The organism is Micromonospora sp. CA-246542, from assembly GCF_050942905.1.
Taxonomy (GTDB): Bacteria; Actinomycetota; Actinomycetes; order Mycobacteriales; family Micromonosporaceae; genus Micromonospora.
Window position 1 is genome coordinate 6,435,471 of record NZ_CP192040.1, and the last position, 111,073, is coordinate 6,546,543.

Here is a 111,073-nt window from a genome sequence, read left to right on the forward strand (position 1 = left end):
GCGGAGCAGAACGGGTTCTTCCTGCAGAGCCGCAGCGGCGACACCGACGGCGACCCGACCAGCTCCGACGGCATCTTCGTCTTCATGGGTACGTTCACCTCGCTGGTCGGCGGCTACGTGCCGACGGTCGGCGACGAGGTGGTGCTGCGGGCGCGGGTGTCGGAGTACTACAACTTCACCCAGCTCTCCGGTGCGTCGCTGGTCCGCCGGATCGCCACCGGCCTGGACGTGGACACGGCGGTCACGGTGACCGACGCGACGCCTCCGGTCGAGTTGACCGAGGCGCAGCGCTGGTGGGAGCGGCACGAGGGCGCCCGGCTGCGGGTGCGCGCGGGCAGCGGCGCGGTGAGCGGCCGCGACGTCTTCTCGTCCACGGCCGACGCGGAGCTGTGGGTCGTCGACCGGGACGATCCGCTGCTGGACCGCGCCGACCCGTACGCCCGGCGGGTCTTCCGGGACTCGCACCCGCTGGACAATGACCCGACCCGGCGCTTCGACGACGGCAACGGGCAGCGGGTGCTGCTCGGCAGCATGGGCGTGAAGGCGACCGCCGGTGACAGCACCGCGCTGCTCCCGCCGGCACACACCTTCGACACGCTGCGTGCCGACGCGGTGGGCGGCGTCTACTACTCGTTCGAGAAGTACGGCGTGCAGGTCGAGCGGGCCGAGTTCGACGCCGGGGCCGACCCGTCGAAGAACAACCCGCCGAAGCCCGCCGACCGCTCCCAGGAGGTCGCGGTCGCGACCTACAACGTGGAGAACCTGTACGACTACCGCGACGACCCGTTCGACGGCTGCGACTTCACCGGCAACGCCGGTTGCACCGGTGTCAGCCCGCCGTTCGACTACGTGCCGAGCAGCGAAGCGGACTACCGCCAGCATCTGACGTCGCTCGCCGACCAGATCGTCAAGGATCTGCACGCACCGGATCTGATCCTGGTGCAGGAGGCCGAGGACCAGGACATCTGCACGATCTCCGGGACCGCGCTGGCCTGCGGCGACACCAACAACGCCGACGGCGCTCCGGACAGCATCCAGGAGTTGGCGCTCGCGGTGGCGGCGGCCGGCGGGCCGGCGTACGCCGCTGCCTACGACCGCACCGGGGCGGACGCCCGCGGGATCACCGCCGCGTTCCTGTACCGCACCGACCGGCTGTCCCTGGCGGCCGCGACGGCGGGCGACCCGCTGCTGGGCGCGACGCCGACCGTCCAGTACCGGGCCGCCGGTCTGCCGGGCAACGCCGACGTGCAGAACCCGAAGGCGCTCAACGCGGTGCTGCCGTCCGACGTGGACACGTCGACGGGCAAGGACGGGAACAACGTCTTCACCCGGGCACCCCAGCTGGGCAGGTTCAACGTGGCCGCGGCGCCCGGCTCGACCGAGCGGTTCACCCTGTGGGCGCTCAGCAACCACTACTCCTCCGGCCCGGACAGCCGGATCGGGCAGCGGCGGGAGCAGGCGGCGTACGGAGCGGCGATCGTCACCGCGATCGAGGCGGCCGACCAGGACGCCCGGGTCGTGTACGGCGGTGACCTGAACGTCTTCCCCCGCCCGGACGATCCCATCGCCACCGCCGCCCAGCCCACTCCGTCGGACCAGCTCGCCCCGCTGTACGAGGCGGGCCTGCACAACCTGTGGGACAACCTGGTGGCGGACGTGCCGGCCTCGGCGTACTCGTACAGCTTCGAGGGTCAGGCGCAGACGCTCGACCACCTGTTCGTCAACGACGCGTTCTACGGCGACCTGGTGCAGGTGCGGGCGGCACACGTCAACGCCGACTGGCCGGCGGAGTTCTCCGGTGACGGCTCACGGGGTTCCAGCGACCACGATCCGCAGGTGGCGAGGTTCCGCTCGCGGGCGGCGCTGACCGTCGCCGACACCACGGTGGTCGAGGGCGACCAGGGCACCCGGCAGATGGTGTTCACCGCCACCGTCTCGCGGCCGTTGTCGCAGCCCGTGCTGCTGTGTGCCGCGACCGTCGGTCTCACGGCGCAGACGGGCTCGGACTTCGACGCGTACGCCGGCTGCAAGGTGTTGGCCGCCGGGGACACCTCGGTGACCTTCCCGGTGAGCGTGCGGGGTGATCGGCGACGCGAGTCGGACGAGAAGCTGACCCTGCTGGTGGCCGGCGTGCCCGGCCTACGGCTGGCCGACCCGCTCGCGACCGGAACCATCAGCAACGACGACTGACCGCTGACGCTGACGGCCCACCCTCCGGGTTCGCACGGAGGGTGGGCCGTTCGCGGTGTCAGTAGTACTCCTGGCCGATCGGCGGCGGTGGCAGGTGCCGATGCTGCGCGACCCGCACCTCCCACTGGCTGCGTCGGCGTCGCGCCTCGCGATCCGCCGAGCTTCGGTGGTAGGTCTCCGGCGGTCGCGCCAGCCCGTAGATGTCTCCCCACCACTCCCCCGGCTCAGGATCGAGGATCGTGTCGAGGTGGGCGGGGTAGCGGCGACCAGCGCCGTCGTGAACGTCGTCGCGGTCGGCCATCGGTTGGATCACCCGGCCCTCCTGGTCCACCACCACCAGATAGAGCCCGGCCGCGCCGAGGAGGCGCTCCAGCACCGCCAGACTCGGTGCCAGACTGCCGGCCTCGACCTTGCCCACGGTCGACGGTGCGACCTTGGCGAACCGGGCCATCTGACGTTGGCCCAGCCCTTTTATGCGGCGGGCCCGACGGACCAGGCCGGTGATGGGAAAGCGCCCAACGGTCGGGCCGGGTGGCGTAGGAGGAACGAGTGCGGAAGCCATCCGACAACCATTCTCGGCCGAAACTCACCACTCAACCCCTGTGGATAACCCTGTGGAAATCGGCCCGGCTCAGGGCCCACCGCATCCCCCACACGTCCTTTGCTCTGCTTCAACGGAGGAGACAGTGTGGGGCCCTCAGTGTTGCCTCCGCTGAAGCAGAGCAAAGGACGTCAAGGAGCCCCTTGGGCCCCTTGGGCTTTGGGGCTTGGGGCTTGGGGCTTGGGGCTTGGGGCTTGGGCCCGCGCCGGCGAGCTGCTCGCCGCCCTCACCCGGATGGCCGTGGTTGGGCCAGCCGGGGCACCTGCCCTGATCGTCAGGGCACGCGGGCGACGATCAGCAGACTACGGACCGGTCGGGGTCACAGCTCGCAGAGGCGGCGGCCGGAGCCGATGTCGTCAAGCGCCGCGTGCAGGTCACGGATGCGCCGCTCGGCCTCGGCGGTCAGCCGATCGTGCAGGCCCTGCCAGTCGGCCGGCTGGGGGTCGGGAGGCAGGACCGCGAGCAGGTCGCGGATCTCGTTGACGGTCAGGCCGACGCGCTGGGCCACCCGCGCCACCCTGATCCGACAGGCCGCGTCCGCGTCGAAGCGCCGCTGGTTGCCGCCGGTGCGGGCAGCCGTGATGAGTCCCTGCCGCTCGTAGAACCGCACGGCGGAGCCGCTGACGCCGCTCTCCCGGGCCACCTCGCCGACCGTCAACGCGCCCATCGCCATTCCCCCGCCGCCATTGACTTCATCATTACTTCAAGTCCTAGCGTCCGAGGCATGACTACGCAAGAGGACACCGCACCGACCGTCGCCGTGCTCGTCGGGAGCGTCCGGCAACCTCGGGTGGGCCGCTCGATCGCCGACTGGTTCGTCGCGCACGGGAGCCGCCGCGCGGACCTGGACCTGGACCTCGTCGACCTCGCCGAGGTGGCGCTGCCGTTCGCCGACACCCCTCCCGGAGGTAACTCGGCCAGCCCGATCAGCGCCCGGTTGGCCGCCGCCGACGCGTTCGTCGTGGTGACCCCCGAGTACAACCACAGCTTCCCGGCCGCCCTGAAGAACGCCATCGACTGGCACTACCGGGAGTGGGCCCGCAAGCCGGTGGCCTTCGTGTCGTACGGCGCCAGCTCCGGTGGCATCCGCGCGGTGGAGCAGCTCCGGCTTGTCTTCGCCGAGGTGCAGGCCGCCACGACCCGCTCCGGGGTGGTGCTCCGGGCGCCCTGGGAACGACTCGACGTCGACGGGCGGCTGGTCGACGACGAGCCGCTGCGGCAGGCGGCCGACGCCACGCTCAGCGAGCTGGCCTGGTGGGCCGAGGCGCTGCGCACCGCCCGCCGGGTCCGGCCCTGAGCAGACGACATGGACACGTCTGCGCGACGGCTCGGCTGGTACCTGACCCTGGGTGGCCTGCTCGCGGTGATCGACACCACGGTCACCGTGGTGGCCCTGCCGAGGCTGGTCGACGACCTCGACACCAACCTCACCACGATCGGCTGGGTCACCAGCGGCTACGCGCTCGCCCTGGTCGCGGTGATGCCCACTGCGGCCTGGGCGATCGGTCGCTTCGGCGCCCGCCGCACCTACCTGACCGCGCTGCTGCTGTTCACCGCCGGCTCCGTGTTGGCCGGGGCCGCCTGGAGCGTCGGGTCGCTGATCGCGTTCCGGGTGCTCCAGGGGCTGGGTGGCGGACTGCTCAACCCGGTCGGGATGGCCGTCGCGCTCGCCGCCGTTCCGCCGGGACGGCGCGGACGGATGATGAGCCTGCTCGGTCTTCCGGTACTGGTCGGGCCGCTCATCGGGCCGGTGCTGGGTGGGCTGCTGCTCGATCACGCGTCCTGGCGGTGGATCTTCTGGATCAACCTGCCGGTGGGGCTGGTGGCGATGGTGCTCGGCCGGTCGGTGCTGCCGGTCGCCGATACGCGACGACCATCGGTCCGCCTGGACGCCGTCGGCCTGCTGCTGCTCTGCCCCGGGCTGGCGCTTGCGGTGTACGGGCTCAGCGTCACCGGTGAGCGGGGCGGGATCGGCACGGCATCCGTGCTGCTGCCGCTCGCGCTCGGCGTCCTGCTGGTGGTCACCTTCGCCGTGCGGGCCGGCCGGGTCCGGCAGCCACTGCTGCGCCTGGCCGTGCTGCGCGCGCCGGGGATGACCCCCGGCGCCGCGACGGTGGCCCTCTTCGCCGCCGGATACTTCGGCTCGTTCCTGATCCTCCCGGCCTACGTGCAGGTGGTACGCGGTGACTCGGCCACCCTGGCCGGGGTGATCGGCATCCCGCAGGCACTGACCACCGGGCTGACGCTCCAGGTCGCGACCCGGCTCGTCGATCGCGTCTCGGCGCGGCGGGTGGTCGGGTTGGGCATCTGCACCGCCGTGGCCGGCACGGTGGTCCGGGTGCTGGTGCTCGACGCCGACACGTCGTACCCATTGCTGGCGGCGCTGGGCGCGGTCATCGGCCTGGGCATGGGTGCCACGCTGATGCCGACGATGACGGCGGCCAGCCGTTCGCTTCCGCCCGACGACGTGCCGTCCGGCTCCACCCTGCTCACCACGGTGTCACACACCTCGGTCGCGGCCGGCACGGCGCTGATCGCCGCCGTCCTGTCCTTCCTCACGGACCGGGTGGCCCCGAGCCTGGGCGGCGGGGGCATCACGGCGGCCGGCCGGCTCGACCCGGCCGGACGCCTCGACCTCGCGCCGGAACTGGCGCTGGCCACCCGGCTCGCGCTGGCGGTCTCGGCCGTGCTGTTGGCGCTCGCCTGGCTGACCAGCCGGCGACTTCCGACCACCGTCGCCGGTGCCGACGAGGCAGTTGGCCCGGGCGAAGCCGGGGAGCCGCTCAGTAACGCTGGCGGAGCAGACCGGCGGCCTCGACCGCCCAGTAGGTGAGGATGATCTGCGCGCCGGCCCGCTTGATCGAGGTGAGGGTCTCCATCATCACCCGTTCCCGGTCGATCCAGCCGTTCGCGGCGGCGGCCTCGACAGTCGCGTACTCCCCGGAGACCTGGTACGCGGCGACCGGGACGTCCACCGCGGCCCGGACCGCCGACACCACGTCGAGGTAGGGCAGCGCCGGCTTGACCATCACCATGTCGGCGCCCTCGGCGACGTCGAGCGCCACCTCGCGCAGGGACTCGCGCACGTTCGCCGGGTCCTGCTGGTAGCTGCGCCGGTCACCCTCCAGCGCCGACTCCACGGCGTCCCGGAACGGGCCGAAGAACGCCGAGGCGTACTTCACGGCGTACGCCAGCACCGCCACGTCCTGGTACCCGGCGGCGTCGAGCGCCCGGCGTACCACCCCGACCTGGCCGTCCATCATCCCGGACGGCCCGACCACGTCGACCCCGGCGGCGGCCTGGGCCACCGCCATCTCGGCGTAGGCGGCCAGGGTGGCGTCGTTGTCGACGTCGCCGTCGGGGGCGAGCACCCCGCAGTGGCCGTGCGAGGTGAACTCGTCCAGGCACAGGTCACTCATCACGACGGTGGCGTCACCGACCTCGGCCACCACGTCGCGGATGGCGACGTTCAGGATGCCGTTCGGGTCGATGCCGCCGGACCCGGTCGGGTCCCGCTGCTCGGGGACCCCGAAGAGCATGATCCCGCCGACGCCGGCCTGCACGGCCTCGGCCGCCGCCTTGCGCAGCGAGTCCCGGGAGTGCTGAAGCACCCCCGGGAGCGACGCGATCGCCCGCGGCTCGGTCAACCCTTCCTTGACGAACATCGGCACGACCAACTCGGCCGGGTCGACCCGGGTCTCCGACACCAGCCGGCGGATCGCGGGGGTGCGGCGCAGACGGCGGGGCCGGATCTCGGGGTACGACATGGAAGGGTCCTCCTGAAACGACGACTACCGGAAGCGCAGGGCGGTCGGCCCCTGCACCTTCGAGCCGCGGCGCTGCTTGGCCGGCATGGCGGCCAGCTTCTCGCGCAACTCGACGGCGTAGGCGGCGAGCGCCTCCACCAGGTCGGGCACCGAGGCGTGCGGCGGCTGGACGTCGACCCGAAGGCCGAACTCCGTCGCGGTCTCCGCCGTCTTGGGCCCGATCACGGCAACAACCGTGCGCGCGTGCGGCTTCCCGGCGATGCCGACGAGGTTCCGCACGGTCGAGGAAGACGTGAAGAGCACCGCGTCGAACCCGCCCGACTTGATCGCGTCCCGGATCTCGGCCGGCGGCGGCGCAGCCCGTACCGTCCGGTACGCGGTCACGTCGTCGACCTCCCAGCCACGCTCGGTGAGCCCGGCGGCGAGCGTCTCGGTGGCGATGTCGGCGCGCGGTAGCAGCACCCGGCCGACCGGGTCGAGGATCTCGTCGTGCGGCGAGAACTCGGCCAGCAGCCCTTCGGAGGACTGCTCCCCGGCGGGGATCAGCTCCGGCTGGATACCGAACGCGCGCACCGCGTCAGCGGTCGCCTCGCCGATACAGGCGATCTTGACGCCGCCGAAGTGCCGGGCGTCCAGGCCGTGCTCGGCGAACTTCTCCCAGACCGCACGGACCGCGTTCACCGAAGTGAAGATCACCCAGGCGTACCGGCCGTCGACCAGGCCCTTGACCGCCCGCTCCATCTGCGCCGGGGTACGCGGCGGCTCGACCGCGATGGTCGGCACCTCGCACGGGATCGCCCCGTACGCGCGCAGCCGTGCGCTCATCACGCCGGCCTGCTCCTTGGTGCGGGGAACCAGCACCTTCCAGCCGTACAGCGGGCGGTTCTCCCACCAGCTCAGCTTGTCGCGCTGCCCCACCCCGACACCGACGGTGAGCACCACGCGGCCGGTGAAGCCGAGCGCGGCGGCCACGAAGCTGTCCACGGTCGACGTGGTCGTGTACTGGGTCTCGCCGGTGCCGTCGCCGGTGACCGCGACACCGGTGGTGCCGTCGACCCCGGCGGCCAGCAGCCCGTCCCGGACGGCGGCGAGGTCACCGGCGTCCACCGCGAGCGCGAGCGAACCCCGGCCGACGGCGGCGGCCAGCGCCTCGAAGTCCAGCGCGCTGACGTCCTCGACGTCGGCGGCGGTACGCACACCCGGCAGCGGGACGCCCGCGTAGGTGGCCACACCCTCGGCCTGACCGACACCGGGCACCACCTCGAAGTGGGCGGCGGTACGGGCGACGGCCTGCACCTCCTTGACCACCGAGTCGTGGCCGAATGGGTCGCCGGCGACCAGGTGCACCGCGTTCAGCCCGGACCGGGCCGCGGAGATCAGCACCTTCGCCACGTCCCCCGGGGCGCCTTCGGCCGGGGTGAACTCGGCGTCGTCCCTGGCCTCGGCGCGCACGGCGGCGAGCAGCGACTCCGGGACTCCCCGGTCGTAGATCACCTGGTCGGCGTCGACCAGGGCGTCGTGCGCCCGGCGGGTCAGCAGACCTGGGTCGCCGGGGCCCGCCCCGACGAACGCGATACGGCCGACGGGCTTACGGGTGCGGGTCATTCTGTGCTCCCAAATTGCTGGGTCCCCGGGCCGGTGTGTCCTTCGTGGCCGAGGATCGAGTCGGCGCCGAGTTCGAGGAGTTCGGCGGCGAGTGCCTTACCGATCTCCGCAGCGTCGGCGGGCGTTCCGGTGCGGGACAGCCGGAGGTCACGAGTGCCGTCCGGACTGATCACCGCCCCGCGCAGGTAGATCTCGTCACCGTTCTCGCCTTCGGCGAGTTCGGCGTAGGCGGCGACGGGTGCGCTGCACCCGGCCTCCAGGGTGGCCAGCAGCGCGCGCTCCGCGATGACCGCGGCGTGCGACGGTGCGTGGTCGAGCGTTCCGAGCAGCTCGACCAGGTCCTGGTCGTCGACCCGGCACTCCACGGCCAGCGCGCCCTGGGCGGGCGCGGGCAGCATCAGCATCGGGTCCAGCGTCTCGGTGATCACGTCGGCCCGGCCGATCCGGGCCAACCCGGCCCGGGCCAGGACGACCGCGTCGAGGTCGGCATCGGGGCCGAGCACCCGCGCCAGGCGGGTGTCGATGTTGCCGCGGATCGGGGTGACCTCCAGTTGCAGGCCGAGCGCGTGCAACTGGGCGATACGGCGCAGCGCGCCGGTGCCCACGGTGGCACCGGGCGGCAGTTCGGCGAGCGTCTGGCCACCGCGGGCGATCAGCGCGTCGCGCGGATCCTGCCGGGGCGGCACCGCCGCGATGTGCAGCCCGCCGGCGGCGGCCGTGGGCAGGTCCTTGTACGAGTGCACGGCGAAGTCGATCGTCCCGGCGGTCAGCGCGTCGCGCAGCGCGGAGACGAACACTCCGACGCCGAGCCGGTGCACCGGCGCGCTGGAACGGTCGCCAGCGGTGACCACCTCGACCAGCTCGACCGGGCGGCCGGTGGCGGCGGTCACCGCCTCGGCGACGTGGCCGGACTGGGCCAGGGCCAGGGTGCTGCCCCGGGTGCCGAGGCGCAGGGGGGCGGTCATCGCGCACCTCCGGTGGGCGGGACGGGATCGGTCGCGTCCGAGCCGGACGCCGGGTCGCCGTCCGCGGACGGCATGCCGATCTCGGGGCTCAGCACGTCGGGGACGGTGTCGACCGGCGAGGTCTGCGGCACCTGAAGGTCGAACAGCTCACGCAGCAGGGCGGCGTACTGGTCGCCACCGGGCTCGGCGGCGAGCTGGCGGACCTTGACGGTGGGCTGGTGCAGCAGCCGCTGAACCACGCGGTGCACCGTACGGGCCACCTCGGCGCGCAGGTCGTCGCCGAGGTCGGGACGGCGCTGGACCAGGCGACGCAGCTCGGTGGCGACGACGTCGTCGGCGCGACCCCGCAGCGCCGCCACGGTGGGCGCCACATCGGCGCCGCGCAGCCAGGTGAGGAAGCTCTCCACCTCGCCGGTCACGATTCCTTCGACGGCGGCGGCGTCCGCCGCGGCCGGACCGTCGGCGAGCAGTGCGGCCATCCGGTCGATGTCGATCACCTCGACGCCGGCCAGGTCGGCGACGCCCTCCTCGACGTCGCGCGGAACGGCCAGGTCGAGCAGGACCAGCGGGCCCCGGGACGGGTCGCGCTCGGCGAGCGCGGCCTCGACGACCGTCCGGGTGAGGACCGGTTCGGTGGACGCGGTGGCGGCCACTACGATGTCCACTGTGGAGAGCGTGGCGGCCAGCTCGGTCATCGGCGCGGCGCCCGCACCGTACGACTCGGCGAGCCGGACGGCCCGGTCGATCCCCCGGTTGGTGACCGTGAGCGGCCCGGCGCCCAGCCGGGACAGCGTGGCCACCCCGAGCGAGCCCATCGCACCGGCCCCGATCACCAGTGCCGGGTGGCCGGCGAGGTCACCGTCGAGGTACCCGGCCGCCAACTCCAGCGCGGCGGTGACGACGCTCTGGCCGGCCCGGTCGATGCCGGTCTCGGCGTGGGCCCGCTTGCCGACGCGCAGCGCCTGCTGCATCAGCTCGTGCAGCAGCCGACCGGCCGAGTCGGTGCCGGTGGCCCAGTGGTACGCGTCGCGCAACTGGCCGAGGATCTGCGCCTCGCCCACGACCATGGAGTCCAGCCCCGTGGCGACGCGGAAGACGTGGTCCACGGCGGCGGTGTCGTAGTGCACGTACAGGTTGTTGGCGAGCGCCGCCGGGGTGCTGCCGGCCTGCTCGCCCAGGACGGCGCAGATGTCGCCGAGCCCACCGTGGAAACCGGACACGGCGGCGTACACCTCCACCCGGTTGCAGGTGGAGACGAGCACCGCCTCGCTCACGTACGGCTGAGCGACCAGGCGGTCCAGGGTGCGGGTGAGGTCGGCGGGGGGCACGGCCAGCTGCTCCAGCGTGGCGACCGGGGCGGTCCGGTAGGACGCGCCGACGACGAGCAGTTTCACGTGCCGATCGCCTCCTGGGTGTCGGTGGCCGCGAGACCGCCGGGCAGGGCGGTGAGAGCGGACCCGCCGGTGGCGGGCAGCGCGGTCAGCGACGCCTTACGGTGCTCGTGGAAGGACAGAATCTGCAGCTCGATGGCGAGGTCGACCTTGCGCACGTCGACCCCCTCCGGAACAGAGAGTACGCAGGGCGCGAAGTTGAGGATGCTCGTCACGCCGACCGCGACCAGCTGATCGGCGACCCGCTGGGCGGCGGGGGCGGGGGTGGCGATCACGCCGATCGCGATGGACTCCTGGGCAGCGACCGCGGGCAGGTCGTCGACATGGCGGACCACCAGCCCGTTGATCTCCTCGCCGACCCGGGAGGGATCGGCGTCGAACAGTGCGGCGATCCGGAAGCCCCGGCTGGCGAACCCGTCGTAGCCGGCCAGAGCGTGACCGAGATTACCCACGCCGACCAGGGCGACAGCGCGACGCTGTGTGAGCCCGAGCACGTACTCGATCTGCTCGATCAGCAACGCGACGTCGTAGCCGACGCCCCGGGTGCCGTACGAACCGAGGTGCGAGAGGTCCTTGCGGAGCTTCGCGGAGTTGACTCCGGCGGCCGCCGAGAGACCCTCACTGGAGATCGTTTCGTGGCCGGCGTCGGCGAGGTTGTGCAGAGCGCGCAGGTATTCCGGGAGCCGAGCGACGGTCGCCTCGGGAAGGTCCGGAAGCGCCGGTACGGCACCGGCGCGGCCGGGCACACCTGGCTGACGGTGCTGACTCATGAGACTCCGTGCGGTGCGATCCTCGGCCAACTCTGCTGGTCGGCCGCTTATGGACTCCCGCTGGCGACCGTGGTTGCCGGCTGTGCTAGCAGGGCGCGTCGGAACTACAGAGTAGGCGCTTGTGAAGACGTGCACAAATCGCGATCTTGCCGCTCCAGCACGCGACCCCACCCGCCCCTCCATTCCACAAGATCGATTAAGCGTTCACCGCCTGCGCGATTATTGCTCAATCCCGACTTCTCTGACCAATCCCGCGCCATCCACCCCCACCTCCCCCAACCCCGCTCCCCACCCCCACCCCCAACCCCACCCCCCAACCCCACCCCCCACCCCCGCCCCCGACCTCGCGATCTTGCACTTTCTGTCGTTCCATAACGCCCGCTGCTGTGCAAATCATCAACAGCAACTGCAAGATCGGCGCGGGAATGGGCGCGACGGTGGGAGAGGGAGGACGGGGGGTGGGGGCAGCACTACCGGGGAGAGACCAGGCTTCGGGATGGGGGGCGGGGCGGCGGCTGCCTAGCCTTTGAGCCATGACCGCCCTTGCCGCCACCAGCGACCGGCAGCCGCTGGCACGGAGCATCCCCCGCCAACTCTTCGTCGACTCCGGGTACGTGCTTCTCGGCCTGCCACTGGCAGTGGCCAGCTTCGTCGTCCTCATCGTCGGCCTCTCGGCGGGCCTCGGCCTGATGGTCACCGTGATCGGCCTGCCGATCCTCAGCGGCACGCTGTACGCCGCACGCGGGCTGGCAGACATCGAGCGGCTGCGGCTGCCCGCCGTACTCCGGCAGCCCCGGATCCGACCGCGCTACCGACTGCCGGAGGCGGGCGCGAGCGCCTGGCGGCGGATCTTCCTGCCGATGCGCGACGCGCAGTCCTGGCTCGACCTGGCTCACGGAATCCTGCGGTTGATCGTGGCCCTGGCCACCTTCGTGGTCACCGTCGCCTGGTGGGTCGTCGCGATCGCCAACTCCCTCTACTGGGCGTACGACTGGGCCCTGCCCCGTCCGTCCGGAGACGACCAGGATCTGGCGCAACTCCTCGGCCTGGGTGACTCGACCACCGCCCGGATCGGGCTGAACACCGCGGTCGGCGTGTTCTTCCTGATCACCCTGCCGATCGTGGTGCGGGGCTGCGCGCTGCTCCAGGCCAGCTTCGCCCGGGCCCTGCTGACCGGGGTGGCCGAGATGCGGGACCGGATCACCGTGCTGGAGGAGCAGAAGCGGGCGGCGGTGTCCGCCGAGGCGTCCGCGCTGCGCCGGCTGGAACGTGACATCCACGACGGCCCGCAGCAGCGCCTGGTCCGACTCGCGATGGACCTGAGCCGGGCCCGGATGCAGCTCGCCTCCGACCCGGAGGAAGCCGGCCGGACCATCGACGAGGCGGTGACCCAGACCCGGGAAACACTTGCCGAGTTGCGGGCGCTGTCGCGCGGCATCGCCCCACCGATCCTGGTCGACCGGGGTCTGCCCAGCGCGCTCGCCGCGCTCGCCGGTCGCGGGCTCATCCCCATCGAGCTTCAGGTCGACAAGCAGTTGGGCACGCGGGACGGCCGACTCGACCCGGCGGTGGAGAACACCGCGTACTTCGTGGTGGCCGAGGCGCTGACCAACATCGCCAAGCACAGTCGGGCCACCGAGGCCACGGTCGCCGTGGCCCGCCAGGGCACCCACCTCCAGGTACGGGTGGGCGACGACGGGCAGGGCGGCGCGCACCTGGCGAAGGGGCACGGGCTGGCCGGTATCGCCGACCGGGTGCGGGCGGCCGGCGGCGAGCTGGCCGTGGTCAGCCCGAACGGCGGCCCCACCGAGATCCGCGCCGAACTGCCGCTGTGAACCAACGCGATGGCGGTCCCGACGTGGTAGACACCACACCCATGCGCATTGTGATCGCCGACGACGCCGTCCTGCTCCGCGAGGGGCTGGTACGACTGCTGACCGAGAGCGGGCACCAGGTGGTGGCCGCCGTCGGGGACGGCGACGCGCTCGTCGAGGCGGTGGTCGAGCACCGGCCCGACGTGTCGATCGTCGACGTCCGGATGCCGCCGACCCACACCGACGAGGGGTTGCGGGCGGCGGTGCGGGCACGCCAACTGGTGCCGCGTACGCCGATCCTCGTGCTCTCCCAGTACGTCGAGGTGTCGTACGCCGATGATCTGCTCGCCACCACCGGCGGCGCCGGCGGCGGCGGGATCGGCTACCTGCTCAAGGACCGGGTGGCGGCGATCGACGAGTTCCTGGACGCGCTGCGCCGGGTGGCGGCCGGCGGCACGGTGCTCGACCCGGAGGTGGTCGGCCAGCTCTTCGCCCGACGCCGCCGCGACGACCCGCTGCGCGAGTTGACCCCGCGTGAGCGGGAGGTGCTCGCGTTGATGGCCGAGGGTCGGTCGAACACGGCCATCGCCCGCGCCCTGGTGGTCAGCGACGGCGCGGTGGAGAAGCACGTCCGCAACATCTTCACCAAGCTCACCCTCCCGCCGGACACCGAGCAGCATCGGCGGGTGCTGGCCGTCCTCACCTACCTGCGGAACTGACCACCCGGGCGGCCAGGGCCACCGCGTCGGTGAGGGTGTCGGCCACCGGGTGACCGGAGTCGCGCAGCCGGGCCGGGTCGGTGAACCCGCCGGTGTAGAGCACCGCGCGGCCGCCGACCGCGAGGGCCGCGTCCGCGTCGTCGATGGAATCACCGATGAGTACGACCGCATTGCCGTCCACCTCCAGCTCGGCCAGGTGCCGCCGGAGCGACTCGGCCTTGCGGTCGCCGCCGACCGTCGCCCGCAGACCGTCGACCCGGGTGAAGTGGCCGGTCAGCCCGTACGTGTGCACCGTGGGCACCAACTCCTCGTGGAACCACATGGAGAGCAGGCTCTGACTGCCGCCCCAGGCGGCCATCGCGGTCCGCGCGTCGGCCGCCAGCTCGCAGGTGGTCAGCCCGTCGCGGTACGCGTCGTGGAAGATCCGGTCCAGCCGACCGAACGCCTCGTCGTCCACGGCCTGCCCGAGCACCTCGGCGTAGTAGTCGGCGATCGGCCGGCGGAAGCGCGTCCGGTGCTCGTCGGAGGTGACGGTCGGCCCGCCCACGCTGGCGAAGGCGGCGTTGGTGGCGGCCACCACCAGGCTGAGGTCGTTGAGCAGGGTGCCGTTCCAGTCCCAGACCAGGTGGGGGTGCGCAGAGGTCATCCGAGCACCCTAGGCCCTCAGAGTTGGGGCGTGGTCAGGTCCCGCAGCAGCCGGTCCTCCTCCACCCGCCAGTAGCCGTGCTCCTTGCCGTCGAGCATCACCACCGGCAGCCGGTCCCCGTACTCCCGTTCCAGCTCCTCGTCGCCGGTGACGTCCCACTCGACCCACTTGTCGCCGGTGACCGCCACCACCCGGTCGAGCGCGGCCTTGGCGTCGTCGCACAGGTGGCAGCCGGGTCGGGTGATCAGGGCGAGCCGGGCGTCAGTGGCCATCGGGTACCTCCGTGCGGGCGTCGTCGGCGGATGCGGGCGAACCGGCCGGGGTCGCCGACCGGAGCTGGGTCTTTCGTACCTTGCCGATCGCCGAGTGGGGCAGTGCGTCGACGAACTCGACGGCGGTCGGGCACTTGAACCGGGCCAGGTTCCGTGCGCAGTGTGCGAGCAACTCCTCGCCGCTGACCGGCCGCCCCGGCGCCGGCACCACGTACGCCCGCACAGTCTCGCCGGTTCGCGGGTGCGGCACACCCAGTACCGCCGACTCGGCCACCCCGGGGTGCCCGGCGAGCACCAACTCGACCTCGTGCGGATAGACGTTGAAGCCGTTGACCAGGATCAGATCGCCGAGTCGGTCCACCAGGTGCAGGTCGCCCTCGGAGTCGGCGTACGCGATGTCGCCGGTGCCCCACCAGCCGTCGGCGTCCGGACCATCGCGGCCGTCCGGCCAGTAGCCGTCGAAGAGGTTGGGGCCGCGTACGACGATCTGCCCCGGGTCGGTGCCGGGGGCGACGTCGGAGATGTCCAACTCGTCCGTGTCGTCGTCCGGGACGGCCTGGCCGTCGCGCCACAGATCCACCAAGTCCGGCCCGACCAGGCGCAACTGGACGCCGGGCAGCGGCCGGCCGATCGAGCCGGCCTTGGCCACCTTGCCGACCAGGGTGGAGGTGAGCACCGGCGCGGTCTCGGTGAGGCCGTAGCCGATGTGCACCGGGTGGCCGGTCGCCGCGGTGAAGCGCGCCGCGACCGCCGGTTCCAGGGGCGCCGCGCCGCACACCGCCACCCGTACCGATGCGGTCGCCGCGCGGACCGGGTCGGCGTCGGCCCAGGCCAGGAACATCGACGGTACGCCGACCAGCACGCTGACCCGGTGCCGGGCGATCTCGGCGAGTCCCGCCGTCGGGTCCGGCTCGTCGAGCAGCACGCCGGCGGCACCATGGTGGACGACGGCGCCGAGCCCCGCATTGAGCCCGTACGCGTGGAACAGCGGCAGGGCCAGCAGCACCGTGTCGTCCGGGCCGACCACCGGCGGCTCGATGGCATCGACCTGGTCGAGGTTGGCCAGCAGCGCACGGTGGGAGAGCATCGCGCCCTTCGGACGGCCGGCGGTGCCCGACGTATAGAGCAGTACGGCGAGGTCGTCCCCGCCGCGGCGGGCCCGGGGACGCGGCCCGGGCCGCCCGGCGGTCGGCGGGGTGTCGTGCACGGCGGTGAGCGCCGGCAGATCGGCGGCCACCTCGGCGACCAGGCCGCGGACCCGCTCGGTGCCGATCAGCAGCGACGCGCCGGAGTCGGCCAGCACGTGTCGCAGCTCCGGGGCGGTGAAGCCCGGGTTGACCGGCACCGCGACCAGCCCGGCCCGCAGCGCGCCGAGCCACCCCACCACGAAGTCGGGGGTGTTGGGCAGCGCGATCGCCACCCGGGGCGGCGTGTCGCCCGGCTCGGTGGCCGGAACGGCGGAGGCCAGGCCGTACGCGGCGGCGGTCACGGCGGCGTCCAGTTCGGACCAGCTCACCCGCTGATCCCGCCAGTGCAGCGCGGGCCGGTCACCGTGGTCGAGAGCCGCCCGGCGGACGCGGTCGGCGAGGTTCGGCGGGAAGTCCTGCACGGTCATCGAGTCTGGCACAGCGGCGGTCGACGGACCACGCCCCGACGGCCGCCCGGTGACCGCCGCAGGGCGTCCCGTCAACGGGACGCTCACCGTGCCACCGACGCGCCGATCGAGTCCGGCTGATGGGACGAGCGACGCGCCCGGTCGACGGTTCGGCCGAGCCGGTACGGCGGGTGGCGGGTGCCGCTCACCTGATCGGCCAATGTGCTGTCCGACCTGCGGATCCATCCTGGAACACCGGGTCGGTCGAAAGTCAAACGCACACGACGGACAACCGGTCCGCCGCCGGTGCGACACAGCGGGAAATACTTCCGCCTTGTGTAACGGACTTGCCACGCGCGGGTGACGTTGGCCCTATTATCACTCGGGTCGGCTCACCCCATTTGCCGTGAGTCGACACCCCTCAGCCCGAGGAGGCCCCCGTGCCTGTGAGCGCATTGGACCAGCACCTCAAGGGGAACTGCCGCCCGTCGGCACACCCCGGAACAGTCCTGCCCGACCGGCTGCCCGGTCGGTCCGCACCGACGACCCGCAAACCGGCCCGTCCGGCCACCAAGGGGACGGGGGCGGCGCGATGACCACCTTTGGATACGCGGAACGCCCCGTCGGCCTGACCGGCCAGACGCCCCGCTCGCAGGTCAACGAACGGCCGGCAACCCGCGCGCCGCTGGGCGACCCGCACGCCGCACCGCGTGGCGAGAGCCCCGCGCAGCGGACCCGCAACCGCCCGCACACCAACGAGCCTCCGCCGAGACCGGCGGTCCCCGGTGGCAACGCGATGCCGACCGGCGGTCGGGTCGCCGCGCCGACCCGACCGACCATGCCGTCGCAGGGACGCCGGGCCGGCGACGCCCCGGCTCCGGCCACCGACCCGGCGGCGGGCGAGACGGCGGTGATCCCGGCGGTTCCGGCCGCCACACCGACCACGCCGACCGGTTTCCCGAGCCGCCCGGACCCGTCCGACCCGGCCACCGAGGTCTGGACGCTTGTCGAGCGGGCGCAGGCCGGTGAGTCAGCGGCGTTCGGTCTCATCTACGACAGGTACGTGGACACCGTCTTCCGGTTCGTCTACTTCCGGGTCGGCAACCGTCAGCTCGCCGAGGACCTGACGTCGGACACGTTCCTGCGCGCCCTCAAGCGGATCGGGAGCTTCACCTGGCAGGGCCGCGACCTCGGCGCCTGGCTGGTGACCATCGCCCGCAACCTGGTCGCGGACCACTTCAAGTCCGGCCGGTACCGGCTGGAGGTCACCACGGGCGACGTGCTCGACGCCGACCGGGAGGATCGCGGCCCCGAGGGCAGCCCGGAAGCGGCGGTGGTCGAACACATCACCAATGTCGCCCTGCTCACGGCCGTCAAACAGCTCAACCCGGAACAGCAGGAGTGCATCGTGCTCCGGTTCCTGCAGGGCTTCTCGGTGGCCGAGACGGCCCGCGCCATGGGCAAGAACGAGGGTGCCATCAAGGCTCTGCAGTACCGGGCCGTCCGTGCGCTGGCACGACTGCTGCCCGACGGTTTCCAACCGTGATTCGCTAGCCGCCCCGACGAGCGTCGATCACTGTCTGCGCAGCTCAGGGCGGGTCTCACTCGGTGACGCCGATCACTTTCTGTGATTTCCGCTCCGCCCGGCCCGTAACCCGTGCCCGGCCCGCCGCGTTTCTCCGGGTGCGACCGGTGGACGTCCCGGCAGGGCCGGGGCACCGAGGTCCGCCCGGCAGTCCGGGCGGCGCCTCACCTCCGTGGTGTCACAAACGCCGCCCGGTCGCCGTAAACCACGGCGGCCGACCGGCCGTGACCAGCGAGAGGAGGTGCCTGCGGTGGACAACGACCTCTTCTCCCGCCGGCGTGCCGAGCGCTTCGCGCAACTTCTCGACGAGGCCAACGGCGGCCGGCGGCACCACGTGCGGTCCCGGGTGGACAGCCAGCTGGCGCCGCTCGTCGCGGTGGGCCAGCGGATCAGCGCCGATCCTCCGACCGTCGAGGTTGATCCCGACTTCCGCACCGGCCTGCGGGCGATGCTGCTCGCCACCGCCGAGCGCGAGGGGATCGGCACGACCCCGGCGACCGCCGAGCCGGCCGCCACCACGAGCCGTGGCTCGCTGCTGCCGGCGGTCACCGCCCGGCGGGCCCGTGCCCGGGGAGCGATCCTGGTGGGCATCGCCGCCGGCGCCATCGCCGTCTCCGGCATCTCCGCCGCCAGCGAGAACGCCGTTCCCGGCGACGCGCTCTACGGGATGAAGCGCTCCACCGAGCGAGCGCAACTCGCCCTGGCCAGCTCGGACATCAGCCGTGGCCAGCTCTTCCTGGACTTCGCCCGGACCCGGCTCGGCGAGGCGGCCGAGCTGCGCGGCGACCGCATCGGCTACAGCGCCGTCCTCGACGACATGGACGCCGACACCCGGCAGGGCACCCGCCTGCTCACCGCCGCCGCCGTGCAGCGCGCCGAGCCGGCCAGCCTCGACGCCGTCAACACGTTCGTCGCCAGCCAGCGACGGGCGGTGAGCAACCTGCTCGACGGCGCCGACCGGGCCGACCGGGAACGGACCCGGCGGTCGCTGGCCCTGCTGGACAGCATCCGGGAGCGGTCGGACGCGGTACGCGCCGCCATCGCGTGCGGTCTGCCGGCGCCGACCGGCAGCGACACCCTCGGCCCCACCCCGAGCACCTGCCCCGGCGCACGCTGACCCGACGGCGAGACCCGGCCCGCTGGGCCGCACGGCGAAACCGGGCCCGCTGGCCCGAACCGCGAGACCCGGCCCGCTGGCCCGCACCGCAGGGCCCGGCCCGCTGGCCCGAACGGCGAGACCCGGCCCGCTGGCCCGCACGGTGAAACCAGCTCCGCTGACCGCCACGCGAGAGCGCACGACCGACCGGTCGGTGCACGGTTCTCCGTGCCCGGCCGGTCGGTCGTGCGTTCCGGATACCCTCGCTGGAGGCATCGTCGTAGCTGCGGAAGGAGGGGAAGTCGCGTGGCGCGCAGCCGCAGGATGACGGTCAGCACCGACGTCCAGGGACACACCGCCGGATGGGCGGAGACCGACCTCGCGTCGGTCACCCCGCCCGCACCGGACCCGACCGCCGCCGCCTTCTTCGACGTCGACAACACGATGATGCAGGGCGCGTCGATCTACTGGTTCGCCCGGGGGCTCGCCGCCCGGAACTACTTCACGACCGCCGACCTGGCCCGCTTCGCCTGGCAGCAGCTCCGGTTCCGGTTGCTCGCCCGGGAACACGCGGGCGACATGTCCCAGGCGAAGGAGGCCGCGCTGGCCTTCGTCGAGGGGTGGCGGGTCGACGACGTGGAACGCCTCTCGGAGGAGATCTTCGACGAGCTGATGGCCCCCCGGATCTGGGCCGGTACCCGCCAGCTCGCCCAACACCACCTGGACGCCGGCCAACGCGTGTGGCTGGTCAGCGCCGCCCCGGTCGAGATCGGTCGGGTGATCGCCGCCCGGCTCGGCCTGACGGGTGCGATCGGCACGGTGGCCGAGGTGCGGGCCGGGGCGTACACCGGGCGGTTGGTGGGCGACCTCATGCACGGGCCGGCGAAGGCCGAGGCGGTCACCCAGCTCGCCGCCGTGGAAGGGCTGGACCTGAGCCGCTGCGCGGCGTACAGCGACTCGGCCAACGACCTGCCGCTGCTCTCCGCGGTGGGCCGGGCGGTCGCGGTCAACCCGGACGGCACGTTGCTGCGGCAGGCCCGCCAGCGGGGCTGGGAGGTACGGGACTTCCGTACCGGCCGTCGAGCCGTCAAGATCGCCGTACCGTCGACGGCGGCGGCCGGGCTCGTCGCCGGCGCGGTCACCGCCGGCCTGGCCCTCCAGCGTCGCCGCCGCGCCGGCTGAGCGTCAGGGGCCGAACGGATCGGGTCGCCGTTCCAGCAGCGTGTGCAGGGTCTGCTGGATGGTCTCCCGCACCTGGTCGGCGAGGTTGAAGACGACCAGCGGATCGTCCGCCGAGTCGGTCAGGTGTGCGGTGGGGATCGGCGGGCAGAACTCGATCAGCCACTTGCTGGGCAGCGGCACCATCCCCAGCGGCCCGAGCCACGGGAAGGTCGGCGTCACCGGGAAGTACGGCAGCTTGAGCAGTCGCGCGAGGGGTTTGATGTCGGCGAGCATCGGATAGATCTCCTCGCCGCCGACGATCGCGACCGGGACGATCGGGGTGCCGGTACGCAGCGCCGCCGAGACGAAGCCGCCCCGACCGAACCGTTGCAGCTTGTACCGGTCGGCGTAGAGCTTGCCGATGCCCTTGAACCCCTCGGGGAACACGCCGACCAGCTCGCCACCGCCGAGTAGCCGCTCGGCGTCCGGGTTGCAGGCCACCGTGCCGCCGGTCTTGCGGGCGATCTCCGACACCACCGGCATCCGGAACACCAGGTCGGCGCCGAGCAGGCGCAGGTAGCGGCGGGCCGGGTGCTTGTCGTGCAGGGCCGCCGACAGGATCAACGCGTCCAGCGCCACGGTGCCGGAGTGGTTGCCGACCACCAGGGCGGGCCCATCGACGGGTACGTGCTCCACCCCGCTGACCTCGGTACGGAACCAGTCCCGGTAGAGCAGCCGCAGCAACGGGTGGAAGACCGCGTCGGTCAACTCCGGGTCGAAGCCGAACTCGTCGACCTCGTAGTCCCCGGCCAACCGTCGACGCAGGAACGCCAGGCCGTTGGCGACCCGGCGGTCCCACTGGTCCCCGGGCCGATCCGCCACCGCCGGCACGGTGCCACCGCCGGAAGCCGGCACGGTGCCACCGCCGGAAGCCGGCACGGTGCCACCGGAGGCGGGCGGTCTTCCGCTGGCCGGCTCGTCGGTCGTGCCGGTGCCGACCTTGTCGGCGGCCGTGACCGCCGGGCCGTCGGTCGGCGTTTCGACCTCGTCGCCGGGTGTCGCGGTGGGCGCGAGCCGGGCCACCGGGCGGTGGCCGTTGCGCCGCGCCGGCTCCGCGGCCGGCACGGGCGGAACCAGCGGTACGTCGAACCGACCGACCCCCTGCGGGTCCTGGCCCTGCCCGGTCATGACGTGCGCTCCCGGACCGCGGCACGGACCTGCCGGATGCCGTCCAGAACCAGCTGTTCGGCGGCGGCCAACTGACCCCGGTTGAGCACCGCCCTACCGTGGTGGGCGCGGATGAAGTCCTCGAACGCCTCGGCGGTGGAGCGCGGCGTGAAGCCGTACTCCTGCTCGAGGCGCGTGGTGTCGACGACCCGGCCGTGCACGAAGAGATCGACCTGGTCGAGGCCGTAGCGGCCGACCCCCATGGTGCGGGCCAGCGCCGCCGCGCCGGACAGCCCCGGCTCGAGCACCGGCACGGCCACCCGACCGGCCCGCCGGATCGCCTGGGACAGCGACAACACCCCGGGGCCGGCGACGTTGTAGGTGCCCGGATGGTCTTCCACGATCGACCGGTGCAGCACCTCCAACGCGTCGTCGAAGTGCAGGAACTGTAGCCGAGGATCGCGGCCGAACACGGTCGGCACGAACGGCTGCGCGAAGTAGCGCGTCAGGGTCGTGTCGGCGGTCGAACCGATGAACGGGGCGAACCGCAGCACCGTCGCGGTCACGTCGGCCCGACGGCGGCGGAAACCTCGGACGTACCCCTCGACGTCGAGAATGTCGCGGCCGAAACCGCCGCGCGGCACCTCGCGCGGCTCGGTCTCCTCGGTGAACACCGCCGGGTCGCGGAACGACACCCCGTATGCGGCGGTCGACGACCGGACCACGAGCTTGCGGAGGCGGGGCGCCCGCTGGCAGGCGGCGAGGAGCTGCATGGTTCCGATGACGTTCTGGTCCTTCATGGCCGACCGGCCACCGTGCTGCCGGTCGGGAGAGCTGACCAACGCGAGGTGGACCACCGCGTCGACGTCCAGGTCGGCGAGGAGCCCACCGAGCGAACCCGGGTCGACACGGATGCGCTCGACCCGGTCCAGCAGATCGGTGAACTCGGCGGCCGGCTCCGGCGCGTCCACGCCGATGACCCGCTCGATACGCGGATCGGCGGCCAGTCGGGCCGCCACGTGGGCGCCCAGGTAACGACCGACCCCGGTCACGACGACGACCCCCGGAGCACCTGGGGTGCTACCGGGGGTCATCTGACGCACCTACGCCGACAGGCGGGATCGAGCCGGGACGACCACGGCCTGATCACCTGAGCCTCCGGAGGTCGACAGTTTGGCAAGCGACGCGGGTGCCGGGCTGAGCCCGGCGCCGGTCACTTGCCGAGACGGCGACGCTGGACGCGGGTCTTGCGCAGCAGCTTGCGGTGCTTCTTCTTAGCCATGCGCTTACGGCGCTTCTTGACCACCGAGCCCATACGACAGCCTTTCGATACAACGTGCGGGGCGGACCGGATGACACCACGCAGGTGACGACGGAGACCGCATGCGGACAACGGACCGGACCAGTCTGGGCGGCGGGGCGCACCGGCAGGGTCTCGATCGCGCTCCAGGGTAGCCGCAGAGCGTCAGCAGGACCAACGCGCCCCCGTCCATGACGCCTAGGGGGCGCTCAATCGGCCGTCCGGTGCCTCAGGCGGTTTCCTGAAAGGCGCCCCGCAGGTATTCGTGCACCGCGTGCTCGGGCACCCGGAACGACCGGCCCACCCGGACCGCGGTCAGCTCACCGCTGTGCACGAGGCGATAGACCGTCATCTTCGACACCCGCATGACCGTCGCCACCTCCGCGACGGTCAGGAACTTGACCTCCGACAGCCGTCCGTCGGACTGCGACCCGGCCATGGCTCACCGACCCATCCCATGCCCGGCGCGGGCCAACCCGACGGATGCTCCGGGCCGGGCGGCGACGCGCGTGTTACCAGTACGGTAGCGGGGCGGCTGTGACCGGCGCGATCCCTTCGTACAACTGATCATGTTTCGGTGTTCGGTTCACCCGATCCGGCCCGCCGTTATCTCCCCGGCTGCGTCCGTCGTCCGGTTGCTCACTCGGCGCGCAGCGCCACCACGGTTGCTCACTCGGCGCGCAGCGCGACCACGGTTGCTCACTCGGCGCGCAGCGCCACCACCGGGTCGAGCCGGCCGGCGCGCTGCGCGGGGACCACGCCGAAGACGATCCCCACCGCCGCCGACACACCGAAGGCCAGCGCCAGCGACCACCAGGTGATCGCGGCGGGGATCGGTGACAACGCGTCCACCAGCAGGGCGGTGCCCACGCCCAGCGCCATCCCGGTCAGCCCGCCGATGGTGGTGAGCAGGACCGCCTCCAGCAGGAACTGCACACCGATGTCGCGGGGTCGTGCGCCGACGGCCTTGCGCAGCCCGATCTCCCGGGTCCGTTCGCGGACGCTGACCAGCATGATGTTGGAGACGCCGACGCCGCCGACGAGCAGCGAGATGCCGGCGATGGCGGCGAGCACACCGGTGAGTACGCCGAGGATGTCGCCGAGCACACCGAGGATCTGCTGCTGCGTGACCGCGCTGAACTCGGTGTCCGGGTGCCGGCGGTTCAGCTCCGCGACGATGCGTTCGCCCAACTCGTCGATCCGTTCCCGGTCGGGCGCCTTGACGGCGATGCCGTCCACCCGCTGGGTGCCCCAGAGGCGCTGTGCGGCGGTCACCGGTACGTGCACCTCGTCGTCCCGGTCGACGCCGAGACTCTGCCCGAGGGGCGCGAAGACGCCGATGACCCGGAACCGTACGCCGGCGAGGGTGACCTGTTGACCCAGCGGATCGCGGTCGGGAAACAACGCGCGGGCCACCGAGTCACCCAGCACCGCGACCCGCCGGCTGGTGTCCACGTCCGTGCCGGTGAGGTACCGGCCCCGGGCCAGCGAGCGGGTGAACACCGTCGGCGTGGTCTCCAGGACGCCCTGCACGGTGGTGAAGTCCGAGCGCGCGCCGGCCCGCGCGGTCGCCCCCGAGGCGACGGTGACCGCGACCCGCTGGGGATCGCCGACGACGCGGGAGACCGCGTCCGCGTCCTTGAGCGTCAACGGCGAGACCACCGGCGCGGTGCCCACCTCGATCTTGCCGGGGACCACCAGCAGCAGGTTGGAGCCGAGCCCCTCGACCTGCTGCTCCACCTTCTGCTTGGTGCCGGTGCCGATGGCGACCAGCAACACCACCGACGCGACACCGATGATCACGCCGAGCATGGTGAGCGAACTGCGCAGCCGGTTGGCGCGCAACGCGTCCAGCGCGACCCGCCACGCCTCGGCGACCCTCACGCCGCACCGTCCCCGGACCCGCGCACGTCGGCCGCGCCGCGCCGCGGACCGGACCCGCGCACGTCGGCCTCCGCGCGATCCGGACCGGGCTCGCGCACATCGGCCTCCGCGCGATCCGGGCCAGGTTCGCGCTCGTCGGCCTCCGCGCGATCCGGGCCAGGTTCGCGCTCGTCGGCCTCCGCGCGATCCGGGCCGGGTACGAGCGGAAGGCGTCCGGTGGCTCCGGCGGCGCCACCGGAGCCACCGGACGGGTGCCCCGGGCCGTTTCCGGACACGGACCGGGGCTCCGCGCTGGGAGCGGGGACCAGTGTCTCAGGTCGACCGTGATCGACGGACGGCGGTCGATCATGAAGGTCGTCGGCGCTGTCCGCCACCACCACACCGTCGCGCATGGTGATGCGACGCGCGGCCCGCGCCGCCACCTCCTGGTCGTGGGTGACCATCACCAGCGCCACCCCGGACTCCGCGTTCAACCGCTCCAACAGTTCCAGGACCGCCGCGCCGGTCACACTGTCCAGGTTGCCGGTCGGCTCGTCGGCCAGCAGCACCGTCGGCTCGGTGACCAGCGCGCGGGCGATGGCGACCCGCTGCTGCTCGCCACCGGACATCTGGTTGGGCCGGTGGTCGAGCCGGTGCCCGAGACCGACCCGGCCCAGCATCGCCGCCGCCCGCTCCCGGCGCTGCCGGGCCGACACCCCCCGATAGACCAGCGGCAACGCCACGTTCTCCACCGCCGACGTACGCGGCAGCAGGTGGAACGCCTGGAAGACGAAGCCGATCGTCTCGTTGCGCAGGGCGGCCATCTCCGGTGGGGAGAGGGTGTTGACGTCCCGCCCGCCGATCACCAACCGTCCACCGGTGGGCCGGTCGAGACCGCCCAGCAGGTGCATGAGCGTGGACTTGCCGGAGCCGGACGGGCCGACAAGCGCCACGTAGTCCCCCGGCTGCACGGTCAGCGAGACCCCGCGCAGCGCCTCGACCGACACCCCGTCGAGCTGGTACGTGCGCGACACGTCCACCGCCTCGATGGCCGGCGGGGCGTCGGTCACCGCACCTCCTGGCCGTCGCGCACCTGGTCGGTGCCGCGTACCACGATCCGGTCACCGGCCTGGACGCCGTTGAGGATCTGCACCAGGTCGGCCCCCTGGACGCCCACGGTCACCGGCGCCCGGTCGGCCTTGCCGTCGCGGACCACCCACACGGCGTCCCGGCCGTCGGCGGAGAAGACGGCCGAGGCGGGAACGGTCACCGCGTCGGCCGCCTCGCGTACGCGCAGGTGCACGATCGCGTTCATGCCCGGGCGGGGCGTGGGGGCGGGCTCGTCCTCGGCCAGCTTTCCCGCGCCCAGCGCGAGGCGTACCCGGTAGGTGACCCCGCCCTGCGCGGAGCTGGTGGGGAGCACGTCGACCGAGCGGACGGTGGCGTCGTAGCTGGCGCCGGTCACGGCGTCCAGTTCGACGGTGGCGGTCACGCCGGGCTTGACCAGCAGCACGTCGGTCTCGTCCACGTCGGCGAGCAGTCCGAGCTGCCCGGTGTCCACGATGGTCAGCACGGGTGTGCCGGCGGTGACCTGACCGCCGACCACGACGGCGTCGTCGACCCCGGCCGGCGGGCCGGCCTGCGCGGGAGACAGGGCCGACGGGTCGATCCCGGCCCCACCGGCCTGTTCCAACAGCCCGGCCAGACCGCCGCTCGGGCCACTGCCGGCCCGGGTGCCGCCCGGCTGCACCACCCCGCCGATGGGGGCGCGCAGGGTCAGCGCGTCAACGGTCGCCTTGGCCAGGTCGTACGCCTGCTGGGCCTGCAGCCGTTGCGCCGCGGACAGCGAGCCGACGGCGGAGTTCAACCCGCTGATCCCCCGCTGCACCGCGCGGACGGCCGCGTCGGCGCTCTCCGCGGCGGCGGCGTACTGCCGCTGGGCGGACGTCACCTGGGCCAGCAGCGCGTCCCGCAACTGCTGGTCGGCGATCTTCTCGGCGGCCTTGCGGGCGGCGTCGAACGCCTCGTCGGCGGCCCTGTCGGTGCCCCGCCGGCTGCTGGTCAGGTTGCCGGTGGAGACACCCCGGCCGGCGCGCTTCGCCGCGTCCAGCGCCTCCTTCGCCTGGCGCAGGCGGGCCTGGGCCGACGGGGACGCGACCACCGCGAGCACCTGACCGCGCTTCACCCGCTGCCCAGGCTGGACCCGCAGGCTGGCCAGGGTGCCGTCGGCGGGCGAGGTGAGACTGGCGGCGGCCCGGGCGGTCACCGTCGCCGGAGCGTCGATCACCTCGCTGACCGGGTTACGGGCGGCCGAGGCGAGCGCGACCGGCGGCTGGTCGTCACCGCAGGAGGCGGCGGTCGTGGCGGTGAGGACGGCGACGGCGGTCAGGGCGATGAGCAGGCGGGGCCGCGTGGGGCTTGCGGGCCTCGGCAGGTCGGGGCGCACCCATCGATGGTACGGCGCACCGTCACGCGGCGGTGGCGCGGACGTACGCCACGCACTCGTCGTGCAACGTCGACCAGTCCTCGCCGAACGCCTCGTCGGCGGCGGCGGCGAGCGTCGCACGGTCGTGCACCACGGCCTTGAAGAACGTCAACAGCCGCTCCGGCCCGAACCGGTCGACGAGGTGACGGACGGCGAGGTAGCCGACGCCGTAGCTGCCGCCGACCCGTTCGGCGGGCGCGTCGTCGGTGGGCGTGACGCCCTCCAACCGGCCGTCCCAACCGCCCTGGACCAGTTTGCGCACCTCCGCGAGCCCTTCGTACCGGTCGACCGGCCGACCGCCGGAACCCGAGAACTCGGCCAGCCCTTCGACGAGCCACCAGGTCGTCTTGCCCGGGTATCCGCGCTCGGGCAGCGACGCGGCGTGGGTCAGCTCGTGCCGGAGCAGGTCATCGGCGCCGCTGCCGGGCAGCCCTTCGGCGTTGAGCACCACCTCGTGGTGGCCGCCGCCGACCGTCACCGCGTACCCGCCGGTCCACTGTGGCCGCCCGCCGCCGTACCAGCGTTGCCACTCCGTGCGGCCCGCGTAGAAGATCCGGTAGCGGTCCGGGGGCGAGCCCGCCACGACGTACGTGTCGGCGACCTTGGCCGCCGCCTCGGCCTGGGTGAGCAGGGCGGGCAGCTTGCCGCGCAGCGCGGGTGTGGTGGCGACGATGGTCCGCGCGCCGACCGCCACGACCAGGTCGCTGACTTCCCAAGGCCGGGTGCCGGTCTCGGCGGACTTCGACTCCTCGACGGCGACCAGTCGGGGCGCGTCCCCGTTCTCCCGCCAGCGGGTGCCGATCAGCACCGGGCTCGGTCGGCAGTCGGCCGCGACGAAGCAGTACTGGAAGCGCACGAGTAGCCGCCACTCCCCCGGCCTGCCGACGATCGGCGTGGGCAGACCGCTCGGTTCGGCCCGCCAGACGGTCACCTTGAGGGCCCGCAGGGCGGCGAATCGGCGGCGCAGGTCGGCGTGCGCGGCCGGATCGGCGATGGCGAGGAAGGCGGTGCGGTCGCCGCCGAGCAGCGCCGCGGACTGCTGCCGGAGCTGCGCGGTCATCCGGTCGGACAGCGCACGGGCGACGGCGGTGGCCGGGTCGTCGGTGGCGATGGCTCCGGCCCGGCTGAGCGTGGCCCGGCCGTTGGCTTCCCGGATGACCCCGACCACCAGCACCGCCGGAAGGCCGCAGCCCAGCAGCAGGACGACAACGACGAGTACGGTCCACAGCGGCCAGAGCCGCCGCGGTGCTGGCTGCTGCACCCCGTCAGTCACCCGCCGAAGGGTACGACCAATCGGCGAATCGGGCGAGGCCGACCCGGCCCGATCGGTCGGGTCAGGCCCCGCGAGCCGGCCACGAGCGGAAGGCGGTGTCCAGCCCGGCGACCAACTGGTGGTACGACCGGTCGACCTCGCGGGGCAGACCGAAGCCGCCGGCTGCCTCCAGGGCGACGAAGCCGTGCAGGGCGCTGCGCAGGGCGCGGGTCGCGTCCACCGCGTCGTCGCCGGTGAGCCCGTAGCCGCGCAGCACCGCGAAGATGGCGCCCACCGCGCGTTCGCCGGCCTCGACGTGCTCCGGGTCGGACGGGTCGGGCACCCGCTGGGTGGTCGCGTAGCGCCCGGGGTGCCGGCGGGCGTACGCGCGGTAGGCGTCGGCCATCGCGCGCAGGGCGTCCCCGCCGGCCCGGCCGGCGGCGGCCGTGGTCAGCTCGGTGGCCAGCTCGGCGGTGGCGAGCGCGGAGAGCTTCTGGCTCAGCGCGTCGGCCCCGCGGATGTGCTTGTAGAGGCTGGGCAGCGCGACGCCGAGTCGGCTGGCGAGCGCGGCGAGGGTGAGCTGTTCGTAGCCGACCTCGTCGGCGAGCCGGGCGGCTTCGCGCACCACGGTCTGCTGGTTGAGCCCGGCCCTAGGCACCGATACACACCCGGCTAGCGTTCATAGCCTGAAAGCTAACTCCGCTAGCCGGGCGCGTCAAGCCGCGGTCACTTCTTGGAGATCAGGGCACGGCCGAAGAAGACCAGGTTCGCCGGGCGCTCGGCGAGCCGACGCATCAGGTAGCCGTACCACTCGTCGCCGTACGGGACGTAGGTGCGCACCGTGTAGCCCTCGCCGGCCAGCCGGGCCTGCTCCTCGGGACGGATGCCGTAGAGCATCTGGAACTCGAAGCGCTCCGGCCCCCGGTCGAACCAGCGCGCCCGGTCCTCGCCGATCGAGATCATCCGCGGGTCGTGCGTCGCCAGCATCGGGTACCCGTCGCCGGACATGAGGATGTTCATGCAGCGGACGTAGGACTTGTCCACCTCGCGGGCCGACTGGTAGGCCACCGACTCCGGCTCCTTGTAGGCGCCCTTGCACAGGCGCACCCGCGACCCGGCCGAGGACAGCTCCCGGCAGTCCGACTCGGTCCGCCGCAGGTACGCCTGGAGCACCGCCCCCGTCGACGGGAAGTCCTTGCGCAGCTTCGCCAGCACCTCCAACGTCGAGTCGGTGGTGGTGTGGTCCTCCATGTCCAGCGTGACGGTGGTGCCCGCCTTGTCGGCGGCCGCGCAGATCGCCCGCACGTTGTCGTACGCCAACTGTTCGTCGAACAACTGGCCGAGCGCGGAGAGCTTCACGCTCACCTCGGCGGCCGGCGTGAGCCCGGCCCCGGAGAGCATCGACAGCAGCTTCAGGTACTCGTCCCGGGTGGCCGTGGCCTGCTCGGGGGTGACGGTGTCCTCGCCCAGGTGGTCGAGGGTGACGGCCAGCCCGTCGTCGACGAGCCCGCGGGTCGCGCGCAACGCGTCGTCGGTGGCGGCGCCGGCGACGAACCGGCGGACGACGTCCCGGGTGTACGGGGCGGTCGCGACGAGCCGCTCGACCTGGGATGACCGGGAGGCGGCGAGGATGACGGAACGGAGCATGAGCCGAGCGTATCGCCCCTGCCAGGAGCCCCGCCCGGCGGCGGCTGGGGCTGCGGCGCTGGCGTCGATCGGCTACAACGATGCCGTGAACCAAAGCCCCCGCCGCCGGCTCCGGTCGGCCTCCGTGCAGCTCGGCGCGCTCACCGCTCTCGCGCTCGCCCTCTCCGGCTGCAACATGACCTCCGACGACGACGATGACGACTGCGCTCTCGGGCCGGTCGGTGGCGGTGGCACGGTCGCGCTGGGGATGCGGGTGTCCGCCCCCACCGCGGAGCGGACCGGCGGCGATCCGACGACCGCCGCCCTGCCCGAGCGCGGCGGGTTCGGCACCCACCTCGCCTCCTGCGGCGGCTGACGTGCGACGCGAGGCCGTAACGCCCCGGCCCGACTGGGATGCCACCATCCGGGCCCAGGGCCTGGTGTACGTCGACACCGAACTGCCCGACGGCGGGATCATGTCGTACTGGGACGAGACCGCCGCGTACGCCTTCGACCTGGACGAGGTGCTGCGGCTGGAGGAGGCCACCGAGGAGCTGCACCGAATGTCGGTGGCCGCCGCCGAGTACGTGGTGGCCCAGCGCCGGTACGCCGAGTTCGGCATCCCGGAGTGGGCCGCGGAGGCGGTGGCCCGGTCCCTGCGCGAGGCGCCGCCCACCCTCTACGGGCGATTCGACCTGGCGTACGACGGCACCTGGCCGCCGAAGATGCTGGAGTACAACGCGGACACCCCGACGGCGCTCGTCGAGGCGAGCATCGTCCAGTGGTACTGGCTGGAGCAGACCCGCCCCGACCTGGACCAGTGGAACAGCCTGCACGAGCGGCTGGTCGGCGCCTGGGCCAAGATCGGCGCCGGGCTGCACGACCCCCGGGTGCACGTGCTCTGGTCGAACGAGGAGGAGTCGGGCGAGGACCACATGACCGCCGGCTACCTCGCCGAGACCGCCCGGCAGGCCGGCCTGGACGTCGAGCTGCAACCCATCCAGGAGATCGGCTGGGACGGCCGGCGCTTCGTCGACGCCGCCGACCGCCCGGTGACCACCTGCTTCAAGCTCTACCCGTGGGAGTGGATGCTCGCCGAGCCGTACGGGCCGTCGGCGCTGGCCCCGGGCACCCCGACCACCTGGATCGAGCCCGCCTGGAAGCTGCTGCTGTCCAACAAGGCGCTGCTCGCGATCCTCTGGGAGCTGTACCCCGGCCACGAGTACCTGCTCCCGGCGTACCTCGACTCGCCGCGCGGCATGCCCGAGTACGTGGCCAAGCCCCTGCTCGGCCGCGAGGGCGGCTCGGTGCGCATCGTCACCGCCGCCGAGGAGATCACCAACCCGGGGATCTACGGCGACGAGGGCTGGTGCTACCAGGAGTTCCGGGCGCTGCCGCAGTTCGACGGCAACCGGACGGTGCTGGGTAGCTGGATCGTCGACGGCGAGTCGGCCGGGTTGGGCGTCCGCGAGAGCGCGAGTCTGATCACCGACGGCTACGCGCGGTTCCTACCGCACTACATCGACGCGCCGCGCGCCCCGTGAGTCGTCTACCGTTGGGGTGTGAACTTCGACGCGTACGCCCGGACCGGCGTTGACCTGGTCAACGCCCGCCTGGACGACCTCGACGACCTGCGGGCCCTCTTCCCCGACGACAACGCCTGGATGCGCGACGAGGTCGCCGACCGGGATGTCGCCATCTTCCGACGGGCCCAGAAGCGGTTGCGCGACGTCTTCGAGTACGGCACCTCGGGGCGCGACGCCCAGGCGGTGACCGAGCTGAACGCGCTGTTGGAGGCGTTCCCGGTCCAGCCGCGCATCTCCGGGCACGACTCCAGCGACTGGCACATGCACGTGACCAGCCGGGGCGCCTCGGTCAGCGCCGAATACCTGGCTGGCGCGGTCTGGGGGCTCTCGGTGTGGCTCTGCGAGTACGGCAGCGCCCGCTTCGGGGTCTGCGCCGACGAGCGGTGCGGCAACGTCTACCTGGACACGTCGTCCAACTGCTGCCGGCGGTTCTGCTCCGAGCGCTGCGCCACCCGCTCGCACGTGGCGGCGCACCGGGCCCGCAAGCGTGCCGCGGTCGGCGAGCAGGCGACGGTCGCCCCGCAGCCGACCTCGACGACCGAGTCGCTTACCCCGGTCAGCTGACCCGCCAGGTCAGACGTCGACCGGTGACGGCGCGGTGAGGTGCTCGCGGGCGAACTCGAGCGAAGTCCGCAGGTCCGCCTCGCGCACCGCGCGGCTCTTCGCGCCCCGGGTCGCCACCTCGACGGCCACCGCACCGGTGAAACCCCGACCGGCCAGCGAGGAGAGCAGTTCCCCGCAGGGCTGGGTGCCGCGCCCGGGCACCAGGTGCTCGTCACGGCCCTCGCCGGTGCCATCGCCCAGGTGCACGTGGGCGAGCCCCGCGCCCATCCGGTCGGCCATGGCGAGGGGGTCACTGTGCGAGGCCGCGCAGTGTGAAAGATCCAGGGTGTACGACGGGTAGCCGGTGTCGGTGGGATCCCATCCGGGGACGTACGGGACGAACTGCCGGCCCGCCATGCGCACCGGGTACATGTTCTCCACGGCGAAGCGGAGCCCGGAGAACCGCTCCTCGACTCTGGCCAGCCCCTCGGCGAACCCGCGTGCGTAGTCGCGCTGCCAGGTGAACGGCGGGTGCACCACCACCGTCGGCGCACCGAGCGTCTCGGCCAGCTCCGCGGCCTTGCGCAACCGCTGCCACGGGTCCGGGCTCCACACCCGCTGCGTCACCAGGAGGCAGGGCGCGTGCACCGAGAGCACCGGAACGCCGTAGTGCGACGACAGGCCGCGCAAGGCGCCCGCGTCCTGGCTGACGACGTCGGTCCACACCATCACCTCGACGCCGTCGTAGCCGAGCGCCGCGGCCAGCTGGAACGCCGCAGCGGTCGGCTCGGGGAAGACCGACGAGCTGGACAGGAGCACGGGGACTCGGGACGTCACACCAGCCAGCCTAGCCCGGCTGTCACGGGGTCATCAGGACGAGCATCGGCAAACCCGTCGGGGGCCGAGGGGCGGTCACATCGGTTCGAGTTGATCGAGCCGACGGAGGATGACCCCCTCGCGCAGGGCCCACGGGCAGATGTCCATGGCATCCAGGTCGAGCCGGCGCATCACCGCCTCGGCGACCACCGCGCCCGCCAACAGTTGGTGGGCCCGGCCCGCGCCGACGCCCTCCAACTCCATCAGCTGGACGGGCGTCATGTGCCGGATGAAGCCGATGATCTGCCGCAGGCCGGCACGGGTCAGCCTGCGGTGCACCCAGAGGCCGGCGCCGGACGGCGCCGCGCCGGCCAGTCGCGCCAGGGTGCGGAACGTCTTCGAGGTTGCCGCCACCCGGTCCCAGCCCACCTCGGTCATCTGGTCGACCACCTTGTCCAGCCGGCTGTCGACGTACTCCCGTAGCTTGTCGACGGCCTCGGCGGACGACGGCGTGGTGCTGGCCGGGTCGACCCGCAGTTGCTCGCGGGTCAGACGCCCGGCGCCCAGCGGCAGCGAGACCGCCACGTCCGGGTCCTCGTCGATTCCGGCGGCGATCTCCAGGGAGCCGCCACCGATGTCGAGCACCAGCAGACGCCCCGCCGACCAGCCGAACCAGCGCCGTACCGCCAGGAACGTCATCCGTGCCTCGTCCGCGCCGGAGAGCACCTCCAGGCGTACGCCGGTCTCGTCACGGACCCGGGCGAGCACGTCGGCCGCGTTGGTGGCGTCGCGGACCGCGGAGGTGGCGAACGCGATCAGGTCGTCGGCCTCCAGCCCGGTGGCCGCCGCCCTGGCCATGCCGACCGCCTTGACCAGGCTGTCCGCACCCACCGTTGTCAACGCCCCGTCCGGGCCGATCTGTTCGGCGAGACGCAGGACGACCTTCTCCGAGTGGGCCGGCCAGGGGTGCGCGCCGTGATGGGCGTCGACCACCAGCAGGTGCACCGTGTTGGATCCGACGTCGAGGACACCCAGTCGCATGGTGAAGACCCTAGGTGCAACACGTTCGTGCGGCTCGTCGGCCCGCGGACGGCACCACGCGTACGCTGGTCCGGGTGACGATGGAGCTCCGCGTGCTGGTGGACGACCCGGGCGACCCGCGCAGCCGGGAGGTGCCGCTGGACTTTCCCCGGGAGTGGATCGAGTTCGCCGACCCGGCGGACGAGACCCACCTGATCCGGGCCGACCTGACCTGGCTGCTCTCCCGCTGGACCTGCATCTTCGGGCAGGGATGCCACGGCATCATCGCCGGCCGGGCCGCCGACGGCTGCTGCTCGCACGGGGCGTTCTTCACCGACTCCGACGACGAGAAGCGGGTCCGCCGCGCCGTCAAGCTGCTCACCCCGTCGACCTGGCAGCACTTCCAGCGCGGGTTCAAGAACTGGACCGACGAGGACACCATCGACGGCAAGAACCCCGCTCGCCGCACCGCCACCCAGGGTGCCGACGGGCCGTGCGTCTTCCTCAACGACGCCGACTTCGTCGGCGGGGGTGGTTGCGCGCTGCACGCCCAGGCGCTGCGCGACGGTGTGCACCCGCTCGAATACAAGCCGGACGTCTGCTGGCAGCTCCCCATCCGGCGTGACCAGGACTGGGTGAAGCGTCCGGACAACACCAAGGTGTTGGTGTCCACCCTGTCCGAGTTCGACCGGCGGGGCTGGGGCGCCGGTGGGCACGACCTCGACTGGTGGTGCACCTCGTCGACCGATGCGCACGTCGGGGCCGAGCCGATGTACCTGTCGTACGGTCCGGAGCTGACCGCGCTGATCGGCGCGGCGGCGTACGAGCGGCTGGCCGAGCTGTGCGCGGCCCGGGTACGACAGGGCCTGGTCGCCCCCCACCCCGCCGACGATCTCTAGCCGATCTTGGTAGCAGTGTTGCTACCATATTCGGATGGCAATGACCCTCCGGCTGGATGACGAACGCGAACGGCGACTCCGTCTCGTCGCGGACGAGGAGGACCGATCCATGCACGCCGTCGTGGTCACCGCCATCGACGACTACCTGGCGCGACGGAACGCCAAGGAGTTCGGCGACCTCGCCGACGAAATCGTCGAACGACACGCGACCCTGCTCGCCCGCCTCGCCGAGTGATGGCAGAGGTTCGATACCCCACCCTCGCCGATGTGGCCGGCATCGCCCGCAAGCTCGGCGTGGGAATCAGGGACGCCGGCCTCGTGGAGTCGGCGGTGGCTCGGCCGAGAACGAGCGTCTTCGGCGAAGACGCCTACCCCGATCTCTGGACCAAAGCGGCGGCGCTGCTGCACTCACTGGCGAACAACTATCCGTTCGTGGATGGCAACAAGCGGATCAGCTGGATCGTGACTGTCGCCTTCCTGTTGCAGAACCGCGCCGTCAGCATCGACCAACTCGACGAGACCGATCAGGACGTCGCGTACGACCTCGTCATCGGCGTGGCGGAGAGTCGCCTGACGGAAGTCGCCGAAATCGCCGTCGCCCTGCGCAAACTGTTCTGAAGGCTCGGAGTCAGCCGAGGGCGGCGTCGACGAGGGTGCGGGCGCTCCGCCGGGCCGCCTCCGCGATCGCCGGATCGCCGTCCAGCACCCCGCTGGCCAGCCCACCGTCGATCAGCAGGGTGAGCTGACGGGCGAGCAGTTCCGGGTCGGCCGCCCCGGCCCTGCGGGCCAGCTCGGTCACCCAGGCCCGGACGACGGTCTTGTGCTCGACCGTCCGGGCGTGCACCGGACCGCCGGCGGGCGACTCGGCCGCCGTGTTGATGAACGCGCAGCCGTGGTAGCCGTCCCGACGACAGGCGCTGACGAGGGCGTCGAACATCCCGACGAGCTGGTCGCGCGGCTCGTCGCCGGCCTCCCGGGCCGCCGCCCGTAGCGCGCCGAACCACGCCTGGTCGACCCGGTCCAGGTACGCCAGCACCAGGTCGTCCTTGCGCGGGAAGTGCTTGTAGAGCGTCGCCTTGGCGACGCCCGACTCGGCGATGACCGTGTCCACCCCCACGCCGCGCGGACCGTGCGCGTAGAAGAGCCGGAACGCGGTGTCCAGGATCCGGTCCCGGGCCGAGCCGGCCGGCGTGCGGTGCACGGGCATCGGCACTCCCTCGTCGTTGCTGGTGACGGGCACGATTTTACAGACAGCTTCGTCTACAGACAGCTCCGTCTGCTGCCGCTCGGTCTGCTGCCGCCGTCCATGAGGGACACCGGTAGACAGACCTGTCTGTTAGCCTATGGACAGTCGGCGCGAGGCCACCGCGCCCGAGTGGAGGATCGATCGACATGCGCATCGCAGTTCTCGGCACCGGCTCGGTGGGACAGGCCATCGCGGCCCGTACGGCGGAGCTGGGCCACCAGGTCACCATCGGCACCCGGGACGTCGCGGCCACGCGGGCCGGCGCGTACGCCGCCTGGGCTGCCGAACACCCAGAGGTCGGCCTGGAGACCCTGGCTGTGGCGGCAGCCGACGCCGAACTGGTCGTCAACGCGACCAGTGGCACCGGATCCCTGCCGGCACTCACCGCGGCCGGCGCGGCGAACCTGGCCGGCAAGGTCCTGCTCGACATCGCCAACCCGCTCGACTTCAGCGCGGGTTTCCCGCCCACCCTGACCGTCCCGGACACCGACTCCCTGGCCGAGCGCATCCAGCGGGAGTTCCCGCAGGCCAAGGTCGTCAAGTCACTCAACACACTCACCGCCGAGCTGATGGTGCGCCCGCGGCAGCTCGCCGACGGTGACCACAGCGTCTTCGTCTCGGGCGACGACGCCGAGGCGAAGCGGATCGTCACGGGGCTGCTCGTGAGCTTCGGGCACACCGACGTGATCGACCTCGGTGACCTCTCCACCGCCCGGGGCGTCGAGATGCTGATGCCCCTGTGGCTGCGGCTCTACGGCCGGCTCGACACCGCCATCTTCAACCTCAAGGTCGTCCGCTGAGCGGACGCCGAGAGCCCGAAGGGGGTCCACGCCGAGCGTGGACCCCCTTCGGATCGGCCGATCACGGCTCGAACTTGTAGCCCAGACCCCGCACGGTGACGATGAAACGCGGCGCCGACGGCTCCGGCTCGATCTTGGAACGCAGCCGCTTCACGTGCACGTCCAGCGTCTTGGTGTCACCGACGTAGTCGGCGCCCCACACCCGGTCGATGAGCTGGCCCCGGGTCAACACCCGGCCCGCGTTGCGGAGCAGCAGCTCCAGCAACTCGAACTCCTTGAGCGGCAGCTGCACGGCCCCGCCCTCGACCGTCACGACGTGCCGCTCGATGTCCATCCGCACCGGGCCGGCGGCCAGCGTCGGAGCGCCCGCCTCGGCGACCTCCGGGCTCTGCCGCCGCAGCACCGCCCGGATGCGGGCGACCAACTCCCGAGGGGAGTACGGCTTGGTGACGTAGTCGTCGGCGCCGATCTCCAGGCCGACCACCTTGTCGATCTCGCTGTCCCGCGCGGTGACCATGATGATCGGCACGGCCGAGCGCTGCCGCAGCTGCCGGCACACCTCGGTCCCCGACATCTCGGGCAACATCAGGTCGAGCAGCACGATGTCGGCGCCGGTTCGGTCGAACTCGGTGAGGGCGTCGGTTCCGGTCGCGGCGACCGATACCTCGAAGCCCTCCTTACGGAGCATGTACGACAGGGCGTCGGAGAACGACTCCTCGTCCTCGACCACCAGAACGCGGCTCAAGGGGGATTTCCTTTCCATTGCTGTCAGACCTGCCGTAGCTCGGCCGGACCGGCCTCGATCCCAGCCGGCGGCAGTGTCGCCAGGAGGTCGTCCGGTGGGCTGGCGGGCAACCGGAGGGTGAACGTCGACCCACCACCAAGGGTGCTCGACACCTCCACCCGACCGCCATGGTTGCTCGCGATGTGTTTCACGATGGCCAGCCCGAGCCCGGTGCCACCGGTGGCACGTGAGCGGGCCTGGTCGGCCCGGTAGAAGCGCTCGAAGATCCGGTCCACGTCCGTCGGGGCGATGCCGATGCCCTGGTCGGCGACCGCGACCTCGACATGCTCGTCGTCACCGCGGAGGGTGACCCGCACGGTGGTGTCCTCGCCGGAGTAGTTGATGGCGTTCTCGACCAGGTTCGCCACTGCCGTGGCGAGCTGACTGTCGCTGCCGTAGGCGGTGAGGCCACGCGCGCCGTCGACCGTCACCTCGACGCCCCGCGCGGCAGCCGTGGTCCGGGTGCGGTCGACCACCTCGGCGATCACCCAGTCGAGCGCGACCGGCTCCGGCGGCGGCTGCGGCTCGGCGCCCTGGAGCCGGGTCAGCTCCAGCAACTCCTGCACCAGCCGGCCCAGCCGGGTGGACTCGTGCTGGATCCGTTCGGCGAACCGGCGGGCGGCGACCAGGTCCTCGGAGAGGTCGGGCGCCGCGGCGTCGGCCGGCTCGGTGGCGTCCAGCAGCGCCTCGGCGAGCAGTTGCAGCGCCCCGATCGGGGTCTTCAGCTCGTGACTGACGTTCGCCACGAAGTCGCGCCGGACCCGGGTCAGCCGGTGTGACTCGGTCACGTCGACGGCCTCGACGGCGATGAAGCCGTTCCCGAGACCCATGGCCCGCAGGTGCACGCCCAGCGGGTTCTCCCCCGCGCTGTCGCGGCCTCGGGGCAGATCCAGCTCGATCTCGCGCCGCACGCCGGTGCGCCGCACCTGACCAGCGAGGGTACGGATCAACGGGTGCGCGGCGATCGAACCCGGTGTGCTGCCGGTGCGTAGGAGCCCCATGGCCCGGGCGGCCGGATTGATCAGGACAGGGGTGTCGTCGTCGTCCAGTACCACGACACCGGCCCGGAGCGAGTCGATCGTCCGACGGCCGAGCCCGGCCTGCTGCTCGTCGGCTATCGCGGGCCTCCCAGTGCTCCAGCGGGAGCTCGCGCTACCCGTCGACGTGGAGCCGCCGCGCGCCGGCAGGAACCGGGGCAGCAGGAGACCGACGACCACTCCGGCCGCCAACGCCACGGCCACCACGACCGCCACTGCCCACTCCACCCGGCGATCGTAGGGTCATTGTTAACCTGGCTACCACACAAAACTGGACGAATCACCCTCACTTCCGAAAGTGTTCACCCCCACGTCTGGCGTCGTTCACTCTGGTTCATCCGGGGTCCGTCAACGCCCCCTACCGTTGGCGTCGCACCTGCTCAACCCCTGCGCCGACACCCGTCGGCGGCGACCGACCACAGGACGTGATGATGCGCGACGAGTTCCGGGCCGACCTTCAGATCGTCAGCCAACTGCTGGTGGACATGGCCGAGGGCATCCGCGCCGCCATGCGCCAGGCCACCCGGGCCCTGCTCACCGCCGACCGGCAGGCCGCCGAGACGGTCATCGAGCGGGACGCCGAGATCGACGACCTCTACCGGCACGTCGAGGAGCGGGTGTGTGACCTGCTCGCCCGACAGGCGCCGGTCGCCTCCGACCTCCGGGCGATGATCACCGCGCTGCACGTGGCGGCCGATCTGGAGCGGATGGGTGACCTCGCCGAGCACGTGGCGAAGACCGCGCTGCGCCGGCACCCCTCCCCGGCCGTTCCGGCCGAGCTGCGAACGGTCTTCACCGAGATGTCCGACATCGCCGACCGGATGGCCGCGAAGATCGGTTCCGTACTGGCGAAGCCCGACGTCGACCTCGCCGCCGAGTTGGACCGCGACGACGACGCCATGGACGAGCTGCACAAGAGCCTGTTCGCGGTGCTGCTCGGCGACGACTGGCCGTACGGGGTGGAGACCGCGATCGACGCCACCCTGCTGGGCCGCTTCTACGAGCGCTTCGCCGACCACGCGGTGAACGCCGGCGAGCACGTGATCTACCTGATCACCGGGGAGAACAGCCCGGCCGCCAGCTGACGTACAAGGAAAGGGGCCCCCGCACCGCGCGGGGGCCCCTTTCCTTGTGCTCAACGGCCCTGGTTGGCGACCGCGGCGGCGGCTTCCTTCGCTGCCGTCGGGTCGAGGTAGGTGCCGCCCAGGGTGAGCGGGCGCAGCTGCGGGTCGAGGTCGTAGCGCAGCGGGATGCCGGTCGGGATGTTGAGCTTGGCGATCGCCTCGTCGGAGATCTGGTCGAGGTGCTTCACGAGGGCGCGCAGCGAGTTGCCGTGCGCGGCCACCAGCACCGTACGGCCGGCCAGGATGTCGGGCACGATCGAGTCGTACCAGTACGGAAGCATCCGCTCGACGACGTCCTTGAGGCACTCGGTACGGGGCATCAGCTCGGTCGGCAGCAGCGCGTACCGCGGGTCACCCACCTGCGACCACTCGTCGTCGTCCGCGATGGGCGGCGGCGGGGTGTCGTACGACCGGCGCCAGAGCATGAACTGCTCCTCGCCGTACTCGTCAAGGGTCTGCTTCTTGTTCTTGCCCTGTAGGGCGCCGTAGTGGCGCTCGTTGAGCCGCCAGGACCGGCGCACGGCGATCCAGTTCCGGTCGGCGGCGTTGAGCGCCAGCTCGGCGGTGCGGATCGCCCGGCGCATCACGCTGGTGTGGACGACGTCCGGCAGCAGGCTGTGCTCGCGCAGCAGCTCGCCGCCCCGCCGTGCCTCGCCCTCGCCCTTCTCGGTCAGGTCGACGTCCACCCAGCCGGTGAAGAGGTTCTTGGCGTTCCAGTCACTCTCGCCGTGCCGCAGCAGGACCAGCGTCCCGACGGTGGGCCCCTCGCTCGCAGTCATGCGGATCATCCTGCCTCAACCCGGTTGCGGACACGCGGGCACCCGTCGTGACGACCACCACGTGAAAAAGCGGGTGACCTGCGATTCCGGCCGGCACTAGGGTTCGTAAGGCACGGTAGTCAGATCGGTCATTACTTGTAAGCGGGGGCACCACGTGCGGACGATGCGGAGCTGGTTCAGGGACACCACCGGGGGGCTACCCAGGACCTTCTGGTACCTGTGGTCCGGCACCCTGATCAACCGGCTCGGCTCGTTCGTCCTCGTGTTCCTCGCCATCTACCTGACTCAGGAACGTGGCTTCTCGCCGTCCCAGGCTGGCCTGGTGCTCGGTCTCTGGGGCGTCGGCGGCGCGGTCGGCACCACCGCGGGCGGGGCCCTCGCGGACCGGTGGGGCCGCCGGCCGACGCTGCTCACCGCGCATGTCGGCGCGGCGACCATGATGCTCGCCCTCGGGCTGGCCCGGGACCTCTGGGCGGTCGCGCTGGGCGCCCTGCTGCTCGGCATGTTCGCCGAGGCCGCCCGGCCGGCGTTCGGGGCCATGATGATCGACGTGGTGCCGGCGAGGGACCGGCTGCGCGCCTTCTCGCTCAACTACTGGGCCATCAACCTCGGCTTCGCCTGCGCCGCCATCCTCGCCGGCCTCGCCGCGCAGGCCGACTACCTGCTGCTGTTCGTGGTCGACGCGGGCACGATGCTGATCACCGCGTTGATCATCTTCGTCCGGGTGCCGGAGACACGCCACGGGGGATTTCCCGTCGCCGCCACCACGGCCCCGCGCGGCGCCCTGCGCGCGATCCTCACCGACCGGGTCTTTCTCGGCTTCGTGACGCTGAACCTGTTCGCCGCGCTGGTGTTCCTCCAGCACATCTCGATGCTGCCGATCGCCATGGGCGACTCCGGCCTGAGCCCGGCCACGTACGGCTCGGTGATCGCCCTCAACGGTCTCCTCATCGTCGTCGGCCAACTCTTCGTGCCCCGGCTGATCCGGGGGCGCAACCGCTCGCAGGTGCTCGCCGTCGCCGCCGTGGTGATGGGCGTCGGGTTCGGGCTGACCGCGTTCGCGGGCAGCGCCTGGTTCTACGGGCTGACCGTGTTGATCTGGACGGTCGGCGAGATGCTGAACTCGCCGTCGAACTCCACGCTGATCGCCGAGCTCTCCCCGGCCGAACTGCGCGGTCGGTACCAGGGTGTGTTCGGCCTCTCCTGGCAGATCGCCGGTGCGAGCGCGCCGATCCTGGGCGGTCTGGTGCGTGAGCACGTCGGCAACGCGGCGCTCTGGCTCGGCTGCGCCGCGATCGGCGTGTTGACGGCCGTGGCCCACCTGGCGTCCGGCCCCGCCCGCGAGCGGCGGGCCACCGCGCTGCGGCACGCCGCCGAGGTCGCGGCGCCGGTGGGCACCCGTTCGCCGCAGCCCGCCGAGGCCACCGTCTGAGTCCGGTACGACCACCGCGCGCAGGCCCGACTACCGTTCAGGAGAAACGGTTAAGAAACTGAACTGTCGGGAGGTCGCATGCACGCCCTGCGGCGCTGGTGGCAGGACACCGCAGGCGGCCTCCCCGGCGCATTCTGGTACCTCTGGGCAGGCCTGCTGATCAACCGCGCGGGCGCGTTCGCCATGCTCTTCCTGTCGCTCTACCTCACCGACGCCCGGGGTGCCAGCGCGGCGGTGGCCGGCGTCGTCGTCGGGGCGTACGGGGCCGGCGGGGCGGTCGGCGTGCTGTTCGGCGGCGTGCTGGCCGACCGGTGGGGTCGCCGGTCGACCCTGCTCGCCGCCCACCTGGCCACCGCCACCCTGATGGTGGCGCTGGCCTTCAGCCGTCCTCTGCCGCTGATCGCGGCGTTCGCCGCGCTGGTCGGCGTCGCGCACTCCATGCCCGGCCCGGCGCTCGTGGCGGCGATCGTCGACGTGGTGCCCGCAGAACGGCGCTCGCGCGCGTTCAACCTGGAGTTCTGGGCGTTGAACCTCGGCATGGCGGTCGCCTCGCTGCTCGCCGGGCTGGTGGCCGAGGCGAGCTTCACCGCGCTGTTCCTGGTCGACGCGGGCGCCACGCTGACCGCCGCCGCCGTCATCGGCTGGAAGGTGCCGGAGACCCTGCGGCGGCCCGCTCCTGTCGCCCTGACCAGCCACCCGAGCCCCGTCCGGCCCCGCCGACCGGGACTGCTCACCGTACTCAGCGACCGGATCTTCCTGGTCTTCGTCGGGCTCACCTTCGTGCTGGCCGTCCTCACCCTGCAGACCTCGACGATCATGCCGCTGGCGATGCGCGCGGACGGCCTCGGACCCTCGGCGTACGGCGTGGTCGTGGCGCTCGGCGGCGCGCTGATCGTGGTGGGGCAACTGTTCGTGCCCCGCCTGATCGACGGACGCCGCAAGGCCGTCGTCCTGGCCGCCTCCACCGCCCTGCTGGCGGTCGGCTTCGGAGTGCTCGCGGTCGCCGACCACCTGGCCGTCTACCTGGGAGCGGCGGTGGTCTGGACGGTTGGCTCGATGCTCGCCGCGCCGCCCAACGCGCAGATCAACGCGGATCTCGCGCCGCCGGACCTGCGCGCCCGGTACCAGTCGGTCTTCTACCTGACGTTTCCCGCGGCAGCCTTTGTCGCACCGATGCTGGGCGGGGTGAGCCTGCAGTACCTCGGTGACCGGCACTGGCTGATCGTGGGCGGGCTGGGCGTGCTGGCCGCCGTCGGCCACCTGCTGGCCGGGCCGCCCCGCGAGCGGCACGTCGACGCGCTGCGCCGGGCCGCCGACCGGGAGCCGGCAGACCGGGTCCCGACAAGCTGACCGTACGACGGCAAAACGCCCACCATGGCCCGAAGGTCATTGGTGGGCGTTCGCCGGCGTGGGGCCGGCGGCGGCGGGCAACACTCACCCCCGTAAGCATCGCCCGCTCACGCCGCCGGTCCAAACAGGTGGGCACCGTCCCCCAACGGTTGGTCCACCCGTCCCCTCGCACCTCGCCTGGTGCACGGATCTGATCGATCCGCCGCTCCCCCGAACGTTTCCAAGCGTGGCGCGGCCCAATAAAGCTAGTTCGGCCGGATTCTGGATTCAACCCAGACGGGCTGTCTCGCCGGTCACAACTGACGAGTATCCCCAGCTCTGGCCTCGGTCTCTGGCAACAGCCGGGTACCCGTCGAGCATTCCCGCAAACACCTCACCCGTCCTCACGATCGGGTGACTCGGTTCGGAAAAAGTTGCTCTGCCGACCGTCGCGCATCTGCTCCTGGTAGATCAGATTGAGCCGGCGCAGATCGAATGTGTGGAACCACTCATCCCAGGTGATCTCACGAATCCGGCTGCTTTCCCGATATCCGGGGATGTTGAAGGTCAGAACGCCGGCCCGACCCTCCCGTTCGGTACCCGCGATGGTCGCCGGCTTCGCGCCCCGCGCTCGCGCCCAGCGCTGGATCACCTCGTGATTCGCGGTGATCAGACTCCGCCCCGGCCGCTCCGGCCGATCGGCGATCGACGCGATCACCTGCGAGCTGCGGACCGACCGTCCGCTGCCCCGCCCGGTCCGGATCCCACCGGCCGCCGTACCCGTCGACCGGCTCGCCGTGGCCCGCTTCGCGGGAGCCGCGCGCTTGGCCGTGGCCCGCTTCGCGGGAGCCGCGCTCTTCGCCGTGGCCCGCTTCGCGGGGGCCGCGCGCTTGGCGGCCGGTCGGGCCGGCGCCTTCTTCGCGGGCGCCTTGCGCGCCGGCGCGGTACGAGCGGTCGCGGAGGTCCGGCGGGCCGCCGTCGACTTCGCCGCCGCCGCCGTCTTCTTCGCCGCCGTCTTCCGCGCCGGGGTAGTTCTCTTCGTGGCGGCCGTCTTCTTCGCGGCGGCTCGCTTCGCCGGGGCGCTCTTGTTCGCGGGCGCGGCCTTCGCGCGACTCGGCACCGCCCGCGCCGCCGACTTCTTCGTCGCGGCGGCCCGACCCGCCGACGCCCTGCTGCCGGACGCCCGGCCAGCCGGCCCGGTGCTGCGCCGACCTGCGCCACCGGCATCCGAACGCAGCGAGCGCACCAACTGTTTCACCAGGTCGGGCTTGCGCATGGCGGAGATACCGGAAACCCCGCGCTTGCGCAGTTGCCCGCGGATGTCGTCCACCCGCATCTGGGAGATCGCCGACTCCGAGACTCCCGGCGTACCCGGAGTCTGATTGCCGGCCTGTCGTTTGGTCCGGGTCGCAGTCCCGCCGCGACCTGAGCTGTTCCGCTGAGCCATGGGACGCTCCGCTCCTCGACACTCCGTCCTCGGCGCGCGGGGGTCCCTCTGCCGCACCGCGCGCCGCGGCATACCCACCAGGAACGGCCCGAATCCTCGGTCCGTCGACGCCGCTGCGACGACGGGTGGGTACGAGACCGGGGCCGCGCCCGCACCCGACGTGTCCTTTGCTCTGCTTCAACCCAGGCGACACTCGGAGCCCGCAGGTGTTGCCTGGATTGAAGCAGAGCAAAGGGGGCGACCCACCCTCCCGGCCCCGGACACCCGCCTGGTCAACCCGGCAGCATGGGCACCGGTTGCAGCGCGCGGCCCCGGTGAGGACCCGGGTTGTCAGGGCTGGCTGGGGTTGGACGGCTCGAAGAGGTGGGCGAAGGCTGCCAGGTTCGCGGTCGACTCGCCGCGCTTGACGCGCCATTCGTACTCGCGCCGGATCGAACTGCCGAAGCCGATCTCCAGCATCGTGTCGAAGGACTCGTCGGAGTAGGTGAGCACCGAGCCGAGCAGCCGGTCGAGTTCGTCGGCGTCCACGCCCGCCGGGTTGACCCGCCCGGTCAGGTAGACGTCGCCGGCCGCGTCGATGGAGAAGGAGACGCCGTACATCCGGGCGTTGCGCCGCAACAGCCACGCCCACAGCTCCTCGCGGCGCTCGTCGGGCTGGCGCATCACGAACGCCTCGATCCGTAGCGCGTGCTCGCCGACGATCAGGTTGCAGACCGTCTTGAGCTTGTGGGTGCCCGGCAGGGTCACCGCGTACGAGCCGGGACCGGTCGACTCCCAGGCCAGATCACGGTCGGCGCAGACCGACTCGATGAGGGTCTCAAGGTCGCTTCTCGGGCTCACCGGGCCCACTCTACGACCGACCCGGCGCACGCACGCGGGTGGCGAGCGCCCGGGGTCACCAGGTGCAGGAGAGCGCCGGGTCGCAGGCCAGGTCGGCGGCGAGCCGGGCCCGGCGGGCGGCGATCGCCTCGCCGTACACGTCGAGCAGGCCCGACACCGTACGGTCCCAGGAGAAGTGCTGCGCGTGCTGTGCGGCACCGCGGGACAGGGTGGCCCGCAGGGCGCTGTCCGGCAGCAGGCGACTCAGCGCGCGAGCCCAGTCCACCGGGTCGTGCCCGTCGATCAGCACCCCGCTGATGTGGTCCCGCACGGCGGTCACCAGGCCGCCGACGGCAGCGGCCAGCACCGGCGTACCGCAGGCCTGGGCCTCCAGGGCGACGAGCCCGAAGGATTCGTTGTGCGACGGCACCGCGACCAGATCGGCGGCCCGGTAAAGAGCTGGCAGGTCGTCCCCGGTGCGCGGCGGCAGGAAGACGACCCGGTCGGCGACGCCGAGCGTGGCGGCCAGCTCGATCAGGGCGGTCGGCCGGTCCAGGCCGCTGCCGCTGGGCCCGCCGCAGATCACCACGGTCACCTCGTCGGCCAGGGCGGGGTCACGCTCGCGCAACGCCGCGACGGCACGGATCAGCACGTCCGGCGCCTTGAGTGGTTGGATCCGACCGACGAAGGCCACCACGTACCCGTCGACCGGCAGCCCCAGCCGGCGGCGGGCGGCACGGGCCGCCAGGTGACGGTCGCCCGGCGCGGGGCGGAACCGGGCCAGGTCGACGCCCGGCTGCACGACGGTGACGTGGGCGGGGTCGGCGTCGTACCGCTCGACCAGGTCGCGGGCCTCCACGCGGGTGTTGGCGACCAGTTGGTCCGCCTCGGCGACCACCTGTTCCTCGCCGATCACCCGGGCCTTCGGTTCCGGCCGGTCGTCGGCCGCGAGCTGGGCGTTCTTGACCTTCGCGAGGGTGTGCGCGGTGTGCACGAGCGGCACGCCCCAGCGTTCCTTGGCCAGCCAGCCGACCTGGCCGGAGAGCCAGTAGTGGGAGTGGATGAGGTCGTAGTGCCCGGGCGGGCGGGACGCCTCGGCCCGCAGCACCCCGGCGGTGAAGGCGCAGAGCTGGCCGGGCAGCTCCTCCTTGGTCAGCCCTTCGAGCGGGCCGGACATGATGTGCCGAACCTGCACGCCGGGGGCCATCTCGACCACCGGGGGAAGGTCACCCGAGGTGGCCCGGGTGAAGATCTCCACCTCGACGTCGGCCTCGGCGAGCCGCCGGGCGACTTCCAGGATGTACACGTTCATCCCCCCGGCATCGCCCGTTCCGGGCTGGTGCAGGGGGGATGTGTGGACGGAGAGGGTGGCGATGCGGCGGGGCCGGGGCCACGGTCGGGCACCTCGCTGACGACCGACACCGGTGTGCAGTTCCGCCACGTCCGCTCCTTCAGTCACGGTTAATGCCGTCACGCACGACCGGCGCTTCTCGGTCAACCTGTACGCCGGATGTCATCTTCCCCATCGGGCAACGGAAATGCGTCGGCGCGGCCGCTCGGCGTGACGGACCTCATCACCGACACCCGCCGACACAGCCCGACGCCCGGTCGGGATCGGCGGTGCGGCGCGGGTGACAATGACCAGATGACCTCTGTCGCCATCGTCACCGGAGCGTCCAGCGGGATCGGCGCGGCCACCGCCCGCCGGCTCGCCGCCGAGGGCTTCCACGTACTCGCCGCCGCCCGCCGCGCCGACCGACTCGCCGATCTCGTCGCCGGGATCACCGCCGCTGGCGGGCAGGCAACCGCGGTGACCTGCGACGTCACCTCGGACGAGTCGGTGGCCGGGCTCGCCGAGGCCGCCGCGCAGGCGCCCGGGCCGGTCACCCTGCTGGTCAACAACGCCGGCGGCGCACGCGGCCTGGACCCGGTGGAGTCCGGCTCGCTCGACGACTGGCAGTGGATGTACGACGTGAACGTGCTCGGCACGCTGCGGGTGACCCAGGCGCTGCTGCCGGCGCTGGAGGCGTCCGGCTCGGGGACCATCGTGGTGGTCTCCTCCACGGCCGGGCTGACCGTGTACGAGGGTGGCGGCGGCTACACGGCGGCGAAGCACGCGCAGACGGCCATCGCCGGCACGCTCCGGCTGGAGCTGTGCGGCCGTCCGCTGCGGGTCATCGAGATCGACCCGGGGATGGTGCAGACCGAGGAGTTCGGGCTGGTCCGCTTCGGCGGGGACGCCGAGCGGGCCGCCGCCGTCTACGCCGGGGTCCCCGGGCCGCTGGTCGCCGAGGACGTGGCCGACTGCATCGCGTGGTGCGCCACCCGCCCCGAGCACGTGAACGTCGACCGGCTGGTGGTCCGGCCTCGTGCGCAGGCCGCACAGCACAAGGTGCACCGGGTCTCCTGACCCCGGGACCGGACGCATGAGCGGGGCTCCACGACGCCGGCCCCTCGGGGTGGTCACCCGGGGCACCACCAACCCGAACCGGCTCCGCCGGGTGGACAACTGGATCGTGGCGACCTGCGCCGACCGGCTGCGGGACGCGGCCGATCCGCTGGTGGTGGACCTGGGCTACGGCGCGACGCCGGTCACCGCAGTGGAGCTGCGGGCCCGGCTGGCGGCGGGGGTCCGTCGGGACGTACGCCTGGTCGGGCTGGAGATCGACCAGGCGCGGGTGGCCGCCGCGACGCCGGCCGCCGACCCGCCGGGCCTGACCTTCGCCCGGGGTGGCTTCGAGTTGGCCGGGCTCCGGCCGGTGCTGGTCCGCGCGTTCAACGTCCTGCGACAGTACGACGAGAGCGACGTGCACGAAGCCTGGCGCACGATGACCGCCGCGCTCGCCCCCGGTGGGGTGCTCGTCGAGGGCACCTGTGACGAGTTGGGCCGGCTGGCGAGCTGGCTGCTCCTCGACGCGGACGGTCCTCGGACGTTGACCCTGGCCGCGAAGCTCACCACGCTGGGCAGCCCCGCCGAGCTGGCCGAGCGGCTACCCAAGGCGCTGATCCACCGCAACGTTCCGGGCGAGGCGATCCATGACCTGATCGGGGCGTTCGAGGACGCCTGGCGGACCGCCGCCCCCTACGCCACGTTCGGCCCCCGCCAACGCTGGGTGCGCGCGGTGTCCCAGCTCAAGGCTGAGGGCTGGCCCGTTCTGTCCACCCCGCAACGGTGGCGTCAGGGCGAGCTGACCCTCCCCTGGCCCCCGGAGGCTAGAGGGCGCAGTTGACGAGGACTGGTTCGGGGTGCAGGGTCACGCCGAAGCGGGCGTGGACCTCGTCGCGGATGGTGTTGGCCAGCGTCAGCAGGTCGCCGGTGCTGGCGGTGCCGCTGCGGTTGGTCAGGGCGAGGGTGTGCTTGCTGGAGATGGCGACGCCGCCGGGGCCGGGGTGGCCCTTGGTGAAGCCCGCCTTGTCGATCAGCCAGGCCGCGCTCACCTTGACCAGGCCGTCCGCCCCGGGCCAGGAGGGCGGGTCGCCCAGGTCGACGGAGCGTTCCAGGAGTTGTTCGTACGTCGCCCGGTCGAGGACCGGGTTGGTGAAGAAGGAGCCGACCGAGCGGGTGTCCGGGTCGGTGGCGTCGAGCACCATGCCCTTGCCGGCGCGCAGTCGCAGCACCGCCGCCCGGGCCTCGGCCAGCGGCACCTGGTCGCCCACCTCGACGCCGAGCGCCCGGGCCAGTTCCGCGTAGCGCACCGGGCCGGACAGCGGCGAGCGGGCGAGCCGGAAGTCGACCGAGAGGACGATCCAGCGGTCCTGGTACTTGAAGATGCTGCCCCGGTAGGCGAACCCGCACTCGGCGGCGGGAACGAGCTGGCGGGTGCCGTCGAGGCGGTCGTACACCTCGACGGCGGTGATCGTCTCGGCGACCTCCTGGCCGTACGCGCCGACGTTCTGGATCGGGGTGGCACCGGTCGAGCCGGGGATGCCGGACAGGCACTCCAGGCCGGCCCAGCCGTTGCGGACCGTGGCGGCGACCAGGTCGTCCCACGGCTCGCCGGCCTCGACACGGACGGTGACAGATTCGGCGTCCTCGGCGAGTACCCGCAGGCCGCCCGAGCGCACCAGCACGACCGTCCCGGGGAAGCCCTCGTCACCGATCACCACGTTGCTGCCGCCGGCCAGAACGAGGATCGGCTCGTCCGTGGCCTGGACCGCGTGGATGATCTCGTCGGCGCTGGTCGCGGCCACGATCCGCCCGGCGGGCCCGCCCATCCGTAGCGTGGTGTAGCCGGCCAGTGGACCCGGAATGGCACGATCGGCTTCGGTTGTCGGCTGGGCGTAGGCGTCTGACACGTCTTTCACCTTAGGCTGATGGGCAGCCGTGGCACCTACTGGTGGCCCGGCACCCCCGGGAGGATGGCGATGAGCAGAGTGCAGGGCAGCAAGGATTTCTGGATTGGGGCACTCCGGGCCGAGGGTCCGGCGTTCGCCGCGGCGGTTGCCGAGGCACCGCCGGAGACACCCGTGCTGTCCTGTCCCGGCTGGACGGTCAATGATCTCACTCTGCACCTCGCGGGCATCTACCACTGGGTTTATTCGTTCGCCGGGTCGGGCAGCACCGAGGCGCCGCCCCGCCGGGACGCGTCCGAACTGCCGTCCGGCGTGAGCGCCCTCCAGCTCTGGCAGCACGGGTACGACCAGTTGATGACCCTGTTCGACGGGCTCGACCCGGAGGCGCCGGCGTGGAACTGGGCCCCGCAGCCGAAGAAGGCCGGTTTCTGGCCCCGCCGGATGGCGCACGAGACGGCGGTGCACCGCTGGGACGCCCAGCTCGCCATCGCGGCGGGTGAGCCGGTCGAGGCGAAGCTGGCCGCCGACGGGGTGAGCGAGGTGCTGGACACCTGGTTGCCGGCCGGCCGGCGGCAGGTGAAGGGTGACTGGCGCGGGGTGGTCCAGCTCGCGGCGACCGACGCGGATCAGGAGTGGTATCTGCGGCTGCGCGGCGAGGGGGTGGCGCTGCTCGACACGGCGACCATCTTCGACCACGACGACCATCACGCCCGCGCGCAGGTCAGCGGCACCGCGAGCGACCTGCTGCTGGCACTCTGGGGCCGGGTCAGCTTCGAGACGCTCGACGTCACGGGCGACCGCGCGCTGCTGGAGGGTCTGCGTACCGGCTGATCTCGCGCCACCGCACGCACCGAGGGCGTCACCCCCAACGGGGTGACGCCCTCGTCGTATATCGATGGACAGATTCGTGAGAGCGCTCTCTTGACAGGGTGCGAGAGACCCACCACGCTGGCGTGAGAGCGCTCTCTTGGCCTTCTACCACCACCTCATCACCCTGAGAGAGGTCCATACGATGGCTGTCCTTCCGCGCCGCCGCCTCGCCGCGGTGGCCCTCGCCGCAACAGCCGCCCTGCTCGTCACCGCCGGCTGCGGCGGCGGTGACGACGCCGAGGCGGACGGGCCGATCACGCTGACCGTCGACGTCTTCGGCCAGTTCGGCTACGACCAGCTCTACCAGGAGTACATGGCCGCGCACCCCGACGTGAAGATCGTCGAGCGGGGCACCGGCAGCAACCTCGACGAGTACTCGCCGAAGCTGACCCAGTGGCTCGCCGCCGGCCGGGGCGCCGGCGACATCGTGGCCATCGAGGAGGGTCTGCTCGTCGAGTACAAGGCGAATCCGAACAACTTCGTCAACCTGCTGGACCACGGCGCCGCCGACCTCAAGGGCAACTTCCTGGAGTGGAAGTGGAACGCCGGCCTGACCGCCGACGGCAAGCAGCTCATCGGCCTCGGCACCGACGTCGGCGGCATCGCCATGTGCTACCGCAAGGACCTCTTCGAAAAGGCCGGACTGCCCACCGAGCGGGACGAGGTGTCGAAGCTCTGGCCCACCTGGCAGGACTACATCGCCACCGGGGAGAAGTTCGTCGCGGCCAAGACCGGGGCGTCCTTCCTCGACGCGGCCACGAACACCTTCAACACGATCCTGTTGCAGACCGCCGGCAACAGCACCGGCTACAGCTACTACGACACCAGCGGCAACGTCGTGGTCGACAGCAACCCGGCCGTACGGCAGGCCTGGGACACCACCATGGACATCATCGACTCGGGCCTCTCCGGTAAGTACGGCTCGTGGTCCGAGGAGTGGGTGTCCGCCTTCAAGCAGACGAAGTTCGCCACCATCGCCTGCCCCGCGTGGATGACCGGGGTCATCGAGGGTAACGCCGGCCCGACCGCCAAGGGCAAGTGGGACATCGCCCGGGTGCCCGGCAATGGCGGCAACTGGGGTGGGTCGCACCTCGCCGTACCGAAGCAGAGCAAGCACCAGGCCGAGGCCATCGAGCTGGCCAAGTTCCTGACCAGCGCCAAGGGCCAGATCGGCGCGTTCAAGGCCAAGGGGCCGCTGCCGTCGTCGCCGCAGGCGCTCGACGACCCGGCGATCGCCCAGTCGACGAACGCGTACTTCTCCGGCGCGCCCGTCGGGTCCATCTTCGGCACCGGCGCGAAGAGCCTGAAGCCGGTCTACATGGGCCCCAAGAACCAGGCCGTGCGTACCGAGGTGGAGAACGCCGTACGCACCGTGGAGCTGGGCCAGCGCAGCCCCGCGCAGGGCTGGACGGACGCGGTGACCAACGCCAAGAAGGCCGCCGCCAAGTAGCCCGAGCCAGCGTGCGGGCGGGCGCCGGACCCCGGTTCCCGCCCGTACGACGGAAAGGAGTTTTCCGGGCATGACCGTCCAGCTCGACGCCCGTCCACCGGTCGCACCCGAGGCCGGACCCCACCGCCGATCGTCGGTTCTTCTCAGCCACCTCGACACCCGCTACTCGCCGTACCTCTACATCGCCCCGTTCTTCCTGCTCTTCGCGGTGTTCGGGGTCTACCCGCTGGCGTACACCTTCTGGGTCTCGCTGCACGACTGGGACCTGCTCGGCACCGACCATCCGTTCGTGGGCGCGGAGAACTACACCCGGCTGCTCGCCGACGTGGACTTCTGGCACGCGCTGGTCAACACGCTCGGCATCTTCGTCATCTCGACCGTGCCGCAGTTGCTCGCCGCGCTCTGGTTGGCCAACCTGCTGAACCGGGGCCTGCGGGGGCGTACCGGCTGGCGGATGGCGGTGCTCGTCCCCAACGTGACCTCCACGGCCGCCGTGGCGATCGTCTTCGGGGTGCTCTTCGGTCGCGAGTTCGGCATGGTCAACTGGCTGCTCGACCTGGTCGGGCTGGACGCGATCGAGTGGAAGTCCAACCGGATCGCATCCTGGGTCGCGATCTCCGCGATGGTCGACTGGCGATGGACCGGCTACAACGCGCTGATCCTCCTGGCCGCGATGCAGGCCATCCCCCGGGACCTCTACGAGGCGGCGGCGATCGACGGCGCGAGCCGGGCCCGACAGTTCTGGTCGGTCACCGTGCCACTGCTCAAACCGACGATCATCTTCTGCACCATCATCGCCACCATCGGCGGCCTTCAGCTCTTCACCGAGCCCCGGATGTTCCACTCCGGCACCAACCCGATCCGCGGCGGACCGCTCCGCGAGTCGCAGACCCTGACCATGTACATGTTCGAGAACGCCTTCGCGCCGCACTACAACTTCGGCTACGGCTCGGCGGTGGCGTGGCTGCTCTTCGCGCTCATCGCCCTCGTCGCGGCCGTCAACGTGCTGGTCCTGCGCCGCCTCGGCGCCACAGCCGGCACCGGCCGAAGCGGTACAGCCCGCACCGGCAGGAAGGGATCCCGATGAGCCGGCTCTGGCGGGCCAGCCCGCTCACCTACTTCGCCCTGGTCGGCGCCGCCGTCCTGTCGATCTTTCCGATCTGGTGGATGTTCGTCGTCGCCAGCCGCACCAGCGACGCGATGGGTCAACTGCCGCCGCCGATCACGCCGGGCAACAACCTGGGCGCGAACATCGCCCGGCTGTTCGACAACACCGACGCGTACTTCCTGACCGGCCTGATCAACTCGGTGATCGTGGCGACCACGGTCACCGTCTCGGTGGTGTTCTTCTCCAGCCTGGCCGGGTTCGCCTTCGCGAAGCTGCGCTTCCGGGGCCGCAACGCGCTGCTGCTGGTGATCATCGCGACCATGATGGTGCCGACGCAGCTCGGCGTGATCCCGCTCTACCTGCTCATGACGAAGTTGCAGTGGAACGACCGGCTGCCCGCGGTGATCGTTCCCGTGCTGGTCACCGGGTTCGGCGTGTTCATGATGCGGCAGTACGCCGGCCAGGCCATCAGCGACGAGCTGATCGAGGCCGCCCGGATGGACGGCTGCGGCACCGCGCGCATCTGGTGGCACGTCGTGCTGCCGGCGCTGCGCCCGGCCGCCGCCGTGCTCGGTCTGCTCACGTTCATGACCACCTGGAACGACTTCCTGTGGCCGTACGCTGTGTTGAACGACCCGGCCAATCCGACCGTTCAGCTCTCCCTGCGTGCGCTGTCCGACGGGTACTACCAGGACATGTCACAGGTGTTCACCGGCACGGCCATCGCGACGCTGCCCCTGTTGCTGGTCTTCGTGCTGTTCGGTCGCCAGATCATCGGCGGGATCATGGAAGGTGCGGTCAAGGCGTGAACGAGATCCGATTTCCCGAACACTTCCTCTGGGGGGCGGCCACCGCCGCATACCAGATCGAGGGCGCGGCTCGCGACGACGGTCGCGGTCCGTCCATCTGGGACACCTTCTGTCGTACGCCCGGAAAGGTCTACCAGGGCCACACCGGCGACGTCGCCTGCGACCACTACCACCGGTACGCCGACGACGTGGCGCTGATGGCCGAGCTGGGCCTGGCGGCGTACCGGTTCTCGGTCGCCTGGCCCCGGATCCAGCCCGACGGCAGCGGCCCGGTCAACCCGCGCGGGCTCGACTTCTACGACCGCCTCACCGACACCCTGCTCGCCCGGGGCATCGACCCGATCGTCACCCTCTACCACTGGGACCTGCCGCAGAGCCTCGAGGACCGGGGCGGCTGGACCAACCGGGAGACCGCCGAGCACTTCGCCACCTACGCCACCGCCGTCCACGCCCGCCTCGGCGACCGGATCGACACCTGGACCACCCTCAACGAGCCGTGGTGCTCGGCCTACCTCGGGTACGGCAACGGGGTGCACGCCCCGGGTGCGCGGGACGGGGCGGCCGCCTTCACCGCCGTACACCATCTGCTGTTGGCGCACGGCCTGGCCGCGCGGGCGCTGCGCGCGGCCGGCGCACGCAGCGTCGGCATCACCATCAACCCGGCGGACGTACGACCGGCCGACCCGCAGAGCGCGGCCGACGCCGCCGCCGTCCGGCTGGTCGACGGCCTGCACAACCGGATCTTCCTGGACCCGCTGCTGGCCGGTGGTTACCCCGACGACGTCCGCGAGCACGTGGCGCGCATCGTCGAGCCGACGTTCATCCACGACGGTGACGAGAAGCTGATCGCCGCCCCGATCGACCTGCTCGGGCTCAACTACTACGCGCCCACCTACGTGGCGGGGCGGCCGGACGGCGACGGTAACGGCGCGTACCCGGGCACCGAGGGCGCGGTGCACTTCCTGCCGCCCAGCGGGCCCCTCACCGACATGGGCTGGATGATCGAGCCGGCCGGGCTGACGCGGCTGCTGGAACGGATCGCCGCCGACTACCCGGGTGTGCCGCTGCTGATCACCGAGAACGGCGCGGCGTTCCCCGACAAGGCGGGCGCCGAGTCGTCCGAAGGGCGGGGGCAGGTGATCGACAACGACCGGATCGCCTACCTCGACGGGCACCTGCGGGCCGCCCACGAGGCGATCTCCCGGGGCGTTGATCTGCGCGGCTATCTCGTATGGTCATTGTTGGACAACTTCGAGTGGGCGGAGGGTTACCGCAAGCGGTTCGGGATCGTGCACGTCGACTACCTGACCCAGCGGCGCACACCGAAGGCCAGCGCCCGGTGGTACCAGGAGGTGATCTCCCGGAACGGGCTGTGACGAGCGGGGGACAGTCACGATGACGACGGCGCACCGGCCGACGTTGGAGGCGGTGGCGGCACGGGCCGGGGTGTCCAGGGCCACCGTGTCCCGGGTGGTCAACGGCTCCACCACCGTCGCCGAGCCGATCCGGGAGGCCGTCAAGCGGGCGGTCGCCGAGCTGGGGTACGTGCCGAACCTCGCCGCCCGCAGCCTCGTCACCCAGCGCACCGACTCGATCGCCCTGGTCATGCCGGAGGCGGCCACCCGGGTCTTCTCCGACGACCAGGTCTTCCCCGGCATCATCCGGGGCGTCAGCCAGGAGTTGGAGGCCGCCGACAAGCAGCTGGTGCTGATGCTTGCCGGCTCACCGGCCGGGCACCAGCGGGTCGAGCGGTACACGACCGGCCGCCACGTCGACGGGGTGCTCTTCGCCTCGCTGCACGGCGCCGACCCGCTGCCCGGCACGCTGGCCCGCCTCGGCATCCCGGTGGTGGTCAGCGGCCGGCCGCTCGGCGACGTACCCGTGCCGTACGTGGACGTCGACCACGTCGGCGGCGTCACCGCCGCCGTCCGGCACATGATCGACAGCGGTCGGCGGCGGATCGCCACCATCGCCGGCCCACCGGACATGGTCGCCGGCATCGAGCGGCTGAACGGCTACCGGGAGGCGGTCGCCGCCGCCGGACTACCCGAACTGGTCGCCGTCGGCGACTTCACCCGGGAGTCCGGCGCGGCGGCGATGCACCAGCTCCTCAGCGAGCATCCCGACCTGGACGGGGTGTTCGCCGCCTCCGACCTGATGGCGCACGCCGCCCTGCGTACGCTGCGCGAGGCCGGCCGGCGGGTGCCGGAGGACGTGGCGGTGGTCGGCTTCGACGACATCGAGACCGCCGCGTACACCGAACCGCCGCTGACCACCGTCCGGCAGCCGATCGTCGAACTCGGCCGACGCATGACCCGGCAACTGCTGAGGCTGGCGGCGGGCGAGGCGATCGAACCGGCAATCATGCTCGACACCGAGCTGATCATCCGCGCGTCGGCCTGACCCGTCTCGGGCGTTGTCAAGATCCGCTATTCAAGATCCGCGCAACTTCAAGGAAATTGCTGCCTTACGACGCCGGGAGGCCACTACTTCCCTGAAGTTGTGACCTGTCACAACTCCTCCTCGAAGTCCGCCGCTACGACCACCTCTGCGCCGACGGCTCGCAGATCGGCGACCAGCCGTCGGACCGCGTCGAGCATCGTCTGGTCGTCGACCCCCGCGTCCCGGTGCACCTCGACGGTGACGGGCCAGGTCAGGAACGCCGGCGCTTGGGCGATCAGATCCGCATCCGCGTTCCAGGGAATGGACTTGTTCTTCCGAACTGCGGCCCAGACCCCGTCCGTCACCCGCAACGACTGGTCGACCCGCCGATAGCCCCGAGAGTGCATCAATCGTGCTGCGGCCTCCGCAGCCGGCCCGACACCGTCCACGAAGAGCCGACAGTCGTCGTACGCCCCGGTCACACCAGGTTCCACCACGCCACCTCCGAACCGGCCGACGTCGCTCCACTCGATCTCGCCGCGCCGCACCCTACCCATCCCGGCCCGGGGCAGGTGGCGATTAATCCGTCGCTGCGGCGGGCGATCGTCGTTAGCCTCGCCGGCATGCCGGATCCTGTCGCACTGCTGCACGTGCCCGCCCTCTCCGACGTCGCCGAATACGCGTACGCGGCGACCGTCGAACCGCCCGCCCGGCTGGTGTTCACGGCCGGCGCGTGCCCGCTCGACGCCGAGGGTCGTACCGTCGCGCCGGGCGACCATGCCGCGCAGGCCCGGCAGGTGATGACGAACCTGGAGACCGCGCTCGGCGCGGCCGGCGCGCGACTCACCGACGTCGTCAAGACCACCGTGTACGTGGCATCGTCGCGGCAGGCCGACCTGGTGACCGTCTGGGAGGTGGTCCGGGACTTCTTCGGCGACCACGATCCGCCCAGCACCCTGCTCGGGGTGGCCGTGCTCGGCTACACCGACCAGCTCGTCGAGGTCGAGGCCGTCGCCGCCGTACGGACGGGGGCCTGACATGCGCATCCGCGAAGCCCGGCCGGACGATGCCGCCGCCGTGGTGGCGCTGCGGGCGATCGTCCACCCATACCTGGTACGCGGGGTCGAGTCGACCCGCAAGATGCTGGCCGAACCGCCGCCGCACGAGGGCTGGATCGCGTTCGTGGCCGAGGTCGACGGCCAGGTGGTCGGCTGGACGTCCGCCGAGCCCAACACCTCGACCTCGGTGCAGGGCTTCGGCAACGTCAACACGCTGCACGTACACCCGGATCATCGACGGCGCGGCATCGGGACGGCGCTGCTGACCGCCGCGACCGATCACCTCCGCCCTCTCGGGATCCGCCGCGTACGCGCCACGGCCGCGACGGACTCGCTGCCGTTCGCCCGCCACCACGGGTTCGAACCCAGCCGCGAGGTGCGCTACTCGGCGCTGGACCTGACCCCACCGCCCGCGCTGCCCGAGCCGCCGCTGGGCGTACGGCTGCGTCCGATCGCCGAGATGGACCCGCACCTGCTCTACGAGGCCGACGTCGCCTCGGCCGTCGACGAACCCGGTGACGTGCCCGTCGACTCGGTCACCTTCGAGAGTTGGCGGTACGACGTCTGGGACGAACTTGGCCTGGACAAGACGGCCAGCACCGCAGCCGAGGTCGACGGCGAGGTGGCCGCGTTCAGCCTGGTCAAGCGGGACGGCGAGCGGATGTGGTCGGACTACACCTGCTCCGTCCCGGCGTACCGGGGACGGGGACTGGCCCGGCTGGCCAAGACGGCGGCGCTGCACCGGGCCGCGGAGGCCGGCGTGCGGATCGCCTACACCTCGAACGACGAGTCGAACGCGCCGATGCTGGCGATCAACGCCCGGCTGGGCTACCGCCCGGTGGCGTCGCAGTGGACCTGCCTGGCCGACCTGACCTGATCAGTCGCCTTGGGTGTCGCCGCGCGGGCGCGTCCACTCCAGGAACCGCGCAACGTACACCGCCGGGTCCGGTCGCAGGCCCAGCCTCAGCGCGTCGGCGAACGCCTCCCGCGCGAGCGTGGTCAACATGAGCAGCATTCCGAGCCGGTCGTCGTGCCAGCGGGCCAGCAGCGACAGCCGCGCGGCCGAACACGGCCAGTGAGCGCCGCAGCGGGTACAGCGCCAGTGCGGCAGGCCGGCGTGATGCGGACGCGGTCGCGGGCTCATCGGGCGCACACGGGCAGGCGGCTGTCCAGTAGCTGCACGCCCTCGCATCGCACGTAAAGCTCACGCCGGGCGACCGCTTCGCCGCGCGAGTCCAGCTCGTACGCGTCGAGCCACACCCACCCGTCGTACGTGTCCCACTCCAACTCACGGATGACCCGCACGGTAATCGGGCGCAGGAACTGCACGCTCGCGGTGGCGGACAGGCGTAGCAGGTCGCCGGCCCGGAATGTCGGTCCTGGTGGTGCGGGCATGTTTCCCCCTCCATTGGGCCAGGAGGGGCCGCCCGCCAGTGCACCCACCGGACGGCCCCGGGCTGACACCGCCGCCGGGCTACACCTCCACCAGCAATGCCGCTCAGCGACACTTTGCCGATAGGAGCTGGACGGCTACACCCCGTAGATATACGTTCAATAGACGTGGGGGACGTCCAGTAGGAGGCGACCATGAATCAGACGCTTCGCGCTGCGCTGGCGAACTCGGGTGAGACCGTGGAGAGCCTTGCCGAGCAGGTGGGAGTCGACCCGAAGACGGTCGCCCGATGGGTCACGCCGGGCCGAGTTCCCCATCCCCGCCATCGAGCGGCAGCGGCGGTTGTCCTTGGGCTTGAGGTGGAGGACATTTGGCCGGACGTTTTGAAGCGCCGTGAACCGGCGTGGCTACGACCGTGGGTCGAGACAGAACTCCAAGCGACCGCACTCCGCGCCTTTCAGGTGTCTGTGATTCCCGGTCTGCTACAGACACCGGAGTACGCATCACTAGTCCTCAGCAGCGGGTTGTTGGACGCAGACGAGGTTGAGGGTTACGTGGAGACGCGACTCCGCCGACAGGCGGCGGTCCTCAACCGACGTAAGCCCCCGCTCTTCATCGCAGTCATCGACGAATGCGCGTTGCGCCGCGGGGAGCCCGACATCATGCACCCCCAACTGGACCACTTGATCGAAATGGCGCAGCGGTCCAACACCTTCCTTCATGTGTTGCCGCTTGACGCGGGCATGCACCCCGGACAAGCCGGACCGTTCGTCATTGCCACCACTGAGGATGGCGACGTCGGGTACCTCGACGATCAGGCATCCGGCCGGCTGACCAACGAGACAGCCCCGCTCTGGGCCATCTGGGATACGCTGCGATCAGTGGCTCTTCCACGCCGCCACACCATCGACTTCCTGAAGGCACGAACATGGCTGACCTGACCGGCGCCGAGTGGCGTACCAGCACCCGAAGCAGCTCTAACGGCGGTGACTGTGTCGAGGTCGCCGACAACCTTCCGGGTGTCGTCGCGGTTCGCGACTCAAAGGACCGAGATGGCGGCACCCTCCGCTTCGACCGGCACACCTGGCGAGGTTTCGTCGACACGGTGAAGACCGCCGCCCTCTGAGCAGCGACACCGACAAAGATCCTCGGGTAGACCCGGGGGTCTTTCGCTATGCCAGGCGGCGATCTCGTCTGTGGCCGAACCGCAAAGTCGAGATCTTGGACAGTTTCCGTTAGCTGCTAACGGAAACTGTCCAAGATCTGCGGCCGAACTGCGCGACGCGACGGGATCGCGACCGGACCGCCGCGAGTCCGGCCGGACTGTCCGTGATCACTTGATGCTGACCAGTTCGCAACCACCTTCTGAGAACTGGTCAGCATCAAGTGATCAAGCCGAGAGCCAGAGCCGCGCGGAGCCTACGCCGCCTCGAAGACCTCGCGGGCTGTCGCGTGGGTGTCCGCGCCGAAGAGGACCAGGCGGGCCTCGGTGACCGACGCGGGCGTGGCCGAGCGGAGCACCGTCAGCGCCTGGCGGACCGCGTCGTCGACCGGCCAGCCGTAGATGCCGGCGGAGATCAGCGGATACGCCACAGTGGACGCGCCCAGCTCGTCGGCGACCCGCAGGCTGTTGGCGTAGCAGTCGCGCAGCAGCCCCGACCGGTCCTCGGCGGCCGAGAAGACCGGGCCGACCGTGTGGATGACCCAGCGGGCCGGCAGGTTTCCGGCGGTGGTCGCCACCGCCTGGCCGGTGGGCAGCCCTCTCCCGTACTTGGACGCGCGCAGCGCCCGGCAGTCGGCCAGGATGGCCGGGCCGCCGCGCCGGTGGATCGCGCCGTCCACTCCACCGCCGCCGAGTAGGGACGAGTTCGCGGCGTTCACGATGGCGTCGACCCGCTGGTCGGTGATGTCGCCCTGGATCAGGGTGATCTCCACGTCAGTTCTCCTCGATCGACTGGCCCAACGACCGGCGGGCCAGCAGGGTCGCGCCGGCGACGGCGGCCGGCATGACCAACACCGCGCCGAGGGGAATGAGGAAGCACAGGAAGACCGCGACTCCGAAGCCGAGCGCGGTGGACCGGTCCGCCTTGAGGATCGTCCGGCGTTGCGGCAGCCGCATGCCACGTCGGTAGAACGGCGCTCCGACCAGCTCGACGGCGAGGAACCAGCCACCCACGGCCGCCCCGATCACCGGTACCACCGTCTGGCCCACCACCGGGATGAACCCGGCGAGGAAGAGCGGGATGCCGACGAGCGCGGTGAGTGCCACCAGGCGTACGGAGTCGGCGGTGCTGCGGCGCAGCGACGACCAGAACGGCACGTCCACGGCGTCCGAGGTGCCGCCGAGCCGCTCCTCCACCTTCTCGGAGATCTTCTCGTAGAACGGGTCGCCGATGACCAGGGTGACCGCCGTGAAGCTGATCACCGCGAGCAGGCCGCCGATCCCCAGGAAGGCCAACCCGGCGATCACCCGGACCAGGCTGCGACCGGTGCTCGACCAGTCGTCGGCGAACGGGGTGACCAGGGCGGCGAGGTCGTCCACGAAGTAGACGAGGGTGGCGTACGCGGCCACGAAGAGCACACCCGAGATCAACGCCGGCACGATACCGAGCAGCATGAGCTTCGGGCTGCGCACATAGAGGCCCAGCCCGCGCAGGAGCAGCCGCACCCCGAGGAGGAAGCGTCCGACGGCCCCGGTGACCGGTTTGGCGATTCTGCTGGCGTCCACGATCGAGCAGCCTAACGACAGGTGATCGAAGCGGCACGAGGCAGGATGGGCGGGTGCGCGCCTCCCGACTGATCTCGTTGCTGCTGCTGTTGCAGGCACGCGGCTCCATGACGGCCGGCGAGCTGGCACACGAGTTGGAGGTCTCCGAGCGGACCGTCTACCGGGACGTGTTGGCGCTGTCCGCCGCCGGTGTTCCGGTGTACGCGGACCGGGGCCGGGCCGGCGGGTACCGGCTGCTCGGTGGCTACCGGACCCGGCTGACCGGGCTGAACCGCGACGAGGCGGAGGCCCTGTTCCTGGCTGGCCTGCCCGGCCCCGCCGGCGACATGGGTCTGGCCGACGCGGTCGCCGCCGCCGAGTTGAAGGTGCTCGCCGCACTGCCACCGGCCCTGCGCGACGCTCCCGTACGCACGGGTCAGCGGTTCCACCTGGACGTGCCGGGATGGTTCCAGGAGACGCCGCCACCGCCCTGGCTCACCGAGCTGGCGCGGGCGGTCTGGGGTGACCGGGTGGTACGGCTGCGCTACCGGCGGGGCGGCGACGAGGTGACCCGGCACCTTCAGCCGTACGGGCTCGTGCTCAAGAACGCGACCTGGTATCTGGTCGGTCGGGTCGGCGACGACATGCGCACCTACCGGGTGGACCGGGTAACCGGCGTCGAGGTGGACGACGAGCGGTTCGCCCGCAACGAGGGCTTCGACCTGGCCGGGCACTGGCGCGAGCAGGCCGGGTCGTTCCTGCGGACCATACTGCGGGCCGAGGTCACCGTCCGGCTGAGCCCCGCCGGCCTGCGCCGGCTCCGGCACGTGGTCGACGCTCCCGAGGTGTACGACGAGGTCGTCACCACCATCAGCGAACCGGACGGGCAGGGCTGGGTGGTGGCGCGACTGCCGGTGGAGACGGTCGACGTCGCGTACGCCCAGCTGCTGGCGCTGGGCCCGGAGGTGGAGGCGCTCGACCCGCCGGAGCTGCGCGGACGCCTGGCGGAGGCGGCACGCCGGGCCGCCGCACGCTACGACGGCCCGGCAGTGGCGGACGGCGTCAGCGGTAGCCGGTGACGTCGGCCGGCTTACCCGCCTCGACCACCTCGACGATGTACCGGATGGCCTCCGGTTGGCTGCCGTCGACGTCGGTGAAGCCGTACACCTTGGACAGCGTGCCCGCGTCGACGGACTGGCCGGTCCAGCGGGCCTTGTCCTCGTCGGCGGCGAGTGCGGCCACCGCGCGGCCCACGAAGGCGGGTGTCTCGGAGATCAGGAAGTGCGGGTCGGTGGCGGCCCCGTCGCGCCAGGTCTCCTCGGTGACCCCGAAGTGCTCCAGCATCGCCTCGGAGCGTAGCCAGCCGGGGGTGAGCGCGACGGCTGTGCCGCCGTGCGGTTTCAGCTCGTGCGCCTGGCTGAAGGCGAGCCGGTTGACCGAGGTCTTGGCCAGGTCGTAGAAGACCGAGAGGCGGTAGTTCTCGTCGTTGTACGCCTTGGTGCCGTCGCCGATCTCGACGACCAGGCCACCGGGCTTACGGATCAGCAACGGCAGAGCGAAGTGGCTGGTGATGATGTGCGTGTCGACGGCCAGCCGCAGGGTGCGGAACCCCTTGTCGAGAGGCTGCTCCCAGACCGGCTTGTCCCAGGTGACGAGCGGGTCGCCGCCCCAGATGTCGTTGACCAGCACGTCGAGGCCGCCCTGCTCGGCGTCGATCCGGGCGACCAGGTCGCGGACCTGCTCCGGCACCAGATGGTCGACCTGCACGGCGATACCGGTGCCGCCGGCCGCGGTGACCAGTTCGGCGGTCTCCTCGATGGTCTCCGGCCGGTCCATCTCCGAACGGCCGGCACGGCTGCTGCGACCGGTGGCGTACACGGTGGCGCCGGCCGCGCCCAACTGGACCGCGATCTGTCGCCCGGCGCCCCGGGTTGCACCGGCGACGAGCGCGATCTTTCCTGCGAGCGGTGGTGTCATGCCTGCGAGGCTGCCAGCGATACCTGACAGCCGACGTCCGAATTCGTCAATCCACCAGCCGGACGCGGACCCGCCGGTTGGCCCGGCCCTTGCTCTCCACCTTGACCACCTGCACCTTGCCGATCTGGGCGGTGGACGCCACGTGGGTGCCGCCGTCCGCCTGGACGTCCAGACCGACGATGTCGACGATCCGCACCTCCTGCTCGTCCGGCGGGATGAGGTTGGACTGGGTTCGGATGATGTCCGGCAGGGCCAACGCCTCGGTACGCGGCAGCACCCGGGTGGCGACCGAGCGGTCGGCGGCCACCTCGGCGTTGACCAGCTCCTCGATGCGGCTCTTGAAGTCCGGCGGCACCTCGGGGAGGTTGAAGTCCATCCGAGCCTCGCCCGGCTCCATCGAGTTGCCCGTCACCAGCGCGCCGAAGTCGCGGAACACCACGCCGCAGAGCACGTGCAACCCCGAATGGGTACGCATCAGACGGGTGCGACGCTCGTCCTCCACCGCCCCGACGACCTCGGTGCCGACCGGCGGCAACGGGTCACCCTCGGCGGGGATCAGGTACGGGTCGTCGCCCTTGCGGGTGCCGACGATCCGGGTCTGCACGCCCTGCCAGAGCAGCACGCCGTGATCCGGCGGCTGACCGCCACCACCCGGGTAGAACGCCGAGCGGTCGAGAACGATGCCCTGCTCCGGGTCGGCGTGCAGGACCGTGCAGGTCCACTCGCGCAGGGTCGGGTCCGCGAGATCCAGCCGGTGCGTCCGGCCGTGCTGTGTGACGCCCATGACAGGGCACGTTACTCGTTGAGGAAGCCGGAGATGCGCCCCCGCAGGTCGGCGCGTTCCGACCAGAGGAACCCGGGGCGGTCGTACACGTGCAGGGTGGCCCGGGGCAGCGCGGCGGCGAGCTGCTCGGCGACCTCGACCGGGTGCAGGTCGTCGCCCGCGGACCCGATCACCAGGGCCGGCGCGGTGACCGCCGACAGCACACCGGCGTCGTCCAGCGGCACCTGACCCGCCAGGGTGGCCAGGCCCTCGTCCAGGCCGTCACGGAGCAACTGGTCCAGCCGCTGCCGCAGGTACGCCCAGCCGGCCGGCGTGTTGCGCACCGCCGCCGGCAGCTCCAGCGAGACGACGTCCGCGACGGCCCCCGCGTCACCGCTGGCCACGGCATCCACCAGGGCGCCGACGCGATCCCAGGCGGCCGGACCGCGCGGCTGGTCGAGCGCCGCCGGCAGGAAGAACACCAGCTTCTCGAAGCGCTCCGGACTCTCGGCGAGCAGGCGGCAGAGCGCCCCCGCACCGAGGCTCGCCCCGAACGCCCGGCTGGCGCCGCCGAGATCCGCGATCGCCCGCAGGTCACGGGCGAGGTCGAGGTAGGTCCACGAGCCGGGCGGCGCGTCCGAGCGGCCGTGCCCCCGGAACTGGAAGAACAGCCGCCGACCGGCCACCCCGCTGCCGAACGGTCGCGTGGTGGCGATCCCGTTGCCCAGCCCGTGCGCGAAGACGGTGACCGGGTCACCGACGCCGGTGACCAGGCGTTCCAACTGCACGCCGTGCGGCGTGTCGACGAGTTCGGTCTCCGGATCGGGGATCGCCGGACGGCCGGTGCGCGGCCCGCCCGGGCCCGGACCGAAGGTGCGGGGGCCGCTGTCCGGTGGAGGAGGCCAGCGAAAACCTCTCACCAGAACCCTTTGCCGTTGCCGTCACTCAGGTCGCGGAGACCGACCCGCACGTCGAGCAGGTAGATGAGCGCGGCGGCGATGCCGATCAGTCCGAAGAGGCTGATCGGACCCCGGCTGAGCAGGATCAGGACGAGGCAGACCGCGAGGATCGCGATCCAGCCGCCCTTGGGCAGCGTCCCGATGGCGGCGAAGGCGTCGGACCGTTGCGTGATGGCATGCACCAGCGCGACACCCTGAATGATCAACGCGAAGACGAGCAGGATCAGCTCGATCACGTAACGGACTTCGAACGCGAAGATCGGCGCGGCGGTGGCCATGCCGGCAAGTTTATGTCGACGACCCCGACTACGTCCGACAAGGACGCCGTCGGGATCGCCGACAGGTATGAACTACTCGGCCGCCGGGCGGGTCCGCTTGGTGGCCCGGGGCAGCTTGGCCGACGGGGTCTCGGCCGGCTTCGCGGCCTTCGCCCGGGTGGCCTTCTTGACGGCGGCCGGCTTGGCCTCCGCGATCTCGGCGACCTCGGCCCGCCCCGGCGGTCTCGGCCGTGGTCGCGGTCACGGTCTCGGCCGTGGCCGTCGTCGCCTCGGTGGCCTCGATGTCCGCGTTGACCGTCTCGGCGGCCTCCAGCACGCCGGCGCCGACGACCCGCTCGCCGCGGGCCACCAGCGCGCCGTACGCCGCGAACGCCCGCTCCTGGGCCGCCTGGGCCGCGGTGACCACCACGGCCGCGTTGCGGGTGGCGGCCGCGCGCAGCTTCTCAATGTCGGCGACCTCACGCAGCTTGGCCAGGTCGGCCGACTCGCGCAGCTTGGCCAGGTCCAGCTCGGCCTGTGCGCGGTCGCGCAGGGTGCCGGCGGTCTCGTTGGCCGTACGCAGCGTCTCGGTGGCCTTCTGACGCAGCTCGAAGCCCGTCAGCACCGCCCGGCCGCCCAGGTCGGCGACGACCCGGGTGCCGTGCACACCGACGGCCATGGGCAGCTTGCGGAGCTGCTCGATGGCCAGCTCGGCCGCACCGGCGGCGGCGTAGATGGGAGCGGGGATGCGATTGGTCTTCGGCTCGGTCATGACGTCTCCTCCTCGGCCGTCTCGGCGGCCTTCTTCTCGGGGGTGCTGCTCGGGGCGTTCTTCCCGGGGGTGCTGCTCGGGGCGGGTGCGGGGCCCGCCTCGGTCACGGCGACCGACTCGAGCACGGCCTCGGTCGGGGTGCCGCCCTCGGTGGTGGGACCGGTCGCGGCCAGGTTGGCCACGTCGGCGGGCTCGTCGGCGACATCGGTCGGGGTGGTCGCCCCGGCTGCGGCCCGAGGGTCTGTCGGGGTGGTCGCCCCGGCTGCGGCCTGGGCCTCGGACAGCCGGGCGTTCTCCCGGCGGAAGGTCTCGTAGATCTGGCTGAGCGACTGCTTCTGGGCCATCGTCAGGTCGGGGTCCACCGCGATGGCGGCGAGCACGCCGTGCCCCTCCTTGTCGTCGAGCAGCCCGGCCCGCAGGTACATGGCCGGGGTCGACACCCGCAGCGCGCTGGCCAACTGCTGGAGCACCTCGGCGCTCGGCCGGCGCAGGCCGCGCTCGATCTGGCTCAGGTACGGGTTGCTGACGCCCGCCTGCTCGGCGAGCTGGCGCAGCGAGATCTTGGCGTTACGGCGCAGATCGCGGATGAACCCGCCGACGTCGGGGAGGTCCTTTGGTGTCGCCATGGTGCCGACGCTAATCCGATCCGCTAACTCCTGCAAGCAAAATGCTTGCCAGAGTTAGCAAGGTCTCAGCGTCCCATTTGCGCCCCACCCCAACCGGTCCGTACGGTCCGATGGTGCACAAGATCACAGTCAATGGAGCAGTTCTCGCGTACGACGAGGCCGGCAGCGGTTCGCCCGTCGTCCTGCTGCACGCCGGCATCGCGGACCGGCGCATGTGGCGGGGCGTCGTACCCGTGCTCGCCGCCCGGCACCGGGTGATCGTCCCGGACCTGCGCGGGTACGGCGACTCGGAACTGCCGCCGACGCCGTTCGCACACCACGACGACGTGGCCGGTCTGCTGGACGCCCTGGACCTGCCACAGGCCGCCCTGGTCGGCTGCTCCTTCGGCGGGTCGGTCGCCGTCGACGCCGCCCTGGCCCATCCGGACCGGGTGAGCGCGCTCGCCCTGTTCGACACGGCGGTCTCCGGCAACGAGTGGTCCGACGAGGCCAACGACCTCTGGGACGAGCTGGTCGGCGAGGTCGACCCGGACGACTTCGTGGCGGGCGCGGCCGGCGAGGTGCGCTTCTGGGTGGTCGGCCCGGCGCGTCAGCCCGCGGACGTCGACCCCGAACTGCTGGCGTTCGCGCAGGAGATGGACCAGCGCGCCCTGGCCGCCGAGTTGGCGCTCGGCGCGGTCGAGGTGGGAGAGCTGACGCCACCGGCGATCGACCGTCTCGGCGAGCTGAAGATCCCCGTCCTGGTCACCGCCGGCGCGGCGGACGTACCGGACATCCGCCAACTCGCCGACCGGATCGCCGCCGAGGTCCCCAACGCGGTACGACTGCCGGACGTCCCGGACGCCGCGCACCTGCTCCCCCTGGAGCGCCCCGAGGCCGTCAACGCCGCCCTCCTGAACTTCCTGACCTGAGCCCCCACCCAACCGCCAGCGCTCAGCACCCGGACAAGCGTGATGCCTCACAGTCATCAAGATGACTCTGAGGCATCACGCTCATCAGCGAGCGTGCCACCCCAGCCCCACACCTCCAGAACCACCCCGCTCCCACCCCGTTGATCATGAAGTTATTGCCACGACACGCCAGCGCGAGTGGCAATAACTTCATGATCAACGGCAAGGGGTGGGGCCGAGGCCGGAGGTGGGTGCTGGGGCGGGTGGGGGTTACCAGAGGGGGCGGATTGCGCCTACTGGGAGGCCGCCGCCGAAGAGGGGCACCTCGGCGTACTCGGTCAGCACGGGAGCGTCCACGCCGAGCCGGCGCAGCGCCGAGACCAGCACCGGCATGCGTGCCCGGTCGGCCCCGTCGTCGATCTTGAGGGCCACCGCGCCGACGCCCGGCAGTCCGACCGCGAACACGCCCTCGGCGCCGACCTTGGCCAGGAGGCCCGGAACGCCGCGCATCAGCCGGGTGTCGTCGGCCTGGGTGCCGCCCACGATCTCCGGGTGGGCCCGCATCGCGTCGGCCACCCGGCGCGGCGCCGAGCCGGGCTCGGCATCGACGAGCCGGAGGTACGCCCCGGCCAGGCCGGTCAGCGACACCGCGAGCACCGGTGCGCCGCACCCGTCGACGCCCACCGCCGCCGTCGGCTCGCCGGTGAACTCCTCGACGGCCGCCCGCAACCGCTGCTGCAACGGGTGCTCCGGCCGCCAGTAGCCGTCGCGGGGCCATCCGGCGGCCTCGCAGGTCAGCAGCATCCCGCTGTGCTTGCCGGAGCAGTTCATCTGGACCCGACTCGGCCCGCCCCCGGCACGTAGCACCGCCTCCCGGGCCGCCATGCCCGCCGGCAGGTCGGGCGGGCAGTGCAGCGCCGAGGCGTCCAGCCCGGCCCGGTCGAGCAGCGCGCCAACCCGGGCCAGGTGGAAGTCCTCCCCCGCGTGGCTGGCCGAAACCAAGGCCAGGTCGGCCGGGTCGGTGAGCGGCAGGCCGGCGCGGAGCATCCCGATCGTCTGCATCGGCTTGCTGGCCGAGCGCGGGAAGATCGGCGCGGTCACGTCCCCGGCGGCGGCCAGCGGCGCCCCGGTCGCGTCCAGCACCACCACCGAGCCGCGGTGTCCGCCCTCGACGAAACCGGACCGGACCACCTCGGCGAGCGGCACGCCACCCTCGTACGTCTTTCCCACGTGCTGGACGGTACCGAGGAGATCGGGCCGCCCGTCGGCGGGGTGACCAGGTCGTCAACCGCGCGGGTGACAGGGGCGAGGGAAGCCCGCGGCCTTACAGCCCGAGCAGCGCGCGAGCCTCGGTGGTGGTCAGCGGCGGCCGCTGGGCGAGCTGGGCGAAGCCGACCGCGCGGGCGACCAGCTGCATGTTGGACTCGACCGGACGGCCCTTGGCGTACGTCACCGTGTCCTCCATGCCGACCCGCAGGTGCCCGCCCGTCGAGAGCGAGGCCAGCAGCACCGGAATGGTGCTGCGGCCGATGCCGGTGGCCGAGAACGTGGTGCCCTCGGGTAGGTCCCGCAGCATCCGGTGGGCGGCGACGAGCGTCTCGGTGGTGCCCGGCATGCCGCCCGGCACCCCCATGACGAAGTCGACGTGCACGTGCCCGCCCGCCGGCAGCCCGTACCTGCCGAGCAGCCGCTGCAACGCGGACAGGTGGCCGAGGTCGAAGATCTCGTACTCCGGCACGATCCCGCGCTCCTGCATCCGGGTGTGCAGGTCGACGATGAACTCCCAGCGGTTGAGGAAGACGTCGTCGCCGAAGTTGACCGTGCCCATCGTGCAGGAGGCCATGTCGGGACGGGCGTCGAGCACGGCGAGCCGGGACGCCTCCGGGTCGGTCACCGCGCCGCCGGACGAGAGCTGCACGATCAGGTCGGTGTTCTCCCGCAGCGCCGCCACCGTCTCGGCCAGGCGGGCCGGGTCGAGGGTCGGCCGGGCCTCGTCGTCGCGGATGTGGACGTGGATCACGGCGGCGCCCAGCGCCTCGCACTCCTTGGCGGTACGCAGCAGCTCGTCAAGCGTCACCGGCAGTGCCGGCACCTCCGCCTTGGCCGACTCCGCGCCCGTCGGGGCCACCGTGATCAACGTCCCTGTCGTCATGCCGGCGATCCTAGACGTGCCGGTCAGGACGGGTCGATCGCCGCCGCGGTCTCGCCGATCATCAGAGCGGCGTCGTCCGGGACGTTCCGCTTCAGGACGGCGAGCGCGACCTGACCCAGTTCGTGGTGCAGCACGGCGGTGCCCACGAAACCCACCGCCCGTCCGTCGAGGGTCACCGGCGTACCGGCCGTCGGCGGCTGGTCGGTGGTCACCCCGTCGAGGTGCAGCAGCACCAGGCGGCGCGGCGGCCGGCCCAGGTTGTGCACGCGGGCGACCGTCTCCTGACCCCGGTAGCAGCCCTTGTCCAGGTGCACGGCCGGGCCGATCAGGTCCACCTCGGCCGGGATCGTCCGGTGGTCGGTGTCCACCCCCACCCGGGGCTGCCGGGCGGCCACCCGGATCGCCTCGTACGCCCAGAGGCCGGCGACCGGCACGCCCGCGCCGCGCAGCTCCGCGACGACCTGCTCCATCGCCGAGCGGGGCACCAGCAGGTCCACCCCGAGGAGGCCGCGTCGCGCCCAGCCGCCGATGGGCAGCGGGCGGACGTCGTACCGGATGCCCGCGCGGGGTGGCACGGCGCCGGCGGCGAACTTCGGACCCGGCACCGGGAGCAGGTCCGGTGCGGCCAGCCCGGTCACGCCGAGCGTCCCGACGGCCTCCGCCGCCGCCGGACCGACAAGCGACAGCAGCGCCCGTTCGGCGGTGGCGTCGCGGGGGTCGACCTTGCTGAAGAACCGCATCTTCTCCAGGTACGCCAGCAGTCCGTCGGTCGCTCCCGGCTCGGTGTCCAGCCAGGTGGTCTCGCCGTCCTCGGCGACCAGGGCGTGCTGCTCGACGTGCCCGTGCGGGGAGAGCACCAGCAGTTCGGTGCCCTCACCGGCGGACAGCGTCGACAGGTGCTGCGAGGTGATCGTGTGGAGCCAACCGGCACGTTCCTCGCCGGGCACCGCGACGATCCCCCGGTGCGACCTGTCGACCAGGCCGACCTCGGTGTCCAGCACGCGCTGCTCGCGCAGCGGATCGCCGTAGTGCGCGGCCACGCCCCGCACGCCCGCGGCGACGTGCGCCGGGTCCGGCTGGTCGCGGCTGGCCTCGTCGATGCTCTCGACGGCCACCGCGCCCGCGATGTCGATCATTTGTGGTCCCCGTTCTCGCACCGGCCGCAGACGCCGAAGAGTGACACGTGCCCGATGTCCACCCGGAAGCCCCGCTGCGCCTCCAACTGGTCGGCGAGCGGACGGAGCAGCTCCGGATCGATCTCGTCGATCGCGCCGCACTCCCGGCAGACGAGGTGGACGTGTTGGTGCTCACCCGCCGCGTGGTAGGTCGGTGATCCGTGCGACAGGTGGGTGTGCGTCACCAGGCCGAGCCGTTCCAGCAGCTCCAGAGTGCGGTAGATGGTGGTGATGTTGACGCCGGCGGCGACCTCCCGCACGGCGGCGTGCACCCGCTCCGGGGTGGCGTGGCCCAGATCGAGCACCGCCTGCAGGACGAGCTGCCGTTGCGCCGTCAGCCGCAGCCCACGGGCCCGGAGCATTTCCGCGAGGGAGGATTCGGACACCGTCCGATCATAGTTCGGCGAACGCGCCGACTCCCGACGCGCGGTTGTCCCCCGCTACGCTCGACGGTCATGGTGACGTCGTCCGTCGGCAATGTCCCGGCCACGCCGAGCGCGCGGATCGCCGTGCTGGGTCGGGGCCCGATCCCGGCGGACGAACCCGTGCTCCGCGGCGACGACCTGGGCGTCCTGCGCGGCGACGGGCTCTTCGAGTCGATGCATCTGCGCCACGGGCGACCGTGGCTCCGCGACGAGCACCTGGCCCGGCTGCTCACCGCGGCGGCGGCCGTCGACCTGGACCTGCCGCCGACCGATGCGCTGACCGAGCTGCTCGACTCCGTGCTCGTGGGCTGGCCGGCAGAGGTGGAGGGCGCGTTGCGGCTGGTCTGCACCCGGGGCTCGGAGGCCGGCGGTCCGCCCACCGTCTACGCCACGCTGACCGCCGTCCCGGCGTCGTCGCTGGCGGCGCGACGGAACGGGATAACCGTCGCGGTCCTGCCGCTGGGGGTACCCGCCGACGCGCGTACCGGGTTGGACTGGCTGCCGGCGGGCATCAAATCCACCTCGTACGCGGTCAACAGCGCCGCCCGCCGCTGGGCGCAACGGGCCGGGGTGGACGACGTGCTCTGGGTCTCGTCCGACGGGTACGCCCTGGAGGGGCCGATCGCGAACGTGGTGTGGCTCACCGGCGACACGATCTGCACGGTGCCCGCCGCCACCACCGGCATCCTGCCCGGCACGACCGTCGCCTGGCTGCTCGCCCACGCGCACGAGCTGGGCCTGAACGGTGCCGAACGGATGGCCACGCCAGCGGAGTTGCACGCCGCCGACGGGCTCTGGTTCAGCTCCTCGGTACGCGGACTCGTCGAGGTCCGGATGCTGGACGGGGTACGCCGGGACCCCTGCCCGCGTACCCCCGCCCTGCACGAACTGCTGGGTTTCCCCGTCGACTGAGCCGTCAGCCGCCGACCCGGACGAGCCGTGCCGACAGGTGCGGGCTGAGCGGGTGACCCATCGCGGCCATCTCCTGCGCGTACAGCAGCGCGCCCTCGACGATGCCGAAGAGCCGGTGACCCCCCGTGACCTCCTTGGCGGTCGCCGTCCGCACCACCGCGTCGGTGGCGAACTCGACCTGGGTCCCGGTGCGCTTGCCGAGGTGCAGCTCCATCACGCCGGTCGGAGTCGTCAGCAGGGCCTCCAGCTCGTCGGTGGCCCGGCCGTCCACCAGGACCGGCCGCCACCAGCCGACCTCACGCCCGGCCGGGCGAACGGGCCGGCTCTGCTCGTCGAGGATCCAGGCCCGCGACTCGTAGTGCAGGAACGGCCGGCCGTCGTGGCTGATCCGGATCTCCTGCGCGTAGTCGAAGTCCTCGATGGTGGGGAAGCCACCCTTGCCCCGGCCCCGCCACAGACCGATGTACGGCAGGAGTCCGTCCAGCGCCGGGTGCAGCTTCGGCCCGACGCGCAGGTCGTGGCTCTCCTCGTACGGGTACTCCTCGACCGGCGGCGCGTTGAGCCACGGCGGTTGCAGCGGATTCTCGTCGCTCACTGTGCGCTCACCAGCGTCCCCTTGAAATTCTCACTGCCAGATACACCAGGCCACCGGCGAGTGCGCCCAGGCCGGCGACCAGCAGGCTGACGAACCCGATCTCGGTAACCATCCCATCCATCCTATGCTGGGCCCCATGGCCCGCTCTCTCGTCGTCAAGGTCACCGCCGGCGCGGACGCCCCGGAGCGGTGCGCGCAGGCGTTCACGGTCGCCGCCACGGCGGTCGCGGCCGGCGTGCACGTCTCGCTCTGGCTGACCGGGGAGTCGACCTGGTTCGCGCTGCCCGGTCGCGCCCAGGAATTCGAGCTGCCGCACTCGGCGCCGCTGGCCGAGCTGCTGCACGTCATCCTGACCAGTGGCCAGGTGACCGCCTGTACCCAGTGCGCGGCCCGTCGGGAGATCGGCCCGGAGGACGTACTGCCCGGTGTGCGGATCGCGGGCGCCGCGGTCTTCGTCGAGGAGGCGTTGGCCGAGGACGCCCAGGCGCTCGTGTACTGACCCCTGACTCAGCCGGGTAGCGGAGTTCGGATACCGACCCGGCAAACCGAAGCGCTGCCTACGATTCGGATGTGACCGAGGCGACCCAGCGGTTCTTCGAATCCCTGCCGGCGCGGGCACCGACGGTCCTGCGCGGCCTGGTGGCCGGAACCCTCCAGATCGACCTCGGCACCGACCACCAGACCGAGCACTGGCTGGTCCGGATGCGGCCGGGCGAGGCGCGGGTCACCCGCGAGCGAGGTCCGGCGGACGCCATCTGGTACAGCAGCTCTGCCCTGTTCGCCAGGTTGGTCGCCGGTGAAGCCCAGGCGCTCGCCGCCGTGCTGCGCAACGAGAGCACCTTCAGCGGTGACGTGGTGCTCTTCCTGGCCTTCCGCCGTTTCTTTCCGGACCCACCGGGCACGCGGGACCCGCGCGAGGTCGCCCGCGAGGCAGTCGGGCGGCGCTCGTGAAAGACCTCGTCAGCATCCTGGACGGCAACACCTTCCTGGTCACCGACCACCGCGGGGACATCGAGCCGTCCTTCGACTTCCCGACCGGGCTGTTCTCGTTCGACACCCGCTTCCTGTCGAGCTGGGTGCTCACCCTCGACGGGCAGCGGTTGCACGCCCTCTCCGTTGACTCCAGCGAGTCGTACCGGACCACGTTCTTCCTCGCGCCCGGCGAACCCACCCACTACCTGGACGCCAAGGCGTCGGTCATCCGCAGTCGGGAGATCGGGAGCGGCTTCGACGAGGAGCTGACCGTCCTCAACCACTCCGGCGAGGAGGCCGAGTTCATCGTCCGGGTGGAGATGGGCAGCGACTTCGCCGACCTGTTCGAGATCAAACACGCCCAGCAGAAGGTGGGCCGGACGACAGTCGACGTGACCGAGAACGAGCTTCGCCTGACGTACCGGCGGGAGGCCTTCCACCGCGAGACACTGATCCGCTCCACGGTGCCGGTGCAGGTCGACGCCGCGGGGATGACGTTCCGCGTCCGCATCGACAGCAACAGCGAGTGGACGACCCGGCTGCACATCTCCACCGTCGTCTACGGGGCCTGCGGCGAGGACATCCGGGCCACCCTGCCGTACGCGGGCGGGCGCGGCGGGGACGCCATCCGGGCCGAGCACCGGGAGCTGATCGACCGGGCGCCGAAGCTCGGCTGCGACTGCCAGCCGCTGGCCGGGGCGTACCGGCGCAGCCTCAACGACCTGGCCGCGCTGCGCTACGAGTCGATCGCCCTGGGCGTACGGCTGATCGCCGCCGGTCTGCCGTGGTTCATGACCCTGTTCGGTCGGGACAGCATCATCACCTCGTTGCAGGTGCTGCCGTTCCTGCCGGAGCTGATCCCGCCGACCATCCAGATGCTCGGTGGCCTCCAGGGACACCGGGTGGACGACTTCCGGGACGAGGAGCCCGGCAAGATCCTGCACGAACTGCGGTACGGCGAGACCGCCGGCTTCGAGGAGCAGCCCCACTCGCCGTACTACGGCTCGGCCGACTCGACGCCGCTGTTCGTCATCCTGGTCGACGAGTACGAGCGCTGGACCGGTGACACCGCGCTGGTCCGACAGTTGGAGCCGCAGGTCCGCGCCGCGTTGGACTGGATCGACAGCTTCGGCGACCTGCTCGGCACCGGCTACCTCTGGTACCGCACCCGCAACCCGGAGACCGGCCTGCAGAACCAGTGCTGGAAGGACTCCTGGGACGGCATCTCGTACGCCGACGGCCGGCTCCCCGGCTTCCCCCGGGCCACCTGCGAGTTGCAGGGCTACGCGTACGACGCGAAGGTCCGCGCCGCCCGGCTCGCCCGCGAGGTCTGGAACGACCCGGCGTACGCCGACCGGCTGGAACGGGAGGCGGCGGAGCTCAAACAGCGGTTCAACCGCGACTTCTGGATCGCCGACCGTGGGTACTACGCGCTCGCCCTGGACGCCGACGGTCAGCAGGTCGACGCGCTGACGTCGAACATCGGGCACCTGCTGTGGAGCGGGATCGTGGACGAGTCACGGGCCGGCAAGGTGGTCGAACACCTGCTCGGGCCGCGGCTCTTCTCCGGCTGGGGGGTGCGGACCCTGGCCGAGGGCGAGGGCCGGTACAACCCCATCGGCTACCACGTGGGCACCGTCTGGCCGTTCGACAACTCGATCATCGCCTGGGGGTTGACCCGGTACGGCTACCGGGAGGAGGCCGGGCAAATCTGCGACGCCATGCTGGCCGCGTCGGAGTACTTCGGCGGGCGGCTGCCGGAGGCGTTCGCGGGCTACGCCCGCAGCCGCACCGGCTACCCCGTGGAGTACCCCACCGCGTGCAGCCCGCAGGCCTGGTCGAGCGGCACACCGCTGCTGTTGCTACGCGTGATGCTCGGCCTGGAACCGCAGGGCGAACACCTGATCATCGACCCGGCCGTGCCGCCGGGCATGGGCCGGGTGGAGCTGCTGGACATCCCCGGTCGCTGGGGCCTCATCGACGCGTTGGGGCGCAGCCGCGACCCGGACGATCGAGGCACGGGCGGCTGAGGCGCCCACTCAGCCGGGGCAGCCGACGGTGGCGGCCACGCGTGCGGCGTCCGGGCCGAGTTCGGCCAGCACGGTGACGTCACCCGCGCGGTACGCGTACACCGGGGGTTGTCCAGCAGTGGGGCGCCGCCGGCCAGCGCGGCGAGGGCGCTGGTCTCGACCGGGCCGGGACCGGCGGCGGACCGTGCGGTACGGGCCAGCGTGCCGTCCGGGCAGGGCGCGGTGACCAGGTCCGGCGCGCTGCCGGTCGGGCGGCCCAGCGCGGTCAGGGCGGCCGTGAGCGCCGCCGCCTCCGGGCCGACGGCGGTGGCCGGCGGCGGGTCGTAACCGGCGCCCGTCGGCCGGCAGCCCGTGTCGACGGTCAACCGCAGCCGGCCGTCCCCGGTCGGCCGCCCGGCGACGGCGACGAACTCCCCGGCGTCGGCGCGTAGTTCCGGACCGTCCAGGCCCGGGCCGACACCGGCCCGCCAGCTCGCGGGCAGCCGGTCGGCGATGCCGGTCAGTACGGCCCGCCCGGTGTCGGCGGGCGCCAACACGGCGATCTCGCGACGCAGCCTCGCGCCGTCGGCGAGCGGGGTGACGCGGCAACCCGCGCTGACCCGCGCCGGTCCCAGCTCCAGCAGCCCGGCCGCGCCGGCGGCCCGGGCCAGCTCGCCGACCGCCCTCTCGACCACCGGGGCGGCCTCGGCGAGGGTGCGCTGCTCGCGCACCGTGGGTGGGTCGTCGCGGACCGACATCCAGGTGAGCCCGGCCAGCAGGAGGGCCCACAGGACGGTCGCGACCAGCAGCCAATGCCGCCCGCGCCGGGCAGGCACCGGCGGGGCGGGGTCGCTCGACGAGGGCCAACCCGTCTGGACAGCACCGCTCACCCGGCCATGGTGTCACGAGCCGTCCTCCGCTCTCGAAAGGCAGTGGTCGACGACCCGACAGCCCGCCTCCCGGCCGGAATAACGCCAGGTCACCGCCCGATCGTTAGGTATTGAGCACCGTCCGAGCAGGTCCCGAACCCAGCGGGACCCCATGTGGGGAGGAACAGTGCTCCAACCACCACCGAATGCGAGATCCGTCCTCTGGCGAACGGCCGTGGCGTGCGTTGCGGCCCTGCTGGCCCTCACCGCCCAACCCGCCGTCGCCGCCCGACCCACGCCCACGCCCGCCCGCGTCGACCAGCGGCTGCTCCGCCAGCTCGGCACGACGGGCACCGGCAGCTTCCTCGTCTACCTGCGCAGCACCGCGCCGGTGGCGCGGACCGCCAAGCTGCGTGACCCGGACGACCGGGCCCGCGAGGTGCACCGGCTGCTCACCACGACCGCCACGCGCACCCAGAAGGGTCTACGCACGCTGCTCAGGACCCGCAAGGCGGCACACACCCCGTACTGGATCGCCAACGCGGTCCGCGTCACCGGGAATCGCGCGCTCCTCGACGAGATCGCCAAGCGGCCCGACGTGGCGAGGATCGAGCCGAGCCGCAGCTATCCCCTGCTGCGGCCCACCCCCGCGACCGGAAGCCACGCGGAGGCGAACGGCCCGGAGTGGGGGCTCACCAACATCAACGCCCCGCAGGTGTGGAGCGAACTCGACGACCGGGGCGACGGCGTGGTCGTCGCCACGATCGACAGCGGCGCCCAGTACGACCATCCGGCGCTGGTCGGGGCGTACCGCGGCAACCTCGGCGGTGGCGTCTTCGACCACGACCACAACTGGTACGACCCGGCCGGCGTGTGCCCCGGCGCCGCGCCCTGCGACAACGTCGGCCACGGCACACACACCACCGGCACGATGGTCGGCGACGACGGCGCGGGCAACCAGATCGGCGTCGCTCCCGGCGCGAAGTGGATCGCCGCGAAGGGCTGCGAGACCGACTCCTGCACCGACGCCTCGCTGCTCGCGGCCGGCCAGTGGGTGCTGGCCCCGACCGACCTGAACGGGCAGAACCCCCGCACCGACCTGCGCCCCGACGTGGTCAACAACTCGTGGGGCGGCGCCGGCGGCGACCCGTGGTTCGAGCAGACCATCGCGGCCTGGCGCGCTGCCGGCATCTTCGGGGTCTTCTCCGCCGGCAACGACGGCCCGGCCTGCGGCAGCGCCGGCTCACCCGGTGACAACGCCGACGCGTACGCCGTCGGCTCGTACGACGTGCAGAACACCATCTCCGACTTCTCCGGGCGGGGCGCCGGCACCGACGGGCGGTCGTACAAGCCGAACGTGGCCGCGCCCGGCAGCGACGTGCGCTCCAGCGTTCCCGGCGACTCCTACGCCGCGTACGACGGCACCTCGATGGCCGCGCCGCACGTCTCCGGCACGGTGGCGCTGCTCTGGTCGGCCGCACCGACCCTGAGGGGGGACGTCGCCGGGACCGAGGAGCTGCTGGACCGGACCGCCCGCGACGTCGACGCCACCGCCTGCGGAGGCACCGCCGCCGACAACAACGTCTTCGGCGAAGGTCGGCTGGACGCGTACGCGGCGGCTCGGGCCGCGCCACGCGGCGCCGTCGGACGCATCACCGGCACGGTCACCACGGCCGGCGACGGTGACCCGATCGCCGGCGCGACCGTCGGCGACGGCGCCCGCAGCGTCACCACCGGCGCGGACGGCCGGTACGCGCTGACCGTGCCGGCCGGCGAGGCGACGGTCACCGTCAGCGCCTACGGGTACGCCGGACAGAGCGCCACCGTCACCGTCACCGAGGGCGGGGCGGTCACCCGGGACTTCGCGCTGACGGCCAACCCGACGGTCACCGTGGCCGGCCGGGTCACCGACGCCTCCGGGCACGGCTGGCCGCTCTACGCGCGGATCGAGGTCGCCGGCCGTCCCGGTGGACCGGTGTTCACCGACCCGGGCACCGGCCGGTACTCGTTCACGGTTCCCGGCAACGCCACGTACCGGCTCACCGTCACCGCCCGCTACCCCGGCTACCGTACGGTCACCCGGGACGTGGTCACCGGCGGCGACCCCGTGACGACCGACCTCGCCGTACCGGTCGAGACCGGATGCACGGCGGCCGGCTACACCGGCAGCTTCGGCGCTCCCCTGCTGACCGAGAGCTTCGACAGCACCGCGACGCCGGACGGCTGGTCGGTACGGAACCGTACCGACGACGGCGGCTGGACCTTCACCGACGCGGGCGAGCGGGGCAACCTCACCGGCGGCAGCGGCGCCTTCGCCATCGCCGACAGCGACCGTCTCGGCTCCGGCCGGACCCAGGACACCGACCTGGTGACCCCGAGCGTCGACCTGCGCGGCACACCGGCGCCGGTGCTGCGTTTCCACAGCGACTGGCGGGCGGTCGGCGTGAGCGACACCGCCGACGTGGACGTCTCCACCGACGGCGGCACCACCTGGACCACGGTCTGGCACCAGACCACCAGCCGGCGCGGGCCGGTCGTCGAGGAGGTGCCACTCGACCCGGCGGCCGGGGCCGCCTCGGTACGGGTCCGGTTCCGCTTCCACGGCAGCTTCGCCTGGTGGTGGCAGGTGGACGACGTGCAGGTGGTCAACCGCGACTGCGTACCCGCCCCGGGCGGGCTGGTGCTCGGGGTGACCACCGACCGCAACACCGACACGCCGCTCGACGGGGTCACCGTGGCCAGCGCCGACCGCCCGCAGGACCGGGGAAGGTCGGCGGCGACTCCGGACGACCCGACGATGCCGGACGGCTTCTACTGGCTGTTCTCCGGGCTGACCGGGGCACACCGGTTCACCGCCAGCCGGACGCCGTACCAGGTCGCCGCCAAGACGGCGAGCGTGCCGGCCGACGGCGTCCGCCGCCTGGACGTCGCGCTGGCCGCCGGTCGCCTCACCGTCACACCGGCGGCCGTCCGGTCGTCCCAGCCGTACGGCAGCACCCGGACCGCGAAGCTGACGGTGCGCAACACCGGCAGCGCGCCGGCCGCCGTCAACCTGGTGGAGCGCAACGGGCGGTTCGACGCCCTGTCCAGAGCCGGAGCGCCCCTGCGGGAGCAGCGGATCAAGGGGATCAGCAAGACCCGTACCGGCACCGCGTACGGCGCGTCCGGGACCGGGAACGGCCCCCGGACGCAGGACGCCTGGACGGGTATCGCCACCCTTCCGGCGGCGGTCTACGACAACGCGGCGGCCACCCTCGACGGCAAGGTGTACTCCGTCGGCGGCGGTGGTGGCAGCGGCCTGGAACGCAAGGCGTGGCGCTACGACCCCGACACGGACACCTGGGCGGCGCTGCCCGACCTGCCGAGCGGCCGGGCGAAGCCGGTCGCGGCAGCCGTCGGCGGCAAGCTGTACGTCCTCGGTGGCTGGGGCGTCGACGACGACACCGTCGCCTCCGTGGACGTGTTCGACCCGGCCACCGACACGTGGAGCACGCTGGCCGGGCCCGGCAACCCGTTCCCCGTGGCGGCGGCCGGCGGGGCGGTCACCGGCGGGAAGATCTACCTGGTCGGTGGCTGCCAGAACAACGACTGCGCCGAATCGGACCGGCTCGTCGTCCTCGACCCGAGCACCGGCACGTTCCACACCGGCGCGGCGTACCCGCACCCGGTGTCCTGGCTCTCCTGCGGCGGGATCGGCAGCGCGGTCTACTGCGCCGGTGGCACCGGCGACGCCGACTACACCGACGCCTACCGGTACGACCCGGCGGCCGACGCGTGGCATCCCCTGCCGGACCTGCCGGTGGATCTCTGGGGCGCCCAGTACGCGGCGGCCGGTGACCTTTTGGTCCTGGCCGGTGGGGTCACGGCGGCGTCCACCACGGTGACCAACCGGACCATCGCGTACGACCCGGTGGCGGGGAGCTGGCGCGACCTCCCCAACGTCCAGTCCGGTCGGTACCGGGGCGCTGCCGCCTGCGGCGCGTACCGGATCGGAGGTTCGCCGTCCCCCTTCGTCGGCTCCCCGGACGCCGAACGGCTCAGCGGCCTGGAACTGTGTGCCGGGGAGGCGGACCTACCCTGGCTGACCACCAAGCCGGGCACGTTCACCCTCGCGCCGGGGGCCTCCCGGACGGTCACCGTCAAGATGCGTGCCACGGCCGCCGCCGGTGTGGCCCAGCCGGGCACCTACTCCGGCGAGCTGGGTATCGCGTCCGACACGCCGTACCGGGTTACCGCGGTGCCGGCGCGGATGGCCGTCTCGCCGCCGGCGAGCTGGGGCCGGATCCAGGGCACCGTCACGGGGGTCACCTGCTCCGGCGCGACCGTCGGGGTCGCGGCGACGGTACGGGTCAACCGGGTGGGCAGGACGACCGGCTGGACCCTGACCGCGAACCCGCAGGGCCGGTACGTCTGGTGGCTGCCCAAGGGCCGCTACGAGGTGATCGTCGCCAAGGACGGGTGGATACCGCAGACGCAGCGCACCCGCATCAGGGCGGGCCTCGTCGAGACCGTCGACGTCGTCCTCGCTCCGGTCTCGTCCTGCACGAGAGCCACCGGCATCTGACCACGCCCACGACGACGACCGGGGCCGGCCACCCAGGAGGGTGACCGGCCCCGGTCGATCAGAGCGGTGGGTCAGGCGACGGTGACGGACACCTCGTTGATGCCCCGGCCGGCGGTGACGGCGGTGTCGCCATTGCCGTGCCGGGACAGCGCCCGCAGCGTCCAGGAACCCGGTGCGGCGAAGAACCGGAACTGGCCGGCGGCCGAGGTGACCACCTCGGCGGTGAACTCGCCGGTCGAGTCGAGCAGCCGGACGTACGCGCCCGGCACGACCTCGTCCGCCGCCGACCGGACGATGCCGGTGATGACGGTCTCCTTCTCGAGGTCCAGGCTGGCCGGCAGGGGCGCGGCCTGGTCAGGTGCGGCGCAGCCCGCAGCGGTGGGAGCGGTCATCGTCAGGCCTCCCCTGGCTCGTCGCCGAGCGCGACCGGCACGCCGACCAGCGAGCCGTACTCGGTCCAGGAGCCGTCGTAGTTCTTCACGTTGCGGTGACCGAGCAGCTCCTGCAGCACGAACCAGGTGTGCGAGGAGCGCTCGCCGATCCGGCAGTACGCGATGGTCTCCTTGCTGTCGTCCAGCCCCGCGTCGCCGTAGATCTTGCGCAGCTCGTCGTCGGACCGGAAGGTGCCGTCCTCGTTGGCCGCCTTGGACCACGGGACGCTGATCGCCGTCGGGATGTGACCGGCCCGCTGCGCCTGCTCCTGCGGCAGGTGGGCGGGGGCCAGCAGCCGGCCGGCGAACTCGTCGGGGCTGCGCACGTCGACCAGGTTCTTGGTGCCGATCGCGGCGACGACCTCATCGCGGAAGGCCCGGATGGAGGTGTCCGGCTCCTGCGCGACGTACTGGGTCGCCGGGCGGGTCGGCGTCTCGGTGACCAGCGGGCGGGCGTCCAGCTCCCACTTCTTGCGACCGCCGTCGAGCAGCTTGACGTCGCGGTGGCCGTAGAGCTTGAAGTACCAGTAGGCGTACGCCGCGAACCAGTTGTTGTTGCCGCCGTAGAGGATCACGGTGTCGTCGTTGCTGATGCCCCGCTCGGACAGCAGCGCCTCGAACTGGGCCTTGTTGACGAAGTCCCGGCGGACCGGGTCCTGGAGGTCGGTCTTCCAGTCGACCTTGATGGCGCCGGCGATGTGGCCGGTCTCGTAGGCCGAGGTGTCTTCGTCGACCTCGACGAAGACGACGCCCGGTGCGTCGAGGTTCTTCTCGGCCCACTCGGCCGAGACGAGTGCGGTGTCGCGACTCATCGATTCACTCCCTGGTGAGGATGGATGGTGAGCCAACGCGCGAATATCGATGGGTTGAACTGTCGCACCGCGCGCGGGACCCAGCGGAAGGACGGGATCACGGGTTCGTGCGACGGCGCCGCTGCCGGGCGTTCGGTGGGATCACCGGAAAGGGTCGAGGACCCTGCGTGCCGGTGGCCGCCGTCAGGCGGCCGAAAACAGCCCCGCCGTCAGATGACAGGGCGACACAGGCAGGTGGCCACGCGGCACAGGTCGACCGCGCGCCGTTTGGTGAGGTGGGTCCCCATGGTCAGGCAGCCTACCAGCGATCCGGAGGGCCGCCACCGTACCGACCACCATCCGGGAATCGTCCCGCTGCCGGGCCTCTGGGGCATCCCAGCGGCCCGGACCGTTGACGCCGGACTCAGCTGACGGAGTTGATCGGTACGTTCTTCGCGTCGGCCGTGACGGCCAGCCCTTCGGGCAACGGCTGGACCTTGCGGACCGTGAGTTGGAACGGCAGGTCGGGCAGCGGCACGTCGATGGAGATGCTCTTGGCGTAGTTGCTGAGGATCGTGCGGGCCAGCGGCAGGTTCGGGAGCCCGGCGGCGTCCAGGTTGTTGAAGCGCAGGGCGACCGCGCCGTTCTTGGCGACGGTGACGTCGGCGGTGCCGGCGACGGTGAACTTCGTGCCGAGGATGTCGACCGGGGCGCTGACGGCCAGCTTGCCGCCCTGCTCGCCGAGAGTGAGGCCGGGTCGCTTCAGCAGCGCGGCGAGGCTCTCGTAGCTGATCGTGCCGGTGCCGTCGACCGTGTCGGCCACGACGTCGCCCTGCCCGGTCCGCAGCGTGTCGAGCGACGCCCGCACGTTGCGGGCGTCGACGTCCAGCACCGGCAGCCGTACGGCGTCACCCTCGACCGAGGCCTGCACGTCCCGCAGGGAGATGGAGATCCGCTCGTACCGCCCGTCGAGCACCTGGGTGAGGAACGGCATCCCACCGACCTCGACGTCGGGCGCCGAGGACTGCGCGCCCTGCTTGCTGATCTCCTGGCTGACCCGTTCGGCGATGAGCCGCTCGGCTACGCCGACCGCCACCCGGTCGGCGACCACCAGCAGGCCTGCCACCACGAGGAGCAGGACGACCAGGCCGATGAGCAGCTTGCGTCCGCGCCGTCGGGGCCGGGCCTGCTGCTGGTCGTCGACCGGATACTCCTGGGCCACGCCGCCTCCTGTCTCCGCCCGCCGCGACACGGCGGGTCGTCCGAACCGGCGCCGCTGCGCGGCGCACCCGTAGGTACCCGAGCGGCACCGACCTCAACCGTGGGCTCAGAGGAAGAGCATGCACATGGCGTACGCGGCGGGCGCCGCCAGGGCGAACCCGCCGAGCGGCCCCTGCATGTGCCGGGCGACCCACATGGTGGGCGGCTCCCCGGCCATGAGGCGACCCGCCTCCGCGTACCCCACGGCGAGGTCGGTGAGGACGGCGGTGACGGCCGCGACCAGGCCGATCACCGCGGCCCTGGTCGGGGTGAAGGGTGCCACCAGATAGCCGCCGAGCAGCGCGCTGACCAGCGTGCCCACCATCGCTCCGCCGACGACGCCGGCCGCGCCCCGGGGCACCTGCGGGGCCAGCCGGGGCCACGGCAGCACCGCGTCGGTGAGCCGGGCGACGGTGAGCGCGACCCCGCTCGCGGTCAGGCAGACGGTGATCGCCTGGGTGCCGGCGGGGATGCGGCTGAGCACGATCAGGGTGCCGAGGGCCACGACGCCGACCACGATGAGCAGGGTGGCACCGAGGGAGTCGGTGACCCGGACCCGGTCGACGCGGCGGACCAGTTGGCCGAGCACGGCGGCGAGGAAGCCGCCGACGGCCAGGTACCCCAGCGGCGCCAGGCCGGCGATGTCACTTCGGACGGCGGCGACGTCGGCGGCCGCGGCGATGGCGGCACTGATCCCGGCGACCAGCAGCAGCGCCGGTGGGCGCATGGCCATCGTCCAGGCGAGCACGAACAGCAGTTGGACGCCGAAGACGATGACGGCGAACGGCAGGCGGTGACCCGGGCCCGACGTCTGCGCGCCGAGCACCAGTCCCACGCCGAGCAGCGCGGCGAAGCCGGCGATGGTCAGCGCCAGCGGGCGGTGCACCTCGACCGGGGGGACGACCTCCTCCTCCGGCTCGTCGGTCTCCTCCTCGGTACGACGGGCCGGCTCTCCGGCACGGCGGGCCCGGCGCGGTCCACCTCCACGGCGCTCGCCGTCGGCGACAGCCGGTCCGGTGCGCGGCGCGGGTGGGTGGCCACGGGTCGGAGCGGCCGGACCCGGACGGGGGCCGTCGGTCCACGAGTCGCGGCCGGCGTCGGGCGAGGTGGAGGGAAACACGCCCCGATCGTGCCAGATCGACCGCCCGGTGCAGTGGTCGCGGGTTTCAGTAACGTTAAAACCTGTGCCACGATCAGGGGCAAGCTAGACAAACGGGAAATGGCCTGACGGTGCAGCCGAGGCGATCGGTTACGCTCAACGCGTTACCCGCCCGTCAGCGACGCCGGGACCACGCAATTTCTCAGCGCACTCCCTCACGAGTGTGTCTGGTCGCGTGCGGCGATGCGCCGCCGGGACGGAGGTGATCGTGGAAATCCTGCTGCTGGTGACCGCGCGCGCAGGCGAACCGTCGGCTGTGTTGCCGGCTCTCGACCTGCTGCCACACTCGGTGCGTACCGCGCCGCGCGACGTCCGCACCCTTGTTGCCGGGCCCAGCCCCGACGCGGTGCTGGTGGACGCCCGGTCGGAGTTGAGCGAAGCCCGGGCGACCTGCCGGATGCTGCACGCCACCGGGCTCGGGGTGCCGCTGGTCGCGGTCGTCACCGAGGCCGGCCTGATCGCGCTGAACGCGGACTGGGGCGTCGACGACGTCATCCTCGCCTCGGCCGGCCCCGCCGAGGTGGAGGCCCGGCTGCGGCTCGCGGTCGGCCGCCTGAGCAACGCGACGGCCGGCGCCGGCGGCTCGATCCGGGCCGGGGAACTCACCATCGACCCGGACACGTACGCGGCGAAGCTCAAGGGCCGCCCGCTCGACCTCACCTACAAGGAGTTCGAGCTGCTGAAGTTCCTGGCCCAGCACCCGGGCCGGGTGTTCACGCGCGACCAGCTGCTGCGCGAGGTCTGGGGGTACGACTACTTCGGCGGCACCCGGACGGTGGACGTGCACGTCCGACGCCTGCGCGCCAAGCTCGGCTCGGAGTACGAGTCGATGATCGGCACGGTCCGCCAGGTGGGCTACAAGTTCGTCGTACCCCCCTCGCGTTCGCTGCCCGAGACGGAGCACGCGCCGCTGCCCGTCTAGCGTCGCGCCCGATTCCCCATATGCCCCTTTTGCGCAGCTCGGCAGTCCTATTCTGACTGCCGGGTTTGTCGCAAAAGGGGGCAAGGGTGCGCGCAGGTAACACGGGGGCGACGGGCCGGGGGCTCCGGCCGACCGGGTGGAAGCCGTGACACGGGTCAGCTCGACCGCGCGCGCGGCCGGGATCGTGACGGTGGTGGTGGCGGCGCTGCTCGGCTCCGCGTACGTGCTGGGCCGTAGCCTCGTCCCGGACCAGACCCGGCAGCACGCCACGGGCGTCACCACCGACGCCACCGGGCCCCACTACGCCGACCAGCCTCCCGAGCAGCCGTCGACCGAACACCCGAGCACCAGCCAGAGCGCCGCCGGTCCCGCCGAGGCCGGCCAGGACGGCACGGGCCGGGACGCCGGAGGCGACCGGCTGTTCGGCGCCCACACGGACACCGGCACCGCCCGACTCGCGCTGACCTTCGACGACGGGCCGGACCCGCGCTACACCCCCCAGGTCCTCGCGATGCTGCGCGAGTACGACGTCAAGGCAACGTTCTGCGTGGTGGGCGAGAACGCCCAGGACCACCCCGACCTGATCCAGGCGATCGTGGCGGACGGCCACACGCTCTGCAACCACTCCTGGCACCACGACGTCTCGCTGGGCAACCGGTCCGCCGACCAGATCCGCACCGACCTGATACGCACCAACGAGGCCATCCGGGCAGCGGTGCCGGACGCTCCGATCGTCTGGTACCGCCAACCCGGCGGCGCCTGGACCTACCCGGTGGTGACGGTGTCCCGGCAACTCGGCATGACCCCGCTGCACTGGTCGGTGGACCCGTCGGACTGGCAGGCGCCCGGCGCCAACAAGATCGCCACCACGGTGCTCACGCAGGCGCAACCCGGTGCGGTCGTCCTCATGCACGACGCGGGCGGCGACCGGCAGGGCACCGTCGACGCGCTGCGCCGGATCCTGCCCGAACTCACGGCGCGGTACGAGCTGGAGGCGCTGCCCACCGACCCCACGTGAGCCGGCCAACTCCCTGAGGCGACGGGTCCGGGACGCTACTCGGGCGACCGTCCGGGACGCGCCTGACGCAACGGCTACGGTGACGGGATGAGCAGTGCGGAACCGACCAGCGACCAGGTCACCCGGACCGACCGACTGTCCCCAACGGAGATCGCCGGCGTACTGGCCCTGGCCCGTACGGCGGGCGACACCGACGGCGCGGACCCGCTGGACGAGCACGTCCTGCTCCGCCTGCGCGACCCGGACGCTCCGGCCGTACACCTGCTCGCCCGCGCCGACGACGGCACGCTGACCGGGTACGCGCACCTCGACACCACCGACCCGGTGGACGGAATCGGTGTCGAGTTGGTGGTGCACCCGGCGTACCGGCGGCGTGGCACCGGCCGGGCGCTCGCCCGGGGAGTGCTCGCCTCGGCGACCGGACCGCTGCGGGCGTGGGCGCACGGCGACCACCCGTCGGCGGCGGCGCTCGCCGTGGACCTGGGGTTCGCCCGTGCGCGGGTGCTCTGGCAGCTCCGCCGACCGTTGGCGGCTCCACTGGGCGAGCCGCGCCTACCCGACGGGGTGGCGCTGCGCGCGTTCCGGCCGGGGGCGGACGACACGGCGTGGCTGGCCCTGAACGCGCGGGCCTTCGCCGAGCACCCCGAGCAGGGCCGGTGGACCCCGGACGACCTGCGGGTCCGCCTCGCCGAGCCGTGGTTCGACCCGGCCGGTTTCCTGCTCGCCGAGGAGACCTCGACCGGTCGGCTGCTCGGCTTCCACTGGACGAAGGTGCACGAACGGCCCGGTTCGGCTCGGATCGGCGAGGTGTACGTGCTCGGGGTGGAGCCGACCGCGCACGGCGGCGGCCTGGGCCGGGCGCTGACCACCGCGGGGCTCGCGTACCTGCGGGACAGGCGGGGCCTGGACCGGGTGATGCTCTACGTCGACGACTCGAACACCGGGGCGGTAGCGCTGTACGAGCGGCTGGGCTTCGCCCGGTGGTCCGCGCACATCAACTACCACCTCGGCTGAGTGGCAACGGGCACTGAAGTGCCCCGGTTCACTTAACGGACAACTCACCCTCAGCGAGCGGTCACCTCGGGGGCCGTACCTGTTCACCCTGCGTTCACTTGCGACCGGCGAACCGGCTACCTGGCACTTCTAACTTTCGTGTCAGCCGGTCAGTGCCGGTCCTCGGGCCCCGGGATCGGGGCGCCAAGTCAGACGCGAAGGGAAACCCCTCAGGTGAAGCTCCAGCGGTACGGCACTATTGCCTGCCTCGCTCTTGCCGCGACGCTCGGCCTCAGTGCATGCGGCTCGGACAACAACGAGCCCACTTCCGGCGCCAGCGCCTCGGGCTCCGCCGCCGCGGTCGACTGCGGTACCGGCACGGTGAACGCACAGGGCTCGTCGGCCCAGAAGAACGCCATGGCCGAGTGGATCAAGGCGTACCAGCAGAAGTGCGCCGGCACCACCATCAACTACGAGGCTTCCGGTTCGGGCGCCGGCATCCAGGCGTTCATCGCCGGGACCGCCGACTTCGCCGGCTCCGACTCCGCGCTCAAGCCGGAGGAGCAGCCGCAGGCCGACGCCAAGTGTGCCGGCGGCAAGGCCATCCACCTGCCGATGGTGATCGGCCCGGTGGCCGTCGCCTACAACGTCAGCGGCGTGGACAACCTCCAGCTCAAGCCGGCCACCCTGGCGAAGATCTTCGCCGGCAAGGTCACCAAGTGGGACGACGCCACGATCAAGGCCGACAACCCGGACGCCAAGCTCCCGGCGACCACGATCCAGACCGTCCACCGTTCGGACGAGTCGGGCACCACCGACAACTTCACCAAGTTCCTCTCGAAGACCTCCGAGAGCGACTGGACCTTCAGCAACGCCAAGGCCTGGAAGGCCCCGGGCGGCACCGGTGCCAAGGGCTCGGACGGCGTGGCCAGCTCGGTCAAGGGCGCCGACGGCTCCATCGGCTACATGGAGTGGTCGTTCGCCGAGAACGCCGGCCTGAAGATGGCCAAGATCGGTAACGGCAACGGCGAGTTCGCCGCGCTGACCGCCGAGGCCGCCGGCAAGACCATCGCCGGCGCGGCCGTCGAGGGCCAGGGCGACGACCTCAAGCTGAAGATCGACTACAACACCAAGGAGGCCGGGGCGTACCCGATCGTCCTGGCGACGTACGAGATCGTCTGCAGCAAGGGCCTCGCGGCCGACAAGCTCAAGCTGGTCAAGGGTCTGCTGGGCTACGCCGCCAGCGCCGAGGGCCAGAACTCCCTGACCGACCTCGGCTACGCCCCGCTGCCGGAGACGGTCCGCACCAAGGTCGAAGCCGCGGTCAAGAACCTCTCCTGACCCGACCCCCACACCTCCGCAACCGAATCGAGCGAGCAGATGGGTGAAACCCCTCACCGCTCGGCCGACGCCGGCACCGGCGGGACGCGCGTGACCGAAAGTCACGAGTGGCCCGCCGGTGCCTCGGCGCGTGTGGCCGAGGCACCAGTCAGCACCCGTTCCCCGGGCGGCACCGAGCTGGGCGGCGGCGGCGCTCTGCCGCGCAGCCGCAAGTTCGGCGCCGAGCGGGCCTTCCGCGGCCTCACACTGGCCGCCGGCACCGCCGTTCTGGTCATCATCGCCGCCATCGCGATCTTCCTGGTCGCCAAGGCGGTGCCGGCCCTGCGCGCCAACACCGAGAACTTCTGGTCCTACGAGGGCTGGTCCCCCAACGACACGGAGCCGAAGTTCGGCATCGGCACACTCGCCTTCGGCACCGTGCTCAGCTCCGCCCTCGCGCTGCTCATCGCGGTGCCGGTGGCGCTGGGCATCGCGCTCTACCTCTCGCACTACGCGCCGCGCCGGCTGGGCACCGCGCTCGGCTTCCTGGTGGACCTGCTGGCCGCTGTGCCGAGCGTGGTCTTCGGCCTCTGGGGCCGGGACGTCTTCAGCAACCCGGTCCGGGACTTCTCGGTCTGGCTGAACGAGTACTTCGGCTGGATCCCGATCTTCGGCGGCGACGGGCCGTTCGGTAAGTCGATCATGTTGGGTGCCCTGGTGCTCGCCATCATGGTGCTGCCGATCGTCACCTCGCTCTCCCGCGAGGTGTTCCTCCAGACGCCGACCGCCAACGAGGAGGCCGCCCTCGCCCTGGGTGCCACCCGCTGGGAGATGCTCCGCACCGCGGTGCTCCCCTACGGTCGGCCCGGCATCATCGCCGCGGTGATGCTCGGCCTCGGTCGGGCGCTCGGCGAAACCATCGCGCTGGCGCTCACCCTCGGCATCACCTTCGGCATCTCGTTCAACCTGATCCAGAACGGCGGCAACACGATCGCCGCCAACATCGCCAACGCGTTCGGCGAGGCGAACGAGACCGGGCGGGGCGCGCTCATCGCCTCCGGCCTGGTGCTGTTCACCATCACGCTGATCGTCAACATCACGGCGCGGGCGATCATCTACCGCCGCCGGGAGTTCACGGAGTCGGCCGCATGACCACAACCGTCACCTCCCACCGCACCCGGCCGCCGGCCCAGCCCGCTTCTCTGCGGGCCAAGCGCCTGCCCTGGTACGCCGCACCGGCCATCGCCGTGGCGGCCCTCGCGCTCTCCGCCGTGATCGTCTACGGCGGAGACATCGGCGGCCCGGTCCTCGTCGTCGTCCTCGGCGCGATCCTCTACCTGGCCGGGCTCTTCGCCGCGGCCAACGTGGTCGAGGGACGCCGGTCGGCCCGCAACCGCACCTGGAGCGCGCTGATCCACTCCGCGTTCGTGCTCGCGGTGCTGCCGCTCGTCTCGGTCGTCTGGACGCTGGTCAGCAAGGGCACCGAGCGGCTGGACGGCAACTTCTTCCAGACCTCGATGAACAACATCGGGGCCCGGGACGCCAACGGCGGCGCGTACCACGCGATCGTCGGCACGCTGGAGCAGGTCGGCATCGCCACCCTGATCACCGTCCCGCTCGGCATCCTCTGCGCCATCTACATCGTCGAGTACGGGCGGGGCCGCTTCGCCTTCGCGATCCGGTTCTTCGTGGACGTCATGACGGGCATCCCGTCGATCGTCTCCGGCCTCTTCGTGCTGGCGTTCTGGGTGCTGATCGTGTCGCCGTGGTTCAACGACGGCCGGCCGAGCTTCTCCGGCTTCGCCGCCGCGCTCGCACTGAGCGTGCTCATGCTGCCCACGATCGTCCGGTCCACCGAGGAGATGCTCCGCCTCGTTCCGCCACCGCTGCGTGAGGGCGCGTACGCGCTCGGCGTACCCAAGTGGAAGACCATCCTGCGGGTGGTCCTGCCGACGGCGCTGCCCGGCATCGTCACCGGCGTCATGCTCGCGATCGCCCGCGCGGCCGGCGAAACCGCGCCGGTGCTCCTCGTCGCGGGCGGCGGCGCCGCCATCAACACCAACCCCTTCGAGAACAACCAGTCGTCGCTGTCCCTCTTCGTCTACCAGCAGGCCGGTGACGCGTCGAAGTACGCGCCGGCACGGGCGTGGACCGCGGCACTCACGCTGGTCGCCCTCGTGCTCATCCTGACGATCGCGGCGAAACTGCTGGCCCGTCGCAACGGGCTCAGCCGATGAACCCCGGAGGTACCACCATGGCCAAGCGCGTCTCCGCCTCGAACGTCACCGCGTACTACGGCGGCTTCAAGGCGATCGAGAACATTAACCTGACCGTCGAGCCGAAGACCGTCACCGCTCTGATCGGGCCGTCCGGCTGCGGCAAGTCGACGTTCCTGCGGTCGATCAACCGGATGCACGAGGTGCTGCCGGGGGCCCGCGTCGAGGGCAGCCTGACCATCGACGACCAGGACATCTACGACCGGGACGTGGACGTCACCGCGGTCCGGCGCACGATCGGCATGGTCTTCCAGCGGCCGAACCCGTTCCCCACCATGAGCATCTTCGAGAACGTGGTGGCCGGGCTGAAGCTCAACGGGGTCCGCAAGAAGTCGATCCTGGAGGACGCGGCCGAGAAGGCCCTGCGCTCGGCGAACCTGTGGGACGAGGTCAAGGACCGCCTCGGCAAGCCCGGCGCGGGCCTCTCCGGCGGTCAGCAGCAGCGGCTCTGCATCGCCCGGACCATCGCGGTCGAGCCCCAGGTCGTGCTGATGGACGAGCCCTGCTCGGCCCTGGACCCGATCTCCACGCTGGCCATCGAGGACCTGATGTTCCAGCTCAAGGACAAGTTCACGATCATCATCGTGACCCACAACATGCAGCAGGCCGCCCGGGTGTCGGACCGGACCGCCTTCTTCTCGATCGAGAAGACCGGCGACCCGGGCCGGCTGATCGAGTACGACAACACCCAGAAGATCTTCAGCAACCCGAGCGTGAAGAAGACCGAGGACTACATCACCGGCCGCTTCGGCTGAACCGACCTCGTCCGGTCACCGGCGCCCCGCCCTCCCGGCGTGGGGCGCCGGTGCCATATCCGGCACCGCGCCGCCGCGCCACCGGCGAGCCGCGCCGATCTTGCACTTTCTGTCGTCGACATGAGCGGGATGCCCCTTGTGTCGGGACAGAAAGTGCAAGATCGCGGGGCGGGCGGCGGGCGCGGCGGGTTCAAGCCAGCACGAAGCGGGGTTCGCCGTTCGGCGGTAGGTCCAGGCGTGGGGTGATCGGGGTGGCGGCGTCGCGGTCGGTCGCCGCGCGGGCCACGCCGGCCAGGTCGCCGGCCGCCGCCACCTCGGCCAGCGTGACCAGGGTCGGTGGGAGCATGGTCAGCTCGCCGGCCTGCGCGCGCGCCAGCGCGTCCGCCGGTCGGACCCACAGGGTGTGGTCGGCCTCGCCGGAGACGTCGCGGGTGCGCTGGCCCGCCGGCAGCAGGGCCACGAAGAAGTACGTGTCGAAGCGGCGCGGCTCGAACTCGGGAGTGATCCACCGGCTCCAGGGCAGGAGCAGGTCCGACCGCAGGGTGAGCCGACGGTCGGCGAGCAGCGCGGCGAAACCCAGCCGACGCCCCTCCAGGTCCTGCCGGGCCGCCTCCCAGTCGTCGCCACTGACGTCGCCGACCACCGTCGCCGGGTCGGGACCGGCGAGCAGCACACCCGCCTCCTCGAAGACCTCGCGGGCGGCGGCGCACACCACCGCCTGCGCGGCTTCCGCGTCCACTCCGAGCCGGCCCGCCCAGTCGGTCGGCGTCGGACCGGCCCAGTCGAGGTGTGCCTCGGAGTCGGAGCGGTCGACGCCGCCGCCGGGGAAGGCGTACATGCCGCCGAAGGTCATCGCCGCGACCCGGCGGATGACGTACACCTCGAAGTCGGTGTCGGTCGGACGCAGCAGCAGCACGGTGGCCGCGACCCGCGGGGTCGCCGGGCTGCCGCCCTCGGCCTGGAACCGGCGGGCGTGCTCGACCAGGGCGGCCGGGGCGGGAAAGCCGGCGCTGTCGATCGTCATGCCGCGAGCCTAGTTCGCCGCCTCACCACGTCGCCGCGCTGGCGCGGCGGCGTGACTGCGCGGCGGCGCGGCGGCGCGGCGGTGCGGCGGCTGGTGAGGGTCGACGGCCGGCCGTCGACCACAGGGGTTAGCGTTCCGACATGACTCGTTGGGGCATCCTGGCCACCGGCCACATCGCCAGCCGTTTCGCCGAAGACCTCCGGCTGGTGCCGGGCGCCGAACTGGTCGCGGTCGGCTCCCGCTCCGCCGACAGCGCGCGGCGGTTCGCGGACACGTACGGCGCGCAGCGGGCGTACGGCTCCTGGGTGGAGCTGGCCGCCGACCCCGAGGTCGACGTGATCTACGTGGCCACTCCGCACGCCGCGCACCACGAGGCGGCGTTGACCTGTCTGACCGCCGGCCGCGCGGTGCTGTTGGAGAAGCCGTTCACCCTCGACCTGGCCACCAGCACCGAGCTGGTGGATACCGCCCGCGCCGCCGGGGTCTTCCTCATGGAGGCCATGTGGATGAGGACGAACCCGCTCATCCTTCGCGCGGTCGAGCTGATCGCCGAGGGCGCCATCGGCACGGTGCGCAACGTGCGGGCCGACTTCGGGGTGGCCGGGCCGTTCCCGCCGGAGCACCGGATGCGCAACCCGGCGCTGGGTGGGGGCGCGCTGCTCGACCTGGGGATCTACCCGATCAGCCTGGCGCACCTGCTGCTGGGCGTGCCGCAGCACATCCGCTCCTGGGCGCACCTGGGCCCCGAGGGGACCGACGAGAACACCGGCATCCTCCTCGGGTACGACAGCGGGGCGGTGGCCACGCTGAGCTGCGGCATGGTCGGCGCGAGTTCGTTGGCCGCCTCGATCACCGGCAGCACCGGCCGTATCGACCTGCCGGAGCCGTTCTTCCGGCCGGCCTCGCTGACCCTGTACCGGGACGGCGCCGAGCCCGAGACGATCACCGCCGAGGAGGCCGGCAACGGCTACCAGTACGAGGCGATCGAGGTGCAGCGCTGCCTGGCCGCCGGGCTGACCGAGAGCCCGCTGGTGCCACACACCACGACCCTCGAGGTGATGGCGCTGCTGGACACGGTCCGGGAGCAGATCGGCGTGCGCTACGAGTGAACGCGAAGAGGCCCCCCGAATAGGGGGGCCTCTTCGCGTTCGGGGTCCGGTCAGCCGAAGAGCGGCCGGACCAGCAGGTAGGTGACACAGGAGATCAGCGCGGCGGCCGGGAACGTGATGATCCAGGCGATCACGATGTTGCCGGCGACGTTCCAGCGGACCGCGGAGAGTCGCTTGGTCGCGCCCACGCCCATGATCGCCGAGGTGATCGTGTGGGTCGTGGAGATCGGGGCCTTCAGCACCAGGGCGTTGAAGTAGAGCACCGCGCTGGCCACCGTCTCGGCCGCGAAGCCCTCCGGCGGCCCGAGGTCGATGATCTTACGACCGAGGGTACGGATGATCCGCCAACCACCGGCGTACGTGCCGAGCGCCAGCATGGTGGCCGAGGTCCAGAAGACCCAGCCGGGGATGTGGGTCTTGCTCTCCTGGAAGCCACCGGTGTAGAGCGCCAGCACCACGATGCCCATCGTCTTGGCGGCGTCCTGCATGCCGTGGCCGACGGACATGGCGGCGGCGGAGACGGTCTGCGCGTGGCGGAAACCCCGGTTGAGCTTGCCCGGCTGGCCCTTGCGGAACAGCCAGAGGATCGCCAGCATCAGCAGGTAACCGAGGGTGAGGCCGACGATCGGCGAGAGCACCATCGGCAGGATGATCTTCTCGCCGATGTTGCCCCACTGCACGATGCCGCCGGTGGAGAGCAGGGTCGCGCCGACCAGGCCGCCGAAGAGCGCGTGCGAGGACGACGACGGCAGGCCGAAGTACCAGGTGATCAGGTTCCAGGCGATGGCGCCCAGTACCCCGGCGAAGACCACCCCCAGGCTGCTCACCCCCGTGGGCAGAGTGACCAGGCCGTCGCCGACGGTCTTAGCGACGCCGGCGCCGAAGTGGGCGCCGAAGAAGTTGCCGACCGCGGCGAGGCCGAGGGCGATCCGGGGTGTCAGCGCGCGGGTCGAGACGCTTGTCGCGATCGCGTTGGCGGCGTCGTGGAAGCCGTTGGTGTAGTCGAACGCCAGGGCCACCGCGATCACCGCCAGCACGGCGATGAGTTCGGGAGTCACCGGTTCAGGACTCCTTGACCGCGATGGTCTCGACCGTGTTTGCCACGTGCTCGAAGGCGTCGCAGGCGGCTTCCAACTCGTCGGCGACCTCCTTCATCTTCAGCACCGTCAACGCGTCGTACTCGCCGGAGAAGAGCCGGACGAGGAGCTGCCGGTTGATCCGGTCGCCCTCGTTCTCCAGCCGGTTGCACTCGATCCAGTAGTCCTCGAGATCCTTCATCGACTGCAGTCGGGGCATCGCCTCGGCCGTCAGCTTGGCCTGCTGGTCGAGCACGTTGACCATCTCGTGCAGCTCGCGGGGCAGCGCCGGCAGCTCGGTGAGCCCGTACAGGTAGAGCAGGTCGCCGACCGCCTCCAGGTGGTCCATCACGTCGTCCAGCAGCGAGCCGAGCCGGTAGATGTCCTCCCGGTCGAACGGCGTGATGAAGGTCGAGTTGATCTTCTTGTAGAGATCGTGCGTGATCTGGTCGCTGTCGTGCTCGACCTCGGTCAGCCGCTCACTGACCGACTGCACGTCGACACCGGGAAGGGCCAGTTCGTTCAGCAGCGTGGTGCCCCGGACCAGGTTCTGCGCGGCCCTGGTGAAGAGCTCGTAGAAGGCGCCCTCGGTGGGGCGGAAGGAAAACTTCACAGCACAGACCTCGTCGCGTCGGTGGAAGGGTGGCGGCGTCCGTGGGCGTCCGCTCGGTGAATGCTAGGAAACGCCAGATCCGCGAATTCGCCGGCCCACCCCTGGTCGGACCACATTCACCGCTCGTTCACCTAGTGTTCATCTCGGGCGTCCCAGCCGTCCCCGCTCCCCCAGCAGCCAACCGCTCGCGCTCGTGCGCCACGTCGAAATCGGCAGGCGGATACCCCAGCCCGAGCGTGTCGAACGTCTCCCGGAGCAAATGGGCCACCGCCCAGTCCCGGTACCACTTGCGGTCCGCCGGCACCACGAACCACGGCGCGGCGTCCGTGCCACACCGGCTCAGGGCCTCGGCGTACGCGGCCTGGTAGTCGTCCCAGTGCGACCGGGAGTCGACGTCCGACGGGTTGTACTTCCAGTGCTTACGCGGGTCCGTGAGCCGTTCCAGCAGCCGCTCGCCCTGCTCGGCGTACGAGATGTGCAGCATCACCTTGATCACGGTCACGCCGTCCTCGGTCAACTCCCGCTCGAAGGAGTTGATCTCGTCGTACCGGGCCCGCCAGATTGCCTCCGGCACCAACGCGCCGACCCGGGCGATCAGCACGTCCTCGTAGTGCGACCGGTTGAACATGCCCACGTACCCCGCAGGCGGCAACTCCCGGCGGATCCGCCAGAGGAAGTCGTGTTGCAACTCCTCCTCGGTCGGCGGCCCGAACGAGCGGATGTGCAGACCCAGCGGGTTCATCGCGCCCGCCACCCGCTTGATCGTGCCGTCCTTGCCACCGCAGTCCATGGCCTGGAGCACGAGCAGCACCCGGTGCGCGGGGCTCGTCGACCCGGCCTTCGCCATCGCGAACAGCATCTCCTGCTGGCGGCCCAACTCCTCGCCGATCAGCCCCACCTGCGCCCGGGCCCAGGTCTTGCGGCGCTCGCCCATCTCCTCGGCGGCCGGCAGGCCGGGCGTGGACCGAGGATCGATCGCGGCGAGATCCACCGGAGCGGTGACCCGCAACAGATCCCGCACGGACCCACCGTGCGGCGTCACGATCCGACCGCCCTGCTCCTGCCGGGATTCGCTCATCTGAGGATCATCGCCCACCCGCGCGCCATCCGCCCGGCGAGGCCCGACGCACCGGCTCAGACCACCAGGGCCAACCATTTGCGGTACGAGGTGGCGAACGGTTCGGTGCCGTCGCCGAGAGCGCCGTACAACCACCGGGCCGCCGCCTCGGCCTCGACCACCACGTCGTCCGGGTAGCCGAAGCGGGCCCGGTGCTCGGCGAACTCGTCCTCGTCCAGCAGCTCCACCACGCCGGTGGCCCGCCGACGGACCACGTCCAGGTCGAGATCGATCAGGTGGACGGTGTCGTCGGACTCCCAACGGGCCGGGGTGGCGATGTCGCAATAGACCTCGCTGGTGCGCGGCGGGGGGTTGAACATGCACGTCCACCAGGCGTGGTGCGGCACCAGCAGGACGAAGGGGATCTTCTCCACCGACGGTCGGCCGTGGTAGACCGACTCGGTGCCGAACGGAACGCCGAGCCAGACGCCGAGGTCGTCCTCGGTGAGGCGGCGGGCCGGGTAGTCGCGGTGGGCGCTGCCGTCGTACTTGCGGTAGATCACTCGGACCACGTCGCTCGGCATGATTCGCACCCTAACCGATAGCGCCCACACGTCGTAGTGCCGCCGTAACCGGACGGCACCGGCCGGCGGAGCCACTGGCGGGTACGCGCCACGCGGGCGGATGGCGCGGTCGGTGTCGGCGGCGACGGGTACCGTCGCACGGTGACTCCGCCCCGCACCGCCACCGGTTCCGCCACCCCCTCGGCCCGTGGCGCAGGCCGGCGGCGGGGTGCCCGGCCCAGCGGCACGGAGCTGCTCGCGGCGGCGGTCGGCGCGGTCCCCGGCGGCACCGCACGGCCCGGCCAGCAGCAGATGACCACCGCCATCGAGGAGTGCGTGACCAGCGGCGAGCACCTGCTCGTGCAGGCGGGCACCGGCACCGGCAAGTCACTGGCCTATCTCGCGCCGGCCCTCACCGTGGACGGCCCGGTGGTGGTCTCCACGGCCACGCTGGCGTTGCAGTCCCAACTCGTCGACCACGATCTTCCCCGACTGGCCGACGCGGTCGAGCCGGTGCTCGGCCGCCGGCCCACGTTCGCGGTGCTCAAGGGCCGCCACCACTATCTCTGCCTGGCCCGACTGGACAACTCCACCGCCGACGAGCCGGAGGACACCCTCTTCGAGGCCCCGGCCGCCCGCCCCGGCGGCGGCACGAAGTGGCTCGGCGAGGCGGGTCGGCTGGGCAAGCAGATCGAGCGCCTGCGTGACTGGGCCGAGAAGACCGACACCGGCGACCGCGACGAGCTGGACCCGGGCGTCGACGACCAGGCGTGGCGGCTGGTCTCCATGCCGTCGCGGGAGTGCGTCGGCGCGACCCGCTGCCCATTCGGCGCGGAGTGCTTCGCCGAGGCGTCCCGGGCCCGCGCCCGCGAGGCCGACATCGTGGTGACCAACCACAGCCTCCTCGCGGTGGACATGCTGGCCGAGCGGCACATCGTCCCGCCGCACAAGCTGCTGATCGTCGACGAGGCGCACGAGCTGGCCGACCGCGTCTCCTCCGCCGCGCAGGCCGAGCTGGTGCCGGAGATGATCGACCGGTCCACCCGGCGTGCCCGCCCGCTGCTGCGCCCGGAGACGGCCGACGCGCTCGTCGCCGCCGGTGACGCCCTCGCCGTCGGGCTGGCCGAGGCGCCGGCCGGTCGCCTCACCGCCGGTCTGCCGACGCCGCTGCGCGAGGCCTGCACCCTGCTCGACTCGGCCACCCGCGCCGCCCTGGACGCCATCGGCGACATCAAGTCCGACGACCCCGATCCGGTGCGCAAACAGCAGGCCAAGGCCGCGATGGACGACCTCTCCACCACCGCCCAACGGCTCCTCGAAGAGGCCGACCACGACGTGGCCTGGGTGGAGAAGAACGACAGCGGCAACCGGCGGGCACTGGTGGTCGCACCGCTGTCGGTCGCCGGTACCCTCGCCGCCCACCTGTACGACGAACGCACCGTGGTCGCCACCTCGGCCACCCTGGCGCTCGGCGGCCGGTTCGACACGGTGGCCCGCGCCCTCGGCCTGGACGCGCCGCCGGTCCCCGCATCGCCCGCCGCCGCCTCGCTGGCTGCCCGCACCGGCGCGGGCCGTCCGGCTGCCGAGACACCGGGCCGCCGGCTGGCCGACGCCACCACCATCCCCGCGACCGAGGGACCGGGGTGGCGCTCGCTCGACGTGGGCTCGCCGTTCGACTACGCACGGCAGGGCATCCTGTACGTCGCCGCGCACCTGCCCCGGCCCAGCGTCTCCGGGCTGCCTGACGCGGCCGGTGAGGAGCTGCTCGGGCTCGTCGAGGCGCTCGGTGGTCGTACCCTCGGTCTCTTCTCCTCCCGGCGGGCCGCGACGCAGGCGGCGGAGTTGCTGCGCGCGCGGACCGACCTGCCGGTGTTGTTGCAGGGCGAGGAGGCGTTGCCGCTGCTGGTCCGCCGGTTCCGCGAGGAGCGGTCGAGCTGCCTCTTCGGAGTGATGTCGCTCTGGCAGGGGGTGGACGTGCCGGGCGACGCCTGTCAGCTCGTGGTCATCGACCGGCTGCCCTTCCCCCGGCCCGACGAACCACTCGCGGCGGCCCGCGCCGCCGCCGTGGACGCGGGCGGCGGCTCCGGGTTCGCCGCGGTCAGCGTGCCGATCGCCGCGGTACGGCTGGCGCAGGGCGTGGGCCGGCTGATCCGGGCCACCGGCGACAAGGGGGTCGTCGCGGTGCTCGACTCGCGCCTGGAGACGGCCCGGGGCTACGGACCTTTCCTGCGCCGGTCCCTCCCCCCGTTCTGGTACACGACCCGCCCCGAGGTGGCCCGAGGCGCCCTGAAGCGCCTGGCCACCACCTGACCCCGCGCGCGCCGCGCGCGCCCAAGATCGTGCAGTAACAAGGATGTAGTGGCATCCCCGGCCCGGGGATGCCACTACATCAACGATCGTGCGTGATCATGGCGGGGAGTCGCGCCGCCCGTGCGGTCAGGGTGCCTGCGAGGCGACGACCACGGCGTCGGGCGGGGTGTCGGGGACCGTACGGGCGGCGAGGCGGCGCACCGCGGTGTTCAGCACCGCGATCAGTGGGACGGAGACCAGCGCGCCGGTGATGCCCGCGAGCACCACACCGGCCGCGATCCCGATGATCACCGCGAGCGGGTGGATGGCCACCGCTCGACCCATGATGATGGGCTGGAGCACGTGCCCCTCGACCTGCTGCACGCCGATCACGGCGCCCAGGATGATCAGCGCGGTGACCGGGCCGCTGTCGACGAGTGCCACCAGCACGGCGACACCGCCGGAGAGCGCCGCGCCGACGATCGGGATGAACGCGCCGAGGAACACCAGCGCGGCCAGCGGGAAGGCGAACGGCACGTCGAAGATGACCAGGAAGATCCCGATGCCGACGGCGTCGATGAAGGCGACCAGCACGGTCGCCCGGACGTACGCGACGAGGGTCTGCCAGGCGGCCCGCCCGGCGTCGTCGACCTTCCAGCGGGCGGCCACCGGCAACAGCCGGACGACGAAACGCCAGATCTTGTTGCCGTCGCGCAGGAAGAAGAACGTCGCGAACAGCACCAGCAGCGTGCCGGTCAGCACCTCGGCCAGCGTCGCCGCGGTGCTCAGCGCGCCGCTGGTGAACTTCGAGGTGTTGTCGTTGATCCAGCCCTGCGCCTCGTCGATGTAGCGGTCGAGCTGGGTGTCGGACAGGTGCAACGGGCCCGTCTTGAGCCAGTTCTGGATCTGCCGGACGCCCTCGGAAGACTTCTGGCTCAGCTCCGGTACGCCCCGGATGAACTCGTTGACCACCAGGGTCAGGGTGCCGATGACCGCCGCCAGACCGCCGACCAGCACCACAGCCGTCGCCAGCGAACGGGGCAGCCGGGCCCGCAGCAGCCAGCCCACGGCCGGCGCGAGCAGGGCCGAGAGCAGCAACGCGATGGCCAACGGGATGATCACGATCCGGACCGTGCCGACGATCCGCAGCAGCGCCCAGGCCACCACACCGATCACGATCAGCCGCCAGCACCAGGCGGCGGCGATCCGCAGGCCGTGCGGGACGTCGGCGTCGTCCCGGCTGGACGTCGAGCTGTGCAGGTCCACGCCGGGCTCCGCTCCGACGACCGTGGCCTGCGCCGGGGCGGCGGGCCCGGGGACGGCCGGCGAGGCGATCCCGGGCGTCTCCGGCGCGTCGCTCGGGGTCTCCTGGGCGGCGCGTACCGACTCCTTTTCTGACTGGTAGGCGCGGCGCAGCCGCCCGCGTACCCGCTCGAAGCGGCTCAAGCGCACCTCCTGGCAGAAGAGTCGTCCGCCCACGGCGACAGGTCGGACAGCATACGTCCGTTCCCGACACCGTAGGGCAGTTCCGCCACACAATGCCCGCACGGCCATGGGCGTAACCACCGGCGGCCGGTCACCCGCGACACGGTAGCGTCTGCCCCGTGACCGCCGACCAGGATCTCGACTCCGGCCTGCCCATCCGCCTGCTGCACGATCGTGTGCTGGTGCGGATGGACGGCAGCGAAGGCGAGCGTCGCTCCACCGCTGGCATCGTCATCCCGGCGACCGCAGCGGTCGGCAAGCGCCTCGCGTGGGCGACCGCCGTGGGTGTGGGGCCGAACGTCCGCGCCATCGTCTCCGGCGACCGGGTGCTCTTCGACCCGGACGAGCGCTCCGAGGTCGAGCTGCACGGCCGCGGGTACGTGCTGCTGCGCGAGCGCGACGTGCACGCCGTGGCCGCCGAGCGGATCGAGAACGACTCCACCGGCCTCTACCTGTAGCCGCCCCGGGCCGACGGCGCCGTTTGTCGGACCGTATGACGGGAAGCCAGCCGGCGACCGTGGCCCTGGGGAGGGACGATGCCGGTATTCGTGAAGAAACTGCTGACCTGGGGCAGCGTCGCGTTCCTGATCTACTTCATGGCGTTCCGGCCGGACGGCGCGGCGCAGTTGTTCAAGGGGATCGGGGCGGCGTTGATCGCGATGGCCCAGGGGCTCGGCGACTTCCTCACCACCCTGATGACCTGACCCGCCGCCCACCCGCGCTCAGGCGTTACCAGGCGGCCACGGCGCGGCGGGGCGCAGGCCGTGCCAACCGGCCGGCGGGTAGCCGACCGGAGGCGGCGGGGCGAGCACCACCGGGATGGGCACCACCGGCTCGTCGGGCGCGGACACCGATCGCTGCGTGCCGTCCGGAAAGCGCAGGTGGTACTGGCTACCGTCCCAGACACCGGCCGGGGCCTGCGGGTCCCGGCCCACGAAGTACGACCGGTACGCGCTGATCGCCTCCAGGAGCTGCCGCTCCTCGACGGCGGTCCGCTCCTGGTCGGCCGGTTTGCGGTCGAGACCACGCAGCGTCCCGTCCCGCAGCAGGGCCAGCCGGGTCGCGGCGAGCTGATATCCGCGCATGGCACGCGCACCAGCGTCGCCGCCGACGCGGCGGGCCCAGCTCCGGGCGGCGTGCCGGCGACCCAGGCTGCTCAGGGCGGCCACCTCGGGTGGGGTCAACCAGCCGGCGCGTACGTAGTCCGGCAGCGTCCGCTCGGTGAGCCGCCCCTCCCAGGCTCGCAGCCATACGGCCAGCCCGACCACGCCGAAGAACACCGGCACCATGAGGCCCAGGAAGCCGTACAGCATGATCACGGCCTCGCCGGTGGCCTGGGTGAGCGTGGGCAGCAGGTTCCAGGTGCCGTGCAGCATCATCGCCAGCAGCAGGCCGGCGATCGGGGCGAGCACCCGGACCCGCCGGTCGGCGCTCCGGGAGGCGACGCCGAGACCCAGGCCGGTCATCGAGGTGAAGAGGGGATGGGCGAACCCGAACAGGAGGATCCGCACGATGAAGATGGCGATCACCTGCTGGGTGCCGGTCGCCGGGCCGTACCGGTCGGCGCCAGCCGCGTAGCCGTACCCGCCCAGGTAGAGGATGTTCTCCACCATGGCGAAGCCGACCGCGGAGAGCCCGCAGTAGACCAGGCCGTCGGTGATCCCGGACCACTCCCGACGCCGGAACACCAGCAGCAGGATCGGGCCGAGCGCCTTGGTCAGCTCCTCGATGAACGGCGCCACCAGCACGGCGGTCAGCGCGTCCGGCAGTCCCCAGTCGGCGAACCGTCCGGCGGCGAACTCGTTCACGTTCAGCGAGGCGGCGGTGGAGACGAACGCGCCCCAGGCGAAGCAGAAGATCAGGTATTTCAGGGGTTCCGGCTCGTACCGGTCGAGCCAGAGGAAGCAGGCGACCAGCACCGGCACCGGCAGGATCGCGGCGCCCACCCCGACCAGCAGCGCCTGTAGGCCCAGCGACTGACCGAGGCGGATGACCATGAAGACCGCGCACGCGGCGATGAGCAGCACCACCCCGGCCAGCACCAGGAACCGCAGCCAGCCGAAGCGGCGCGGCGGCATCCCGGGTGACGTGCCGGCGGGCGGGGCCGCGGGCGGGTGCGGCGGCGACGGCAGGGGTGCACCGGGCGGGGTGTCGGCCATGCGGTCAGCGTAGCCATCCCCCGCCGGCTGGTTCGGCCGCATCCACAGCCGCTATGCTGCCGGCAGGTCACGAGCGCCAGCGTCAAGCCCCGGCTTGCTGGCCGGCAACCCTCGTCGAGTTCGCGGTGGGGTGCCCCGGGTGATGACCGGGCCCAGCCCGATCGGCGTGCTGGGCAAGCGCGGACCCCGTCCCGATGCCACACCCGGGGTCCCTGACCCCGGAGGTTCCGGCGTGTCCGTCACTCTCGTACCCTCGCTGCCCAGCCTGCCCGCTCTCGCGTCTCCGCCGTCGGCGGCGCTCGACGTGCTCGGCGTACCCGGCGAGATCAACCTCGACTACGCGGCCACCGCGCCCTGCGCGCGGGCCGCGGCCGACGCGGTCACCGAACTGCTGCCCTGGTACGCCAGCGTGCACCGGGGCGCGGGCGCGCTGTCGCGGCGCTGCACGCTGGCCTACGAGCGGGCCCGGCAGACGGTCGGCGACTTCTTCGGCGCGGGCGCGGACGACCACGTCGTCTTCACCCGCAACACCACGGACGCGCTCAACCTGCTGGCCCGGTCGTTGCCGGCCGGCACGACGGTGGTCACCTTCGCCGGTGAGCACCACGCGAACCTGCTGCCCTGGCCGCGCGGCTCGGTACGCCTGCCGGTGCCCGCCAACCCGGCCGGGGCGGTACGCGACCTCGCCGCCGCGCTGACCGAGCTGCGCCGCGACAGCAACCCCGCGCTGCCGGTGCTGGTCGCGGTGACCGGGGCGAGCAACGTGACCGGTGAGCTGTGGCCGGTCGCCGACCTCGCCCGGGTGGCCCACCGGCACGGCGCCCGGATCGTCCTCGACGCGGCGCAGCTGGCCCCGCACGCCCCGGTCGACAGGCGCGCGCTCGACGTGGACTACCTGGCCGTCTCCGGCCACAAGCTCTACGCCCCGTTCGGCGCGGGTGTGCTCGTCGGCCGGGCGGACTGGCTGGACGCGGCCCCGCCGTACCTGGCCGGCGGAGGGGCCACCAGCCGTGTCGGGCCGGCCACCCACGACGTGACCTGGGCGACCGGTCCGGCCCGGCACGAGGGCGGCACCCCGAACCTGCTCGGCGCGGTGGCGCTGGCGGCGGTGTGCGCGGCGTTGACCGACGCCGACCGGGTCGCGCTCGCCGCCCGCGAGCAGGCGTTGCTGGCCCGGCTGCGTGCCGGCCTCGCGGCCCTGCCGCACGTCGTGGAGTTGCGGACCTTCGGCCCGGACGCGCCCCGGGTCGGCATCGTGTCCTTCGTGGTCGCCGGTCAGGACTCGGCCACGGTGGCCGCCCGGCTCGCGGCCGAGCACCACATCGGCGTACGGGACGGGTTGTTCTGCGCCCACCCGCTGGCCCGGCGGCTGCTCGACGAGGCCGCCACGCGTACCGGCCGGAGGGATCTTCCGCCGACCGCGCTGCGTGCCAGCATCGGTCTGGGCAGCACCCCCGCCCAGGTGGATCGGCTGCTCGCGGCGCTCGCCGAGCTGGCCTGAGGCGCGTTCTCAGCCGACCGGCGGGGCGGTGGGTGGCTTCGGGGCGTCGCCCGGCTCGGCGGGTTCACCCACCGGCCGCTCCTGGTCCCCGAAGGAGGTGCGGATGCAGCGGTTCGCCTCCTCCTGCTCGATGCCGGAGGCCACCAGGAGGTCGCTGGCCGTGGTACGGATCTGGGCGATCACCACGCTGCCGGAGAAGCCGACCCCATCCCCGTACGCCCGGCCGGCCTCGCTGACGGCCCGCAGCGACCGCTCCCGCGCCTGCTGCGGCTCCTCCCCCGCCGCGAACTCGTGTTTGAGCAGCCGGACCGACTCGGCGAGGTGACCGATCGCGTCCGGCATGGGGTCGGGCACCGGCTCGTCGTCCTCGATCAGGGTGACGGACCGGCGGATCAGGGTGCCGGAGTTGCGCATCGCCCGGTCGATCGGGTCGGCCGCCTCCGCGTAGTGGACCAGCTCGTCGCGGCGGTGCCAGCGGGCCGGCGACAGGGTGGCGGTCTCCTTGGCGCCCTCGATCGCCTCGCTCAGGGTGGCCAGCTCGTCCTTGTTGTTGCGCAGCCGTTCCAGCGCCCGCTGGATGGTCGCGCGGTCCCGGGAGCGCAGGCCGTCGGCGGTGGCGTCGAGCTGCGCCGCGAGCAGGTCCAGCGCCGGCCGGGCGGCCCGGTTGATCACCCGGAGCGGGTTCAGCGGCAGCAGCACCGCCGTCACCAGCAACGCGACGCCGCCGCCGAGGAACGCGTCGACGAAGCGGGGGATCTCCAGATTCTGGGTGGACGGGCTCAGCGTCACGATCAGCACCGCCGTGGCCGCCGCCTGGATGACGATGGCCACGCTCGCCCCGGCGAAGATGGTGAGCAGGATCGCGACGGTGACCACCAGGCCGAGCTGCCACGCGCCGGTGCCGAGGAAGTAGATCAGCAGATCGCCGACGAACACCCCGACGCCCACCCCGACGATCAGCTCCACGGTCCGGCGGAACCGCTGACCCACCGACGCGGCCAGCGTGCCGACCGCCGAGATCGGCGCGAAGACCGGTTGCGGGTTTCCGAGCACCTTGTGCGAGACGAGGTACGCCAGGCCGGCCGCCAACCCGGCCTGGACGGCGAGCCCCCCGGCCATCCGTACCCGGTGCAGCCGGTCGTGCAGGGTGGCCCGGCTGCGGTGCTTGAGCTGCTCGGTGGCCTCGGCGATGCGCGCTCCGTCGACGTCCACCAGTCCGTCGCGCAGCGGCGCACGCCGCACCATCGGAGATCTCTTGTCCCGGGCCGCCGCCATGGGCGCGACTACCCGTGGCAGACCCGCTGAATCCTCCCGCCGACGTGCGGTGCGGGCGAATGCGGCAGACTCGGACGGTGGCCGATCTGCTGGAACGGTGGCGGGCGGCGGTCCGCGCCGCCGGTGCGAAGCCGGACGAGCACGCGACTCTGGCCGGTGAGCGGCTGCTGGCCCGCTGGCGGGAGCCGCACCGGCACTACCACACCGTCCCGCACCTGGCCGCCGTACTCGATGTGGTGGACCGCCATGCCGGGCTGGCCGAACGGCCCGACCTGGTCCGGTTGGCCGCCTGGTGCCACGACGCGGTCTACGACCCACGGGCCGCCGGTGACGCCAACGAACGGGACAGCGCGGACCTGGCCGGGAGCCTGCTCACCGGGCTCGGGGTGCCCGAACCCGCGGTGGCCGAGGTCCGTCGGCTGGTCCTGCTCACCGCCGGGCACCGGGTGACGGCGGACGACCACGACGGCGCACTGCTCTGCGACGCCGACCTCGCCGTGCTGGCCGGTCCGCCGGCCGCCTACGACCGCTACGCGGCGGCCATCAGACGGGAGTACGCGCACGTGCCCGACCCGGCCTTCCGCAGCGGTCGGGCCAGCGTCCTCACCGGGCTGCTGGAACTGCCCGCGCTGTTCCGGCTGCCGCCGCTGGCGCGAAGGTGGGAGGCTTCGGCCCGCGACAATCTTCGTCGTGAGCTGGCAACTCTCACCGGGCCGACAAACCGCTGAGGTGCTTCGGGCGGCGCAGCCCGGCGTCGCGCAGCAGCCGGACCAGTTCCCGGCTCGGCACCACCCGGGCGCCGAGCCACACCGCCGCCGCGAACCGGTCGGCCGGAATGTCGTAGTGGTCCCGGTCGAAACCGCGCCGGGGTGCCCCCAACGCCTCCGCGAAGGCGTGCAACTCGGCGTAGGAGACATCGCTGATCAGGTGCGACCAGAGCCGACCGCGCCACGGCCAGGCAGGCCGGTCCAGGTAGAGCATGTCGCCAAAGTTAACCCGCGTTGATGACCGCTGACACACGGCTTAGCCTCGGCGGCATGGCCCCCACCGGACTCCTCGACGACCTGCGCGCCGCGCTGGGCGAGAACGCCGTCCTCACCGACCCGGACCTGCTGCGCGTGCACCAGCGCGACGAAGCCGACCTCTGCGCCGCCGGCGTACCCCTCGTGGTGACCCGTCCCCGGACCACCGAGCAGGTGGTCGCGGTGGTCCGGGCGGCGGCCCGGCACGGCGTACCGGTCGTGCCGCAGGGCGCGCGAACCGGGCTGGCCGGCGCGGCGAACGCGGTGGACGGCTCGGTGGTGCTCAGCACCGTCGCGATGGACGAGATCCGGGAGATCGATCCGGTGGGCCGCATCGCGGTCGTCCAGCCGGGCGTCGTCAACGCCGCGCTCGCGGCGGCCGTCGCGAAGCAGGGTCTCTGGTACCCGCCGGACCCCGGTTCCTGGGAGTCGTCCACGATCGGCGGCAACGTGGCCACCAACGCGGGCGGGATGTGCTGCGTGAAGTACGGCGTGACCACCGAGTACGTGCTGGGCCTGGAGGTGGTGCTCGCCTCCGGGGAGGTGCTGCGCACCGGCCGGCGTACCGCCAAGGGGGTGGCGGGCTACGACCTGACGCGGCTCTTCGTCGGCTCGGAGGGCACGCTCGGCGTGATCACCGAGGTGACCGTGGCGCTACGGCCCGCCCCGGCCGACTCGTTGACCCTGGTGGCGGTCTTCGGATCCACCGCGACGGCGGGCACGGCGGTGGCCCAGATCGCCGCGCGGGGCCTCACCCCCAGCCTGTTGGAGTTGCTCGACCAGACCCACCTGCGGGCGATCGAGGCGTACCGGCCGATGGGTCTGCGGACCGACGCGCAGGCCCTGCTGCTGGCCGCCGCCGACACCGGTGATCGGGCCGCCGACGACCTGGCCGCCGTGGCGCAGGTGTGCGAGGCCGCCGGCGCCGAGGAGGTCTACGCGGCCACCGACGCGCTGGAGGCGGCGGCGTTGTTGCAGGCCCGCCGGCTGGCCCATCCGGCGATGGAGAAGTTCGCCGCCGACACCCACCCCGGGGGCAGCGGCGGTCTGGTGATCGACGACGTGGCGGTGCCGCGCGGTGCGCTCGCCGCGCTGCTCGACGGGGTGGCCCGGATCGCGGCGGAGTGCGAGGTGCCGATCGGCGTGGTGGGGCACGCCGGGGACGGCAACATGCATCCGAACATCGTCGTGGACCGGGCCGACCCGGAGAGCGTGCAGCGAGGTCGGCGGGCGTTCGACGAGATCATGCGCCTCGGCCTGGACCTGGGCGGCACCTGCACCGGCGAGCACGGCGTGGGCCTGCTCAAGCGGGAGTGGTTGGCGCGGGAGATCGGCCCGGTCGGCGTCCGGGTGCACCAGGCGATCAAGTCGGCGCTGGACCCGGCCGGTCTGCTCAACCCCGGCAAGGTGCTCTGACGGGGTGCGCTCAGCCCTTGACCTCGGCGGGCGTGGCCTGGGTGAGCAGCAACAGGATCTCGCCGGCCACCGGCGGGCGTTCCTCACCCGGGCAGTCCTGCGAGGAGATCAGCCCGGACGAGGTGAGCAGGCTCGACGTCAGGGCGTCGATGCAGGTGGTCCGGTACCGCCGGGCCTGGTCGGTCTCCTCGGCGAGCCGGGGGTCGGCGAGCAGCACCTGAAGCCGCTCGGTCTGCTCCGGCGCCAGCCGGCCGCGGGAGGTGACCCCGTCACCGGCGCAGTCGAGGCACTGCCACGAGCCGTCCCGCTCGACGCTCAGGGTGCGCAGCGGAGCGTCCGCTCCGAGGCGTTGGAGCAGACTGACCTGCCCCTGGGCGACCGTCGTGGGGATCTCGGGGGTCGATTGGCCGGCCGCCGAGCCGGCCGGCGGAGGGGCGGCCGGCGTCTCGGCATCTTCGCGACCGAGCAGCGAGCACCCGGCCAGGGCGCCGACGAGCACCACGGCGAGAACGGGGGCGAGCAGACGGGGGCGCGCGCGGTACAGCACGCGCGGAAACCTACCCCACCGTAGGTAGCGTCCGATACCACCATCCGGGCAGCTATCGATTGTTACCACTCGGTAGCGTTACATACCGGTCATCTCGCCGTGGATCGCAGCTCCGCCTGATCGTCGCCACCCCGGTCTGCGGCGTACCCGCGGGCGTCCGGCACACCGAGTCGGGCGGCGTCCGCCCCGGCGTCGTCCGGCATGAGCTGGGACCGGCGCTCCGCCTCGACCCGCGCGCGGTAGTGCTCGACCTCGGCGGCCCGGGTGGCCGCGTCCCACCCCAGCACCGCGCCCATCAACTCGGCCGCGTGCTCCGCCGACTCCAGGCCCCGGTGACTGGTCTCGAACGAGATCCGGGTACGTCGGGTCAGCACATCCTCCAGGTGCAGCGCCCCCTCGGCCCGCGCCGCGTAGGCGACCTCGGCCGCCAGGTACTCCGGAGCGCCGGCCAGCGGCGACGCGAGCAGCGGCTCGGCGTCGACAAGCGCCAGCAGGTCGAGGGTGAGGTTGCCGTACCGCTCCAGCAGGTGCTCCACCACACCCACCGGAACGCCGTGCCGCCGGGCCAGGTCGGCCCGGTCCCGCCACAGCGCCGCGTACCCGTCCGCGCCCAGCAGCGGCAGGTCGGCCGTCCGCGACGCCCGGCCACCCCCCAATCGGCGTACGGCCCGGTCGACCACGTCGGACGCCATCACCCGGTACGTCGTGTACTTGCCACCGGCCACCAGCAGCAGCCCGAGCATCGGCTCGAACACCGCGTGCTCCCGGGACAGCTTCGAGGTGGAGTCGGCCTCCCCGGCCAGCAGCGGGCGCAGCCCGGCGTAGACGCCCTCGATGTCGGCGGTGGTCAGCGGCCGGTCCAAGACGGTGTTGACCTGCTGCAACAGGTAGTCGATGTCGCGTGCCGAAGCCGCCGGGTGGGACCGGTCCAGCCGCCAGTCGGTGTCCGTCGTACCGATGATCCAGTGCCCGCCCCACGGGATGACGAAGAGCACCGACGTCGCCGTACGCAGGATGAGCCCCGTCTCCCCGGTGATCGCCGAGCGGGGCACCACCAGGTGCACCCCCTTCGAGGCACGCACCCGGATGCCGGGCCGCAGGCCCACGTCGTTGAGCATCCGGGACATGTCGTCGCTCCACACGCCGGTGGCCGCGATGACGGTGCGGGCCTGCACCTCGAACTCCGCGTCCGGCGAACCGGGCGGGGCCTCCAGGTCGCGGACCCGGACACCGGTGACCTCCCGCGCCTGGCGGATCAACCCGACGGCACGGGCGCTGCTCACCACCGTGGCGCCGAGGCTGGCGGCGGTACGGGCCAGGGTGACGACCAACCGGGCGTCGTCGACCTGCCCGTCGTAGTAGCGGATCGCGCCGGCCAGGGCGTCGGCACGCAGGCTCGGGAAGATCCGCCGAGCGCCCTCCCGGGTGAGGTGCCGGTGCAGTGGCATGCCCCGGCCGCCGCCGAAGAGACCGGCGAAGGCGTCGTACGCGGCCA

General features: G+C 72.2%; 112 protein-coding genes, 3 pseudogenes and 1 riboswitch (2 of these 116 only partly in view). Of the genes and pseudogenes, 51 read left to right on the forward strand and 64 right to left on the reverse strand.

Features of this window, described 5'->3' with window-relative positions; all coding sequences use genetic code 11:
- A protein-coding gene (locus tag ACQP0N_RS29900) for a lamin tail domain-containing protein (protein WP_433115726.1) crosses the window boundary here: on the forward strand, positions 1–2,190 show its 3' portion. The gene continues 1,089 nt to the left of window position 1, outside the view; only the last 2,190 of its 3,279 coding nucleotides appear in the window; its start codon lies off the left edge, out of view; the stop codon is at positions 2,188–2,190.
- A 58-nt stretch (positions 2,191–2,248) separates the two neighbouring features.
- Here ACQP0N_RS29900 and ACQP0N_RS29905 read toward each other — a convergent pair whose 3' ends face one another.
- Together ACQP0N_RS29905 and ACQP0N_RS29910 are read right to left on the reverse strand one after the other, a co-directional pair.
- Positions 2,249–2,752 carry a helix-turn-helix domain-containing protein gene (locus ACQP0N_RS29905; RefSeq protein WP_433115728.1) on the reverse strand — a complete coding sequence of 168 codons (504 nt, stop codon included), beginning with the start codon at positions 2,750–2,752 and terminating at the stop codon, positions 2,249–2,251.
- Positions 2,753–3,110: 358 nt separating this feature from the next.
- A complete protein-coding gene (locus tag ACQP0N_RS29910; protein WP_433115729.1) occupies positions 3,111–3,458 on the reverse strand; it encodes a MerR family transcriptional regulator in 348 nt (115 codons plus the stop codon).
- A gap of 57 nt (positions 3,459–3,515) precedes the next feature.
- Here ACQP0N_RS29910 and ACQP0N_RS29915 point away from each other — a divergent pair, with 57 nt between their 5' ends.
- On the forward strand, positions 3,516–4,088 hold the full coding sequence (locus ACQP0N_RS29915; protein WP_433115731.1) for an NADPH-dependent FMN reductase: 573 nt from the start codon (positions 3,516–3,518) through the stop codon (positions 4,086–4,088).
- Between the two features lie 9 nt (positions 4,089–4,097).
- Positions 4,098–5,624 (forward strand): DHA2 family efflux MFS transporter permease subunit, encoded by a 1,527-nt coding sequence (locus ACQP0N_RS29920; RefSeq protein ID WP_433115733.1) that lies wholly within the window; start codon positions 4,098–4,100, stop codon positions 5,622–5,624.
- Here ACQP0N_RS29920 and hemB read toward each other — a convergent pair.
- From hemB to ACQP0N_RS29945, 5 genes are read right to left on the reverse strand one after another with little or no spacing between them, the layout of a single operon-like run.
- Positions 5,575–6,558, reverse strand: a complete 984-nt coding sequence (gene hemB / locus ACQP0N_RS29925; protein WP_433115735.1) for a porphobilinogen synthase — start codon at positions 6,556–6,558, stop codon at positions 5,575–5,577. The two genes, ACQP0N_RS29920 and hemB, sit on opposite strands and share 50 nt — an antisense overlap.
- A 24-nt stretch (positions 6,559–6,582) precedes the next feature.
- Positions 6,583–8,163 (reverse strand): uroporphyrinogen-III synthase, encoded by a 1,581-nt coding sequence (locus ACQP0N_RS29930; RefSeq protein ID WP_355050803.1) that lies wholly within the window; start codon positions 8,161–8,163, stop codon positions 6,583–6,585.
- Positions 8,160–9,128 carry a hydroxymethylbilane synthase gene (gene hemC, locus ACQP0N_RS29935; RefSeq protein ID WP_355050804.1) on the reverse strand — a complete coding sequence of 323 codons (969 nt, stop codon included), beginning with the start codon at positions 9,126–9,128 and terminating at the stop codon, positions 8,160–8,162. Before hemC ends, ACQP0N_RS29930 begins: the two co-directional genes overlap by 4 nt.
- Positions 9,125–10,522, reverse strand: coding sequence for a glutamyl-tRNA reductase (locus ACQP0N_RS29940; RefSeq protein WP_433115737.1), 1,398 nt, complete (start codon positions 10,520–10,522; stop codon positions 9,125–9,127). The genes hemC and ACQP0N_RS29940 overlap by 4 nt, the downstream gene beginning before the upstream one ends.
- Positions 10,519–11,289, reverse strand: a complete 771-nt coding sequence (locus ACQP0N_RS29945) for a redox-sensing transcriptional repressor Rex (protein WP_433115739.1) — start codon at positions 11,287–11,289, stop codon at positions 10,519–10,521. The genes ACQP0N_RS29940 and ACQP0N_RS29945 overlap by 4 nt, the downstream gene beginning before the upstream one ends.
- Positions 11,290–11,822: 533 nt before the next feature.
- Here ACQP0N_RS29945 and ACQP0N_RS29950 point away from each other — a divergent pair.
- Together ACQP0N_RS29950 and ACQP0N_RS29955 are read left to right on the forward strand one after the other, a co-directional pair.
- Positions 11,823–13,124 (forward strand): sensor histidine kinase, encoded by a 1,302-nt coding sequence (locus ACQP0N_RS29950; protein ID WP_433115741.1) that lies wholly within the window; start codon positions 11,823–11,825, stop codon positions 13,122–13,124.
- A 41-nt stretch (positions 13,125–13,165) separates the two neighbouring features.
- Entirely contained in the window at positions 13,166–13,822 is a 657-nt protein-coding gene (locus tag ACQP0N_RS29955) for a response regulator transcription factor (protein WP_357129188.1), read from the forward strand.
- Here the strand turns inward: ACQP0N_RS29955 and ACQP0N_RS29960 are convergent.
- From ACQP0N_RS29960 to ACQP0N_RS29970, 3 genes are read right to left on the reverse strand one after another with little or no spacing between them, the layout of a single operon-like run.
- The gene (locus tag ACQP0N_RS29960) at positions 13,803–14,468 is read right to left on the reverse strand and encodes an HAD family hydrolase (RefSeq protein ID WP_433115743.1); all 666 of its coding nucleotides are present in this window, start codon (positions 14,466–14,468) and stop codon (positions 13,803–13,805) included. The two genes, ACQP0N_RS29955 and ACQP0N_RS29960, sit on opposite strands and share 20 nt — an antisense overlap.
- Before the next feature lie 17 nt (positions 14,469–14,485).
- Positions 14,486–14,740: a glutaredoxin family protein gene (locus ACQP0N_RS29965; RefSeq protein ID WP_355050810.1), complete on the reverse strand. Its 255-nt coding sequence runs from the start codon at positions 14,738–14,740 to the stop codon at positions 14,486–14,488.
- Positions 14,730–16,355: an AMP-binding protein gene (locus tag ACQP0N_RS29970; RefSeq protein ID WP_433115745.1), complete on the reverse strand. Its 1,626-nt coding sequence runs from the start codon at positions 16,353–16,355 to the stop codon at positions 14,730–14,732. Before ACQP0N_RS29970 ends, ACQP0N_RS29965 begins: the two co-directional genes overlap by 11 nt.
- A gap of 571 nt (positions 16,356–16,926) precedes the next feature.
- Here ACQP0N_RS29970 and ACQP0N_RS29975 point away from each other — a divergent pair.
- The 3 genes from ACQP0N_RS29975 (at position 16,927) to ACQP0N_RS29985 (ending at position 20,197) form a co-directional block, all read left to right on the forward strand.
- Complete coding sequence (locus ACQP0N_RS29975) at positions 16,927–17,880, forward strand: ECF subfamily RNA polymerase sigma factor, BldN family (RefSeq protein WP_355050812.1); 954 nt, start codon at positions 16,927–16,929, stop codon at positions 17,878–17,880.
- A 289-nt stretch (positions 17,881–18,169) separates the two neighbouring features.
- Positions 18,170–19,036, forward strand: coding sequence for a DUF5667 domain-containing protein (locus tag ACQP0N_RS29980; protein WP_433115747.1), 867 nt, complete (start codon positions 18,170–18,172; stop codon positions 19,034–19,036).
- Between the two features lie 285 nt (positions 19,037–19,321).
- The gene (locus ACQP0N_RS29985) at positions 19,322–20,197 is read left to right on the forward strand and encodes an HAD family hydrolase (RefSeq protein ID WP_433115749.1); all 876 of its coding nucleotides are present in this window, start codon (positions 19,322–19,324) and stop codon (positions 20,195–20,197) included.
- 3 nt (positions 20,198–20,200) lie between these two features.
- On the opposite strand, the gene ACQP0N_RS29990 is transcribed toward ACQP0N_RS29985, so the two are convergent.
- The 10 genes and pseudogenes from ACQP0N_RS29990 to ACQP0N_RS30035 form a co-directional block, all read right to left on the reverse strand.
- Positions 20,201–21,067 (reverse strand): lysophospholipid acyltransferase family protein, encoded by an 867-nt coding sequence (locus tag ACQP0N_RS29990; RefSeq protein WP_433121882.1) that lies wholly within the window; start codon positions 21,065–21,067, stop codon positions 20,201–20,203.
- A 293-nt stretch (positions 21,068–21,360) separates the two neighbouring features.
- Positions 21,361–22,437: an NAD-dependent epimerase/dehydratase family protein gene (locus ACQP0N_RS29995; protein WP_433115751.1), complete on the reverse strand. Its 1,077-nt coding sequence runs from the start codon at positions 22,435–22,437 to the stop codon at positions 21,361–21,363.
- Between the two features lie 119 nt (positions 22,438–22,556).
- A complete protein-coding gene (locus ACQP0N_RS30000) occupies positions 22,557–22,658 on the reverse strand; it encodes a 30S ribosomal protein bS22 (RefSeq protein WP_007465623.1) in 102 nt (33 codons plus the stop codon).
- A 214-nt stretch (positions 22,659–22,872) separates the two neighbouring features.
- Entirely contained in the window at positions 22,873–23,082 is a 210-nt protein-coding gene (locus ACQP0N_RS30005; RefSeq protein WP_007465625.1) for a helix-turn-helix domain-containing protein, read from the reverse strand.
- A gap of 260 nt (positions 23,083–23,342) precedes the next feature.
- Entirely contained in the window at positions 23,343–24,527 is a 1,185-nt protein-coding gene (locus ACQP0N_RS30010; protein WP_355050816.1) for an ABC transporter permease, read from the reverse strand.
- Positions 24,528–24,736: 209 nt separating this feature from the next.
- Positions 24,737–25,576 (reverse strand): annotated as a pseudogene (locus ACQP0N_RS30015) (ABC transporter ATP-binding protein); the annotation flags it as partial.
- Positions 25,573–26,952 (reverse strand): efflux RND transporter periplasmic adaptor subunit, encoded by a 1,380-nt coding sequence (locus tag ACQP0N_RS30020; RefSeq protein WP_433115753.1) that lies wholly within the window; start codon positions 26,950–26,952, stop codon positions 25,573–25,575. The pseudogene ACQP0N_RS30015 and the gene ACQP0N_RS30020, both read right to left, overlap by 4 nt.
- A 22-nt stretch (positions 26,953–26,974) precedes the next feature.
- On the reverse strand, positions 26,975–28,264 hold the full coding sequence (locus tag ACQP0N_RS30025; protein WP_433115755.1) for a hypothetical protein: 1,290 nt from the start codon (positions 28,262–28,264) through the stop codon (positions 26,975–26,977).
- 61 nt (positions 28,265–28,325) lie between these two features.
- Complete coding sequence (locus tag ACQP0N_RS30030; protein WP_433115757.1) at positions 28,326–28,901, reverse strand: TetR/AcrR family transcriptional regulator; 576 nt, start codon at positions 28,899–28,901, stop codon at positions 28,326–28,328.
- Between the two features lie 68 nt (positions 28,902–28,969).
- Positions 28,970–29,890: a proline dehydrogenase family protein gene (locus ACQP0N_RS30035; protein ID WP_433115758.1), complete on the reverse strand. Its 921-nt coding sequence runs from the start codon at positions 29,888–29,890 to the stop codon at positions 28,970–28,972.
- Between the two features lie 85 nt (positions 29,891–29,975).
- Here ACQP0N_RS30035 and ACQP0N_RS30040 point away from each other — a divergent pair, with 85 nt between their 5' ends.
- From ACQP0N_RS30040 to ACQP0N_RS30050, 3 genes are read left to right on the forward strand one after another with little or no spacing between them, the layout of a single operon-like run.
- The gene (locus tag ACQP0N_RS30040) at positions 29,976–30,245 is read left to right on the forward strand and encodes a hypothetical protein (RefSeq protein WP_433115760.1); all 270 of its coding nucleotides are present in this window, start codon (positions 29,976–29,978) and stop codon (positions 30,243–30,245) included.
- A 1-nt stretch (position 30,246) separates the two neighbouring features.
- On the forward strand, positions 30,247–31,413 hold the full coding sequence (locus ACQP0N_RS30045; RefSeq protein WP_433115762.1) for a glutathionylspermidine synthase family protein: 1,167 nt from the start codon (positions 30,247–30,249) through the stop codon (positions 31,411–31,413).
- Between the two features lie 18 nt (positions 31,414–31,431).
- On the forward strand, positions 31,432–32,019 hold the full coding sequence (locus tag ACQP0N_RS30050) for a CGNR zinc finger domain-containing protein (protein ID WP_355050824.1): 588 nt from the start codon (positions 31,432–31,434) through the stop codon (positions 32,017–32,019).
- A 9-nt stretch (positions 32,020–32,028) separates the two neighbouring features.
- On the opposite strand, the gene ACQP0N_RS30055 is transcribed toward ACQP0N_RS30050, so the two are convergent.
- Both ACQP0N_RS30055 and ACQP0N_RS30060 read right to left on the reverse strand, forming a co-directional pair.
- Positions 32,029–32,835: a sugar phosphate isomerase/epimerase family protein gene (locus ACQP0N_RS30055; protein ID WP_396799897.1), complete on the reverse strand. Its 807-nt coding sequence runs from the start codon at positions 32,833–32,835 to the stop codon at positions 32,029–32,031.
- A 75-nt stretch (positions 32,836–32,910) separates the two neighbouring features.
- A complete protein-coding gene (locus ACQP0N_RS30060) occupies positions 32,911–33,855 on the reverse strand; it encodes a Ppx/GppA phosphatase family protein (RefSeq protein WP_433115764.1) in 945 nt (314 codons plus the stop codon).
- 80 nt (positions 33,856–33,935) lie between these two features.
- Here ACQP0N_RS30060 and ACQP0N_RS30065 point away from each other — a divergent pair, with 80 nt between their 5' ends.
- The 3 genes from ACQP0N_RS30065 to ACQP0N_RS30075 are packed head-to-tail and all read left to right on the forward strand — an operon-like array spanning position 33,936 to position 35,351.
- Positions 33,936–34,733, forward strand: a complete 798-nt coding sequence (locus tag ACQP0N_RS30065) for a hypothetical protein (RefSeq protein ID WP_396800294.1) — start codon at positions 33,936–33,938, stop codon at positions 34,731–34,733.
- A gap of 34 nt (positions 34,734–34,767) precedes the next feature.
- Positions 34,768–34,968: a hypothetical protein gene (locus ACQP0N_RS30070; protein WP_433115766.1), complete on the forward strand. Its 201-nt coding sequence runs from the start codon at positions 34,768–34,770 to the stop codon at positions 34,966–34,968.
- Between the two features lie 32 nt (positions 34,969–35,000).
- Entirely contained in the window at positions 35,001–35,351 is a 351-nt protein-coding gene (locus tag ACQP0N_RS30075) for a type II toxin-antitoxin system death-on-curing family toxin (RefSeq protein WP_433115768.1), read from the forward strand.
- A gap of 10 nt (positions 35,352–35,361) precedes the next feature.
- Here ACQP0N_RS30075 and ACQP0N_RS30080 read toward each other — a convergent pair whose 3' ends face one another.
- Positions 35,362–35,940, reverse strand: coding sequence for a TetR/AcrR family transcriptional regulator (locus ACQP0N_RS30080; protein WP_433115770.1), 579 nt, complete (start codon positions 35,938–35,940; stop codon positions 35,362–35,364).
- A 185-nt stretch (positions 35,941–36,125) separates the two neighbouring features.
- On the opposite strand from ACQP0N_RS30080, the gene ACQP0N_RS30085 reads away from it, so the two are divergent.
- A complete protein-coding gene (locus ACQP0N_RS30085; RefSeq protein WP_433115772.1) occupies positions 36,126–36,779 on the forward strand; it encodes an NADPH-dependent F420 reductase in 654 nt (217 codons plus the stop codon).
- Positions 36,780–36,840: 61 nt separating this feature from the next.
- On the opposite strand, the gene ACQP0N_RS30090 is transcribed toward ACQP0N_RS30085, so the two are convergent.
- Positions 36,841–37,524, reverse strand: coding sequence for a response regulator transcription factor (locus tag ACQP0N_RS30090; protein ID WP_039906992.1), 684 nt, complete (start codon positions 37,522–37,524; stop codon positions 36,841–36,843).
- Positions 37,525–37,547: 23 nt separating this feature from the next.
- Positions 37,548–38,828, reverse strand: coding sequence for a sensor histidine kinase (locus ACQP0N_RS30095; protein ID WP_433115774.1), 1,281 nt, complete (start codon positions 38,826–38,828; stop codon positions 37,548–37,550).
- A gap of 203 nt (positions 38,829–39,031) precedes the next feature.
- Between ACQP0N_RS30095 and phoU the strand changes: the two genes are divergently transcribed.
- Positions 39,032–39,685 (forward strand): phosphate signaling complex protein PhoU, encoded by a 654-nt coding sequence (gene phoU, locus ACQP0N_RS30100; RefSeq protein WP_433121883.1) that lies wholly within the window; start codon positions 39,032–39,034, stop codon positions 39,683–39,685.
- A 50-nt stretch (positions 39,686–39,735) separates the two neighbouring features.
- Here phoU and ACQP0N_RS30105 read toward each other — a convergent pair whose 3' ends face one another.
- Positions 39,736–40,503: a phosphoglyceromutase gene (locus tag ACQP0N_RS30105; RefSeq protein ID WP_355050833.1), complete on the reverse strand. Its 768-nt coding sequence runs from the start codon at positions 40,501–40,503 to the stop codon at positions 39,736–39,738.
- Positions 40,504–40,657: 154 nt separating this feature from the next.
- Between ACQP0N_RS30105 and ACQP0N_RS30110 the strand changes: the two genes are divergently transcribed.
- Positions 40,658–41,935 carry an MDR family MFS transporter gene (locus tag ACQP0N_RS30110; protein WP_433115775.1) on the forward strand — a complete coding sequence of 426 codons (1,278 nt, stop codon included), beginning with the start codon at positions 40,658–40,660 and terminating at the stop codon, positions 41,933–41,935.
- A gap of 78 nt (positions 41,936–42,013) precedes the next feature.
- Entirely contained in the window at positions 42,014–43,285 is a 1,272-nt protein-coding gene (locus ACQP0N_RS30115) for an MDR family MFS transporter (RefSeq protein ID WP_433115777.1), read from the forward strand.
- Positions 43,286–43,658: 373 nt separating this feature from the next.
- On the opposite strand, the gene ACQP0N_RS30120 is transcribed toward ACQP0N_RS30115, so the two are convergent.
- From ACQP0N_RS30120 to mshA, 3 genes are all read right to left on the reverse strand, one after another.
- The gene (locus ACQP0N_RS30120) at positions 43,659–44,540 is read right to left on the reverse strand and encodes a hypothetical protein (protein ID WP_433121884.1); all 882 of its coding nucleotides are present in this window, start codon (positions 44,538–44,540) and stop codon (positions 43,659–43,661) included.
- A 501-nt stretch (positions 44,541–45,041) separates the two neighbouring features.
- Positions 45,042–45,551, reverse strand: coding sequence for a YbjN domain-containing protein (locus ACQP0N_RS30125; RefSeq protein ID WP_433115779.1), 510 nt, complete (start codon positions 45,549–45,551; stop codon positions 45,042–45,044).
- A 55-nt stretch (positions 45,552–45,606) separates the two neighbouring features.
- Positions 45,607–46,971 carry a D-inositol-3-phosphate glycosyltransferase gene (mshA, locus tag ACQP0N_RS30130; protein ID WP_433115781.1) on the reverse strand — a complete coding sequence of 455 codons (1,365 nt, stop codon included), beginning with the start codon at positions 46,969–46,971 and terminating at the stop codon, positions 45,607–45,609.
- A gap of 204 nt (positions 46,972–47,175) precedes the next feature.
- Between mshA and ACQP0N_RS30135 the strand changes: the two genes are divergently transcribed.
- Both ACQP0N_RS30135 and ACQP0N_RS30140 read left to right on the forward strand, forming a co-directional pair.
- Positions 47,176–47,940, forward strand: coding sequence for an SDR family oxidoreductase (locus tag ACQP0N_RS30135; protein WP_433115783.1), 765 nt, complete (start codon positions 47,176–47,178; stop codon positions 47,938–47,940).
- 16 nt (positions 47,941–47,956) lie between these two features.
- Positions 47,957–48,760 carry a class I SAM-dependent methyltransferase gene (locus ACQP0N_RS30140; protein WP_433115785.1) on the forward strand — a complete coding sequence of 268 codons (804 nt, stop codon included), beginning with the start codon at positions 47,957–47,959 and terminating at the stop codon, positions 48,758–48,760.
- Here the strand turns inward: ACQP0N_RS30140 and ACQP0N_RS30145 are convergent.
- Positions 48,744–49,745, reverse strand: a complete 1,002-nt coding sequence (locus tag ACQP0N_RS30145) for a UDP-N-acetylmuramate dehydrogenase (RefSeq protein ID WP_433121885.1) — start codon at positions 49,743–49,745, stop codon at positions 48,744–48,746. The two genes, ACQP0N_RS30140 and ACQP0N_RS30145, sit on opposite strands and share 17 nt — an antisense overlap.
- A gap of 150 nt (positions 49,746–49,895) precedes the next feature.
- Between ACQP0N_RS30145 and ACQP0N_RS30150 the strand changes: the two genes are divergently transcribed.
- The 6 genes from ACQP0N_RS30150 (at position 49,896) to ACQP0N_RS30175 (ending at position 56,463) form a co-directional block, all read left to right on the forward strand.
- A complete protein-coding gene (locus tag ACQP0N_RS30150) occupies positions 49,896–50,654 on the forward strand; it encodes a maleylpyruvate isomerase family mycothiol-dependent enzyme (RefSeq protein WP_433115787.1) in 759 nt (252 codons plus the stop codon).
- Positions 50,655–50,835: 181 nt separating this feature from the next.
- Complete coding sequence (locus ACQP0N_RS30155; protein WP_433115788.1) at positions 50,836–52,143, forward strand: ABC transporter substrate-binding protein; 1,308 nt, start codon at positions 50,836–50,838, stop codon at positions 52,141–52,143.
- 70 nt (positions 52,144–52,213) lie between these two features.
- Complete coding sequence (locus tag ACQP0N_RS30160; protein ID WP_433115790.1) at positions 52,214–53,230, forward strand: carbohydrate ABC transporter permease; 1,017 nt, start codon at positions 52,214–52,216, stop codon at positions 53,228–53,230.
- Positions 53,227–54,060: a carbohydrate ABC transporter permease gene (locus ACQP0N_RS30165; RefSeq protein WP_355050844.1), complete on the forward strand. Its 834-nt coding sequence runs from the start codon at positions 53,227–53,229 to the stop codon at positions 54,058–54,060. Before ACQP0N_RS30160 ends, ACQP0N_RS30165 begins: the two co-directional genes overlap by 4 nt.
- Positions 54,057–55,436 (forward strand): GH1 family beta-glucosidase, encoded by a 1,380-nt coding sequence (locus tag ACQP0N_RS30170; RefSeq protein WP_433115792.1) that lies wholly within the window; start codon positions 54,057–54,059, stop codon positions 55,434–55,436. Before ACQP0N_RS30165 ends, ACQP0N_RS30170 begins: the two co-directional genes overlap by 4 nt.
- 19 nt (positions 55,437–55,455) lie before the next feature.
- On the forward strand, positions 55,456–56,463 hold the full coding sequence (locus ACQP0N_RS30175; RefSeq protein ID WP_433115793.1) for a LacI family DNA-binding transcriptional regulator: 1,008 nt from the start codon (positions 55,456–55,458) through the stop codon (positions 56,461–56,463).
- Positions 56,464–56,570: 107 nt separating this feature from the next.
- Here the strand turns inward: ACQP0N_RS30175 and ACQP0N_RS30180 are convergent, their stop codons facing one another.
- The gene (locus ACQP0N_RS30180) at positions 56,571–56,936 is read right to left on the reverse strand and encodes a hypothetical protein (RefSeq protein WP_433115795.1); all 366 of its coding nucleotides are present in this window, start codon (positions 56,934–56,936) and stop codon (positions 56,571–56,573) included.
- A 129-nt stretch (positions 56,937–57,065) separates the two neighbouring features.
- Between ACQP0N_RS30180 and ACQP0N_RS30185 the strand changes: the two genes are divergently transcribed.
- Positions 57,066–57,479, forward strand: coding sequence for a RidA family protein (locus ACQP0N_RS30185; protein ID WP_355050847.1), 414 nt, complete (start codon positions 57,066–57,068; stop codon positions 57,477–57,479).
- A gap of 1 nt (position 57,480) precedes the next feature.
- Complete coding sequence (locus tag ACQP0N_RS30190) at positions 57,481–58,377, forward strand: N-acetyltransferase family protein (RefSeq protein WP_433115797.1); 897 nt, start codon at positions 57,481–57,483, stop codon at positions 58,375–58,377.
- Here ACQP0N_RS30190 and ACQP0N_RS30195 read toward each other — a convergent pair whose 3' ends face one another.
- The gene (locus ACQP0N_RS30195) at positions 58,378–58,644 is read right to left on the reverse strand and encodes a flavin reductase (protein WP_433115799.1); all 267 of its coding nucleotides are present in this window, start codon (positions 58,642–58,644) and stop codon (positions 58,378–58,380) included.
- Positions 58,641–58,895: a hypothetical protein gene (locus tag ACQP0N_RS30200; RefSeq protein WP_433115801.1), complete on the reverse strand. Its 255-nt coding sequence runs from the start codon at positions 58,893–58,895 to the stop codon at positions 58,641–58,643. The genes ACQP0N_RS30195 and ACQP0N_RS30200 overlap by 4 nt, the downstream gene beginning before the upstream one ends.
- A gap of 192 nt (positions 58,896–59,087) precedes the next feature.
- Between ACQP0N_RS30200 and ACQP0N_RS30205 the strand changes: the two genes are divergently transcribed.
- Together ACQP0N_RS30205 and ACQP0N_RS30210 are read left to right on the forward strand one after the other, a co-directional pair.
- Positions 59,088–59,834, forward strand: a complete 747-nt coding sequence (locus ACQP0N_RS30205) for a helix-turn-helix domain-containing protein (protein WP_433115803.1) — start codon at positions 59,088–59,090, stop codon at positions 59,832–59,834.
- Positions 59,822–60,019, forward strand: a complete 198-nt coding sequence (locus tag ACQP0N_RS30210; protein ID WP_433115805.1) for a DUF397 domain-containing protein — start codon at positions 59,822–59,824, stop codon at positions 60,017–60,019. The genes ACQP0N_RS30205 and ACQP0N_RS30210 overlap by 13 nt, the downstream gene beginning before the upstream one ends.
- Positions 60,020–60,312: 293 nt before the next feature.
- Here the strand turns inward: ACQP0N_RS30210 and ACQP0N_RS30215 are convergent, their stop codons facing one another.
- Positions 60,313–60,828, reverse strand: a complete 516-nt coding sequence (locus ACQP0N_RS30215; RefSeq protein WP_433115807.1) for an O-acetyl-ADP-ribose deacetylase — start codon at positions 60,826–60,828, stop codon at positions 60,313–60,315.
- A 1-nt stretch (position 60,829) separates the two neighbouring features.
- Positions 60,830–61,621: an EI24 domain-containing protein gene (locus ACQP0N_RS30220; protein ID WP_433115809.1), complete on the reverse strand. Its 792-nt coding sequence runs from the start codon at positions 61,619–61,621 to the stop codon at positions 60,830–60,832.
- Between the two features lie 53 nt (positions 61,622–61,674).
- Here ACQP0N_RS30220 and ACQP0N_RS30225 point away from each other — a divergent pair, with 53 nt between their 5' ends.
- Positions 61,675–62,679, forward strand: coding sequence for a helix-turn-helix transcriptional regulator (locus tag ACQP0N_RS30225; RefSeq protein ID WP_433115811.1), 1,005 nt, complete (start codon positions 61,675–61,677; stop codon positions 62,677–62,679).
- Here the strand turns inward: ACQP0N_RS30225 and ACQP0N_RS30230 are convergent.
- From ACQP0N_RS30230 to ACQP0N_RS30255, 6 genes and pseudogenes are all read right to left on the reverse strand, one after another.
- The gene (locus ACQP0N_RS30230; protein ID WP_433115813.1) at positions 62,663–63,577 is read right to left on the reverse strand and encodes an SDR family oxidoreductase; all 915 of its coding nucleotides are present in this window, start codon (positions 63,575–63,577) and stop codon (positions 62,663–62,665) included. The genes ACQP0N_RS30225 and ACQP0N_RS30230 overlap by 17 nt on opposite strands.
- A 46-nt stretch (positions 63,578–63,623) precedes the next feature.
- Positions 63,624–64,361 carry an alanyl-tRNA editing protein gene (locus tag ACQP0N_RS30235; RefSeq protein WP_151488505.1) on the reverse strand — a complete coding sequence of 246 codons (738 nt, stop codon included), beginning with the start codon at positions 64,359–64,361 and terminating at the stop codon, positions 63,624–63,626.
- An 11-nt stretch (positions 64,362–64,372) separates the two neighbouring features.
- Positions 64,373–65,260 carry an alpha/beta fold hydrolase gene (locus ACQP0N_RS30240; protein WP_433115815.1) on the reverse strand — a complete coding sequence of 296 codons (888 nt, stop codon included), beginning with the start codon at positions 65,258–65,260 and terminating at the stop codon, positions 64,373–64,375.
- Positions 65,257–65,577: a DUF2516 family protein gene (locus ACQP0N_RS30245; RefSeq protein ID WP_355050857.1), complete on the reverse strand. Its 321-nt coding sequence runs from the start codon at positions 65,575–65,577 to the stop codon at positions 65,257–65,259. Before ACQP0N_RS30245 ends, ACQP0N_RS30240 begins: the two co-directional genes overlap by 4 nt.
- A gap of 72 nt (positions 65,578–65,649) precedes the next feature.
- A pseudogene (locus ACQP0N_RS30250) lies at positions 65,650–66,328 on the reverse strand (hypothetical protein).
- Positions 66,325–66,954 carry a helix-turn-helix domain-containing protein gene (locus ACQP0N_RS30255; RefSeq protein ID WP_433115817.1) on the reverse strand — a complete coding sequence of 210 codons (630 nt, stop codon included), beginning with the start codon at positions 66,952–66,954 and terminating at the stop codon, positions 66,325–66,327. Before ACQP0N_RS30255 ends, ACQP0N_RS30250 begins: the two are co-directional and overlap by 4 nt.
- 110 nt (positions 66,955–67,064) lie before the next feature.
- Between ACQP0N_RS30255 and ACQP0N_RS30260 the strand changes: the two genes are divergently transcribed.
- Positions 67,065–67,865 (forward strand): alpha/beta fold hydrolase, encoded by an 801-nt coding sequence (locus tag ACQP0N_RS30260; protein WP_433115819.1) that lies wholly within the window; start codon positions 67,065–67,067, stop codon positions 67,863–67,865.
- Between the two features lie 249 nt (positions 67,866–68,114).
- Here the strand turns inward: ACQP0N_RS30260 and ACQP0N_RS30265 are convergent, their stop codons facing one another.
- The 4 genes from ACQP0N_RS30265 to ACQP0N_RS30280 all read right to left on the reverse strand — a co-directional run bounded on the left by ACQP0N_RS30265 (position 68,115) and on the right by ACQP0N_RS30280 (position 71,557).
- Positions 68,115–69,074, reverse strand: coding sequence for an asparaginase (locus ACQP0N_RS30265; protein WP_433115821.1), 960 nt, complete (start codon positions 69,072–69,074; stop codon positions 68,115–68,117).
- A gap of 94 nt (positions 69,075–69,168) precedes the next feature.
- The gene (locus tag ACQP0N_RS30270) at positions 69,169–69,996 is read right to left on the reverse strand and encodes a 3-keto-5-aminohexanoate cleavage protein (RefSeq protein ID WP_433115822.1); all 828 of its coding nucleotides are present in this window, start codon (positions 69,994–69,996) and stop codon (positions 69,169–69,171) included.
- Positions 69,997–70,019: 23 nt separating this feature from the next.
- Positions 70,020–71,132: a YgfZ/GcvT domain-containing protein gene (locus ACQP0N_RS30275; RefSeq protein WP_433115824.1), complete on the reverse strand. Its 1,113-nt coding sequence runs from the start codon at positions 71,130–71,132 to the stop codon at positions 70,020–70,022.
- On the reverse strand, positions 71,129–71,557 hold the full coding sequence (locus ACQP0N_RS30280; protein WP_355050863.1) for a Fur family transcriptional regulator: 429 nt from the start codon (positions 71,555–71,557) through the stop codon (positions 71,129–71,131). Before ACQP0N_RS30280 ends, ACQP0N_RS30275 begins: the two co-directional genes overlap by 4 nt.
- 69 nt (positions 71,558–71,626) lie before the next feature.
- Between ACQP0N_RS30280 and ACQP0N_RS30285 the strand changes: the two genes are divergently transcribed.
- Positions 71,627–72,508, forward strand: coding sequence for an aminotransferase class IV (locus tag ACQP0N_RS30285; protein WP_433115826.1), 882 nt, complete (start codon positions 71,627–71,629; stop codon positions 72,506–72,508).
- 4 nt (positions 72,509–72,512) lie between these two features.
- On the opposite strand, the gene ACQP0N_RS30290 is transcribed toward ACQP0N_RS30285, so the two are convergent.
- Both ACQP0N_RS30290 and mtfM read right to left on the reverse strand, forming a co-directional pair.
- Positions 72,513–73,103, reverse strand: a complete 591-nt coding sequence (locus ACQP0N_RS30290; RefSeq protein ID WP_355050865.1) for an FABP family protein — start codon at positions 73,101–73,103, stop codon at positions 72,513–72,515.
- A gap of 7 nt (positions 73,104–73,110) precedes the next feature.
- Positions 73,111–73,215: a small membrane protein MtfM gene (mtfM, locus tag ACQP0N_RS30295; protein WP_267897534.1), complete on the reverse strand. Its 105-nt coding sequence runs from the start codon at positions 73,213–73,215 to the stop codon at positions 73,111–73,113.
- 12 nt (positions 73,216–73,227) lie between these two features.
- On the opposite strand from mtfM, the gene ACQP0N_RS30300 reads away from it, so the two are divergent.
- The 3 genes from ACQP0N_RS30300 (at position 73,228) to ACQP0N_RS30310 (ending at position 76,105) form a co-directional block, all read left to right on the forward strand.
- On the forward strand, positions 73,228–73,602 hold the full coding sequence (locus ACQP0N_RS30300) for a DsrE family protein (RefSeq protein ID WP_433115829.1): 375 nt from the start codon (positions 73,228–73,230) through the stop codon (positions 73,600–73,602).
- 71 nt (positions 73,603–73,673) lie between these two features.
- A complete protein-coding gene (locus ACQP0N_RS30305) occupies positions 73,674–74,054 on the forward strand; it encodes an SCP2 sterol-binding domain-containing protein (protein WP_433115831.1) in 381 nt (126 codons plus the stop codon).
- Positions 74,051–76,105, forward strand: a complete 2,055-nt coding sequence (locus tag ACQP0N_RS30310; RefSeq protein ID WP_433115833.1) for an amylo-alpha-1,6-glucosidase — start codon at positions 74,051–74,053, stop codon at positions 76,103–76,105. Before ACQP0N_RS30305 ends, ACQP0N_RS30310 begins: the two co-directional genes overlap by 4 nt.
- A 9-nt stretch (positions 76,106–76,114) precedes the next feature.
- Here the strand turns inward: ACQP0N_RS30310 and ACQP0N_RS30315 are convergent.
- A pseudogene (locus ACQP0N_RS30315) lies at positions 76,115–76,974 on the reverse strand (hypothetical protein).
- Positions 76,975–77,125: 151 nt separating this feature from the next.
- Between ACQP0N_RS30315 and ACQP0N_RS30320 the strand changes: the two are divergent.
- The gene (locus ACQP0N_RS30320; protein ID WP_433115835.1) at positions 77,126–81,517 is read left to right on the forward strand and encodes a S8 family serine peptidase; all 4,392 of its coding nucleotides are present in this window, start codon (positions 77,126–77,128) and stop codon (positions 81,515–81,517) included.
- A gap of 71 nt (positions 81,518–81,588) precedes the next feature.
- Here ACQP0N_RS30320 and ACQP0N_RS30325 read toward each other — a convergent pair whose 3' ends face one another.
- The 5 genes from ACQP0N_RS30325 to ACQP0N_RS30345 form a co-directional block, all read right to left on the reverse strand.
- A complete protein-coding gene (locus ACQP0N_RS30325; RefSeq protein WP_433115837.1) occupies positions 81,589–81,909 on the reverse strand; it encodes a DUF1416 domain-containing protein in 321 nt (106 codons plus the stop codon).
- A 2-nt stretch (positions 81,910–81,911) separates the two neighbouring features.
- A complete protein-coding gene (locus tag ACQP0N_RS30330) occupies positions 81,912–82,760 on the reverse strand; it encodes a sulfurtransferase (RefSeq protein ID WP_433115839.1) in 849 nt (282 codons plus the stop codon).
- Between the two features lie 209 nt (positions 82,761–82,969).
- Positions 82,970–83,134 carry an Ms5788A family Cys-rich leader peptide gene (locus ACQP0N_RS30335; RefSeq protein WP_433115841.1) on the reverse strand — a complete coding sequence of 55 codons (165 nt, stop codon included), beginning with the start codon at positions 83,132–83,134 and terminating at the stop codon, positions 82,970–82,972.
- Between the two features lie 29 nt (positions 83,135–83,163).
- On the reverse strand, positions 83,164–83,961 hold the full coding sequence (locus ACQP0N_RS30340) for an LmeA family phospholipid-binding protein (RefSeq protein WP_433115843.1): 798 nt from the start codon (positions 83,959–83,961) through the stop codon (positions 83,164–83,166).
- A gap of 105 nt (positions 83,962–84,066) precedes the next feature.
- Positions 84,067–85,119 (reverse strand): hypothetical protein, encoded by a 1,053-nt coding sequence (locus tag ACQP0N_RS30345; RefSeq protein WP_433115845.1) that lies wholly within the window; start codon positions 85,117–85,119, stop codon positions 84,067–84,069.
- Positions 85,120–85,360: 241 nt separating this feature from the next.
- On the opposite strand from ACQP0N_RS30345, the gene ACQP0N_RS30350 reads away from it, so the two are divergent.
- From ACQP0N_RS30350 to pstB, 7 genes are all read left to right on the forward strand, one after another.
- Positions 85,361–86,080, forward strand: a complete 720-nt coding sequence (locus ACQP0N_RS30350) for a winged helix-turn-helix transcriptional regulator (RefSeq protein WP_357129003.1) — start codon at positions 85,361–85,363, stop codon at positions 86,078–86,080.
- A 136-nt stretch (positions 86,081–86,216) separates the two neighbouring features.
- Entirely contained in the window at positions 86,217–87,098 is an 882-nt protein-coding gene (locus ACQP0N_RS30355) for a polysaccharide deacetylase family protein (protein WP_433115847.1), read from the forward strand.
- A gap of 87 nt (positions 87,099–87,185) precedes the next feature.
- Positions 87,186–88,112, forward strand: coding sequence for a mycothiol synthase (gene mshD, locus ACQP0N_RS30360; protein ID WP_433115849.1), 927 nt, complete (start codon positions 87,186–87,188; stop codon positions 88,110–88,112).
- Positions 88,113–88,325: 213 nt separating this feature from the next.
- Entirely contained in the window at positions 88,326–89,432 is a 1,107-nt protein-coding gene (gene pstS / locus ACQP0N_RS30365) for a phosphate ABC transporter substrate-binding protein PstS (protein WP_433115851.1), read from the forward strand.
- Positions 89,433–89,471: 39 nt separating this feature from the next.
- Positions 89,472–90,563 (forward strand): phosphate ABC transporter permease subunit PstC, encoded by a 1,092-nt coding sequence (pstC, locus tag ACQP0N_RS30370; protein WP_433115852.1) that lies wholly within the window; start codon positions 89,472–89,474, stop codon positions 90,561–90,563.
- The gene (gene pstA, locus ACQP0N_RS30375; RefSeq protein WP_433115854.1) at positions 90,560–91,648 is read left to right on the forward strand and encodes a phosphate ABC transporter permease PstA; all 1,089 of its coding nucleotides are present in this window, start codon (positions 90,560–90,562) and stop codon (positions 91,646–91,648) included. Before pstC ends, pstA begins: the two co-directional genes overlap by 4 nt.
- Positions 91,649–91,665: 17 nt before the next feature.
- Positions 91,666–92,442: a phosphate ABC transporter ATP-binding protein PstB gene (pstB, locus tag ACQP0N_RS30380; RefSeq protein WP_099848932.1), complete on the forward strand. Its 777-nt coding sequence runs from the start codon at positions 91,666–91,668 to the stop codon at positions 92,440–92,442.
- Positions 92,443–92,632: 190 nt separating this feature from the next.
- On the opposite strand, the gene ACQP0N_RS30385 is transcribed toward pstB, so the two are convergent.
- Positions 92,633–93,466, reverse strand: coding sequence for an NUDIX hydrolase (locus tag ACQP0N_RS30385; RefSeq protein ID WP_433115857.1), 834 nt, complete (start codon positions 93,464–93,466; stop codon positions 92,633–92,635).
- Positions 93,467–93,606: 140 nt separating this feature from the next.
- Between ACQP0N_RS30385 and ACQP0N_RS30390 the strand changes: the two genes are divergently transcribed.
- A complete protein-coding gene (locus ACQP0N_RS30390; RefSeq protein WP_433115858.1) occupies positions 93,607–94,575 on the forward strand; it encodes a Gfo/Idh/MocA family protein in 969 nt (322 codons plus the stop codon).
- A 50-nt stretch (positions 94,576–94,625) separates the two neighbouring features.
- Here the strand turns inward: ACQP0N_RS30390 and ACQP0N_RS30395 are convergent, their stop codons facing one another.
- The 4 genes from ACQP0N_RS30395 to ACQP0N_RS30410 all read right to left on the reverse strand — a co-directional run bounded on the left by ACQP0N_RS30395 (position 94,626) and on the right by ACQP0N_RS30410 (position 97,905).
- Positions 94,626–95,633, reverse strand: a complete 1,008-nt coding sequence (locus ACQP0N_RS30395) for an anion permease (RefSeq protein ID WP_433115860.1) — start codon at positions 95,631–95,633, stop codon at positions 94,626–94,628.
- 4 nt (positions 95,634–95,637) lie between these two features.
- On the reverse strand, positions 95,638–96,264 hold the full coding sequence (locus tag ACQP0N_RS30400) for a DUF47 domain-containing protein (protein WP_355050883.1): 627 nt from the start codon (positions 96,262–96,264) through the stop codon (positions 95,638–95,640).
- A gap of 127 nt (positions 96,265–96,391) precedes the next feature.
- A complete protein-coding gene (locus ACQP0N_RS30405; RefSeq protein ID WP_433115863.1) occupies positions 96,392–97,342 on the reverse strand; it encodes a PPK2 family polyphosphate kinase in 951 nt (316 codons plus the stop codon).
- Between the two features lie 56 nt (positions 97,343–97,398).
- Positions 97,399–97,905, reverse strand: coding sequence for a DUF402 domain-containing protein (locus tag ACQP0N_RS30410; protein WP_355050885.1), 507 nt, complete (start codon positions 97,903–97,905; stop codon positions 97,399–97,401).
- 141 nt (positions 97,906–98,046) lie between these two features.
- On the opposite strand from ACQP0N_RS30410, the gene ACQP0N_RS30415 reads away from it, so the two are divergent.
- Entirely contained in the window at positions 98,047–100,194 is a 2,148-nt protein-coding gene (locus tag ACQP0N_RS30415; RefSeq protein WP_433115865.1) for an ATP-dependent DNA helicase, read from the forward strand.
- 126 nt (positions 100,195–100,320) lie between these two features.
- Here the strand turns inward: ACQP0N_RS30415 and ACQP0N_RS30420 are convergent, their stop codons facing one another.
- Entirely contained in the window at positions 100,321–101,619 is a 1,299-nt protein-coding gene (locus ACQP0N_RS30420) for an AI-2E family transporter (protein ID WP_433115867.1), read from the reverse strand.
- Between the two features lie 158 nt (positions 101,620–101,777).
- On the opposite strand from ACQP0N_RS30420, the gene ACQP0N_RS30425 reads away from it, so the two are divergent.
- Positions 101,778–102,116: a GroES family chaperonin gene (locus ACQP0N_RS30425; RefSeq protein ID WP_433115869.1), complete on the forward strand. Its 339-nt coding sequence runs from the start codon at positions 101,778–101,780 to the stop codon at positions 102,114–102,116.
- A gap of 78 nt (positions 102,117–102,194) precedes the next feature.
- A complete protein-coding gene (locus tag ACQP0N_RS30430) occupies positions 102,195–102,362 on the forward strand; it encodes a hypothetical protein (RefSeq protein WP_355050889.1) in 168 nt (55 codons plus the stop codon).
- Positions 102,363–102,380: 18 nt separating this feature from the next.
- Here ACQP0N_RS30430 and ACQP0N_RS30435 read toward each other — a convergent pair whose 3' ends face one another.
- Positions 102,381–103,859, reverse strand: coding sequence for a PrsW family intramembrane metalloprotease (locus ACQP0N_RS30435; protein WP_433115872.1), 1,479 nt, complete (start codon positions 103,857–103,859; stop codon positions 102,381–102,383).
- Between the two features lie 23 nt (positions 103,860–103,882).
- Positions 103,883–104,003: riboswitch (SAM riboswitch) on the forward strand.
- 79 nt (positions 104,004–104,082) lie between these two features.
- Here ACQP0N_RS30435 and ACQP0N_RS30440 point away from each other — a divergent pair.
- Positions 104,083–105,318 (forward strand): aminotransferase class V-fold PLP-dependent enzyme, encoded by a 1,236-nt coding sequence (locus ACQP0N_RS30440; protein ID WP_433121886.1) that lies wholly within the window; start codon positions 104,083–104,085, stop codon positions 105,316–105,318.
- Positions 105,319–105,327: 9 nt separating this feature from the next.
- Here ACQP0N_RS30440 and ACQP0N_RS30445 read toward each other — a convergent pair whose 3' ends face one another.
- Entirely contained in the window at positions 105,328–106,563 is a 1,236-nt protein-coding gene (locus ACQP0N_RS30445; protein WP_433115873.1) for an FUSC family protein, read from the reverse strand.
- Between the two features lie 107 nt (positions 106,564–106,670).
- On the opposite strand from ACQP0N_RS30445, the gene ACQP0N_RS30450 reads away from it, so the two are divergent.
- Positions 106,671–107,321, forward strand: a complete 651-nt coding sequence (locus ACQP0N_RS30450; RefSeq protein ID WP_433115875.1) for an HD domain-containing protein — start codon at positions 106,671–106,673, stop codon at positions 107,319–107,321.
- On the opposite strand, the gene ACQP0N_RS30455 is transcribed toward ACQP0N_RS30450, so the two are convergent.
- Positions 107,299–107,574 carry a DUF4031 domain-containing protein gene (locus ACQP0N_RS30455; protein WP_433115877.1) on the reverse strand — a complete coding sequence of 92 codons (276 nt, stop codon included), beginning with the start codon at positions 107,572–107,574 and terminating at the stop codon, positions 107,299–107,301. The genes ACQP0N_RS30450 and ACQP0N_RS30455 overlap by 23 nt on opposite strands.
- A gap of 56 nt (positions 107,575–107,630) precedes the next feature.
- Here ACQP0N_RS30455 and ACQP0N_RS30460 point away from each other — a divergent pair, with 56 nt between their 5' ends.
- Positions 107,631–109,031 (forward strand): FAD-binding oxidoreductase, encoded by a 1,401-nt coding sequence (locus ACQP0N_RS30460; RefSeq protein WP_433115879.1) that lies wholly within the window; start codon positions 107,631–107,633, stop codon positions 109,029–109,031.
- 10 nt (positions 109,032–109,041) lie between these two features.
- Here ACQP0N_RS30460 and ACQP0N_RS30465 read toward each other — a convergent pair whose 3' ends face one another.
- Both ACQP0N_RS30465 and ACQP0N_RS30470 read right to left on the reverse strand, forming a co-directional pair.
- Positions 109,042–109,578, reverse strand: a complete 537-nt coding sequence (locus tag ACQP0N_RS30465) for a hypothetical protein (RefSeq protein WP_433115881.1) — start codon at positions 109,576–109,578, stop codon at positions 109,042–109,044.
- Positions 109,579–109,667: 89 nt separating this feature from the next.
- Positions 109,668–111,073 carry the 3' portion of a glycerol-3-phosphate dehydrogenase/oxidase gene (locus ACQP0N_RS30470; RefSeq protein WP_433115883.1) on the reverse strand. Its footprint extends 460 nt past the window's final position, so only the last 1,406 of its 1,866 coding nucleotides appear in the window; its start codon lies beyond the right edge, outside the window — the gene reads right to left on this strand; the stop codon is at positions 109,668–109,670.

Coding starts and splice junctions, on each gene's coding strand:
- ACQP0N_RS29905 (WP_433115728.1), bottom strand. CDS start 2,752: ATGGCTTCCGCACTCGTTCCTCCTACGCCACCCGGCCCGACCGTTGGG.
- ACQP0N_RS29910 (WP_433115729.1), bottom strand. CDS start 3,458: ATGGGCGCGTTGACGGTCGGCGAGGTGGCCCGGGAGAGCGGCGTCAGC.
- ACQP0N_RS29915 (WP_433115731.1), top strand. CDS start 3,516: ATGACTACGCAAGAGGACACCGCACCGACCGTCGCCGTGCTCGTCGGG.
- ACQP0N_RS29920 (WP_433115733.1), top strand. CDS start 4,098: ATGGACACGTCTGCGCGACGGCTCGGCTGGTACCTGACCCTGGGTGGC.
- hemB (WP_433115735.1), bottom strand. CDS start 6,558: ATGTCGTACCCCGAGATCCGGCCCCGCCGTCTGCGCCGCACCCCCGCG.
- ACQP0N_RS29930 (WP_355050803.1), bottom strand. CDS start 8,163: ATGACCCGCACCCGTAAGCCCGTCGGCCGTATCGCGTTCGTCGGGGCG.
- hemC (WP_355050804.1), bottom strand. CDS start 9,128: ATGACCGCCCCCCTGCGCCTCGGCACCCGGGGCAGCACCCTGGCCCTG.
- ACQP0N_RS29945 (WP_433115739.1), bottom strand. CDS start 11,289: ATGAGTCAGCACCGTCAGCCAGGTGTGCCCGGCCGCGCCGGTGCCGTA.
- ACQP0N_RS29950 (WP_433115741.1), top strand. CDS start 11,823: ATGACCGCCCTTGCCGCCACCAGCGACCGGCAGCCGCTGGCACGGAGC.
- ACQP0N_RS29955 (WP_357129188.1), top strand. CDS start 13,166: ATGCGCATTGTGATCGCCGACGACGCCGTCCTGCTCCGCGAGGGGCTG.
- ACQP0N_RS29960 (WP_433115743.1), bottom strand. CDS start 14,468: ATGACCTCTGCGCACCCCCACCTGGTCTGGGACTGGAACGGCACCCTG.
- ACQP0N_RS29965 (WP_355050810.1), bottom strand. CDS start 14,740: ATGGCCACTGACGCCCGGCTCGCCCTGATCACCCGACCCGGCTGCCAC.
- ACQP0N_RS29970 (WP_433115745.1), bottom strand. CDS start 16,355: ATGACCGTGCAGGACTTCCCGCCGAACCTCGCCGACCGCGTCCGCCGG.
- ACQP0N_RS29975 (WP_355050812.1), top strand. CDS start 16,927: ATGACCACCTTTGGATACGCGGAACGCCCCGTCGGCCTGACCGGCCAG.
- ACQP0N_RS29995 (WP_433115751.1), bottom strand. CDS start 22,437: ATGACCCCCGGTAGCACCCCAGGTGCTCCGGGGGTCGTCGTCGTGACC.
- ACQP0N_RS30000 (WP_007465623.1), bottom strand. CDS start 22,658: ATGGGCTCGGTGGTCAAGAAGCGCCGTAAGCGCATGGCTAAGAAGAAG.
- ACQP0N_RS30005 (WP_007465625.1), bottom strand. CDS start 23,082: ATGGCCGGGTCGCAGTCCGACGGACGGCTGTCGGAGGTCAAGTTCCTG.
- ACQP0N_RS30035 (WP_433115758.1), bottom strand. CDS start 29,890: ATGCTCCGTTCCGTCATCCTCGCCGCCTCCCGGTCATCCCAGGTCGAG.
- ACQP0N_RS30060 (WP_433115764.1), bottom strand. CDS start 33,855: ATGCGACTGGGTGTCCTCGACGTCGGATCCAACACGGTGCACCTGCTG.
- ACQP0N_RS30065 (WP_396800294.1), top strand. CDS start 33,936: ATGGAGCTCCGCGTGCTGGTGGACGACCCGGGCGACCCGCGCAGCCGG.
- ACQP0N_RS30070 (WP_433115766.1), top strand. CDS start 34,768: ATGGCAATGACCCTCCGGCTGGATGACGAACGCGAACGGCGACTCCGT.
- ACQP0N_RS30080 (WP_433115770.1), bottom strand. CDS start 35,940: ATGCCCGTGCACCGCACGCCGGCCGGCTCGGCCCGGGACCGGATCCTG.
- ACQP0N_RS30085 (WP_433115772.1), top strand. CDS start 36,126: ATGCGCATCGCAGTTCTCGGCACCGGCTCGGTGGGACAGGCCATCGCG.
- phoU (WP_433121883.1), top strand. CDS start 39,032: ATGCGCGACGAGTTCCGGGCCGACCTTCAGATCGTCAGCCAACTGCTG.
- ACQP0N_RS30105 (WP_355050833.1), bottom strand. CDS start 40,503: ATGACTGCGAGCGAGGGGCCCACCGTCGGGACGCTGGTCCTGCTGCGG.
- ACQP0N_RS30115 (WP_433115777.1), top strand. CDS start 42,014: ATGCACGCCCTGCGGCGCTGGTGGCAGGACACCGCAGGCGGCCTCCCC.
- ACQP0N_RS30120 (WP_433121884.1), bottom strand. CDS start 44,540: ATGCGCAAGCCCGACCTGGTGAAACAGTTGGTGCGCTCGCTGCGTTCG.
- ACQP0N_RS30135 (WP_433115783.1), top strand. CDS start 47,176: ATGACCTCTGTCGCCATCGTCACCGGAGCGTCCAGCGGGATCGGCGCG.
- ACQP0N_RS30140 (WP_433115785.1), top strand. CDS start 47,957: ATGAGCGGGGCTCCACGACGCCGGCCCCTCGGGGTGGTCACCCGGGGC.
- ACQP0N_RS30145 (WP_433121885.1), bottom strand. CDS start 49,745: ATGGGCGGGCCCGCCGGGCGGATCGTGGCCGCGACCAGCGCCGACGAG.
- ACQP0N_RS30150 (WP_433115787.1), top strand. CDS start 49,896: ATGAGCAGAGTGCAGGGCAGCAAGGATTTCTGGATTGGGGCACTCCGG.
- ACQP0N_RS30155 (WP_433115788.1), top strand. CDS start 50,836: ATGGCTGTCCTTCCGCGCCGCCGCCTCGCCGCGGTGGCCCTCGCCGCA.
- ACQP0N_RS30160 (WP_433115790.1), top strand. CDS start 52,214: ATGACCGTCCAGCTCGACGCCCGTCCACCGGTCGCACCCGAGGCCGGA.
- ACQP0N_RS30165 (WP_355050844.1), top strand. CDS start 53,227: ATGAGCCGGCTCTGGCGGGCCAGCCCGCTCACCTACTTCGCCCTGGTC.
- ACQP0N_RS30175 (WP_433115793.1), top strand. CDS start 55,456: ATGACGACGGCGCACCGGCCGACGTTGGAGGCGGTGGCGGCACGGGCC.
- ACQP0N_RS30185 (WP_355050847.1), top strand. CDS start 57,066: ATGCCGGATCCTGTCGCACTGCTGCACGTGCCCGCCCTCTCCGACGTC.
- ACQP0N_RS30190 (WP_433115797.1), top strand. CDS start 57,481: ATGCGCATCCGCGAAGCCCGGCCGGACGATGCCGCCGCCGTGGTGGCG.
- ACQP0N_RS30195 (WP_433115799.1), bottom strand. CDS start 58,644: ATGAGCCCGCGACCGCGTCCGCATCACGCCGGCCTGCCGCACTGGCGC.
- ACQP0N_RS30200 (WP_433115801.1), bottom strand. CDS start 58,895: ATGCCCGCACCACCAGGACCGACATTCCGGGCCGGCGACCTGCTACGC.
- ACQP0N_RS30205 (WP_433115803.1), top strand. CDS start 59,088: ATGAATCAGACGCTTCGCGCTGCGCTGGCGAACTCGGGTGAGACCGTG.
- ACQP0N_RS30210 (WP_433115805.1), top strand. CDS start 59,822: ATGGCTGACCTGACCGGCGCCGAGTGGCGTACCAGCACCCGAAGCAGC.
- ACQP0N_RS30230 (WP_433115813.1), bottom strand. CDS start 63,577: ATGACACCACCGCTCGCAGGAAAGATCGCGCTCGTCGCCGGTGCAACC.
- ACQP0N_RS30235 (WP_151488505.1), bottom strand. CDS start 64,361: ATGGGCGTCACACAGCACGGCCGGACGCACCGGCTGGATCTCGCGGAC.
- ACQP0N_RS30245 (WP_355050857.1), bottom strand. CDS start 65,577: ATGGCCACCGCCGCGCCGATCTTCGCGTTCGAAGTCCGTTACGTGATC.
- ACQP0N_RS30255 (WP_433115817.1), bottom strand. CDS start 66,954: ATGGCGACACCAAAGGACCTCCCCGACGTCGGCGGGTTCATCCGCGAT.
- ACQP0N_RS30260 (WP_433115819.1), top strand. CDS start 67,065: ATGGTGCACAAGATCACAGTCAATGGAGCAGTTCTCGCGTACGACGAG.
- ACQP0N_RS30270 (WP_433115822.1), bottom strand. CDS start 69,996: ATGACGACAGGGACGTTGATCACGGTGGCCCCGACGGGCGCGGAGTCG.
- ACQP0N_RS30275 (WP_433115824.1), bottom strand. CDS start 71,132: ATGATCGACATCGCGGGCGCGGTGGCCGTCGAGAGCATCGACGAGGCC.
- ACQP0N_RS30285 (WP_433115826.1), top strand. CDS start 71,627: ATGGTGACGTCGTCCGTCGGCAATGTCCCGGCCACGCCGAGCGCGCGG.
- mtfM (WP_267897534.1), bottom strand. CDS start 73,215: ATGGTTACCGAGATCGGGTTCGTCAGCCTGCTGGTCGCCGGCCTGGGC.
- ACQP0N_RS30300 (WP_433115829.1), top strand. CDS start 73,228: ATGCTGGGCCCCATGGCCCGCTCTCTCGTCGTCAAGGTCACCGCCGGC.
- ACQP0N_RS30320 (WP_433115835.1), top strand. CDS start 77,126: ATGTGGGGAGGAACAGTGCTCCAACCACCACCGAATGCGAGATCCGTC.
- ACQP0N_RS30325 (WP_433115837.1), bottom strand. CDS start 81,909: ATGACCGCTCCCACCGCTGCGGGCTGCGCCGCACCTGACCAGGCCGCG.
- ACQP0N_RS30330 (WP_433115839.1), bottom strand. CDS start 82,760: ATGAGTCGCGACACCGCACTCGTCTCGGCCGAGTGGGCCGAGAAGAAC.
- ACQP0N_RS30335 (WP_433115841.1), bottom strand. CDS start 83,134: ATGCCCCAGAGGCCCGGCAGCGGGACGATTCCCGGATGGTGGTCGGTA.
- mshD (WP_433115849.1), top strand. CDS start 87,186: ATGAGCAGTGCGGAACCGACCAGCGACCAGGTCACCCGGACCGACCGA.
- pstC (WP_433115852.1), top strand. CDS start 89,472: ATGGGTGAAACCCCTCACCGCTCGGCCGACGCCGGCACCGGCGGGACG.
- pstA (WP_433115854.1), top strand. CDS start 90,560: ATGACCACAACCGTCACCTCCCACCGCACCCGGCCGCCGGCCCAGCCC.
- pstB (WP_099848932.1), top strand. CDS start 91,666: ATGGCCAAGCGCGTCTCCGCCTCGAACGTCACCGCGTACTACGGCGGC.
- ACQP0N_RS30385 (WP_433115857.1), bottom strand. CDS start 93,466: ATGACGATCGACAGCGCCGGCTTTCCCGCCCCGGCCGCCCTGGTCGAG.
- ACQP0N_RS30390 (WP_433115858.1), top strand. CDS start 93,607: ATGACTCGTTGGGGCATCCTGGCCACCGGCCACATCGCCAGCCGTTTC.
- ACQP0N_RS30405 (WP_433115863.1), bottom strand. CDS start 97,342: ATGAGCGAATCCCGGCAGGAGCAGGGCGGTCGGATCGTGACGCCGCAC.
- ACQP0N_RS30410 (WP_355050885.1), bottom strand. CDS start 97,905: ATGCCGAGCGACGTGGTCCGAGTGATCTACCGCAAGTACGACGGCAGC.
- ACQP0N_RS30430 (WP_355050889.1), top strand. CDS start 102,195: ATGCCGGTATTCGTGAAGAAACTGCTGACCTGGGGCAGCGTCGCGTTC.
- ACQP0N_RS30435 (WP_433115872.1), bottom strand. CDS start 103,859: ATGCGGCCGAACCAGCCGGCGGGGGATGGCTACGCTGACCGCATGGCC.
- ACQP0N_RS30445 (WP_433115873.1), bottom strand. CDS start 106,563: ATGGTGCGGCGTGCGCCGCTGCGCGACGGACTGGTGGACGTCGACGGA.
- ACQP0N_RS30455 (WP_433115877.1), bottom strand. CDS start 107,574: ATGCTCTACCTGGACCGGCCTGCCTGGCCGTGGCGCGGTCGGCTCTGG.
- ACQP0N_RS30460 (WP_433115879.1), top strand. CDS start 107,631: ATGGCCCCCACCGGACTCCTCGACGACCTGCGCGCCGCGCTGGGCGAG.